Origin of the sequence: Bradyrhizobium sp. 215_C5_N1_1, from assembly GCF_052075935.1 — a bacterium.
GTDB classification, from domain to species: Bacteria; Pseudomonadota; Alphaproteobacteria; order Rhizobiales; family Xanthobacteraceae; genus Bradyrhizobium; species Bradyrhizobium barranii.
Genome location: NZ_CP197228.1, coordinates 6,055,445 through 6,170,787, shown reverse-complemented (window position 1 = coordinate 6,170,787; position 115,343 = coordinate 6,055,445). Strand labels below are relative to the sequence as shown.

The window sequence follows — 115,343 nt, the reverse complement described above, 5'->3', positions numbered from 1 at the left end:
AGACGCGCTGTCGATGCTCGACGGCATCCAGGCGCATGAGATTTTGAAGGGCGTTCGCGGCGGCGAGGCGGTGAATCGTACGGCGCTCGCCGACGTCATCGTCAAGGTCTCGCAGCTCGTCACCGATTTCCCCGAGATCGTCGAGCTCGATCTCAACCCGGTGTTCGCGACGGCCAAGGACGCGATCGCCGCCGACGTGCGCATCGTCGTCGACTTCGCCTATGTGCCCAAGCCGAAGCCGCGCCCGACCGAAGAGATCGTCGCGGCCATGAGCCGCATCATGCAGCCGAAGGCGGTCGCCGTGGTCGGCGCCTCCGCCGAGGACGGCAAGATCGGCAACTCCGTGATGAAGAACCTCATCAACGGCGGCTACAAGGGCGACATCTATCCGATCCACCCCAAGGCCGCCGAGATCCTCGGCTACAAGGCCTACAAGAGCGTGAAGGACGTGCCGGGCGTGATCGACACGGCCGTGTTCGCGATCCCCGCGAAGTTCGTCGCGGCGGCGCTCACCGAATGCGGCGAGAAGAAAATCCCGGGTGCGGTTCTGATTCCGTCGGGCTTCGCCGAAGCCGGCGCGCCGGAGCTTCAGGCCGAGATCGTCGAGGTCGGCAAGAAGTACGACATCCGCCTGATGGGGCCGAATATCTACGGCTTCTATTATACGCCGGCCAATCTCTGCGCGACCTTCTGTACGGCCTATGACGTCAAGGGCCACGCCGCGCTGTCGTCGCAGTCGGGCGGCATCGGCATGGCCATCATCGGCTTCTCGCGCTCGGCCAAGATGGGCGTCTCGGCGATCGTCGGCCTCGGCAACAAGTCCGATATCGACGAGGACGATCTGCTCGCCTTTTTCGAGCAGGATCCGAACACGAACCTGATCGCGCAGCACTGCGAAGACCTCAAGGACGGCCGCGCCTTCGCGGAAGCCGCCAAGCGCGTCTCCAAGAAGAAGCCGGTCATCGTGCTCAAGGCCGGCCGCACCTCGGCCGGCGCAAAGGCGGCCTCGTCGCATACCGGCGCGCTCGCCGGTAACGACAAGATCTACGAGGACGTCCTGGCGCAGTCCGGCGTGATCCGGGCCCGCTCGCTGCGGCAGCTGCTCGAATTCGCCCGTGGCGTGCCGGTGCTGCCGACGCCGAAGGGCGAGAACGTGCTGATCATCACCGGTGCGGGCGGCTCGGGCGTGCTGCTGTCGGACTCCTGCGTCGACAACGGCCTGTCGCTGATGTCGATGCCGCCGGATCTGGATGCGGCCTTCCGCAAGTTCATCCCTCCGTTCGGTGCGGCCGGAAATCCTGTGGATATCACCGGCGGCGAGCCGCCGATCACCTACGTCAACACGGTGAAGCTCGGCCTGTCGGACGAGCGGATCCATTCGCTGATCCTCGGCTACTGGCACACCATCGTCACGCCCCCGATGGTGTTCGCCCGCAACATGGTCGAGGTGAAGAAGGAGATGGAGGCCAAGGGCTTCGTGAAGCCGATCGTCGCCTCGCTCGCCGGCGACGTCGAGGTCGAGGAAGCCGCCGAATATCTCTACCAGAACGGCATCCCGGCCTACGCGTACTCCACCGAGCTGCCGGTCGAGGTGCTCGGCGCCAAGTACAAGTGGGCGCGCGGCGCGGGGCTGCTCTGAGACGACGAAGACGCTTCGGTATGATCCGGAGCGGGTGGTTATTCACCTCTCCCCGCGCGCGGGGAGAGGTCGAATTGCGAAGCAATTCGGGTGAGGGGGACTCTCCACGAGTCTAACTGTCACCGTCCTTGCGGAGACTCCCCCTCACCCTGACCCTCTCCCCGCAAGCGGGGAGAGGGAAATAAGAATAGGGCGAGGGAGAACGGTCAGGTCGCGATGAGCAAGAACGTGATCCGGCGCAAATCGCTCGAGCCTCGATCGCCATCGGAGGCCGACCACGACGCGCGCGATGGCGGCGTGCAGTCCGTCGACCGCGCGCTATCGATCCTCGAAACGCTGGCCGAAGACGACGAAGGCTATCGCCTCAGCGACCTCGCCGTGCGCACCGGCCTGTCGGCCTCGACCGTGCACCGCCTGCTGGCGACGCTGGAGAGCCGCCGCTTCGTGCAGTTCGACCGTGCCCAGTCCAAATGGCATGTCGGCGTGCGCAGCTTCACGGTCGGCGCGAGCTTTGCCCGGCGGCGTAATTTCTCCACGCAGGCGATTCCTTACTTGCGCAAGCTGCGCGATCTCACTCGCGAGACCGCCAATCTCGCTGTCGTCGACGACGAGTTCATCATCGTGCTGACCCGCATGGAGAGCCGCGAGATCATGCGCTCGCTGACCCAGGTCGGCGGCCGCGTCGCTATGGTGACGTCAGGCGTCGGCAAGGCAGTGCTCGCGACTTATTCGGACGAGGACGTCGGCGCGGTCATCCGCCATCACGGCATGCCCCGCCTGACCGAGAAGTCGATCGTGCGGCCGGGCGACCTGTTCAAGGAGCTCGAGAAGATACGCAAGCAGGGTTTTGCGCTCGACGATGAAGAAGCCTGTATGGGCCTGCGCTGTATTGCCGCAGTGGTCTATAACGACTGCGCCGAGCCGCTCGCGGCGATTTCCGTCTCGGGCATGACCAGCCGCCTGACCGACGACAGATTGCCGGAAATCGGCCAAATCGTGCGCGAAGTCGCCGGCGAGTTGACCGTCGCGCTCGGCGGGGTGATGCCGAAATCTGGCTAACAAGGAACCGGGCCTGTCGCTGGACAGCATCGGCCGTTTTGGCTGATATGCGACCAAACGACACAATGCGGCAACCGATCAACGACGTCCGCACGAGCCCTGGAGAATGCCCCCCATGTTCAAATTTCCCGCGCGCCTTGTCGGCGCAGCCGTCGCGCTGACCCTTGCGGCAGCTGCGCCCGCTTTCGCCCAGCAGCTCGAGCTCAAGCTGATGGCGCCGGCGGCCCCGGGCGGTGGCTGGGACCAGACCGCGCGCTCGATGCAGCAGGCGCTGGTCGCTTCGGGCGTCGCGCGCAGCGTGCAGGTCGTCAACGTTCCCGGCGCCGGCGGCAGCGTCGGCATCGCGCAGTTCGTCAACGGCGCCAAGGGCGACGGCAACCAGTTGATGGTCAACGGCTTCGTCATGGTGGGTGCGCTCGCCATGAACAAATCGCCTGTCACGCTCGAGCAGGTGACGCCGATCGCGCGCCTCACCGAGGAAATCCAGGTGATCGTGGTGCCGGCGAATTCGCCGATCAAGACCGCGCAGGATCTCGCCGCCGCGGTGAAAGCCGACATCGCCAAGGTGACCTTCGCCGGCGGCTCGGCCGGCGGCGTCGACCACGTCATGGCCGCGTTGTTCGCGGGCGCCGTCGGCGCCGACGCGAAGAAGATCAACTACATCCCGTTCTCCGGCGGCGGCGAATCGCTGGCGGCAATCCTCGGCGGCAAGGTCACCGCGGGCATTTCGGGGCTGAGCGAATATGAAGGGCAGATCAAATCCGGCAAACTGCGCGCGATCGGCGTGACCTCGGAGAAGCGCATCGCCGGCAGCGACATCCCGACCTTTAGGGAGCAAGGCATCGACCTCGTGATCGCCAACTGGCGTTCGGTGGTCGCGCCTCCCGGCATCACGCCGGAGCAGCGCAAGACGCTGAGCAATGCGGTCGAGAAGATGGTGAAGTCGGACGCCTGGAAGGAGATCCTCAAGCAGAAGGGCTGGGAGGATGCCTATCTCGGCGGCGACGCCTTCGTCGACTTCCTGAAGAAGGAAACCGTGCGCGTCACCGACGTGCTGAAATCGGTCGGCCTGGTCAAGTCATGACCTCAGGCGATCCCGCCCAGCCGCGGCGCGTCGATCGCGCCGGCATCGTCATCGCTGTATTGCTCGCAGGTCTCGCCGCGGTGCTGGTCTGGGACGCGCGCGGGCTACAATCCACTTCGATGTACGGGATGGGACCGGAGGCAATGCCGGTCGTGGTCGCCACCGGCCTTGCGCTGCTCGCGATCGGCAATTTCATCGACGCGCTGCGCGGCAATCTGCCGGCGCGCGAGAGCGCCGATCCCGTGCCTGTGGTTCTGATCCTCGTTGGCCTTGCGCTCCTCATTGCCATCATCGGCTTCGGCGGCGGCTTCATCCTGGCGACGTCGGCGCTGTTCGTGACGACGTCGGCAGCTTTCGGGCGCCGTGCCATCCTCGTCGACAGCATCATCGCCCTCGTGATGTCGACTCTCATCTATCTCGCGTTCGACCGGCTGCTGACGCTGAGCCTTCCGACCGGCCCGCTGGAGCGACTGCTGTGATGGACACTTTTGCGGCGCTGGCCCACGGCATGGCGGTCGCCGTCCAGCCGATGAACCTGCTTTACGCGCTGATCGGCGTGTTTCTTGGCACGGCAGTGGGCGTGCTGCCGGGCATCGGCCCGGCGCTGACGGTCGCGCTGCTGCTGCCGGTGACCTACAAGCTCGACCCCGGCGGCTCGCTGATCATGTTCGCGGGCATCTATTACGGCGGCATGTATGGCGGATCGACCACGGCGATCCTGATCAACACGCCCGGCGAGAGTGCCTCGATGGCGACTGCGCTCGAAGGCAACAAGATGGCCAAGGCCGGCCGCGGCGGGCCGGCGCTTGCGACCTCCGCGATCGGCTCCTTCGTCGCCGGCACCATCGCCACCATCGGCCTTGCGTTTCTCGCGCCGTGGCTGGTCGATTTCGCCGTGCGCTTTGGCCCCGAGGATTACTTCGCGCTGATGTGCGTCGCCTTCGTCACGGTGTCGGCAACCTTCGGCGATTCCCCGGTCCGCGGCCTGACCAGCCTCTTCATCGGCCTGACGCTGGGCCTCGTCGGCATCGACAAGCTGACGGGTCAGGCGCGGCTTGCGTTCGGCGTCCCCGAGCTGCTCGACGGCGTCGAGGTGACCACACTTGCTGTCGGCCTGTTTGCGGTGGGCGAGGCGCTCTACGTCGCATCGCGCCGCCACCACACTGAGGAAAAGCTCGAGCCGGTGCGGGGCTCGCTGTGGATGACGAAAGAAGACTGGAAGCGTTCGTGGAAGCCGTGGCTGCGCGGCACCATGTTCGGCTTCCCGATCGGTGCGCTGCCCGCTGGCGGCGCGGAGATCCCGACCTTCCTGTCCTATTCCACTGAGAAGCGGCTGACAAAACATCCGGAAGAATTCGGCAAGGGCGCGATCGAAGGCGTCGCGGGACCGGAGGCCGCCAACAACGCCTCCGCCGCCGGCACGCTGGTGCCGCTGCTGACGCTGGGATTGCCGACCTCGGCGACGGCCGCGATGATGCTGGCGGGGTTCCAGCAGTACGGCCTCAACCCGGGGCCGCTGCTGTTTGCCGAGCGGCCTGACCTTGTCTGGGGCCTGATCGCCAGTCTCTTCATCGCCAATTGCATGTTGCTGGTGCTCAATCTGCCGCTGGTCGGCCTGTGGGTGCGGCTGCTCGCGATCCCGCAGCCCTGGCTCTATGCCGGCATTCTCGTGTTCGCGACCATGGGCACCATCGCCGCAAAGCCGTCGGTGGTCGAATTGTCGATGCTCGCCGGCTTCGGCGTGCTCGGTTTCCTGATGCGCCGGTTCGACTTTCCGATCGCGCCGGTCGTCGTCGGCCTGATCCTCGGTCCGATCGCCGAGAGCCAGCTGCGCCGCGCGCTCGCGATCAGCCTCGGCGATCCCATGACGCTGCTCCAGAGCCCGATCTCGGCGACGCTGCTCGGCATTGCGCTGGTTGCGCTGCTGGCCCCGTTCGTGCTGAAGGGGATGGGGCGCTTCAAGGCGAACGAGGACTAGCCGTCCCGGCGCGCGCGTCCTCTAATGCTGCGTCCAGCTCGTTGAGGAAACGCCATGCCGTCGGAACTTCGCTCGCCCCGTCTCGCCGTCCTGATTGATGCCGACAACGCCTCTGCGAAGATCGCGGATGGGCTGTTCGAGGAGATTGCCAAGATCGGCGAGGCCAGCGTCCGCCGCATCTATGGCGACTTCTCCAATGCACGGTCCAGGGGCTGGGCCGACATTCTGTCGAAGCACGCCATCATCCCGCAGCAGCAATTCGCCTATACGACGGGAAAGAATGCCTCCGACATAACCCTGGTGATCGACGCCATGGACCTGCTTCACAGCGGCCGGTTCGACGGCTTCTGCCTGGTCTCCTCCGACAGCGACTTTACCCGTCTGGCCGCCCGCATCCGCGAGCAGGGCGTCGACGTGTTCGGGTTCGGCGAGCAGAAGACGCCGGAGAGCTTCAGGCAGGCCTGCCGAAGGTTCGTCTACACCGAGAACCTGGTCTCCGTCCCGGCGACCACCCAGGATGCCGCCTCAAGATCGACGTCGCTTCAGCCGCCCGATGCCGCCACGCCCATCATCAAGAAGGTCATCACCCAGATGGAGAGCGAGGACGGCTGGGTCGCGCTCGGCGAAGTCGGCCGGCAGCTCGCCAATCTGGCCTCCGATTTCGATCCGAGAACGTTCGGGTTCCGCAAGCTGAGTGACCTCGTACGCAAGACGAATTCGTTCGAGATCGATGAGCCAAAGGGCCGGTCGATGCGAATTCGGGTCAAGCCCGCTGCTGCAGCACCGCCGAGAAGGCGGAACCCGCGCAGGCCCGCAAGGGCGGGGGCGACGGGCAGTTCGGCGCCTAAGGCGTAAGCAGGGCCTGCCGTTATATTTGCGCTTGCCCGCTATAGCGCAGGGCGTAACCATCGCCGGGCCGTAACGCCACGCGAGGGTCCCGATGACCAGACTTAGCCGCTTCGCCGTCGCACCGCTGCATTCGATGACCCGGCGTCTGGCCGATGTCGCCTCCGCGCGCGTCGCACCGGATCTCGTGGTCACGGGTGCCCGGGTGCTTTCGACCTATTCGGAACGTATCCATCCCGGTCGGGAGGTCTGGATCACCGGTGGCCGCGTCGCAGCGGTGAAACCGGCCGGGGCGGCGAAGAAGGTCTGGGGCGGGGTGCCGCTTTACGACGCCGCCGGCGGCATCATCGCGCCGGGGCTGGTCGATCCGCACATCCACATCGAATCCTCCATGGTGACGGCCTGCGCCTATGCCGAGGCTGCGCTCCTCAACGGCACCACCACGATCTTCTGCGACAGCCACGAGATCGGCAACGTCATGGATGTCGCCGGTGTCGAGGCGATGCTGGAGGACGCGCGCGAGGCGCCGCTCTCGATCTTTTTGACGGTGCCGAGCACGGTGCCGGCCACGTCGGCGGAACTGGAGACCGCGGGCGGCGACCTCACGCCAGACAAGATCGCCGGCCTGTTCGACCGCTGGCCCGAAGCGGTCGCGCTCGGCGAGAAGATGGATTTCGTGCCTGTCACGATGGGCGACGAGCGCAGCCATGCCATTCTTGCCGCTGCCTTGAAGCGGGGGCGGCCGGTGTCCGGACACGTTTACGGCCGTGAATTCGTCGCGGCCTATGCGGCGTCCGGTGTCACCGACACCCATGAGGCGATCGATCGCGATATCGCCGACGATCTGCTCGACGCCGGCGTCTGGGTGTTCCTGCGCGGCGGTCCGCCGACCACGCCCTGGCATTCGCTGCCGCAGGCGATCCGCACCATCACCGAACTCGGGGCGTCGCACAAACGTACGGCCGTGTGCACCGACGACCGTGATGCCGACGATCTTCTGCTGTTCGGTCTCGACTGGGTGGTGCGCGAGGCCGTAAAGGCCGGCATGTCGCCCGAACAGGCCTGGTCGATGGGCTCGCTGCATGGCGCCATACGCTTCGGCATGGAGGGCGATATCGGCGGGCTCGGCGGCGGCCGCCGCGCCGATCTCGTGCTGATGGACGATCAGCTCAAGCCGCAATGCACCTGGTATGGCGGCGAGCTGGTGGTCGAGCATGGCAAGATTACGCCGCGGCTCGATCAGGCGCTGTCGCAGCGCTATCAATATCCGAAGGCGGCCTATGCGACGGTGAAGCTGCCGGAGAAGGTCAAGCTGACGCCGGAATTGCCGGCGAAGGCGTGTACCGTCAACGCTATCAAGACCGCGTTGCCGGGCATTACGCTGATTCATGAGAAGGTCGCGATCGAGCCGGCCAAGGATTGGCCGTCGCTGTTTGAGCGCTACGGCCTGTGCTTCGTCACGGTGGTCGAGCGCCACGGCAAGTCGGCCGGCAATGTGGCTTACGGCCTGCTGAAGGATTTCGGCCTGAAGCGCGGGGCGGTCGCCTCCAGCGTCGGGCACGACAGCCACAACATCATCGTCGCCGGCACCAACGAGGGCGACATGCAGGCGGCGATATCGGCCATCAAGGCGGAGCAGGGCGGCGTTTGCGTCGTCGCCGACGGCAAGGTGAGGGCGCTGGTTCCGCTGCCGATCGCAGGCCTGCTCTCCGACAAACGGGTCACCGAGGTCGCCGAAGCGGTCAAGGTACTGAAGAAGGAATGGGCCGAAGCCGGCTGCACCATCCCCTACATGGGCTTCAATTTGATTCCGCTGTCGGTCATTCCGGAAATTCGTATCACCGACAAGGGCCTCGTGCTGGTGCCGCAGATGGAGCTCGCGCCACTGTTCGAGTGAGCGGCTTTCACGCCGATGTCGATCTAACCGCTTGAGACCGCCGCGGTTTTTCCACGGCTGCCGCATCGTGGAAAATAAAATCGATCTCGTTGAGATCGCATCTTGCACGCCCGATGATCGCGCTCGCTGACGCAACTCAAGCGAGGTCCGATATGGCGAAGATGCGAGCCGTCGATGCTGCCGTGCGAATTCTGGAGAAGGAAGGCATCTCGACTGCCTTCGGCGTTCCCGGGGCCGCGATCAATCCGCTGTACTCGGCGCTGAAGAAGCGCGGGTCGATCCGCCACATTCTCGCGCGCCATGTCGAGGGCGCCTCGCATATGGCCGAGGGCTATACGCGGGCGAAGGCCGGCAATATCGGCGTCTGCATCGGCACGTCGGGGCCGGCCGGCACCGACATGATCACCGGGCTCTATTCGGCGATCGCCGATTCCATTCCGATCCTCTGCATCACCGGGCAGGCGCCGCGCGCACGGCTCTACAAGGAAGATTTTCAGGCCGTCGACATCGAGTCGATCGCAAAGCCCGTCACCAAATGGGCTGTGACCGTGCGCGAGCCGGCGCTGGTGCCGCGTGTGTTCAGCCAGGCCTTTCACATCATGCGCTCGGGCCGGCCGGGTCCGGTGCTGATCGACATGCCGCTCGACGTGCAGCTCGCCGAGATCGAGTTCGACGACGAGACCTATGAGCCGCTGTCAGTCTACAAGCCCACCGCGACGCGCAAGCAGGTCGAGAAGGCGCTGGAGATGCTCAACGCCGCCGAGCGGCCGCTGATCGTCGCCGGTGGCGGTATCATCAACGCCGACGCCTCGGACCTGCTGGTGGAATTCGCCGAGATCGCCAACGTGCCGGTCGTGCCGACGCTGATGGCGTGGGGTGCGATCCCCGACGACCACGTGCTGATGGCCGGCATGGTCGGCCTGCAGACCAGCCACCGCTATGGCAATGTGACCATGCTGGAATCCGACTTCGTGCTCGGCATCGGCAACCGCTGGGCCAACCGTCACACCGGCTCGGTCGAGACCTACACCAAGGGTCGCACCTTCGTGCATGTCGACATCGAGCCGACCCAGATCGGGCGCGTGTTCAATCCGGATCTCGGCATCGTCTCGGACGCCAAGGCCGCGCTCGAGCTCTTCGTCACCGTCGCCAGGGAGTGGCGCCGGTCAGGCAGGCTCCGCGAGCGCCAGGCGTGGGCCGCGGCCTGCCGCGATCGCAAGAAGACGATGCTGCGCAAGAGCCATTTCGACAACGTCCCGATCAAGCCGCAGCGCGTCTATGAGGAGATGAACAAGGCCTTCGGCCGCGACACCACCTATGTCACCGTGATCGGCTTGTCGCAGATCGCCGGCGCGCAGTTCCTGGGCGTCTACAAGCCGCGCAACTGGATCAATGCCGGGCAAGCCGGCCCGCTCGGCTGGACGCTGCCTGCCGCGCTCGGAGTGCGTGCGGCATGCCCGGATCGCGAGATCGTCGCGCTGTCCGGCGATTACGACTTCCAGTTCCTGATCGAGGAGCTCGCGGTCGGCGCGCAGTTCAATCTGCCCTACATCCACGTCGTCGTGAACAATTCCTATCTCGGCCTGATCCGCCAGGCCCAGCGCGGCTTCGACATGGATTACCACGTCCAGCTCTCCTTCGAGAACGTCAACGCACCGGAGCTCGGTGGCTACGGCGTCGACCATGTCGCGGTCGCCGAAGGCCTGGGCTGCAAGGCGATCCGCGTCACCGATCCCAAGGATACGCAGGCGGCGTTTGCGACCGCGCGTGAATTGATGGCGAAGCACCGCGTGCCCGTCGTGGTCGAGTTCATTCTCGAACGCGTCACCAACATCGCGATGGGCACGGAGATCGACAACATCGTCGAGTTCGAGGAGGTGCTGGATCTGCCGCTCGACGAGGTCTCGACCGCGCGGCCCGGCGTGCTTCAGCCGGCGGAATAGGGGGAACAGCATCATGCCGAAATTTGCCGCCAACCTCACCATGCTCTTCAACGAGATGCCGTTCATCGACCGTTTCGCCGCGGCGAAAGCGGCGGGCTTCTCCGGGGTCGAGTATCTCTTCCCGTATGATTTCGACAAGGCGTTGCTGCGCGAGCAGCTCGAAGCTCACGGGCTGACGCAGGTGCTGCACAATCTTCCAGCGGGCAACTGGGCGGCGGGCGAGCGCGGCATCGCGATCCTGCCCGATCGCGTCAGTGAATTTCGCGACGGCGTGTTCCGTGCCATCGACTATGCCAAGGCGCTCGATTGCGAGCAGCTCAATTGCCTCGTCGGCATCGCGCCTGCCGATGCCGACCCGCGCGAGCTCAACGAAACGCTGGTCGGCAATCTTCGCTTTGCCGCCTCGACGCTGGCGCGCGAGAACATCAAGCTCCTGGTCGAGCCGATCAACACGCTCGACATTCCCGGCTTCTACCTCAACGGCACCGAGCAGGCGGTTCAGCTGATCTCCGAGGTGCGGTCGAACAATCTGTTCATCCAGTACGACATCTACCACATGCAGATCATGGAGGGCGATCTCGCCCGGACCATGCAGGAATATCTCCCGCAGATCGCCCATATCCAGCTCGCCGACAATCCCGGTCGCCATGAGCCCGGCACCGGTGAGATCAACTACCCCTTCCTGTTCCGCCACCTCGACGCGATCGGCTATCGCGGCTGGATCGGCTGCGAATACAAGCCGCGCACCACGACGCTGGAAGGCCTGTCCTGGCACGCCGCGCAGACATTTGAGACCTGAGGAAACGTAGACATGATCGATATCGGCTTCATCGGACTTGGCACGATGGGACGGCCGATGGCCGGCCACCTTCTGGCCGCAGGCCATCGCGTGCTCCTACATGACGTCGCGCCGGTCGCGCCTGAGCTGATTTCCGCGGGTGGCATCGCCTGCAAGTCAGCCAAGGAGGTCGCGGAGGAGGCGGATGCCGTCATCATCATGGTGCCTGATACCCCGCATGTGGAGGCGGTGCTGTTCGGTAAGGACGGCGTTGCTAACGGGATCTCCAAGGGCAAGATCGTCGTCGACATGAGCTCGATCTCGCCGCTGGCGACCAAAGAATTCGCGAAGAAGATCGAGGCGCTAGGCGCGGACTATCTCGACGCGCCGGTGTCGGGCGGCGAGGTCGGGGCCAAGGCCGCGACCCTCACCATCATGGTCGGCGGGCCGGAGCGGGCCTTTGGCACCATGAAGCCGATCTTCGACAAGATGGGCAAGAACGTCACGCATGTCGGCGCCAATGGCGATGGTCAGACGACGAAGGTGGCCAACCAGATCATCGTCGCACTGACGATCGAGGCGGTGAGCGAAGCGCTGCTGTTCGCATCCAAGGCGGGGGCCAATCCCGCTCTCGTGCGCAAGGCGCTGATGGGCGGTTTTGCATCGTCGCGGATTCTCGAAGTGCATGGCGAGCGCATGGTGAAGCGCAATTTCGAGCCGGGCTTCCGCATCGAGCTGCACCAGAAGGACCTCAACCTCGCGCTCGAAGGTGCGCGCGCGCTCGGCCTGTCGTTGCCGAGCACGGCATTGGCGCAGCAATTGTTCTCGTCCTGCGCCGCGCATGGCGGCAAGGCCTGGGATCATTCCGCGATGGTGCGGGCACTGGAACTGATGGCGGGACACGAGATCGCCGCAGCGTAAGTGTTACGCGGTAACACTCTCCAGATCTGGTCTGTCTTTCGTCGTGCGGGAACCGGAACAATGGTCCGCCCCCGCGGTTGAAGGCGCAGAACAATCACTGGAGAGTGTGGACATGAAGACCCGTCTTGCGATTTCGCTGGCTGCCGTGTCGCTGCTGGCGTCGAGTGCAGCCTTTGCCCAGTCGACGACCGAACAGGGCGCCAGGGACGGCGCACGTGCGGGTGGCGACATCGGCGGACCGATCGGCGCGATGGTCGGCGGCACCGTCGGTGCGGCCGTCGGCGCGGGCCTCGAAATTCCGAATGCCGTGCTCGGCGGAATCCCGCGCGACGATTCCGTCGTGATCCACGAGCGCGTCGTCGTCGGCGAGCCGCTGCCCCCGACCGTGGTGCTGCGCCCCGTGCCGAACTATACCGAGTATCGCTACGCGGTCGTGAACGATCGCCGCGTCATCGTCGAACCGCGCACGCGCCGCGTCGTCAAGATCATCGACTGATCGGTCAGAGCGTGAAGGCTTTGAAGAGCCGGGCCCCGCGGAGCGTCACTCCGCGGGGCCCTAGTTCGTCAGGGCCGAATTGGCGCGGAGGCGTGCCATGATCCAATCGGCGACGGCGGCGAGCGCAAAGCCGATACAGGCGGTGCCGGCATCGACCAGAAAATCGTCCAGCCGTGCATGCCGTCCCGGTGCCCAGAACTGCATCAGCTCGAGCACGCCGATCAGGACCACCGCGATGGCGGCGATGGCCCAGCGGCGATTCCGGTAGGCGAGGCCGAAGGCCAGTCCCACCAGGATGAAGGCGAGGGCGTGCTCACCGTCCTGGCCGAGGTCGGAATGGGGCCGCAGGCCGGGCGGGCCGAGGGTTGCGAAAGTGACGGCGGCCGCGAGCAGCCAGGCAAAAAAGCGAATAAAAATGGGCATCCGGTGCCGATAGCACGGATTTGCAACGGCCTGTTGCGGGGCAGGGATCAGATCGCCGTGTAGTTAATGACGAAACGTTAAAGTGGCTCGCGTACGCCGAGGCCGTGCATGAAGCGTTCCCGGATCTGGACGGGATCCCTGCGGGTGGTACCCACGCCCGGCTTGTCGTCGATGCGGACCGCGATCAGGCTCGGCTCGGAGGCGGACATGGCCTCGTCGACCAGCCGCTCGAAATCCTCCTCGTCCGCGGCCCAGGCGCTGTTGGCAAGTCCCGAGCCTGTGGCTATGGCGACGATGTCGGCGACGCCAGCGGCCGGCGTCGGCTGCGCACCGGTGATCTGGTAGATGCCGTTGTCCATCACGATCATGATGAGGTTCTTCGGCTTCAACGCCGCAATCGTCGAGAGCGCGCCGAGCTGCATCAGCAGCGAGCCGTCGCCTTCGAGCGCGAAGACGCGGCGATCGGGCTGGGCCAGCGCGACGCCCAATGCGATCGGGAAAGCCAGCCCCATGCTGCCGAGCATGTAGAAGTTCTGCGGGCGATGGCCGGCGGCCCAGAGATCGAAATTGGTGTTGCCGATGCCGCCGACCACGGCTTCCTCGTGCTTGAGCTTTCCGATCAGGCGCGAGGTAACGTCGAAGCGGTTCATGACCTTGGTATTGCGCGTGTTCATCGCCGACCTCACTTGTCGAACGTCTTGCCGCCGGTGAGCAGCGGGTTGAGGATTAACGCCACCGGCGCTTGCGTGGTGACGGCCTGCTTGATCGAGCGGTCGGCGATGAATTCGAGTTCGTCGAGCCGGGTGATGGTGTGGTGCTCCAGCGCGAGCGAATCCAGCACCGGGCGCATGGTCCGGCAGACCAGCGATTGCCCGTAATTGAACTCGCCAAGCGTGCCGCGCTCGGAGACGAACATGATCAGCGGGATCTGGTAGGGCACCGCGAGCGAGGCCAGCACGTTGGCGAGCGTGGCGAAGCCGGAGGTCTGCATCAGCACCGCGCCGCGACGTCCGCCCATCCAGGCGCCGGAGACGATGCCGACGGCCTCCTCCTCGCGGGCGGTGGCAAAGGTGGTGAAGAAGGGGTCGGCGTGCAGGTTCTTGATCAGCGGCGTCAGCACGCGGTCGGGCACGTAAGGGATCAGGCTGATCTCGTTCCGCTTCAGGGTCTGCAGGACGATGCCGTGCCAGCTCCTGTCGCCGGCGCCTTGTGCCGCCTGGGGCGAGGTCTGCTGTTCCGCAAGCGCCATTGCGTTCTCCCTTGAGCCGCGCATGCTTCTTGGTTCTGGTCGTCGCGGCGGTCTGCCGAACTTGACGCAGGCAGCGGGATTGTCAACATGTCCGGGCCAGCACCGTGATCTGCGCCAGACGGCCTGTCGTGGCCGGCACCGCCATGTCATAAGCGGCGATAATGCAAAAACGGGAGGAACGCATGGACGGAGCGCGGGGTGCGCTGGCCTTGCGGGTCTCCTTGAGAGAGCCGGAAGGGTCCTGATGTCCGTCAACAGCAAGCGTGTCTTCTACGTCAAATACCTGGCCAATCCGATCTATATCGACATCCTGAAGGCGCGGTCCGACGTCCGGCTCGATCGCATCGAGAACGAGAGCCCGGAAGATTTCTATGCCCCGATCCTGAACGCGGCGCATGTTTACCAGATCGGAGCCGCCCGCGACGAACTTGCCCCGCATTTCCATGTCGATGCCGCCTTCCTGAAGCGCACGCCGAACCTGTTGCTGGTCTCCAGCAATGGCGCGGGCTTCGATCCCGTCGATGTCGAGGCCTGCACCGATGCGGGCGTGCTGGTCGTCAACCAGTCCGGTGGCAACGCGCATTCCGTCGCCGAGCATGCGCTGGCGATGATGCTGACGCTGTCCAAGCGCATCATCCAGTCCGACCGCAAGCTCCGCAGGGAGGCCAACGTCAACCGCAACGAGCTCGTCGGCAACGAGGTCGAGCACAAGACCGTGGGCATCATCGGCCTCGGCAATGTCGGCCGCCGCATTGCCGCGCTGTGCAAGGGCCTGCTCGGCATGACGGTGCTGGCCTATGACCCGTATTTGTCGGCCGAGGTGATGGCCGAGCGGGGCGGGGAGAAGGTCGAGCTCGACGAGCTGCTGCGCCGCGCCGATTTCGTCTCGATCTCCTGTCCGCTCGACAAGAAAAGCCGCAACATGATCAGCACGCGCGAATTCGTGCTGATGCAGCCGCACGCCTATTTCATCACCACGGCGCGCGGCTTCATCCACGACGAGGATGCGCTGCTCCAGGCGCTCCGCGACAAGCGCATTGCCGGTGCCGGCCTCGACGTCTGGTCGAAGGAGCCGCCGCCGCCCGAGCATCCGCTGCTCCAGTTCGACAACGTGCTGGCGAGCCCGCACACCGCAGGCGTGACGATCGAGGCGCGCCAGAACATGGGCCGCATCGCCGCCGAGCAGGTGCTGGACACGCTCGACGGCAAACGCCCGCCGCGCATCATCAATCCCGAGGTCTGGCCGCGCTACGCCGAGCGCTTCAAGCAGGCGTTCGGCGTGACGCCGGGGTAGGGGCGTGCGAAGCCTGATCGCGCTCCGATCGTTGGTTACGCGGATGAAAACAGAAAGCGGCGGATTTTACTGATGGCGTGAATGAACGCGTATCACTTGTCCTGTAGTTGAAGTCCATGAGCATATTTTCGATTGCGACATCCGGACTTTCCGCGGCGAGTTTGCGCGTGAACGTGGCCGCGAGCAACATCGCCAATGTCCGCACGACCGGCCCGCTACCCGCCTCAAGCGGATCGAGCACATCGGCCGGTGCGGGCAGCTCGAGCATTGGCCCGACATTTCCAGCGGCCTATGTGCCGTTGCGCATCGATCAGGTCTCCCAATCGAGCGGCTCGACGCCAGGCGGTACGGTCGCGACCGTGTCGACGGTTTCGCCGAGCTATACCGCACAATCCGACCCCGGCGCTGCCTTCGCAAACGAGGACGGCCTTGTCGCCGCGCCGAACGTCGATCTCGCCAGCGAGTTCGTTCAAATGGCGGCCGCCAAGTACAGCTTCATTGCCAATGCGAAGGTCATTCAAGCCTACGCCGAGACAGAACAGACCCTCCTCGATATCAAGACGTGATCGCTGACGGATTGTATCGACGCCTGCGTTGGCGGCGGGAACCGTCACCGATCTTGATCCGCGTCAAAATCTCCTTTCCCGGTTCAGGCTAAATGGGATTAAAGTGCCGCCGGGGCACGCTGGCGCAGGCAGGAGGTCCCATGTCAACTTATGTCGTCAGGTTCATGAAGGACGTGCTCGGCCAGTACGGCCGGCAGATCGAGGTTTGCCAGGGCACGCTCGAAATCGACGCCACCGACGAGGACGAAGCCAGGGAGCGGGCGAAGGCGAGGTTTTGCAAGGACCAGGCGTTGCATCACTGGTCGCTGCATGCCGACCGGATCCAGGTCAAGCCGGCTGACTTTCCCTCGTAAGGTTTAACGGCCCGGTGCCGTTAGCGTCGGCGGCGCGGTGATGCCCGCGCCGAGCGATCGCTGCACCATGACCGTGTCCGACCAGCGGCCGTGGCGATAGGCGACGCCGCAGAGCACGCCGGCGCGCGCGAAGCCGAACTTTTCGTGCAGCGCCAGCGAGGGCGCGTTGTCGGCATCGATATAGCCGATCATCTGGCGGAAGCCGGCCGCCGCGCACGCATCGATCATTCCCTGGAGCAGCAGCCGTCCGACGCCGCGACCGAGATGCTCGTGGTGGACGTAGATCGAGTGCTTGGCCGTGTAGCGGTAGGCCGGGCGCTTGCGGAACAGCACCGCATAGGCATAGCCGACCACCTCGCCGCGATAGGTCGCGACCAGATGCGGCAGGCGGGTCTGCTTCAGGTTCTTGCGGCGGTCGCGCAGATCGTCCGGTTCGGGCGCGCCGGTTCCCTCGACGTCGAGCGGCACGCCATTGCGGACGTGATGGCGGTAGATCGCCAGCATCGCCTCGACATCGCTCTCCCGTGAGGGGCGGACCAGAACCGGTTCGTCATCTGTACGCGCAATCGCTGTTTCGTTCATCGGCACCTACTCGGCAACGACGTAAGTATAGAGGCCGATGCGGCCCTGTGCATCGATCTCCTTGTAGACGCCCTGGATTTCCACATCGAACCCCGGGAACGTGTTGAAGCAGGTTTCGAACATTTTGAGATAATCCACCATGGGCTTGGCCCGCTCCGTCAGCCGCTCGCCGGGGACGATGGTGGCGATGCCGGGCGGGTAGACCACGAACGGCGTGGTGGCGATGCGGCCCGCGATCGCCTCGATCGGCAAATAGTCGACGTCGTTCTTGAACAGATAGCGCGCGGCATCGCGCGGCGACATCGCGATCTCGGGCATGTGCTCGGGCATGAACTGCCGGGCCTGGAGGGCGCTGACATCGGCGGCGCGGAAGAAGCGGTGCATGTCGCCGCAGAGATCGCGCAGCCGCACGCCGGCATAGCGCGCCTGCCGCCGCTGGTAGAATTCAGGGATGACGTCGGCCAGCAACGCGTTGTCGTCATGCAGCCTTTTGAATGCGACAAGCCCGGAGATCAGCGTGCCGGCCTTGCTCGCCTCGACGCCGGGAGTGAGCAGGAAGAGCAGGGAGTTGAGGTCGTTCTTCTCAGGGACGATGCGGTTTTCGCGCAGATACTGCGCGACCACGGGCGCGGGAATGCCGTGCTCGGCATAGGCGCCGGTGGTGCGATCGAAGCCGGGCGTCAGCAGCGTCAGCTTGTTCGGGTCGGTCATGGCAAAGCCCTCCGCGAGATCGGGAAAGCCGTGCCAGTTGGTATCTGGCGAGAGCTGCCACAGCGCCGGATTGGTGGCGAGCTCGTCGGTGGAGAGGGTCTCCCAGGCGACGTTGTGCGCGGCGCCGGGGCGGCTGACGTCGGGAATGGCGACGCGATCGGGCACGAAGGGCTCGAAGAACCAGCGGCGATCCGGATTTTGCTCCTTCTCCTCGAACTCCCGGCGCATGGCGCGGATCTTCTTGCGCAGCTCGATGCCGAGCCGGATCGTGTCGTCCCACAGCACCTCGCCCGAGCGGCCCTTCATCATCTGCGCGCCGACGTCGAGGGAGGCGAACAGCGGGTAGAACGGCGAGGTCGAGGCGTGCTGCATGAAGCTCTCGTTGAAGCGGCGGTGTTCGACGCGCCGCTTCTGGCCGCGGATATGGCGGTCCTTGATGTGGATCTGGGAGGCCTGTGAGAAGCTCGCGAGCTGCTTGTGGGTAGACTGCGTCGCGATGATGCCGGGTGCTTCGGGGGGAAGGTTCGCCAGCCCCATGGCGAAGCGGCCGGCATAGAGCGGGTGGAATTTCATGAAGCCGGCCCAGGCCTCGTCGAACAGGATGTATTCGCAGAGATGGCCGATGCGCTTCAGGATCATCTCGGCGCTGTGGATCGAGCCGTCATAGGTGCACTGCTCGACGACGGCGACGCGGAACGGCCGCGCCTTGCGCCAGGCGTCCTTGTCCGTCACCAGCGGATGGTTCCGGATCGCCTCGCGCAGGGCCTTTTCGTCGAGCATGTCCCAGCGCATCGGGCCGATCAGGCCCCAGGCATTGCGGATGGTCGGGACGTAGACCGGGACGCCGCCATTGATCATCAGCGCGCCGTGATGGGCGGCCTTGTGGTTGTTGCGGTCGAACAGCACGAGGTCGCCGTCGGTGACGAGGGCGCCGAGCGCGACCTTGTTCGAGGTCGAGGTGCCGTTGAGCACGAAATAGGTCTTCTCCGCGCCGAAAATCTGGGCAGCTTCCTTCTGCGCCCTCAGCGCGGGACCCTCGTGGGTGAGGAGGTCGCCGAGGTCGAGCACGGAATTGTCGAGGTCGTCGCGGAACACGGATTCGCCGAGATGCTCGACGAAGACCCGGCCGATCGGGCTGCGGTTGTAGAACACGCCGCCATTGTGACCCGGACAGGTCCAGAGCTGGTTGCCTTCCTCGGCATAATCGACCAGTGCGCCGAAGAACGGCGTCTTCAGCGTCTCGGCATATTGCTTGAGCCGGCTGATCAAATTCTTGGCGATGAAGGTCGGCGTCTCCTCGGACAGGAAGACATAGCCGTCGATGAAGTCGAGCACCTCGACCGGCAAATCCTCGAAGCGCTTGCGCCGGATCAGGAGGATGATCGGGAAGTCGAGGCCGCGGCGCCGCATCAGGTTGATCAGCGCCGAGGTCTTCCCCTCGAGGCCCTTCTTGCCCCAGTCCACCACCATGCAGCCGATCGCGGCGTCGGTCTGCACCGCGATCTCCGCGTCCTCCAACCTGCGGGCCCTCACGACCTCGAAGCCGGAGCGCTGGATCTCCTCGATAATCTGGTTGAAGCGGATGCCTTCCAGATCGTCGGCGTCGAACACAGGTGCGGCGAACAGGAAGTTGAAGCGCTTGAAATAATCCATGGTGTGTCCCGAATCTACAGAGACTGGCAGGTCTCTGCACTTTCGATGACAGTTCTATGACAATCGCCCGATCCAGCGGGGATCGTGTGACGGGCGATCAATCCAGCAACTTGTCCAGCGTGATCGGGAAGCGCCGGATGCGCTTGCCGGTGGCGTGATAGACTGCGTTCGCGATCGCCGCAGGTACGCCGACGATGCCGATTTCGCCAATGCCCTTGACGCCCAGCTTGTTGATCCGGTCGTCGGGTTCGTCGACGAAGATGACGTCGATGTCGTGAACGTCGGCATTCACGGGAATGTGGTACTCGGCGATGTTCGCGTTCATGATCCTGCCGAAGCGGTGATCCATCACCGTCTCCTCGTGCAGCGCCATTCCGATGCCCCAGACCACGCCGCCCATGATCTGGCTGCGGCCGGTCTTGGTATTGAGGATCCGTCCGGCTGCGACCGCGCTCACGACGCGCGTGACGCGGATGACGCCCAGGTCTTCGTCGACCTTGACCTCGGCGAAGACCGCCGAATGGGTGTTGCGCGCGTGCGACTTGTCCTCCGCGAAATGATTGAGCTTCTGCTTCTCGATCCGCTCGAGCTTGCCGTGACGCATCGCGTCCGCGATCGAGACGGCACGGGCCTTGTCGCCGGCCTTGGCGATCGTGCCGTCGACCAGGATCACATCGGGCGCATCGACGCCGCCGAGGGGCGAGGCGGGCATCGCCTTGGCGAGCCGTGCGAGCTCCTGGCGAATGTCTTCGGCCGCGCCCAGCACGGCGTGCGCGGCCGACGCCGCCATCCAGGAACCGCCTTCGACGGGGGCCTGCGGCAAGGTCGAATCGGCAAGCCTCACGTCGATATTCTCGATCGGCAGCCCGAGGGCGTCGGCGGCCACCTGGGCCACGATGGTGTAGGTGCCGGTGCCGATATCGGACGCGGCGCAGGATACCTCGGCATGGCCGTTCGACGTCAACACGATGCGGACGGCGACCGGCATCTGAAGCGCCTCCCATACCCCCGTCGCCATGCCCCAACCGACCAGGTCCTTGCCATCACGCATGGAGCGCGGAGCAGGATTGCGCCGGCTCCAGCCGAACGCTTCCGCGCCGCGGGCGTAGCATTCGCGCAGCTGCTTGCTGGTGTAGGGCAGGTCTTCACTCTGGTCGCGGTCCGAATAGCACTTCAATCGCAGCTCGATCGGGTCGAGCTTGAGCGCGACGGCCAGCTCGTCCATGGCGCATTCGAGCGCGCAGACGCCGGAGGCGGCGCCGGGCGCGCGCATGTCGCAGGGTGTGGAGACGTCGAGATCGACGAGCTTGTGGGAGAAGAGGCTGTTCGGGCTCTTGTACAGCTGTTCCGCCCAGCCGCTGTCATTGCGCGAAAAATCCTCGTAGCGCGAGGTCATAGCAGTGGCTTCGTGCGCGACGGCATCGAGCGTGCCGTCGGGCCTTGCGCCGAGCGCGACGCGCTCGATGGTCATCGGCCGATAGCCGAGCCCGTACATCTGCTGCCGTGTCAGGACGACACGAACGGATCGCTTGAGTTCGAGCGCGGCAAGCGTCGCCAGCACCACCTGGTATTGCGGCCGCAATCCGGAGCCGAAGGCACCGCCGACATAGGGCGAGACCACGCGGAGGTCATCGTGCTTCTTGTTGAACACACTGCATAGATATTTGTGGACGTTCTGGACACCTTGCGTCTTGTCATAGACGGTAAGCCTGCCGCTGCCGTCGCGGACCACCGTGGTCGCATAGAGCTCCATCGGGTTGTGGTGCTCGGTCGGCAGGACGTAATCCGCCTGGTGCCGCACAGCGGCCCCAGCCAGCGCTGCGGCGGCGTTGCCGCGCGGCTTGTGCGGCCGATCCACTTTGCCGGCTTTGCCATGTTCGGATTCGAGGTCGGTCGCAAATGCCTCCCGGTCGTATTCAACGCGCACGCGGGTCGCGGCGAATTTGGCGGTTTCCCAGTCATCCGCCACGACGAGCGCGATCGGCTGGCCGTTGAACCAGATCCTGTCGTCATAGAGCGGGCGGAAAGGCGAGCCCTTCTCCGGCGCCACCTCGTCCTTCCAGGCATCGTCATTGTCGGCGAGGGGCGGACGATGCGCATGCGTAAGCACGTCGACCACGCCCTTCACTTGCAGCGCGTCGCTGGCGTCGAGGCGAGCGATACGTCCGCGCGGAATCGTGGCCTCGACGACGAAGCCATGGAGGAGGCCGTCTGCCGGGAATTCGCCGGCATATTTGGCGGCTCCGGTGACCTTGGCGCGGCCATCGACGCGGGACGTTGGCGTTCCGACATAGGCGTTCATCGGTCCCTCACGCGATTTTCTTGTGAGCCTGTGATTGTGGCGTGGCGATCGCGGCCTGTATCAGCGTACGCACGATGGTGCGGCGTGCGAGCTCGATCTTGAAGCGGTTATGTGCGCGCGCCGTTGCCCCGTGCAGCAGCAGATCGGCCGCGCGCGAGAAGTGGTCCGGCGTCGCTGCCTGGCCGCGCAACGCCGCTTCGGCCTCAAGGCTGCGCCAGGGCTTGTGAGCCACGCCGCCGAGCGCCAGGCGGGCTTCGCTGATCGCGTTGCCATCCAGTTCGAGCGCGGCCGCGACCGAGACCAAAGCAAAAGCATAGGACAGCCGGTCGCGGATTTTCAGATAGCTGTAGTTACGGGCAAAGCCATGCTTGGGAAGTTCGACGGCCGCGATGATCTCGCCGATGCCGAGATTTGTATCGACATGAGGTTTGTCCTCCGGGAGTCGATGGAAATCGGCCAATGCGATCGTGCGCTGGCCGGAGGGACCTGCGACGTGCACGAGCGCACCGAGCGCGGCAAGTGCGACGCTCATGTCGGACGGGTTGGTCGCGATGCAGGACGCGCTCGTGCCGAGGATTGCGTGGTTGCGGTTGAGGCCGTCGATTGCCGAGCAGCCGCTGCCGGGCTCTCGCTTGTTGCAGGGCGTCGCCGTGTCATAAAAGTAGGCGCAGCGCGTGCGCTGCATCAGGTTGCCGCCAACGGAGGCCATATTGCGCAATTGCGCGGAAGCGCCGGCGAGGATGGCGCCGGCGAGCAGGGGGTAGCGCTGCTCGACAAGCGGATGGTAGGCGAGGTCCGAATTCGGTACCAAGGCGCCGATGCGCAGCCCTCCGTCGGACGTCTCCTCGATGTCGCGGAGCGGCAGGCGGGAGATGTCGATCAGCCGGGAGGGCCGCTCGACATTTTCCTTCATCAGGTCGATCAGATTGGTCCCGCCGGCAATCAGCTTGGCGTCGGGATCGGCGGCCAGCAGGCGGATCGCATCGGCGACGTCGGTGGCGCGGGAATATTGGAAGTTGTTCATGGCCGGCCCATTGCCTGCTGGATCGCGGCGACGATGTTCGGATAGGCGCCGCAGCGGCAGAGATTTCCGCTCATCAGCTCTCTGATCTCGTCGGCATCCCGGGCGCGGCCTTCGGCCAAAAGGCCCGCCGCCGAGCAAATCTGTCCCGGCGTGCAATAGCCGCACTGAAAGGCGTCGTGGTCGATGAACGCCTGTTGCACGGGATGAAGCGTTCCGTCCTTGGCAAGCCCTTCGATCGTCGTGATCTCGGCGCCGTCCTTCATGACGGCGAGCGTCAGGCAGGAATTGACGCGCCGTCCGTCGATCAGCACGGTGCAGGCGCCGCACTGGCCGTGATCGCAGCCTTTCTTGGTGCCGGTCAGCGCAAGATGGTCACGCAGGGCATCCAGAAGCGTGGTCCAGGGCACGAGATCGAGCGTGTGGCCGACGCCATTGACGACGATATGAACTGGAATGCGTTCGGGAATCTCGTGCGTGACATCGCTCATGTCCTGCTCCCTGCGACGGCGACTGAGCCGAGACGTCAGCCGAGCTGACGCGGAGGCACCGTTGCCTCCGCTTGCCAATGGCCTCCAACTTACAATCGGCCGCTTGGTTCCCTGCCGGGAATTATGGCGCCCGCGACACAGTGTCAGCGCTTGGCTTCGCCGAAGACCACCGTCGGCACCGCGCGGTTGACGATCTCGCGCAGCGCGAAGCTCGATTGGACCCGCGCCACGCGCGGCAGGCGCGACAACTCGGTACGGTGGATGCGCTCGAAATCCTGGATGTCGCGGGCGAGCACGATCAGGATGTAGTCGTCGGTGCCCGACATCAGGAAGCAGCGCACGACGGACGGACATTTCACCACCTCGGCCTCGAACGCCTTCAGCGCCTCGTCGCTCTGGCTCTCCAGCGCAATGCGCACCAGCACGGTCGTGGTGAGGCCGAACTGCGCCAAATCAAGCGCGGCTTGGTATGCCTGGATGTAGCCGTCGTCCTCCAGCGCCTTCTGCCGCCGCGCCAGCGCCGTGCTTGATAGCCCGACCTTGGTGGCGAGCTCGGTGTGGCTGGCCCGCGCATTGGTGGTGAGTTCCGCGAGGATGGCGAGATCTTTCCGGTCGAGGGCCAAGGTTTCGTTTCCAGCGTGAAAGGGCGTTTGCACGCCGGAAACCGGCGCGGGGAGGTCGAAGCTAGCGGATATTTGCACGAAACCAAACTGGCCCGATCGCTACGATGGCGGGGTGAATCAGGACGTTGGAAGGAGCCCAAAATGCGCGTCGGTGTGCCCAAGGAGATCAAGGTGCAGGAATATCGCGTCGGGCTCACCCCGGGCGCGGTCCGCGAATATGTCGCGGCCGGGCACCAGGTGACGGTCGAGACCGGCGCCGGCAGCGGCATCGGCGCGTCCGACGAGGTGTACCAGCGGGCAGGGGCCGCGATCGCGGAGAACGCCCGCGACATCTTCGCCAGCTCCGACATGATCGTGAAGGTGAAGGAGCCACAGAAAAGCGAATGGGCCCAGCTTCGCGAAAGCCAGATCCTCTTTACCTACCTCCATCTCGCGCCGGATCCCGAACAGGCCAAGGGTCTGCTCGCTTCCGGTTGCACTGCGGTCGCCTATGAGACCGTCACCGACGCGGCCGGTCACCTCCCCCTGCTTGCGCCGATGAGCGAAGTCGCCGGCCGCCTCGCCGTCGAAGCCGCCGGCGCCGCGCTCAAGCGATCGGCCGGCGGCCGCGGGGTGCTGCTCGGCGGTGTGCCCGGCGTGCAGCCGGCGCGCGTCGTCGTGCTCGGCGGCGGCGTGGTGGGAACGCAGGCCGCGCGCATGGCGGCGGGCCTCGGTGCGGAAGTCACTGTGATCGACCGCTCGATTCCCCGTCTACGCGAGCTGGACGATGTGTTTCTCGGGCGCGTGCGCACCCGCTTCTCGACCATCGAAGCGGTCGAGGACGAGGTGTTCGCCGCCGACGTCGTGATCGGGGCGGTGCTGGTGCCGGGCGCCAGCGCTCCAAAGCTCGTCACGCGCGCGATGCTCAAGTCGATGCGGCCGGGCGCCGTGCTGGTCGACGTCGCGATCGACCAGGGCGGCTGCTTCGAGACATCGCATCCGACCACGCACGCCGATCCGACCTATCAGGTCGACGGCATCGTGCATTATTGCGTCGCCAACATGCCGGGCGCGGTGCCGGTGACGTCGAGCCAGGGGCTGAACAACGCAACGCTGCCATTCGGCCTGATGCTCGCCAACAAGGGCTTTGCTGCAGTCCTGGAAAATCCGCATTTGCGCAACGGACTGAACGTGCATCGTGGCCGCATAACCAACAAGGCGGTTGCCGAGAGCCTCGGGCTGGAATTTGCTCCGGTCGAGAGCGGCCTCGCCGCTTGACGGCTACACTGATTTGCGGTGGCGGCTGTCGAGCGCGGCCTCGATCGTTTCCGGACGCTCGATCCGTTCGATCAGCATGTCGATGCGATCACCGCCCCAGAACAGCTCGCCGTTGAACACCATGGTCGGCACGCCGAACACGCCGAGTGCTTCGGCTTCGTCGATGATGCGGTCGTGCTCGGTGCGGGCAGGGCCGTTGACGTAGGCTTCGAACTCGCTCGCCGAGCCGCCGCACGCGGTGATGACGTCCGTGATTGCGGCGAGATCGTCGATCTCGAGCTCATGGCTCCAGAATTTGCGGAACACCGTGTCGTGATAAGGGCGGAAGAAGCCGTGCCGCTGTGCGAACAGCATTCCAACGCTGGAATAGAAGGCGTCGTAGATCCGACGCGGCCCCTTCATGACGAGCCCTTGCGCATTGGCATAGCGCCGCGCGTCCATATAGGCGTAACGCACCTTGCGCCAGAAATGCGGCGTGCGCTCCTCGACCGTCCCCATGAATTCGGCGACGCGCAGCGTATAGGGCAGCCATTCGAGCTCGACGCCGTGCGCCTCCTCGAGCGAAAATAGCCGCTTGTTGGCCACGAACGCGTAAGGGCTCTTGTAGTCGGTGTAGACGCGGACAAGCGGCTTGGGCATTGGCGGCTTCCCTCGGCGTACGGCGCTCCCGGTTGTGCGGGAGATTAACCCGCGAATTCCGTCATTGCGAGCGCAGCGAAGCAATCCAGAGTATCTCCGCGGAAAGATTCTGGGTTGCTTCGCTGCGCTCGCAATGACGACGAGGTGAGGTTTACGCCTTCGTCAACCTGTACTGCCCCAGATCCGGATCATGCGTCATGCGCCAGTAGTCCACGAACCGCCAGGGCATCGCCGAAAACACGCGGCCGCTCGAATTGCGATAATAGGTGCTCATGCCGGTATGGGTCCAGATCATCGCCTCGTGCTCGGCATCGACCTTCTGGACGTAGTCGTCCAGCACCTCCCTGCGGACGTCGATGGCGGCGACGTCGTGCTCAATCATGTCGGCGAGGCAGGCGGAGATATAGCGGCTCTGGCATTCCGACTGGAAGATGACGCTGCCGCCATGGGCGGGGCCGGAGTTCGGACCGAGCATGCAGAAGAAGTTCGGAAAGTCCGGGACGGTGAGGCCGAGGAACGCCGTCGGGTTGTCGTTGGCCCAGGCCTCGCGCAGATCCTTGCCGCCGCGGCCGCTGATGTTGAGGCGCGCCGCCATCTCCGTGACCTTGAAGCCGGTGGCGACCACGACGATGTCGGCGGGGCGGTGCTCGCCGTCTGCGGTGACGATGCCGTCGCGATCGAAATGATCGATCGTGTCGGTGACGAGCTCGACATTGTCCCGCGTGAGCGTCCTGAACCAGTTGTTGTCAAGCAGGATGCGCTTGCCATAGGGCGGATAGGTCGGCACGCATTTGGCGATCAGGTCGGGCCGATCCTTCAGCTCGGTGAGGATGAAATCGGTCAGCTCCTGGCGATGCCGGTCATTGCCCTTGTTGACGGCGCGCTCCGGATGCGGCCAGGCCGGGTCCTTGCGCAGGAACGGCAACAGGCCGTCGCCATAGCGCCAGAACATGTTGAAGCGGTACCACTGCACATAGAACGGCAGATGCGCGAGCAGCCAGCGCGCGCCGTCGCTGATCGGATCGGAATAGCCCTTAACGGGCCGCGCCCATTGCGCGCTGCGTTGATAGACCGTGACGGACGCGACGCGGCCGGCGATCGACGGCACCAGCTGCATCGATGTCGCGCCGGTCCCGATCACGGCGACATGCTTGCCGTCGAGATTGATGTCGTCCGACCACAGGGCCGAATGCAGGATCGTGCCCTTGAAGTCTTCCTCGCCCTTGAAGCGGGCGCGAGAGGGATCGTTGAGCTGGCCGATGGCCGAGACCAGCGCGGTGGATTCAAAGGTTTCTTCGCCGCTCTTCGTCTTCAGCGTTGAGATCCAGCGTCGCTTGCCTTCGTCCCAGCGCGACGCTGTCAGCTCGGTATTGACCCGCAGATGCTCGCGGATGCCGTATTCCTCGGCGACCTTCAGCAGATAGGCAAGCAGCTCCTCGCGCTGGCAGAAATAGCGCGTCCATGCATTGCCCGAGCCGAACGAGTAGGAATAGGAATGGTTCGGCGTATCGACGCCGCAGCCGGGATAGCGGTTGATCCACCAGGTGCCCCCGAGCTCGGCGTTCTTCTCGACGATGGTGTAGGGGATGCCGAGATGGCCGAGTGCGACGCCGAGCGCGATGGCGCAGACGCCGGCGCCGACGATCAGCACGTGCTGGCCGGCAAGCTTCTCGGCGGAGGGGCGCTTCGTCCATTGCGGCTCGCGCGCTACAAATCCCATCTCCTCGCGCATCAGCGGTGCATATTCCGGTGCGACGTTCTCGCCGAGGCAGGCGCGCATCATCTTGAGCAGCAGCTCTTCGCCGGGATCGGTGATGACGGGTTTTGGCGTGCCGCCGGCAAACAGCTTGACCACTGCGGCACGGATTTCGTCCTGGACCTCCCGGGGCACGCCGGCTTCTGGATCGGGAATGAGGCGGATGTCGCGCTTGGGCAAGTACGGCGGCTCGAGCCAGCGCTCATCGCCGGTCATGTGCACCAGCACCATCAGCAAACAGCGGATATCGCCTTCGGCGATCGCGGAGACGAGATCGAGCGGCTTTTGTGGAGATGCGATGTTCATGGCGTGTCCTGATCTCCGGATGCACTGAAGAGGCCGCGCGTCATCAGCTTGCGATAGGCGGAGATGACGTGGTCGGGGACGGCGGTGACGCCGCCGGCCGAATAGGAGTAGCGGCGGCTGAGATAGCCGCGCGCGCCCATCAGCATGTGGACGATGGCCTCGAATTCCTCGTCGCTGTAATCCTCGATCGCGCCTGCCGCTCGTGCGCGGCGCAAAATGCGGACATAGGCGACCGAAATGTTGTCGAGATGTTTCTGGTAGCCGATGGGCGCGAAGAATTCGGCCTCGTTGAGGATGCGCAGGAACTCCGGCACCTCACGGATAAAGTCGAAGAAGGCGGAGAAGCGGGCGATCTCCTGCCGCGCGGCATCGGCGGTGCCGGTGCGTGCGCGGATGAACTCGACCATGTCGAGGCCGATCTTCGGCAGCAACTGGTCGAGCAGTTCCTGGCGGTTCTCGAAATGATTATAGAAGGTGCCTTGCGCGACGCCGGCTTCTTCCGTGATGCGGGCGACGGAGGCTTCGGCATAGCCATGCTTGCCGACGACCTTGGTCGCGGCGTCAAAGATCTTCTGCTTGGTCCAGGCGTTGCGCTCGACGCGGTTAAGCTTTGTGACCTTGGCATTCGCTTGCGTCATTCAGAGGTCTCCAGCTCGGCGCGCAGCACGCGCTTGAGGATTTTTCCGCTCGGGTTGCGCGGCAGGCCGTCGCGGATAACGAGCTGTTTCGGTACCTTGAAGCTCGCCAGGCGCGTACGGCAGTGCTCGGTGAGGGCAGGGAGCGCAAGGCTCGCGCCTTCGGCCAGCACGACGATCGCGACCGGCCGCTCGCCCCAGCGCGCATCGCGCAGGCCGATCACCGCGACTTCGCGCACCTCGGGCAAGTCGTAGATGACGCGCTCGACTTCGGAGGAAGCGATGTTCTCGCCGCCCGAGATGATCATGTCCTTCTTGCGGTCGGTCAGGTACAGGAAGCCTTCCTCGTCGAGATAGCCGACATCGCCGCTGCGGAACCAGTCGCCGAAGAAGGCCGCCGCCGTCTTCTCCGGATCCTTCCAATAGCCGCGCGTGATTTTCGGTCCGCGCAGACAGATCTCGCCATTGACGTTCGGCGGCAGCGTCTTGCCGTCCTCGTCACGGATCTCGATCTCGACATGGGCGATGGCGCGGCCGGTCGAGCCGATCTTCTCGATCTCGCGGCCGGCTTCCATGAAAGTGTCGCCGCCGACGGTCTCGGTGAGGCCATAGGCATCGATGTAGCGCGCATTGCGGAAGAACTCCGAGAACGCGCGGATGCGCACCTCCGGCGTCTTCTCGCCGCCGCCGATCGCCCATCTCAGGCTGGAGACGTCGTAGCGATCGCGGGTGGGGCAGGTGAGCATCGCGGTGGTCATCACAGGCGCGAACCATGCCGCGTTCAGCTTGTCCTCCGCGATCGCCGCAAGCGCGGTCTCCGGCTCGAAATTGCGCTCGATGCGGATGAAGCCGCCGTGCCAGAGCACGGCGATGCCGGGCAGGTCGAGCGCGCCGACGTGATAGAGCGGGCCGACAACGAGCAGTCGCGTCTCGGCACCGATGCCGAGCGCGATCGTCTGGTCGGCGGACTTCCAGTAAAAATTATCGTAAGTGAGCATCACGCCTTTGGGGCGGTCGGTCGTACCCGAGGTGTACATCAACCGCATCAGGTCGGACGGTGCGCGGACGTGCATCGGCGCGGGCACGGCCTCGCCCGCGAGGTGCGTGATGCTTTGCTGCGCAACTTCGTTCAGCACGACAACCTTCGCGCCCGCTGCATTCGCGGCGAGTTCCTCATCGACGATCAACAACCGCGCGCCGGCATTGCCCGCGATGTAGCCGACCTCGTCGCGCGACAGTCGAAAATTGATCGGCAAGAACACCGCGCCGAGATGACTGGTGGCGAAGACGAGCTCCAGGAACGCCGCGCTGTTCTTCATCAGCACGGCCACGACGTCGCCCGCGCCGATGCCCTGCGCGGCGAGCCAGCCGGCCGCTTGCCGGATGCGCGCATCGAAATCGGCGTAGGAGATCTCCTCGCCGCGATATTTCAGCGCGGGCCGGTCCGGCGTGCGCCGGGCATGAAAGGTGATGAAGCTCGAAAGATTGATCATTTTGCGGGTTTTGGGCCGATTACCGGCCTCGTTTCCTCCTTTGATGAATTATGACTCGTAATTCATCTTTGGCTTGACGTCACCCCCCTGCCTCTGAAATTGTTGGGAACACGGAGACGAGACGATCTCCGGCAAGGGACCAGGAAACGCCGACCCGGAAGAGGGAGGGGAAAATGACGAGAACCCGCATGCCGGGCATCAGCCGCCGTTCAACGCTGGCGCTGATGGGCGCCGGTGCGATGAGTGTTGCCGCACCGTGGGTGGCGCGCGCGCAAGCCAAGACGATCAAGATCGGCATGCCGACGATTCTGTCGGGCCGCGTTGCGCAGCTCGGCACGTCGTCGCGCAATGCGGTGATGCTCGAGGTCGACAAGGTCAACGCCGCCGGCGGACTTGCCGGCCGCCAGATCGAGATGGTGATCCGTGACTCCAAGGGCCAGCCGCAGGAAGCCGCCCGCGTCGCGCGCGAGCTCGTCAACACCGATGGTTGCGAGTGGCTGATCGACGGCGAGGCGTCGTCCGGATCGTTTGCGGTTCACGAAGTGGCGCGCGATCTCGGTGTGCTCTGCGTCCACACCTGTTCGGAAGCGTCCTCGCTCACGGCCGATCCGAAGCAGCACATCCCGAACGCGTTCCGTTGCGTGCGCCAGGGCATCCACGATTCCATCGTCGGCGGCAGCTATGCCGCCTCGATCGCGAAAGCCAAGGGCCTGAAGAAATGGGCGACCTGCTCGCCGGACTATGCCTATGGCCGCGACACCACCGGCGAGTTCACGCTGTACCTGAAGCGCTTTGCGCCCGACGTCGAAATCATCAGCGAGTCCTGGCCAAAGCTGTTCCAGCCCGACTACACCGAAGTCGTGACCAAGATCCTCCAGGCCAAGCCGCAGGCGCTGTACTCCTGCCTGTGGGGCGGCGATCTCACCTCCTATATCGACCAGGCCAACATCTATGCGATGTTCGGCCAGATGGAGGTGTTCGCGGTCAACATGGCCGACTACACCGCGCTCACCGTGGTGAAGAACCTGCCCAAGGGTATCCACTCCGGCAACCGCTACATCAAGACCTTCCCGACCACGCCGGAGAACGCGGCCTGGGGCGATGCCTACAAGGCGAAGTACAACGAATATCCGACCAACTGGTCGTGGCAGAACGCGACGGCCGTGATGTTCCTCGCCGAGGCCGCGAAGAAGGCCAACACCACCGACGGCAAGAAGATCGCGGAGGTGCTGAAGGGCCTCACCATCAAGTGCCCGTTCGGCGCCGACGGCACCGTGACAATGCGCGGCGACGACCACACGCTGGTCGGCTACGCGATCGGCTGGGGCACCACGATCCCGCAGGAGCCCTACGTGCCCGAGGTCAAGGCCGGCGACTGGAAGACCATCTTCGAGCTCGAGGCCGAGTGGAAGAAGAGCAAGGGCTACACCTGATGTGACGCGCGGCGGAGACGGGCGACCGTCTCCGCCGTTTTTATTTGGTTCTCCGCGCCAAGTCCGGCGCGTCGCAATGAAAGTGCTCCCGTGGATCTCGACGCGCTCGCCGGCTGCCTCTCCAGTTCCGCCTGCCTGGTGACGCAAACCACCAGCGGCCTCATCATCGGCATGCTCCTGTTCCTGGTCGCAGTCGGGCTGACGCTGATCTTCGGCGTGCTCAAGGTCGTCAATTTCAGCCACGGCGCCTTCTACATGTTCGGCGCCTATTTCGCGATGACGGCCTATCAGCTCACCGGGAGCTTCGCGCTGGCGATGTTCGCGGGCGCGGCTGGGACCGCGATTCTCGGTATGATCTTCGAGCGCGTCTTCATGAGCCGCGTCTATGGCGCCGACGTGCTGATGCAGCTGCTCGTCTGCTACGCCTTCGTGCTGATCTTCGACGATGTCGTGCGCATCATCTGGGGGCCGGAATTCAGGTCGATGGGCATGCCCGCGGCATTCCAGGTGATGCCGCTGTTCATCGCCGGCGGCGTAGTGCCGCCTTATTACCTGCTGCTGATCGGCGTCGCGCTCGTCGCAGCGATCGTGCTCGGCATCGGATTGTCGCGCAGCCGTATCGGCAAGGTGATCCGGGCGGCGGCACATAATCCCGGCATGGTCTCGGCGCTCGGCATCAATACCGGTCTGATCTATGGGGGCGTGTTCGCGCTCGGCGGCATGCTGGCGGGCCTTGCCGGCGCGCTCGCGGCGCCCGTGCGTTCGCTCACACCCGGCATGGGATTTTCGGTACTGATCGAATCCTTCATCGTCACCGTGATCGGGGGGATGGGTTCGATCCTGGGCGCTCTGATCGGAGCGCTGCTAATCGGTCTGATCCGCTCCTTCGGCTCGCTCGGCTTTCCCCTGTTCACGGAAGGCCTGATGTACCTGTTCATGGTGATCGTGCTGGTCTCCAAGCCCACCGGCCTGTTCGGCAAGGAGGCGGCATGACCGAGCTCGAGGCCGGACGCGCCGAGACGCTGGCGCCGGTGCGTAGCGGTGTGGCGCTGCAACGCTATCGCGACGTCCTGATTGCGCTCGTCGCCTTTGCCGTGCTGGCGAGCCTGCCGCTGTTCACCGGCAGCAAGGCGCTGCTCGATTTCGTCATCCGCTGCTCGGCTTACGGCCTGTTCGCGACCTCGCTGAACCTGCTGGTCGGCTACACCGGCCTGACTTCGTTCGGCCACGGCATGTTCTTCGGCCTTGGCGCCTACAGTTTTGGCCTGATCATGCAGAAGCTGGGCGTGCCGATTCCCGTGGCCTTCGTCGCGACGCTGGCGATCACGGCGGTAATCGCCGCCGTCATCGGCGCGATCTGCGTGCGGCTGAAGGATATCTATTTCGCCTTCGTCACGCTCGCGTTTCAGATGCTGATCCACTCGACCATCCTGTCCTGGGCCTCCTTCACCGGCGGCGACCAGGGCCTGCGTGGCGGCATTCCGCGCCCCACATTCCTCGGCATCAATCTTGCGAACCACATCCATCTCTATGTCGCGAGCTGCGCGCTTCTCATCCTCGGCCTGCTCGCGATGCGCCAGATCGCGCAATCGCCGTTCGGTTACACGTTGCGCATGATCCGCGACAATGCCGCGCGCGCAAGCTTCCTCGGCATCGACGTCTGGCGGGCCAAGCTGACAGTCTTCGTGCTGGCGGCATTGTTTGCGTCGATGGGGGGCATGGTGATGGCGCTGTTCGTCTCCGGTGCCTATCCGGAATTCGCCTATTGGACGATCTCGGGCGAGGGCATCTTCATCAACATGCTCGGCGGCGTCTCGACCTTCCTGGGGCCGATGGTCGGCACCGTGCTGCTGCTTCTGCTCAACGACACCGTCACGCGCTTCACCGAATACCACGGCATCGTGCTCGGCGTGGTCATCCTGTTCTTCGCGCTGGGCCTGCGCAAAGGCCTGCTGGATTTCGTTGCCGACTGGTTCGCGCACCGGCGTGACGCAGGCGAGGGGCGCTAGCGATGCTCGAGATCCGCAACCTCGCAAAATCCTTCGGCGGCGTGAAGGCGACCAACGACGTCACGCTCGACTTCCCCGACGGTTCGCTCACGGCGGTGATCGGCCCGAACGGCGCCGGCAAGAGCACGTTCTTCAACCTGATCACCGGCGCCTTGAGGCCGGATTCCGGCCAGGTGCTGCTCGACGGCATCGATCTCGCCGGCCGCTCGCCGCCGGAGATCGTGCGGCACGGCATCGGCCGCGCCTTCCAGGTCGCGAGCATCTTCAAATCGCTGACGGTGCAGGAGACCATGCTTGCCGCCGTCAGCGCCGACCAGCGCTCGTCCGCGGTGCTGCACAAGCGCTTTCCCTTGCCCGAGACGCGCGACCGCGCCGAGCACGTGATGGAGCTGCTGGGCCTCGCGGGAAAGCGCAATCGCACGGCCGCAACGCTGTCGCATGGCGACCAGAAGCTGCTCGACATTGCGCTCGCTCTGGTGCTCGAACCAAAGGTTCTGCTGCTGGACGAGCCGACTGCCGGCATGGGCCCGGAAGAGCGCTGGCGCATGATCGACAAGGTGCGCGAGCTCTGGGAGACGCAGAAAATCACCGTCGTCTTCATCGAGCACGACATGGACATCGTGTTCAAGATCGCCCCAAAGATCGTCGTGCTCTGCTACGGCCGCATCCTCGCGACCGGCACGCCCGACGAAATCCGAAGCAACAGCGCCGTGATCGAGGCCTATCTCGGCACTGAACATGCGGGGGCCGCCGCATGAGCGCGACCATTATCGAAGTCGCCGATCTCGACGTCTACTACGGCACCAGCCAGATACTGTTCGGCGTCGGCCTCTCGGTGCGGCAGGGCGAGACCATGGCGCTTTTGGGCCGCAATGGCGCGGGCAAATCGACGACCATGAAGGCGATCATGGGGCTGGCGCCGCCGCGGCGGGGCAGGATCAGCCTGCGCGGCGCGGTGATCTCGGGCCAGAGGCCGCACCATATCGCGCGCGCCGGTCTCGGCTTCGTGCCGGAGGATCGCCAGATCTTTCCGGAGCACACGGTCGAGGACAATCTCGTCATCGGTCGCAAGAAGGGGCCGGAAGGCCAGGACGAGTGGCCGATCAAGCGGATCTACGACGTCTTCCCGCTGCTGGAGCCGCTGCGCCATCGCATCGCCGGACGTCTCTCGGGCGGGGAGCAACAGATGCTCGCCATCGCGCGCACGCTGATGGGCAACCCGGCGCTGTTGCTGCTCGATGAGCCGAGCGAGGGCCTCGCGCCGATCATCGTGCAGCGGATCGGCGAGCTGTTGCGGCAGCTCCGACAGCTCGGATCGACCGTGCTGATCGCCGAGCAGAACATGCATTTCTGCCTGGGGCTTGCGAGCCACGCCACTGTCATCGACAAGGGCCAGATCGTCTATGCCGCCGGAATCGACGAGCTGAAGGCCAACGACGCGATCCGTCGCCGCTATCTGGCGCTTTAACCGGGTTCCGGACCGCCAAACCGGCCCAAAGAAGAAAACTATTGCCTCGGGTTCGCCAGACGGAAGGAGTTTCCCCATCGAGGGCCAAAAACGCCAATCGCTTCCATTGCCGTTTGGGGCCGAAACGACGACATTCCATTCAGAATTTGATGGATCGGCGTAGCCATGGAACGCACTGGATTTGAGCCCTTCGGCGAGCAGCTGGTGTCCGCAACGGACACCCAGCCGCGATCGCGCGCGTCAAAGCTCCTGTTGCGGGCCGGCACCACGGTGTTCTGGTCGCTGGTCGCGGGGATCGTGCTCGCGCGTGCGGCCTTCTTTGAGCCGGGCGTCTATGACAGCTTCAGCCGCGTCGCCTCGCTCGCCAAAAGCCTGATCTTCTGAGCCGATTATTCCGGGCTGAGGATAGAACTTCCCTCGGCCCTGATATGCTGAAAACTTATTCCCCAATCGGCCAGCACTGCGTATAAATATTTCTCCTCTGGGAGAGATTTGTGTCGCAGAATCAAGCATCCAACCCGGCCGACGCCAAGCCTACCACTGTCGTGAGCCGTATTGCGGCGCTGATTCCGGGAATCCTCCTGTGCATCGCCGTGGCCGGTATCTCGGCCTTGCTCGAACGGGCCGAGCTGGGTGTCTTCGAGCACCCCTATGTCGAAGCGCTGGTGATGGCGATCCTGCTCGGGATGGCGCTGCGCAGCTTCTGGAAACCGGCGCCGCGCTGGCAGGCCGGCATCGCCTTCAGCGCCAAGCAGCTGCTCGAAGTTGCGGTCATGCTGCTGGGGGCCTCGATCAGCTTCGCCGCCATCGCGGCTTCCGGCGTGGCGCTGCTGGCATCGATCGCCGCGGTCGTCGTGATCGCGCTCTGCGTCTCCTTCGGCCTCAGTCGCATGCTGGGCCTGTCGACGCGGCTCTCGATCCTGATCGCCTGCGGCAATTCCATCTGCGGCAATTCCGCGATCGCCGCCGTGGCGCCGATCATCGGCGCCAACAACGACGAGATCGCGTCCTCGATTTCCTTTACGGCGATCCTCGGCGTGATGATGGTGCTGGGCCTGCCGCTGCTGATTCCGCTGCTGCAATTGTCGGCCACGCAATATGGCATCCTCGCAGGCCTCACCGTCTACGCCGTGCCGCAGGTGCTTGCGGCAACGGTCCCGGCCGGGCTCGTCTCGACGCAGATCGGCACGCTCGTGAAGCTGATGCGCGTGTTGATGCTCGGGCCCGTCGTCGTCGGTCTCTCCCTGGTCGCCTCGCGCTGGCAGACCGGCGCCAAGAAATCCAATGTCGGCTTCTTCCGCCTGGTCCCCTGGTTCATCCTCGGCTTTCTTGCGCTGGCGACCCTGCGCTCGCTGGAGATCGTGCCGGGCACGGTGGTCGGGCCGGTGACGAAGATCACGAGCTTCCTGACGGTGGTCTCGATGGCCGCGCTCGGCCTCGGCGTCGACGTGAAGGTGCTGGCGAATGTCGGGGGCCGGGTGACGGCTGCCGTGACACTGTCGCTGATGCTGCTCCTCGGCATCAGCATCGCGCTGGTGCACTGGTTCAAGTGAGGGGAGCACAGCGACTGCGAACTCCTCTTCCTTCTCCCCTTGTGGGAGAAGGTGGCGCGAAGCGCCGGATGAGGGGTTCTATCCGCGAGTCCGAAATGAGAGGGGAGTTTGCCGAAGCAGACCCCTCATCCGCCTTGCCTTCGGCAAGGCACCTTCTCCCACAAGGGGAGAAGGGAAGTAAGAGCGCAATCGTCGAGATGGGGCGCTAGATCACATCCGCCAGCGAATGCCCATGCAGCTCGATGTTAAGCCCTTGCATGCCCATGTCGCTGATCTCGCCGCCCATCGCCTTCAGGCTCTCCTCGCGGATCAGTGACATCAGGCCGCGGCGGAGCGCCAGGAACTCCGACGACATCATCATCGATTGCTGCCGCGGCCGCTCCAGCGGGATCGGGATCTCCGCCTTGATCGAGCCGGGGCGGGCGGTCATGCAGTAGACGCGGTCGGAGAGGAAGATGGCTTCGTCGATGTCGTGGGTGACGAACAGCACCGAGATCTTCAGCCGTTGCCACATGTTGGTGAGGATCTGCTGCATGATCACGCGCGTCTGCGCGTCGAGCGCGCCGAACGGCTCGTCGAGCAGCAGCACCTTCGGTCCCGTCGCGAGCGCGCGGACGATGCCGACGCGCTGCTTCATGCCGCCGGAGAGTTTTTCCGGATAATGCTTTTCGAACGCTTCGAGCCCCGCGAGCCCGAGCAGCGTGCGCGCGGCGCGCTCGCGCTGGGAGCGCGCCATGCCGCGCATCTTCAGGCCGAACTCGACGTTCTCCCGCACCGTCTTCCACGGAAACAGCGAATATTGCTGAAATACCATGCCGCGCTCGGCGCTGGGGCCGTTGACCCGCTCGCCGTCGACCGTGACTACACCGGTGGTCGGCTTGAGGAAGCCGGCGACAGCATTGAGCAGCGTCGACTTTCCACAGCCGGAGGGCCCGACGATCGAGACGAACTCGCCGGGCTTCACATGAATCTGCGTATCGGTGACGGCCTGCACAGGTCCCTCGATGCTCTCATAGCTGAGGGAGAAATTCCTGACCTCGATATGGCCTTGCGGTGCTTTGGTCAGGATTTCGTTCATTTTAGCCTCCACGGCATCACCAACTGCCCGGCGCCCCTGATAAGCAGGCTCGATCCAAGGCCAAGCACGCCGATCGCGATCATGCCGAGCGCGATGTCGGCATATTGGACAAGGGAATAGGCCTCCCAGGTGAAGTAGCCGATGCCGTACTGGCCCGAGATCATCTCGGCGGCGATCAGCGACACCCAGGCCACGCCCATACCGACGGTGAGGCCGGTGAAGATGTGCGGCATCGAAGCCGGAAAATACACCTCGCGGAAGATCGAGCGCTCGCGCGCGCCGAGACATTGCGCGGCGCGCACCAGCACGGGGTCGACGAGCGACATGCCATGCAGCGTGTTGACCAGGATCGGGAAGAATGCGCCGAGGAAGGTGATGAAGACGATGCTCTGCTCGTTGGTCGGCCAAAGCATGATTGCCATCGGCACCCAGGCGATTGCCGGGATCGGCCGTAGCACCTCGGCGACCGGGAAGATGATTTCGTGCACCAGCTTGAAGCGGCCCATGATCAGGCCGAGCGGCACGCCGACCACCGCCGCGAGCGAGAAGCCGAACAAGATGCGCCGGCAGCTCAAGAGGATGTGCAGCAGGAATTTCGGATCGTGGATCGCCTTGGTGAAGCTCGCATAGACCGCGAGCGGCGAGGGCACGTTGGTGAAGCGCACGAAGAACACGACGCGATAGGTCGTGAGCAGGTGCCAGACCAGCAGGAAGGCGAGCAGCGATATGATGCCGATCGCCGTCGCGCGTAGCCCCGCTCGATTGAGCCGGTACCAGCGCAGCGCAAGCGTGCCGAAGGAAGGCGGTGTCGCGGGCGGGAAGGGGGCGGGCACGGGGCCCGCCTCGGCGATTGCAGTTGCTGCCGGCATGCTGTCCTCGGGATGTCTGGCGAGGGCGGGACTGCTCACGTCTTGCCTCTGCCGACCGCCGCCTTCACCGCGTCGTCGAAGCCGAGCACCTTGCCATTGATCTTGGCGGCATGGGCTTCGGCGTCCTTCTTCAGCAGGAACGGCGCGACCTCGCCGTTGCCGACCGCGAAGAAGGCCTGGTCGGCGAACAGCTTGATTCCACGGGTGGTGTCGAAGACGTAGGCGACGTTGATCTTCTTGCCCTTGGCCTTGTAGTCGGCATAGGCCCCTAACGTGCACGCTGCGGACGCAAACGGCAGGATGCCGGCTTCGTCGACCCAGACCTCGCCGGCCTTGCGCGGGTCGGTGATCGGCTTCTTGCAGAAGGAATCTTCGCCCGCGATCTCGTAATTTCTGGTGCTCGCAAGCTGGGTGTCATAGTCGAGCTTCATCTCGGCATAGGCCTTGCGGATGTAGGAATCATCCACCCACTTCTTCGGATCGAACTCCTTCATGCGGCCGAGATTCTGCAAAACCTTGACGTCGGTCGCGGCTGCATCGATCAGCGCCGGCTTCACCGTGGGATCGGTGGTCATGTTGCCGCTGGGACCGAGGAAGATATAGACGACTTCCTTGTTGATGCCGGTCCACTCCTGGATCTTTTCGGCCGCGAGCTTCGGATCGTCGCGCAGCCACTGGTTGGCGGCGATCAGCGCCTTGAAGTAGGCAACGATGACCTCGGGGTATTTCTCGGCGAAATCGGTGCGGACCACGATGCCGTGGAAGGTCGGCAGGTTGGTCTCAACGCCGTCAAAGATTTTTCGCGCAAAGCCGCGGAACGGCAGCAGCTCGGCGAAGGGGACGAAGTCGGCGTGCGCGTCGATCTTCTTCTCCTGGAGATTGGTCGAGCCGACCTCCGGGCTCTGGCTGACGAGCTGGAAGAAGTCGGAGGCGTAACCGCGGTCCTGCATCGCCTTCAGCACCATGCCGTGCGCGGCCGAGCCGAACGGCACGCTGACGAGCTTGCCCTTGAGATCGGCGAGATCGTAATAGGGCGAGTCCTTGTGGACCACGAGCCCGTTGCCGGAGCCAGACAGGCTGTAGGCGGCCACGCCGATCAGGCGGCTCTTGCTCTCCGGATTGCTCTCGAAGGTGAAGCCGTTCACGATCAGCGGATAGTCGCCCATCATGCCGATCTGGAGCTTGTTCGCCATCATCGCATTGGTGACGGGCGGGCCTGAGGTGAAGTTCTGCCACTCCAGCTCGAACTTGATATTGGCGTATTTGCCGTCCTTCGGCAGATATTTCTCGAGGAGATGCAGCTGCCGGATGACGACGCCGGCGGTCACCGTGTTGGTCGTGGTGTCCTGCGTTCCGATGCCGAGGGTGACGGTTTCCGCCAGGGCCGGCTGCGCGATCAGAAGCGCCAGCGAGGTCACCGACATCGCGATCGAGAGCGTGGGAAGATGGCGGACCATTCTCATCCTCATTCGGTTGGATGTGCTGTGGTTGCCATGATTGGGTGAGGCCGCGGGCAGGGCAAATCCGGAGTGACCGCCGCAGTCGATTAGTTGCCGGGAAAAGCTGATTGCATACTCCTTGGGCAGTCCTGCACTATAAAGCCACTTGCCTGTGCATCGACCCTAGTCGCCGCTCTGGCCGCGCATCTCCTCGAGAGCGTCGGCCCGGCACACCACGATCTGCGAGCGCTTGGTGACGACGATTCCCTTCTCCTGCATCCGTTTCAGGCTGATCGTGACCCATTGCCTGGTCGCGCCGACCATGTGGGCGATGTCGGCATGGGTGAAGGCCGCCGCGATCACCCGGCCGTCGGCATCCTCGACGCCGTAGAGCTCGACCAGATGCAGCAGAAGATGCGCGAGGCGCTGGGTGATCGAACGTGTTCCCAGCATTTGCGCCAGCGCCGAATAGCATTTGCCCTTGAAGGTAAGGCCTTCAATGAGGCCGATGGCGAGGTTCGGGATCTCCACGGCAAGGGACCGCAGTTCCTTTCCGGGCAGGTGCACGACGCTGCAATTGCTGGATGCGACGCCGGACCATTGATGCACGGTGCCCTCGAACACTTCGGGCCCACCGACGAAATTGCCGACGTGCCAATAGGCCAGCGTGATCTCGCGTCCGAGCGGCGAAGTGTAGAACACGCGGATGCGGCCGCTCTCGATCAGCCAGATGCCGTCATGCTTGCCGCCCTGGCTGAACAGCGTCTGGCCGCGGTTGAGCACCTTTCGCCGGCCCTGCTTCAGCACCAGCTCCCGCTCGCGCGGTGACAGCTTGTCCATCAGCGGCGGCGGTCCGCCGATCCATTGTTGGTTCTCGGTCAGCAGCAGCGAGGAGCCGCCGGCAGGCCGGACCGTTGCGGGAACCGTCCCGCGAACCGCATTCGCCGCCTGCAACATCGTCTGCCTCCGGAACGTTCAAATCGTTCTAAAGAGGAGCAATGTCCGTGCCAGATGGGGGGAGCTCGTGGCAGGCCGCCGCCATTCACTCCGCTGTCATCGCCCGCGAAGGCGGGCGATCCAGTATTCCAGAGACTTCAGTGACATACGGAGGGGCCGCGGCGTACTGGATTCCCCGCTTTCGCGGGGAATGACAGCGGTGTGCGTGTAGCGGGATCGAGGCTTACCGCCCCGCCAAGCTCAGCAGATACGGCTTCGGATAAATCCCCCTGTTATGCCCATCCGAAAACGAGATGTTCAGCCCGTAGCCGAGATCGCCGATCTCGGTGATGGCGATGCCGGGAAAGCGTTCGGGGAAGCGATCGTCGAAGCGGGCACGGGTGCAATGGGCGCATTTGCAGGAGAGTCGGAGCTGCTCGGCAGCGATCCCGACCACGTCGTCCTGCGTGGTGCGCACGACGAGCGTCGCGAGATCGGCGCTGGCTTCATAGGCCGCCACAGTCGGCGCCACCAAGGTCATGGTCATGACGAACCTCCAGCTTCCTTCTATGTCGGCGCGGGCGCGCACGAATAGCAACTAATTGCCAGCGCGAACGCGTGGCCGTCGGCCTCCTCTTCAGTCACCGCCCACTAAATGTGAAACTAATCGACCGGGAATTTCACTTCCGAATTGCCGGGCTCTGCTCTCTCCGAAACCTTGTGCGCCAACGACGGCTGAGGAGAGAGCATGAGCGCATTTCAGAAGGAAACGGTTTTGTCGGTCCGGCACTGGACCGATAGCCTGTTCAGCTTCACGGCGACGCGCGATCCGGGCTTCCGTTTCCTGAACGGCCAGTTCGCGATGATCGGGCTCGAAGTCGAGGGCAAGCCGTTGATGCGGGCCTACAGCATGGCGAGCGCCAATCACGAGGAGGCGCTCGAATTTTTTTCGATCAAGGTGCAGGACGGCCAGCTGACCTCGCGCCTCCAGAAGATCCGGGAGGGCGACATCATCCTGGTCGGCCGCAAGGCGACGGGCACGCTGATCACCGGCAACCTCATCCCTGGAAAGCGCCTGCTGCTGCTCTCGACCGGCACGGGCCTCGCGCCCTTCGCCAGCCTGATCAAGGACCCCGACGTCTATGAGAATTACGAGACCATCGTGCTCGCCCATGGCTGCCGCCAGGTTTCGGAGCTCGCCTATGGTGAGCACCTCGTCGACGGCCTGCGCAATCACGAATTCTTCGGCCCCCTGATCCGCGACAAGCTCGTCTACTACCCGACCGTCACCCGCGAGCCGTTCAAAAACCGCGGCCGTATCACCGACCTGATCGCCTCCAATCAGCTGTTCGACGACATCGGGCTAACAGGTCTCGATATCGAGACCGACCGCATCATGCTGTGCGGCAGCCCGGCGATGCTCGAGGAACTCCCCGCGATGTTTGCCGCGCGCGGCTTTGTCGAGGGTAACCACAGCCAGCCCGGCCATTTCGTCGTTGAAAAGGCCTTCGTCGAGCGCTGAGGCGCAAATCGCGTCCCGGCGACAACTAATTGCTATCGCCGGACAACCACCTGAACAAATCTGATGCAAAGGCGCCGGACCGGCGAACCAGGAGCAAGTGATGGCACTAGATGAGATCGTCGACGGACTTTCGGAGGTTTCCTGCGACGTGCTCGTCATCGGCGGCGGTACGGCCGGCCCGATGGCGGCGCTGAAGGCAAAACTGAAGAACCCGAAGGCCAATGTCGTCCTGCTCGAGAAGGCCAACGTCAAGCGCTCCGGCGCGATCTCGATGGGCATGGACGGGCTCAACAACGCCGTCATCCCCGGCTACGCGACGCCGGAGCAGTACACCAAGGAAATCACCATCGCCAACGACGGCATCGTCGATCAGAAGGCGGTCTATAAATACGCGCAAAATTGCTACAAGATTATCGAGGAGCTCGACAGCTTCGGCATCCGCTTCCTGAAGAACGAGAACGGCGATTACGCCGTCAAGAAGGTGCACCACATCGGCACCTATGTGCTTCCGATGCCGAACGGCGAGACCGTGAAGAAGGCGCTGTACCGCCAGCTCCGCCGCGCCCGCATCCTGATCTCCAACCGCTACATGGCGACGCGGCTGCTGAAGTCGTCGGACGGGCGCATCGCCGGCGCGATCTCAGTCAACACTCGCACCGCCGAAATCCTGGTGATCAAAGCCAAGGCCGTGATCCTCTGCATGGGCGCCGCCGGCCGCCTGGGCCTGCCGACCTCCGGCTACATGTTCGGCACCTACGAGAACGCCGCCAATTCCGGTGACGGCTATGCGATGGCCTATCACGCCGGCGCCGCGCTCGCGAACCTCGAATGCTACCAGATCAATCCGCTGATCAAGGACTATAACGGCCCGGCCTGCGCCTATGTCGCCGGTCCCTTCGGCGCCTTTACCGCGAACAACGAGGGATCGCGCTTCATCGAATGCGACTACTGGTCCGGCCAGATGATGCTGGAGTTCTACAACGAGCTGCTGTCAGGCAAGGGCCCGGTGTTCCTCCAGCTCAAGCATCTCCATCCTGATACGATCTCGGAGATCGAATCCACGCTGCACAAGGTCGAGCGTCCCACGCGCGGCCTGTTCCAGCAGGGGCGCGGGGTCGACTATCGTAGCGAGTCGATCGAGATGCATATCTCCGAGATCGGGTTCTGCTCCGGCCACAGCGCCTCCGGCGTGTTCGTCGACGACAATGCCCGCACCACCGTGCCCGGCCTTTACGCCGCCGGCGACATGGCGAGCGTGCCGCATAATTACATGCTGGGCGCCTTCACCAACGGATCGGTCGCCGGCATCGACGCGATGGAGTTCGCCGACAGCCACGACTTCGCGGAATTCGACGCCGCCGATGTCGCCAGGGAGCGCGATCGCGTGCTGGCGCCAACGAAGCGCGAGGACGGCATTCCGCCGAACCAGGTCGAGTACAAGACCCGCCGCCTCGTCAACGACTATCTCCAGCCGCCGAAGGTCACGCGCAAATACGAGCTCGGCATGCGCCGCCTCGCCGAGACGCGGCAGGACATGCAGGAACACATGATCGCGCGCAATGCGCACGAGCTGCTTCGTGCGCTCGAAGTGCAGTCGATCATGGACTGCGCCGACATGGCGGTGCACGCCTCGTTGTACCGCGAGGAGAGCCGCTGGGGCCTCTATCACTGGCGCACGGATTTCCCGGAGAAGGACAACGAGAACTGGTTCTGCCACACGCTGCTCTCCAAGCAGAACGGCAAGATGACCAGCGAGAAGCGCGCCGTGGAGCCCTATGTCGTGCCGATCGCCGACGACGAGAAGGACCTCTACGACAAGCAGCGCATCCGCGCCTCCGCCTGATCCACCGCAACATCGCAACAGGAGACATAAAATGCCTCTCGCGTCCTATCAGACATCGGTTCCGGTGGTCGTCGACGACGCCAAATGCATCGCCGACAAGGGCTGCACCGTATGCGTCGACGTCTGTCCGCTCGATGTGCTCCGCATCAGCGACATGACCGGCAAGGCCTACATGGCCTATGACGAGTGCTGGTACTGCATGCCTTGCGAGGCCGATTGCCCGACCGGCGCCGTCACCGTCAATATTCCCTATCTGTTGAGGTGATCATGTCGAGCCCGTTCGAGTCCTATGACGACCTCGAAGACGCCGATGAGCGGTTGCAAGCCGCCGATCCCGCCGAGCGCCGCGTCGCCATCATCGCGCTCGGTCACTCCGGCGATCCCGCAGCCGTCGCGCATCTCGCCAACATGGTCGCCGATCCCGACGCCGGTGTGCGCCAGCAGGTCGCGATGGCGCTCGGCGAGTTCGACGGGCCGGAGGCCGCGCATGGGCTGGTCAAACTGCTGGTCGATCCCGAAAGAATCGTGGCGGCGGCCGCGGCCGACAGCATGGCCGAGTTCAAGGATCCGGCCTGCGCCGAGATCATCCTGCCGCTGGTCAAGCACGCCCATGCCTTCGTCCGCATGGGCGCGCTGCGCGCGCTGAAGGAGCTGCGCTGCAAGGACACGCTGAAGCCGGCGCTGGAAGCGCTCCTGGATCAAGATGCGGCCGTTCGCGTGCAGGCGATCGGCGTGATCGGTTTCCTCAAGCTGGAGGAATCCATCCCCGCGCTGACCGCGCTGATCAATGATCCCGACGCCCATGTGCGCCGCGCCGCGGTGAGCGCGCTGGCCTTCTCGCAGCTGAAGCCCGCGGCCGAGACGATCACACGCGGGCTGAAGGACTCGGACTGGATGGTGCGCGAGATGGCCGCGGAAACGCTGGGCCTCAACGTCAACGGTTCGCTCGCGGCCGATCAGCTTGTCGGCTCGCTCGCCGATGAATTCTGGCAGGTGCGGCTGAAGGCGATCCGCAGCCTCGGCAAGATGAAGATCGAGCGCGCGGTACGCCCGATCGGCAATTGCATCAACCACGACCAGGCCAATTTGCGGAAGGAGGCGGCGGCCGCGCTCGGCGAGATCGCCCATCCCGACGGCGAGGCGTTCCTGGCGGTCATCGCCGACGATGCCGACCCCGACGTTCGCAAGAACGCGCGCTGGGCGCTCCAGCAGATCGCGGCGCGCAAAGCGCGAGCAGGCGCATAAAGGCCCGGGCAGGGGCATAGCGGCTCTTCGCTGCCGGTCTGGACTTCCCCTGCCAGACGTTTATTGGTCTTCGCCAATGGGATCGGCTGCTGTGAACGCGGCCGATCCGAGAAAGAGCGAGGACGCGGCCATGACGACACTGTCTGTTAGAGATCTTCTCCCCGAGGATGGAACGAAGGGGACGCTGGTCGGCCGCGTCTGGCTGCCGCAGGCGAACGGCCCGGCCGTTGTCGCCGTCCGTGGAGACGGCGTCTTCGACGTCACCGCCAAGTTTCCGACCGTCAGCGCGCTCTGCGAGGAAGACAATCCGGCCAAGGCGCTCGCCTCGGTCAAGGGCGAGCGCATCGGCGATCTCGAAGCGATCGTGGCCAACACGGCGCCGGATGGGCGCGATCCGAAAAAGCCGTGGCTGCTTGCGCCCCTCGATCTCCAGACCCTGAAGGCCGCCGGCGTCACCTTTGCCATCTCGATGCTGGAGCGCGTCATCGAAGAGCGGGCCAAGGGCAATCCGGCATCGGCCGAAGCGATCCGGAAAGAAGTGACGCGGCTGATCGGCGACGATCTGTCGAAGCTCAAGCCGGGCTCCGACCAGGCGATGCATTTGAAGCAGGTGCTGATCGATCAGAACGCCTGGAGCCAATATCTCGAAGTCGGCATCGGTCCGGATGCCGAGGTCTTCACGAAGGCTCCGACCTTGTCCTCGGTCGGCACCGGCATGGATGCCGGGCTGCATCCGAAATCGACCTGGAACAATCCCGAGCCCGAGCTGGTGCTGTTCGTCTCGAGCCGCGGCAAGATCGTCGGCGGCGCACTCGGCAACGACGTCAATCTGCGCGACTTCGAGGGGCGTTCGGCGCTGCTGTTGTCGAAGGCCAAGGACAACAACGCCTCCTGCGCGATCGGCCCGTTGCTGCGTCTGTTCGACGACAGCTTCACACTCGACGACGCCCGCAAGCTCGACATCAGCCTGAACGTGAAGGGCGCGGACGGTTTCGTTCTCGACGGCCATTCCTCGATCAGCATGATCAGTCGCGATCCCACGGACCTCGTCGAGCAGACGATCGGCAAGGTGCATCAATATCCCGATGGCTTCGTGCTGTTCCTCGGCACGATGTTCGCACCCGTCAAGGATCGCGATGCGCCGGGGCAGGGGTTCACCCACAAGCGCGACGACATCGTCACGATCGCAGCACCCCAGCTCGGCAAGCTCATCAACCGCATGCGCACCAGCGACGAGTGCGAGCCCTGGACGTTTGGAATCGGCGCGCTGATGAAGAACCTCGCGCAACGGAAGCTGATTTAGCTCCGCTACCCTTCGCCTCTCCCCGCACGCGGGGAGAGCCGGATTGCATCGAAGATGCAATCCGGGTGACGCGGACTCTCCGCGAGTCGATTTGGTCGACCTACGCCGAACTCTATCCACACCGTCATTGCGAGCGCAGCGAAGCAATCCAGAGTCCCTGCGTGGACAGTTTCTGGATTGCTTCGCTGCGCTCGCAATGACGCGGAGGAGAGATTGCGGGCCGCACATATTCCTTCATCTCCCCGTTGCATCCACGGAACAAAATCGCGCTGGGCGTGTCATTGAACCGTCCTTCCCGCCAAATCGAAGTTTCGCGCGAATAGTCAAATAATATGACTAGTCGGAACTCATCTTCCGTGAAATAGTCCCTCCCGCCGCCTCAAAGGCCGGCCTGCGGGTGCCATGCTACCGATCGGCACTCGAGATAACACAAGATGACTTCTTGGGAGATACGCCTGATGACCCTCAAAGCCCTCTTTGCGGCCAGCGCCACGGCCGCGTTGCTGCTCGCGCTGCCGGCCAGCGCCGCCGAGCTCACCATCGGCTTCTCGCAGATCGGATCGGAATCCGGCTGGCGCGCGGCCGAGACGTCGGTCTCCAAGCAGGAGGCTGCCAAGCGAAAGGTCAATCTCAAGATCGCCGACGCGCAGCAGAAGCAGGAGAACCAGATCAAGGCGATCCGCTCCTTCATCGCGCAGAACGTCGATGCGATCTTCCTTGCACCCGTAGTCTCGACCGGTTGGGACTCGGTGCTGAAGGAGGCCAAGGAGGCCAAGATCCCGGTCGTGCTGCTCGACCGCGACATCGATCCCTCCGGCAAGGAGCTCTATCTCACCGCCGTGACCTCCGACAGCGTGCACGAAGGCGAGGTTGCCGGCGACTGGCTGGCCAAGACCGTCGGCGGCAAGGCCTGCAACGTCGTCGAATTGCAGGGCACGGTCGGCGCCAGCGTCGCCGCCAACCGCAAGAAGGGCTTTGACACCGCCATCGCCAAGCATGCGAACCTCAAGGTGGTGCGCAGCCAGACCGGCGACTTCACCCGTGCCAAGGGCAAGGAGGTGATGGAGAGCTTCATCAAGGCCGAAGGCGGCGGCAAGTCGATTTGCGCGGTCTACGCGCACAATGACGACATGATGGTCGGCGCGATCCAGGCGATGAAGGAAGCCGGCCTCAAGCCGGGCAAGGAGATCCTCACCGTCTCGATCGACGCAGTCCCCGACATCTTCAAGGCCATGGCCGCCGGCGAGGCCAATGCCACCGTCGAGCTGACGCCGAACATGGCCGGCCCCGCGCTCGATGCCGTCGCGGCCTTCAAGGACAAGGGCACCGTTCCGCCCAAGTGGATCCAGACCGACTCCAAGCTCTATACAGCGGCTGACGATCCGCAGAAGATCTACGACAGCAAGAAGGGCCTCGGTTACTGAGGCGGCGCAGCGCCGGACCGCTCCCCCGTGGTCCGGCGCATCCCCCTTCGAAACCGTTGCGCGAACGAATAGGCTGGGTGTCCGCAGCATAAGCGGACGCCGGTGGGAGTGACGTCGTTATGGAGAACAGCCCCGATCCTGCTCCTTCCCTGCTGGAGGTGCGCGGGATCAGCAAAAGCTTCGGTGCTGTGCGTGCGTTGCAGGAGGTCGACTTCACGCTTCGTGCCGGCGAGATTCATGCGTTGCTTGGCGAGAACGGCGCAGGCAAATCCACGATGATCAAGGTGATCACCGGCGTATTCCCGCGCGATGCCGGCATCGTCCGGCTTGGCGGTGAAGAGGTCGCGCCGCGCTCGGCCAAGGCCGCACTCCAGGCCGGCATCGCCACGGTCTACCAGGAGGTCAATCTGCTACCGAATCTCTCGGTCGCGCAGAACCTGTTCCTCGACCGACAGCCGATGCGCTTCGGCATCGTACGTGAAGGCGAGATGCGGCGTCGCGCCAAGGCGCTTCTCACGGACTTCGGCCTCGATATCGACGTCGCCGCGCCGCTCGGCAGCTATTCCGTCGCCATCCAGCACGTCACCGCGATTGCGCGGGCCGTCGATCTCTCCGCGCGCGTGCTGATCCTGGACGAGCCCACGGCGAGCCTCGACCGCCACGAGGTCGAGATCCTCTTCGGCATCATGCGCCAGCTCGCCAAGCGCGGCATCGGCATCGTATTCGTCAGTCACTTCCTCGATCAGGTCTACGAGATCTCCGACCGCATCACGGTGTTGCGCAACGGCCGCTTGGTCGGCGAGCGCGAGACCGCCTCGCTGCCGCGGCTCGAGCTGATCCGGATGATGCTCGGCCGCGAGCTGGCCGAGACCACCAGCGCCCGCGCGTCGGCGGGAGAGCATCGGGCGCGCGAGGTCTGCGCGAGTTTCGAGAACTACGGCAAGGCCGGCTATGTCGCGCCGTTCAATCTCGAGCTGCGCCATGGCGAGGTCGTGGGTCTCGCCGGCCTGCTCGGCTCGGGCCGGACCGAAACAGCGCGGCTGGTGTTCGGTGCCGAGCGCGCCGATGGCGGGCAGGCGAGGGTGGAGGGGGCGCCCGTGCGGCTGCAGTCGCCGCGCGACGGCGTGCGCCACGGCTTTGGCTATTGCCCGGAGGAACGCAAGACCGACGGCATCGTCGCCGAGCTCACCGTGCGCGAGAACATCGTGCTCGCGCTCCAGGCCAAGCGCGGCCTGCACCGGCCGCTGTCGCGCCGCGAGCAGGACGAGATCGCAGGCCGCTACGTCAAGATGCTCGACATCCGCCCGCCCGATCCGGAGCGCGCCGTGGGGCTGCTGTCCGGCGGCAATCAGCAGAAGGTGCTGCTGGCGCGCTGGCTCGCGACCTCGCCGCGCCTCCTGGTGCTGGACGAGCCGACCCGCGGGATCGACGTCGGCGCGCATGCCGAGATCATCCGCCTGATCCGCGAGCTCTGCGACGACGGGCTGGCGCTGCTCGTGATCTCCTCCGAGTTGGATGAGATCGTGACCTATTCCGACCGCGTGGTCGTGTTGCGCGACCGTGCCCATGTCGAGGAGCTCGCGGGAGAGACGATCGACGTCGGCAACATTCTCGCGGCCATCGCCGCCGATGGCGCCGCTGTCGCGCATGAGGGTCGGGCATGACAGCGCTGTTGCCGCGCCGCGGCCTTGCCCAGATCCTCGCGTTGATCGTCATCCTGGCGGCCGATCGCATCGTGTCGCCGCAATTCTTCGATCTGCGTCTCCAGGACGGCCGGCTGTTCGGCAGCCTGATCGACGTGCTCAACCGCGGCACGCCGGTGGCGCTGCTCTCGCTCGGCATGGTGCTGGTGATCGCGACGCGCGGCATCGATCTGTCGGTCGGTGCGGTCATGGCCATCTCGGGCGCGATCGCGGCGAGCCTTGCCGACACGCACAGTCTGCCTGTGGTCCTTGCGGCCGCGCTCGGCGCTGGCCTGGTCTGCGGATTGTGGAACGGATTTCTCGTCGCGGTGCTCGGCATGCAGCCGATCGTGGCGACGCTGATCCTGATGGTGGCGGGACGCGGCATCGCGCAGCTCATTACCGAGGGGCGTATCGTGACCTTCTCCTCGCCGGATCTGGTCTGGCTTGGCAATGGCGCGGTGCTCGGCGTGCCGATGCCGGTCGTGATCGCCCTGGGCATGCTGATTCTCACCGGAGCGGTGGTGCGCGGTTCGGCGCTCGGATTGCTGATCGAGGCAACCGGCGGCAACGCGCGGGCGAGCGAGCTTGCCGGCGTCGGCACGCGTGCGATGATCCTGGCTGTCTACGTCTGGTGCGGCATCTGCGCCGCGCTCGCCGGCGTGATCGCGGCGGCCGACATCATGGGCGCGGATGCCAACAATGCCGGCCTCTGGCTCGAGCTCGACGCCATCCTCGCGGTGGTGATCGGCGGCACCTCCCTGTTCGGCGGCCGTTTCAGCCTCGTGCTGGCCGTGCTCGGTGCGTTGATCATCCAGACCATGAACACCGGCATTCTGCTGTCGGGCTATCCACCGGAGTTCAATTTGCTGGTCAAGGCGGTGGTGGTGATGACGGTGCTGCTGCTGCAATCGCCGAAATTTTCGGGGATTGCCGGGATCGCCGCGCGGCTGCGGAGGTCCAAAGCATGAAAGGCCTGCCGCCCGTCCTCATCACCGCTATCGTGCTGGTTGCCGGCTTTGCGCTCTGCGCCGTGCAATTCCCCAACATCGCCTCCACCCGCGTGGTCGGCAATCTCCTCACCGACAACGCCTTTCTCGGCATCGTCGCGACCGGCATGACCTTCGTCATCATCTCCGGCGGCATCGACCTCTCGGTCGGCTCGGTGATTGGTTTCACCACGGTGTTCGTCGCGCTTGCGATCGAGCGCTGGGGCGTGCCGCCGCTGCTTGCCTTCGTCGCGATCCTCGCGCTCTCGGCGGCCTTCGGAGCTGCGATGGGCGCGGTGATCCATGTCTTCGACCTGCCGCCGTTCATCGTGACGCTGGCGGGGATGTTCCTGGCCCGTGGCGCGAGCTTCCTGCTCTCGACGGAATCGGTGCCGATCACCGCGCCGGTCTATTCCACCGTGTCGGACTTCGCGCTGCGGATGCCCGGTGGAGGGCGATTGACGGCGATCGCGATCATCATGCTCGTGATCGTGATCGGCGGCGCCTTGCTGCTGCATCTCACCCGGTTCGGCGCCAATGTCTACGCGCTCGGCGGCAGCCGGGCGACCGCGAGCCTGATGGGCGTTGCCGTCGGCAAGATGACGGTGAGGATCTACATGCTGTCGAGCCTGCTCGCGGGCATCGCCGGCATCGTGTTCTCCTTCTACACGAGCGCCGGCTACTCGCTCTCCGCGGTCGGCGTCGAGCTCGACACCATCGCGGCTGTCGTGATCGGCGGTACGCTGCTCACGGGCGGGCAGGGCTCGGTGATCGGCACCTTCCTCGGCGTGCTGATCCAGGGCTTGATCCAGACCTACATCAATTTCGACGGAACGCTGTCGAGCTGGTGGACCAAGATCGCGACCGGCGTGCTACTGTTCGCCTTCATCGCCTTGCAGCAGGGGCTGGTCGCGCTCGCGCGGCGGCCGGCGGCGAAGCGCGCAGGAGCAGCCACATGACGTCGCGCATCGTCGTCATCCCGACGCGCCGGGCTCACTCCAACCATGCGGAAGTGGCCCGCTCGATCGGCGTCGACATCATCGCCGGCCGCTACGCCGAGGGAACGCGCCTGCCTGGCGATGCCGAGATGATTGCAATGTTCGGCGTGTCGCGACCGGTGCTGCGCGAGAGCGTGAAGACCCTGGTCGCCAAGGGTCTGCTCACCACCAAGGCCCGCGTCGGCACCGTCGTACGCGAGCGCGCCGCCTGGAACATGTTCGACGCTGACGTGCTGGCCTGGCATCTCGACGCCGGCATCGACAAGCGCTTCCTCAACGACCTCGCCGAGATTCGCCTCGCGGTCGAGCCGCGCGCGGCCATGCTGGCGGCGGCGCAGCGGTCCGAGGACGACCTCGCCGAGCTCCGTCGTTGCATGGACCGCATGCGGTTTGAGGCTTCCGATTCCGTCGGCTTTGCCGACGCCGACCTCGCGCTCCATGTTGCGGTGGCGCGCGCTTCGGGCAATCTGTTCATGCGCTCGATCGGCCACGTCATCGAGGCCGCCCTGCGCGCCTCCTTCCTGCTCAGCGCACCGGTCGAGCCGGAGGACCGTGACACCGTGCTGCTCTGGCACCAGAAGATCGTCGATGGCATCGCCGCCGGCGACGCCCAGACCGCCTCGGAAGCGATGGTTTATGTCATTCACAACGGTATGCGCCGCCACGAGGCCGAGGCGCTGCCGTCCGCGGATATTGGAGAAAAAGCGTGACCGAACTTCGCATTGCCATCGTCGGCTTCGGCAAGATCGCGCGCGACCAGCATGTCGGTGCGATTGCCGCGACGGCGGGCGCGACGCTCGCGGCCGTCGCGAGCCGCAACGCATCGCTGCCGGGCGTGCCGAATTTTGCGACCATCGAGGAATTGCTGGAAAAGGGACCGCCGATCGATGCCGTCTCGCTCTGCACGCCGCCGCAGGTACGGCGTGCCCAGGCCGCCACGGCGCTCGCTGCCGGCAAGCACGTGATGCTGGAGAAGCCGCCCGGCACCGGCGTCGCCGAGCTCGACCCGCTGATCGCGATGGCGGAGGAAGCCAAGCGAACGCTGTTTGCGACCTGGCATTCGCGCTATGCGCCCGCGGTCGAGCCGGCGCGCGAGTGGCTTCTCACGCGGCAGATCAAGTCTGTGCACATCAACTGGAAGGAAGACGTTCGCGTCTGGCATCCCGGGCAGGGCTGGATCTGGGAGCCGGGCGGGCTCGGCGTGTTCGATCCCGGCATCAACGCGCTCTCGATCCTGACCCGTATTCTGCCGCGGCCGGTGTTCGTCACCGCGGCCGAGTTGGCCTTTCCAGCCAATTGCCAGGCCCCGATCGCCGCGAACCTGACGCTGACCGACATCGGCGGCCTGCCTGTGACCGCCGAGTTCGATTTCCGCCAGACCGGACCGCAGAGTTGGGATATCCTCGTCGAAACGGACGAGGGCCGAATGACGTTGTCGGGCGGCGGCCGGCGCATGGCGATCGACGGCGAGACCATTGCCGAGGCGCCCGATCAGGAATATCGCGAGCTGTACGGGCGCTTCGTCAAGCTCACCGCGACCGGCGCGCGCGACGTCGACCTGGCGCCGCTGCGTCTCGTTGCCGATGCCTTCCTGCTCGGCAAGCGTAACATCGTCGAACCGTTTGTGGACTGAACATGGCTGGCTCAAGAATAACAAAAGACATCTTCGGAACGCTGCCGGACGGCCGCAACGTCGAGCGCATCGTGCTGCGCGGGGAGGGCGGGTTCGAAGCCCGCATCATCACCCATGGCGCGGTGATCCAGGCGCTCATCGCACCGGACGCCAAAGGCGGTTACGACGACGTCGTGCTCGGCCATGACGCGTTCGCCGGTTATCGCGCCGAACGAAAGTTCTTCGGTGCCACCGTCGGCCGCTACGCCAACCGCATTGCCAACGGACGATTTTCGCTGGACGGCGAAACGGTGCAGCTTCCGGTCAACAACGGTCCGAATGCGCTGCATGGTGGCCTCGACGGGTTCGATCGCAAGCTCTGGGAGATCGCCGCCATCGACGACGGCGCGGAGCCGGGCGTCACGCTCACCTATTCGAGCCCGCATGGCGAAGAAAACTATCCCGGCCGGCTCGACGTGCGCCTGACCTATCGCGTCACCGGCCCGGCCGAGCTGTCGTTGACGATGGAGGCGCGAACCGACCGGCCGACCATCGTCAACCTGACCAATCACAGCTTCTTCAATCTGGAAGGCGCGACCTCAGGCACGCCCATTATCGACCACAAGCTGACGGTCGCCGCCGAGCATTTCCTTGCCATCGATCCCACCGCCATTCCGTTGGCTGAGCCGCCGCGCGCGGTGGCCGGAACGCCGTTCGACTTCCGCGACGGCGAAGCCGTCGGCGCGCGCATCCGCGAGAGCGATCAGCAATTGCGGAACGGCAAGGGCTACGACCATACCTACTGTCTCGGGCGCGATGGCAAGCTTGCTTTCGCGGCCCGGCTGGAGGCGCCGCGTTCAGGGCGCATCATGGAGCTCCTGACCAATCAGCCCGGCCTTCAGGTCTATTCCGGCAACTATCTCGACGGCACGATTTCGGGCAAGGGCGGCAAGCTCATCCGGCAGTCGGATGCCATGTGTCTCGAGCCGCACATCTGGCCGGATGCGCCGAACCGGCCGGATTTCCCGAGCCCGCGCCTCAATCCCGGCGAGGTCTACCGTCATCACACGGTCTATCGCTTTGGAGTGAGGACGCCATGATGGAAGAGGTGCCGACCTCGGTTCTCTCGGACGATCCGTGCCACCTCGGCGAGGGGCCGACCTATGATTTGAGCACCGACACGGCCTGGTGGTTCGATATCCGCGAGGAGCGGCTGTTCGAGGCGAATCTCGGCAGCGGCAGCATTCGCGTCCACGCGCTCGGCCGGATGGCGAGCGGTCTCGGGCGCATCGACGCCGAGCGCCAGTTGATCGTCGCCGAAGACGGCCTCTACATCCGCAAGCTCGCCGACGGCGCGTTGACGCTGGTCTGTCCGCTTGAAGCCGACAATCCCGCGACGCGCTCCAACGATGCCCGTGTGCATCAGTCCGGCACGTTCTGGATCGGCACCATGGGCCGCAATGCGGAGGCAGGAGCGGGCGCGATCTACGCGTTCCATCGCGGCAAGATATCGATGCTGTTCCCCCGCATCACCATTCCCAATTCGATCTGCTTTTCACCGGACGGTGCGACCGGCTACTTCGCCGACACCGCGCGCGCCGTGCTCTACGCCGTTCCGCTTGATCCGGCGACCGGCTTGCCGCGAGGCGAGCCGGACGTTCTGTTGCGCCACACCGGCATCGGGGGGCTCGACGGCTCGGTGTGCGACGCCGACGGGCGGATCTGGAACGCCTGCTGGGGTGCGGGCCGGATCGATGTCTACTCTCCGCAAGGCGAGCGCCTGCGCTCGCTGCGCGTGCCGGCAAGGCAATCGAGCTGCCCGGCCTTCGTCGGCCCTGATCTGTCACGCCTCCTCGTCACCTCGGCCTGGCAGGATATGGACGCGGCGGCGCGCGCTGCCGATCCGCAAGCCGGCTGTACTTTCCTGTTGCAGGCATCTGCGCGTGGCCGCGCGGAGCCTGACGTCAAGCTCGCATAGGAGGCTCGAAGCCGCACACGACCAACGTTCTCGACGAAACGAAGAAACAGTCTGACACCCAAGGGAGTAAAACATGCTGAAACTGAAGACGACATTCCTCGCGCTGGCGCTGGCCGGCGCAGCGACGATGGCCTCAGGCGTCACTGCCTCCGCCCAGGACAAGGCGACGGTTGGCATTGCCATGCCGACCAAATCGTCGGCGCGCTGGATCGACGACGGCAACAACATGGTCAAGGTGCTGAAGGAGCGCGGCTACAACACCGACTTGCAATATGCCGAGGACGACATCCCGAACCAGCTCTCGCAGGTCGAGAACATGGTGACCAAGGGTGCGAAAGCGCTGGTGATCGCGGCGATCGACGGCACCACGCTGTCCGACGTGCTCAAGCAAGCGAAAGCAAAAGGCATCACCGTGATCGCCTATGATCGCCTGATCCGCGGCACGCCGAACGTCGACTATTACGCGACCTTCGACAATTTCCAGGTCGGCGTGCTGCAGGCGGAGTCGCTTGTGCAGGGGCTCGGCCTCAAGGACGGCAAGGGCCCGTTCAACATCGAGCTGTTCGGCGGCTCGCCCGACGACAACAACGCCTACTTCTTCTACAACGGCGCGATGAGCGTGCTGAAGCCGTACATCGACAGCGGCAAGCTCGTCGTCGTCTCCGGCCAGATGGGCATGGACAAGGTCGCGACGCTCCGCTGGGACGGCGCCACCGCACAGGCGCGCATGGACAATCTGCTCAGCGCCTACTACGGCAACAAGAAGGTCAACGCGGTGCTGTCGCCCTATGACGGCCTCTCGATCGGCATCATCTCATCGCTGAAGGGCGTGGGCTATGGCAGCGCCGGCCAGCCGATGCCTGTTATCTCGGGTCAGGATGCCGAGGTGCCCTCGATCAAGGCGATGCTGCGCGGCGATCAGTACTCGACCATCTTCAAGGACACCCGCGACCTCGCCAAGGTGACCGCCGACATGGTCGACGCCGCACTCGCCGGCAAGCAGGTCACCGTCAACGACACCAAGACCTACGAGAACGGCGCCAAGACGGTGCCGTCCTATCTCTTGAAGCCGGTCGTGGTCTACAAGGACAATTGGGAGAAGACTCTGGTCGACAGCGGCTACTACAAGAAGTCGCAGTTCCAGTAAGCTTCTTTCTTTCCCCTCTCCCCGCTTGCGGGGAGAGCCTCTTCTCCCTCTCCCCGCAAGCGGGGAGAGGTGAACTAGCAGCGATCGAGGGATGTGAAATCATGACCGCCATGCTGGAGATGCGCAACGTCAGCAAGAGCTTTTCAGGCGTGCAGGCTCTGCGTGACGTGAACTTCTCGGTCGAGGCCGGGCAGATCCACGCGCTTGTCGGCGAGAACGGTGCCGGCAAATCCACACTGATGAAAGTGCTCAGCGGCGTCTACCCGGCCGGCAGCTACGAGGGTACCATCGTTTTCGAGGGTGAGGAGCGCCGCTTCCGCGACATCAACGATTCTGAGGCGCTCGGCATCATCATCATCCACCAGGAGTTGGCGCTGATCCCGCTGATGTCGATCGCGGAGAACATCTTCCTGTCGCATCCGCCGTCAAAATTCGGCGTCATCGATCGCGACGAGGTCTACCGGCGCACGCGCGAGCTGCTGGCGCAGGTCGGCCTGAAGGAATCGCCGGATACGCTGATCACCGACCTCGGCGTCGGCAAGCAGCAGCTGGTAGAGATCGCGAAGGCGCTGTCCAAGCGGGTGCGGATGCTGATCCTGGACGAGCCGACCGCGAGCCTCAACGAGGCCGACAGCGCCGCGCTGCTCGAACGCCTGATGGCTTTCCGCGAGCAGGGCATCGGCTCGATCCTGATCTCGCACAAGCTTAACGAGGTGGCCAAGGTCGCCGACCACATCACCGTGCTGCGCGACGGCCGCACCGTCGACAGCATCGACTGCCGCAGCGAGCCGATCCAGGAAGACCGCATCATCCGCAGCATGGTCAACCGCGATCTCGCCCATCGCTTTCCCGAGCGCAGCGCGAAAATCGGCGGGCCTGTCCTGACCGTCGAGAACTGGTCGGTCTATCACCCCATTCATCCCGAGCGGCAGGTGATCAAGAACGTCAATTTCGGCGTGAAGCGCGGCGAGGTCGTCGGCATTGCCGGGCTGATGGGCGCCGGTCGCACCGAGTTTGCCATGAGCCTGTTCGGCCGCTCCTGGGGCACCACTATCAGCGGCCGCATCAAGCTCGAGGGCCATGAGATCGTGCTGCCGAGCGTTGCGGCCGCGATCGACGCCGGCCTTGCCTATGTCACCGAGGACCGGAAGCAGCTCGGCTTGATCCTGGCAGATGACGTCCGCAAGAACATCACGCTCGCCAGCCTCGACCAGGTCGCACCCGGCCGGGTGATCGACGACATCGCCGAGCTGAAGGTTGCCAGCGACTACCGGAGCCGCATGCGCATCCGCTGCTCCGACGTGTACCAGGAGACCGGCCAGCTCTCCGGCGGCAACCAGCAGAAAGTGGTGCTGTCGAAATGGCTGATGACCGATCCCAAGGTCCTGATCCTGGACGAGCCGACACGGGGCATCGACGTCGGTGCCAAATACGAGATTTACTGTATCATCAACGAGCTTGCGGAGGCCGGGCGCGGCGTCGTGGTGATCTCCTCGGAGATGCCCGAGCTGCTCGGCATCTGCGACCGCATCTGCGTCATGAACGACGGCGCCTTCGTCGGGGAATTCAAGGGCGCAGAGGCGACGCAGGAGAAGATCATGCGCGCCATCATGCGCAACGAACGAAGCAACGGAAACAGCGTGCCTGAGGCCGCGGAGATGGGAGGATCGCAGCCATGACCGACAAGACGGTGTCGCTGCCCGAGGAGCGCCGGCACGGCAGCTTCATCAAGAACAATTTGCGCAATTACGGCATGCTGATGTCGCTGATCGCGATCATGCTGTTCTTCCAGGTCATGACCGGCGGCACGCTGCTCCAGCCGCTCAACCTGACCAATCTGGTGCTCCAGAACAGCTACATCGTCATCATGGCGCTCGGCATGCTGCTCGTGATCGTCACCGGCCATATCGACCTCTCGGTGGGGTCGGTCGCGGGCTTCGTCGGCGCGGTCGCCGCTCTGCTGATGGTGACGTACAAGGTCGACTATACACTCGCCTTCATCGCCTGCCTCGTGGTCGGCGCTGCGATCGGCGCGGCGCAGGGCTATTGGGTCGCCTATTTCAAGATACCGTCTTTCATCGTGACCCTGGCCGGCATGCTCGTATTCAAGGGACTTGCGCTCGCGGTGTTGCAGGGGCAGTCGCTCGGGCCGTTTCCGCCGACCTTCCAGAAATTGTCGTCGGGCTTCATTCCGGAGTTCCTGCCCGAAGCGGGCACGCTGCATCCGACCTCGATGCTGATCGGCGCGGTGCTGGCGCTGGGGCTGGTCTATGCCAGCGCCAAGAGCCGCGCGCGGGAGCAGTCGCACGGCATCGAGGTCGAGCCTTACGCGTTCTTCCTTGGCAAGAGCGTGGTGCTGGCCTGCGCCGTGCTCTACTTCACCTACCTGATCGCGACCTATCGCGGCTTGCCGAACGTGCTGGTGATCATGAGCGCCTTGATCGCGCTCTACGGCTTCGTCACACGCCGCACCGTGATCGGCCGGCAGATCTATGCCGTCGGCGGCAACGCCAAGGCGGCAAGCCTGTCGGGCATCAAGACCGAGCGGCTGACCTTCCTCACCTTCGTCAACATGGGCGTGCTCGCAGCCCTTGCCGGCCTCGTCTTTGCCGCGCGTCTCAACACCGCGACGCCGAAAGCGGGCCTCGGCTTCGAGCTCGACGTCATCGCCGCCTGCTTCATCGGCGGCGCCTCGGCCTATGGTGGCGTCGGGCGCGTCGGCGGCGCCGTGGTCGGTGCCATGATCATGGGCGTGATGAACAACGGCATGTCCATCCTCGGCATCGGCATCGACTATCAGCAGGTCATCAAGGGCCTGGTGCTGCTCGGGGCCGTGTGCATCGACGTGTATAACCAGCGGCGGTAGGCGCAAAATCACGTCGCGGGGGAGGCTCTGGCGCCGCCCCGCCAGGCGACTACCATTTTCGTCAATTTCGATCACGGCATCGCGACCGGAACCGATGCCTCGCGATGACCATGATTTGGGGACTAGATCCGGGGGGTGCCGAGCAGGGCACGGGCAGGGCAGCACCAGTGGCGGCTCATATCCACGAGATGACAGACGATGAATTTGAGGGCCGGCTTCGCATCCTCTTGCGCATCGTTTCCGTCTGCACCCTCGGGCTAGGCTCCTTTGCTGCAGGTTTATTGATCGGGGCCTTTGTTCTGTTTTGAACGAGGCGATTCACGCCAGAGCCTCGGAACGAGAGGCGCCGGCGCGTCTTCTTGATCTAGATCAACCGATCGTCAATTCCGTGCTAATCTCATGTGGTCGACGCAAGGGACCACGGGGAACCTGAGTGACGAGTACAGTGAGGTCATCGCCGGCTTCGGAGTTGATGCTGGTCTCGACTTTGCCGGCGTTGCAGCTGATCTACGACACCGCCCCGATCGGGTTGGCCTGTCTGTCGCCGGACTGCCGCTATTTGCTGATCAACCAGCGTCTGACCGAGATCTGCGGCATATCCGTCGAAGGCCATCTTGGACATACGGTCAGGGACTGCGTGCCGGCCCTGGCGGATTCCGTCGAGCAGATTGTGCGCTCGATCGTCGCGACGGGTGAGCCCGTGATCGGTATCGAGGTGGCGGGACAGCGGGCCGATCAGGTCGAGGAGCGTTCCTGGGTTACTTATTGGCACCCGCTGCGAATGCCGGATGGCGAGATTGTCGCGGTCAATGTGGCGGCGGAGGAGATCACCGAACGCAAGCGCGCCGAGCGGGAGATTCGCAGCGCCAGGGACGCCGCTGAGACCGCGCTTCGCCATCTGCGCGATATCCAGGACACCCTGATCGAGGCGGAAAAGCTGGCGGCGCTCGGGCGCATGGTTGCCGGTGTCGCGCACGAGATCAACACGCCACTCGGCAGCAGTCTGACGGTGGCATCGACGCTCCAGCGCAAGGCGGAGCAGTTCGCAGCGGAGGTCGCGCGGGGTAATCTCAAGCGCTCGACACTGACAGGGTTTCTGGGACTGGTCAGCGATGCGTCGGCGCAGCTGGTCACGAATCTCGGTCGCGCCGCCGAGCGGGTGCAATCCTTCAAGCAGGTGGCGGCTGACCAGACCGAGTCGCTTCGGCGCAGCTTCGACGCAGGCGAGCTGGCCGGCCAGGTTCTGTCGCAGTTCGAGCGGCAGTTGCGGGTGCGCGACATCGCGTTCAGCCTCCACTGCGAAACGAATCTCGCCATGGACAGCTATCCCGGGCCTTTCGGCCAAGTGCTCACCAACCTCGCAGTCAATGCGATGACGCACGCGTTCTCCGATGGTGAGACCGGGACGATCAACGTCTCGCTCCGTGCGGTCAATGATGACCACGTTGAGCTGCTGTTTGCTGATGACGGCTGCGGCATGGCTCCCGATGTGGAACGGCGGGCCTTCGACCCGTTCTTCACCACGCGCCGGCACGACGGCGCAAGCGGCCTCGGTCTGCATATCGTGCACAGCATCGTCGTCGACCGGCTGGGTGGGCAGCTCCGGCTCGAGAGCCTGCCCGGCGCGGGGACGCGGTTTCAGCTCATCCTGCCGAGAACGGCGCCCGACCGGCGATAGCTGATCGTTTCCTCATCGGTAGTGCCCGGCTACTGCGTCGTGAACAGCACCGTCGCGATCGCGACGGAGAGGCTCACCGCCGATACCGTCGCCACCGTCGACAGCACGCCCATGCGCCGGAGCGCGATGGCGAAGGCGATGATGATGGGTGTCGCGGTCATTAGCCCGATCTGTGCATCGCTCATGTCATTGCTCACCGCTCCTTGCGAACCCTGAGTCTGTTCGTACGGCGCTCCGGCGAGCGGGACGTTGCGTCGGCGCAAACATCTCCGCCGGTGGCCCCGAGTTTGTCCTGCGACAAATTCCGAACTGGACGGTTGAGCTAAGTCTGGCCGGTGTCCTGATCCGGAAAGACGATGTCTGCGGCAGATTGCGAACAACAGGGAACCGGCTGGGAAATCTTGGAAGATCTCCCCGGCGATCCCATGATCTGGGTGCTGATCTTCAGCGAGCTCGTCGCCTTCGGCCTGTTCCTCGGCGCCTTCGTCGTTGCCCGGGCGATCCATCCCGTTGTGTTCGCGGCGGGGCAGGCGGCGCTCAACGCGAATCTCGCCGGCCTCAACACAATCGTGCTGGTGACCAGCGGCTGGGCCGCGGCGAGGGCGACCAGATCTGCGCGCGCCAGTGAAAAGCGGGCATCGCGCCGCTGGCTACTGATTGCCATGGCGCTCGGCGGCCTCTTCATCGCGATCAAGCTCGCCGAATATGCCGAAGAGATCGGTCGCGGGATCGGCCTGGAGACCAGCCCGTTCTTCACGCTCTACTTCCTCCTGACCGGCTTCCATCTCCTGCACGTCTGCCTCGGCATCGTGATTCTCGCGGTGGTCTGCCGCCGCGCCGAGATCTCGGGCGTCGAGACGGGGGCCGCCTTCTGGCACATGGTCGATCTGGTCTGGATCGTGATGTTCCCGATCCTCTATCTGGTGCGCTGATCATGCCCGGCCGTCTCGACATCACCTGGCTCGTGCTGATCGGCCTCGCGCTGGCGACCATCCTGGTGCCACAGCTGGTGCCGCGACCGCTGCTCGGCGACGCTTTGTTGCTGATCTTCGCCGTCACCAAGGGTCGCCGCATTGCGCTTGATTTCATGGATCTCCGCGCGGCGCCGGCGCTCTGGCGCGGTCTGGTGAGTGCATGGATCCTCATCGTGGTGCTGGTTGCCTGGCTCGCCTCCGCCGTCGTCGCATTGATCTGACGCCGCCAACGCAGCGCTCATTGCGCCCGGACAAAGACCCGACGGCACCAATCGGCAAGATACAGCATCACTGCTTCCTCACGACTGGACTCACAACGGAAAGGACTGGCAATGGCTGAACGCCTGACCAAGTCGGCGGCTCGAAACGTCTTCTACGGCGGCTCGGCCTTCTTCTTCGCCATCTTCATCGGGCTGACGGCGCACAGCCACTACTATATGGCCACGACGTCGACGGACGCGACGACGCTGACATCGTCGGTCGCCCGCGGCAAGCATGTCTGGGAGAGGAACTCGTGCATCAACTGTCACACCTTGCTCGGCGAGGGCGCTTATTTCGCCCCCGAAGTCGGCAATGTCTGGGATCGCTGGGGCGGCAATGAGGATCCGGCCGGTGCGCGCGAGACGTTGAAGGCCTGGATGCAATCGCAGCCCTCGGGCGCGGAGGGCCGGCGCCAGATGCCGCAGTTCAACCTCACCGACCAGGAGCTGAACGATCTCGCCGACTTCCTGCAATGGACCAGCAAGATCAAGCGCCAGGAGTGGCCGCCGAACAAGGCCGGCTGACGCCTTCCTCTTTCAAGACCTTGCCTCCTTCAAGGCCTTGCCTCTTTCAAGACAGAGAGAACCCGAAATGAAATATCAGACCCAGAAAGTCGCGATGCTGTATTTCTACGGCGCGCTGACCCTGTTCCTGGCGCAGGTCCTGTTCGGCCTCCTCGCCGGGACCATCTACGTTCTGCCCAACACGCTGTCGGTGCTGCTGCCGTTCAACATCGTCAGGATGATTCATACCAACGCGCTGATCGTGTGGTCGCTGATCGGCTTCATGGGCGCGACCTACTTCCTGCTGCCCGAGGAAACCGAGACCGAGCTTTACAGCCCGCTGCTCGCAAAGATCCAGTTCTGGATGTTTTTTGGCGCGGCAGGTGTGGCTGTGGTCGGCTATCTCTTCCATTACCATGAGGGCCGCGAATTCCTCGAGCAGCCCTTCATCATCAAGGTCGGCATCGTGGTCGTCTGCCTGATGTTCCTGTTCAACGTGACGATGACGGCGCTTAGGGGACGCAAGACGACGGTCACCAACATCCTGTTGTTCGGCCTGTGGGGTGTTGCGATCTTCTTCCTGTTCGCCTTCTACAATCCGGCCAATCTCGCGGTCGACAAGATGTACTGGTGGTATGTCGTTCATCTCTGGGTCGAGGGCGTCTGGGAGCTGATCATGGCGTCCGTGCTCGCCTATCTGATGATCAAGCTCAACGGCATCGACCGCGAGGTGGTCGAGAAGTGGCTCTACGTCATCATCGGCCTTGCGCTGTTCTCGGGCATTCTCGGCACCGGCCACCATTTCTACTGGATCGGCGCGCCAGGCTACTGGCAGTGGATCGGCTCGCTGTTCTCCACGCTCGAGGTCGCGCCCTTCTTCACCATGGTGATCTTCACGGTGCAGATGACCTGGAAGGCCGGCCGCAAGCATCCGAACCGCGCCGCGCTGCTGTGGTCGGTCGGCTGCTCGGTGATGGCGTTCCTCGGCGCCGGCGTCTGGGGCTTCCTGCACACGCTGTCGTCGGTGAACTACTACACCCACGGCACGCAGGTCACCGCCGCACATGGCCATCTCGCCTTCTTCGGCGCCTATGTGATGCTGAACCTGTCGGTGATGGCTTATGCGATCCCGCAGATCAAGGGACGTGCGCCCTATAACCAGTGGCTCAGCATGACCAGCTTCTGGATCATGTGCACGGCGATGATGACCATGACTTTCGCGCTGACCTTTGCCGGCGTGATTCAGGTCCATCTCCAGCGCGTGCTTGGCCAGAGTTACATGGACGTGCAGGACCAGCTTGCCTTCTTCTACTGGGTGCGGCTCGGCTCCGGCGTGTTCGTCGCGATCTCGGCATTAATGTTCGTCTGGGCGGTGCTGGTGCCCGGCCGCGAGAAGCAGGTGACTATCCCAGGCGCCCTGCAACCGGCCGAATAAACACAAGGCGGCCGCGCAAGTCGCGGCCGCCGTTCCCGAATGATTTCCGGAGAAGAACCATGACAGCAGCACTTCACGCCTTGTCGGCACCCGCGCTCGTGCTCCCGGCTTACGTTCCGAGCGGCAACGAATGCGCGCTGTTCGAGCACGCCTGGCGGCACCAGCTCCCGGTCCTGCTGAAGGGGCCGACCGGCTGCGGCAAGACGCGCTTCGTCGCCCACATGGCGGCGCGGCTAGGACTGCCGCTTCACACCGTCGCGTGCCACGACGATCTCACCGCCGCCGATCTTACCGGCCGCTACCTGCTAAGGGGCGGCGACACCGTATGGACCGACGGTCCGCTGACACGGGCGGTGAGGGAAGGCGGCATCTGCTATCTCGACGAAGTCGTGGAGGCGCGCAAGGACGTCACGGTGGTGCTGCATCCGCTCACCGACGACCGCCGTATCCTGCCGCTGGAGCGGACCGGTGAGGAGCTGGTCGCGCCGAAGAGCTTCATGCTCGTGGTCTCCTACAATCCCGGTTACCAGACGCTGCTGAAGGCGTTGAAGCCGTCGACGCGTCAGCGCTTCGTCGCCGTCGAGTTCGGCTTCCTGCTACCGGAGCAGGAGATCGCGGTGGTCGCGGCCGAGAGCGGGCTCGCACCCGACTATGTGCGGCCGCTGGTCCTGCTGGCCAGCCGGCTGCGCGCGCTGAAGGGGCACGACCTGGAGGAGGGCGTTTCGACCCGTCTCGTCGTCTATTGCGCCACCCTGATTGCGGCCGGAGCTTCAATTGCGGATGCGGTGCTGGCCGGCATGATCGAACCGCTCACCGATGACGCAGACGTCAAGGCGGCGCTGCTCGACGTCGCACGCGCCGTGATCTCCTGAGGGTGATGCGATGCTCGATTTCCTCGAGCTTGAAGAAACCGTCGGCCGTGCCTGGCATCGCCTGGTCGGCGGCACCGCGAGCTATCCGGCCTATGCCGAATACGCGGTGTCGCTCGCGGAGGTGCGCAGCCGGATCGCAATCATGTTCCGCGCGCTTGGCGGGGAGACGGGCGTGCAGATCGCGAGCGCGAGTGCCCGCCGGACTGGGCATCGGCTCGGATGGCGGCAGCGCATCGGGCTCGGCGACGAGCGGCTCGCGCAACCCGGGCGCGATGCCGCGACGATCTTCCTGCCCGACAACATCGCGATCTTCGCCGATCGCGAGCTGAATGCTGCGCTGTACCGGTGGCTGGCCGCGTGGTTTGCCCTTGCGCCGGTCGACGCGATCGCCGAGGCCGATCCGCTGCGGCGCGATCTGCTGACGCTGCGGCGGGCCAGCGAGATCGCGGTGCTTGTGCTGACGGAATGTCCCGGCCTTGCCGAGGACTACGCCCGGCTGGCCGCGGCCACGGCCATGGCGCGGCCGCACCGGCCATTGTCGCGCATCGAGCAGGACATGGAGCAGATCGTGCTTGCTCTGCTCGGCGCCGATACGCCGCCGGTGGGAAAGCTGTGGCCGGCGATGATGGGGACGGGGCCACTGCCGGACAAGGCGCCGCCGGGTTACCGTTCGATCCTGCCATGCCCGCTCTGGGGCGATTGCTGGACGCGCGAGCTGTCGCCCGCACATGCGGGCGATGACGCGTGCGTGCCGACCGCCGCGCCAGCGCCATCGGACGATCGCAAGCGTTTTGCCGTTCGTGAGCGCGAAGACGGTACCAATCGCCGCGATCCTTTCGTGCTCAACCGCTTCGAAAAGATCCTCGCCATGGCCGAGATGGTCAATGTCGACCGCCCGTCTGACGACAGTGAGGACGAGGATGCGCAGAAGGCAGCCGACGACCTCGAGGAGATCACGCTCAGCCGCCGCAGCGGCAAGCCGGCGAGCCGGCTCAGATTCGATCTCGACCTGCCGCCGGAAGCCCTCGATGCCTCGCCATTGAACGCGGACCTAAGCTATCCCGAATGGAATTATCGCAGCGGCTCCTATCTGCCCGATCATTGCCGCGTGCTCGCGGGTGCGGCCTCAGAGCTGGGTGAGGGCTGGACGCCTGATGACGCCATGCGTCGGCACATCCGCCAGGTGCGCCGCCGCTTCGAGGTGTTGCGGCCGCGTCATGAATTGATGCGCGCCCAAGCCGATGGCCACGACCTCGACCTCGACGCACTCGTGCGCGCGCGGTGCGATCTCCGCGCCGGAAGTGGCGGGGGCGGTCTCGATCGGGTCCATGTGGCGATGCGACCGCGAGGGGACGATCTTGCCGTCACGCTGCTTGTGGATGTCTCGCTCTCGACGGATGCCTGGGTCGATGGTTATCGGGTGCTCGACGTCGAGAAGGAGGCGCTGCTGGTGCTTGCGCACGGGCTGTCGGCCTGCGGCGATCACCACAGTATCCTCACCTTCACCTCGCGCCGGCGTTCCTGGGTGCGGCTCGAAACGGTCAAGGCCTTCGGCGAGCCGATGAGTGGTGCGATCGAGCGCCGGATTGGCGCGCTGAAGCCGGGCTATTACACACGGATCGGTGCGGCGGTACGTCACGCCTCGGCCGAGCTGGCGCGCCAGCCGCAGCGCAAGAAGTTGCTGCTCGTTCTCACCGACGGCAAGCCGAACGACGTCGATCATTATGAGGGGCGCTTTGCGGTCGAGGACACCCGCAAATCCGTGCAGGAGGCGCGGCGGCTCGGCATCGCGGTCTTCGGTGTGACGGTCGATGCGACGGCGCAATCCTACGTCCCGACGCTGTTCGGCCGCAGCGACTACGCCATCGTCGGTAACATCCGTCGACTGCCTGCGGCGCTGCCGGCGATCTATCGACAGGTCGCCCATTGACCCCGGAGAACCCGCATATGTCCTCCATCGGGCGAACTATTGCTCAAAGCATGGGTATATGATCGAATGGCCGGATGGACCGAAGCCGGCAAAGGCCCGATCTCGTCATCTTCGACTGCGACGGCGTGCTCGTCGACAGCGAGCTCTTGAGCTGCCAGTGCCTGGCGGACGAGCTGTCCGGATTTGGGATATCGCTGACACTCGCGCAGGCGCTCGAGCTGTTTCTCGGACGAAGCACGAGCGCGGTCACGCAGCACTATCGCGAACTCGGCCAGGCGGTGCCGGCCGATTTTCCCGTCCGGCTGAAGTCGCGCGTACTGACCGCCTTCGAGAAGGCGCTCCATCCGATTCCCGATGCGGATACCGTCCTGTCCGGACTGCGCGTGCCGAGTTGCGTGGCCTCGTCGAGTGATCTCGACCGCGTCGCGCTGTCGCTGAGGGTGACCGGTCTCGCGCCCCATTTCGGCGACCGGATCTACACGGCGCAGATGGTCACGCACGGCAAGCCCGCGCCGGATCTCTTTCTCCACGCGGCGGAGAAAATGGGCGCGCTCCCTGCGCGCACACTGGTGATCGAGGACAGCGTCAGTGGCGTGCTGGCCGCGAAGGCTGCCGGCATGACCGTCTGGGGATTTGTCGGCGGCGGCCATTATCGCGGGCGCGACGGCCAGGCTATATTGTCCGGCGCCGGGGCCGATCGGGTCTTCGCGCACATGAGCGATTTCTGGGAGGCATAGGCCGCCATGGCCGTCGAGAACGAAAAGTCCAGGCTCGACGATGCCGCGCGTGCCGGCTGGCTCTATTTCATTGCCGGTCACACCCAGGACGAGATCGCCAAGATGCTCCAGGTCTCGCGGGCCTCCGCGCAGCGACTGGTCTCGCTGTGCCTCGCCGAGCGTCTCATCACCTTCCGTCTTGAACATCCCATCGCCGCCTGCATGGAACTGGCGGCACGCCTGAAGGAGCGCTTCGACCTCAGCCATTGCGAGGTGGTGCCGGCCGATCCTGCCGCGCCGCAGGCCACGGCGGGCATCGCCGAGCGCTGCGCCAATCTGCTGGATTCGACGTTGCGTTCGGAAACGCCCGTCATCGTCGCGCTCGGCACGGGGAGGGCGGTGCGCGCCGCCGTCGAGCGCGTCACGCCGATCGACCGGCCCAATCACCAGATCGTCTCGCTGGTCGGCAACATCTCCGCCGACGGCTCGGCGAGCTTCTACGACACCGTCGGCCGGCTCGCCGACCGCACCGGCGCGCGGCACTATCCGATGCCGCTGCCGTTCCTGATGTCGTCGGAAGACGAGCGCAACAAGATGGTGCGGATCGAGCCGATCGCGAAGGTTAAGGCGGTCGCGGCCAAGGCTGACTTGCGCCTCGTCGGCATCGGTCAGATGGACCAGAAGGCGCAAATCCACATCGACGGCTTCGTCACCCGCGACGAATTGTTCGAAATGATGCGGCAGGGGGCGATCGGCGAAATCACTGGCTGGGCCTATGATTCCAAGGGCCGCCTGCTCAAGGCCGGCACCAACAAGCGCCTCACCAGCATTCCGCCGGAGGTGCCGGCCAAGACCACCACGATCGGTGCCGCGGTCGGTGCGGCCAAGGTGCCGGCGATCGCGGCCGCGCTGAACGGGCACCTGATCAACGGCCTGATCACGGACGAGGCGACGGCAAGGGCGATCTTGGAGCGGTAGGGCGGGCGCTACAGCCACTTGCGCCAATGTCATCATCCGCGAAAGCGGATGATCCAGTACGCCGCGGCCTATCCGGTGCGAAACCAACCCACGACACGGCGTACTGGATGCCCCGCTTTCGCGGGGCATGACAGCCGTGGGCGAGGCAACATCTTCATCCCCTCCCGCACCGCAGCACTCATAAGTTGCGGGAACGTCCGCGCGCCTGCTTGACAAGCGCTGCACCTCGTCCGAACATACGCCCAACGCGTGGGCATATGCTCAGAAGCGCGATCCTAGGGAGGTCACCGTGAAACACGTCCTCGGCGCCGTCTGCGGCGCGTCTTGCCTGTTGCTGGCCGTCCCTGTGATGGCCGAAACGACCCTGACCATCGCCACCGTCAACAACGGCGACATGATCCGCATGCAGGGGCTGACCAGCGAATTCACCAAGAAAAATCCAGACATCACCGTCAAATGGGTGACGCTGGAGGAGAACGTGCTGCGCCAGCGCGTCACCACCGACATCGCCACCAAGGGCGGCCAGTTCGACGTCCTCACCATCGGCACTTACGAGGTGCCGATCTGGGCCAAGAAGGGCTGGCTGGTGCCGCTTGCCAATCTCGGCGCCGATTACGACGTCGCCGACCTGCTGCCGAAGATCAGGGACGCGGTCTCAGTCGACGGCAAGCTCTACGCCGCGCCGTTTTATGGCGAGAGCTCGATGGTGATGTATCGCACCGACCTGTTCGAGAAGGCCGGCCTGAAGATGCCGGAAAAGCCGACCTGGGATTTCGTCATCGACGCCGCCAAGAAGCTCACGGACAAGAGCGCCGGCACCTACGGCATCTGTCTCCGCGGCAAGGCCGGGTGGGGCGAGAACATGGCGTTCCTGTCGGCCATGGCCAATTCCTACGGCGCGCGCTGGTTCGACGAGAAGTGGGAGCCGCAGTTCAACACGCCGGAATGGAAGACGACGCTCACGACCTACGTCAATCTGATGAAGGAAGCCGGCCCGCCCGGCGCGAGCTCGAACGGCTTCAACGAGAATCTGGCGCTGTTCAACGCCGGCAAGTGCGCGATGTGGATCGATGCCACGGTCGCGGCGTCCTTCGTCACCAATCCGAAGGAGTCCAAGGTCGCCGACAAGGTCGGCTTTGCGCTGGCGCCGAACACTGGGCTCGGCAAGAACGCCAACTGGCTGTGGGCCTGGAGCCTCGCGATCCCCGCCGGCTCCAAGAAGACGGAAGCCGCCGAAAAGTTCATCGCCTGGGCCACCAGCAAGGATTACACCAAGCTCGTGGCGTCGAAAGACGGTTGGGCCAACGTGCCGCCGGGCACGCGCACCTCGCTCTACCAGAACGAGGACTATCTGAAAGTCGCGCCGTTCGCGAAGCTGACGCTGGCCTCGATTGATGCTGCCGACCCGAACAAGCCCACCGTGAAGCCGGTGCCTTACGTCGGCGTGCAATACGCGGCGATCCCCGAATTCCAGGGCATCGGCACGCAGGTGGGCCAGCAATTCTCCGCCGCGCTCGCGGGATCGATGACGGTCGATGCCGCGCTTGCCGCGGCGCAGTCCGCCACCGAGCGCGAGATGAAGCGCGCCGGCTACATCAAGTGAACCCGAGCTCTCCCTCCTGAGCTCAAACTGGCGGCCATCCACCAGCCAGCCCCGAATGGATGGCCGCCTTCTTCCTCCCAGCGGAGACGCCAAGGATGGCAACCCGGCAGACGCAGTTTCTTGCGCGCTCGCTCCTGACGCCTGCGGTCGGGCTGCTGTTCATCTGGATGATCGTTCCGCTGGCGCTGACGATCTATTTCTCGACCCTGCATTACAGCCTGCTCGATCCCGGCTCCGAGGCGTTCGTCGGGCTGGAGAATTTCCGCTACTTCCTCACCGATCCCGCCTTCCTCGCCTCGCTCCAGAACACGCTGGTGCTGGTCGGCTCGGTGCTGGCGCTGACGATCCTGCTCGGCATCCCCCTGGCGCTGCTGATGGATCAGCCCGTGATCGGCCGCAACATCGTGCGGCTGATGGTGATCGCGCCGTTCTTCGTGATGCCGACCGTGAGCGCGCTGGTCTGGAAGAACCTGTTGATGCACCCGGTCTCCGGCCTGTTCGCCTGGCTCGCCAAGCTGGTCGGATTGACACCGATCGACTGGTTCACCGACGCGCCGCTGTTCGCGGTGATCCTGATCGTCGCCTGGCAATGGCTGCCCTTCGCGACGCTCATTTTGCTGACCGCGCTGCAATCGCTCGACGAGGAGCAGAAGGAGGCCGCCGAGATGGACGGCGCCAGCGCGGTCTCCGCCTTCATCTACATCACGCTGCCGCACCTGGCGCGTCCCATCACCGTGGTGATCCTGATCGAGACTATCTTCCTGCTCACGGTGTTCGCGGAGATCTTCGTCACCACCGGTGGCGGACCGGGCCTGCAAACCACCAACATCGCCTTCCTGATCTATTCGCAGGCGCTGATCCAGTTCGACGTCGGCAGCGCCTCCGCAGGCGGCCTCGTTGCGGTCGTGATCGCCAACGTTGTCGCTTTCTTCCTCGTCCGCATCGTCGGCCGCAACCTGGAGGCATGAGAGCATGGCGCGGATGGCGACGACGCAGCGGGTGGTGGTCTCGACGATCGGAGCGTGGTTCTTCGGCTTCCTGATCTTCTTCCCGATCCTGTGGATGGTGCTGGCGAGCTTCAAGACCGAGTTAGAGGCCTTCGCCATTCCACCGTCCTTCCTGTTCTTCCACTGGACCACGGAAAACTACGCGACCGTGCAGGAGCGCAGCGATTATTTCCACCACGCGATGAACTCGATCATCATCGCCGGCGGCTCGACCTTGATCGCGCTGCTGATCGCAATCCCCGCGGCCTGGTCGATGGCGTTCGCGCCGACCAAGCGCACCAAGGACATCCTGCTCTGGATGCTCTCGACCAAGATGATGCCGCCGGTCGGCGTGCTGGTGCCGATCTATCTCATCTTCAAGACCTTCGGCCTGCTCGATTCCCGCATCGGCCTCGTCTTCATCCTGTGCCTCGGAAATTTGCCGATCGTGATCTGGATGCTCTTCACCTATTTCAAGGAGATCCCGCGCGACATCCTCGAAGCCGCGCGCATGGACGGCGCCACCATCGGCCGCGAGCTCGTCTATGTGCTGACGCCGATGGCGATCCCGGGCCTCGCCTCGACCATGCTGCTCAATCTGATCCTGGCCTGGAACGAGGCGTTCTGGACGCTCAACCTGACGACCTCGAACGCCGCGCCGCTCACCACGTTCATCGCCTCCTATTCGAGCCCGGAAGGGCTGTTCTGGGCAAAACTGTCGGCGGCCTCGACGCTGGCGATCGCGCCCATTCTCGTCCTCGGTTGGTTCAGCCAGAAGCAGCTCGTACGCGGGCTCACCTTCGGCGCGGTGAAGTAAAGGGGCCGGCGGATCATGGGTCAGATCACACTTCAGGACGTGCAGAAATCGTTCGGCCCCGTGCACATCATCAAGGGCGCCGACCTCGACATCGCCGACGGCTCCTTCGTGGTGTTCGTCGGTCCCTCAGGCTGCGGCAAGACCACGCTGCTGCGGCTGATCGCCGGGCTCGAGGACGTCTCAGGCGGCAAGATCCTGATCGACGGCAAGAACGTCGTCGACACGCCGCCGGCCAAGCGCGGGCTGTCGATGGTGTTTCAGTCCTATGCGCTCTATCCGCACATGAGCGTGCGCGGCAACATCGGCTTCGGCCTCAAGATGGCCGGTCTTTCCAAGGACGAGACCAACCGCAAGGTCGAGGCGGCGGCGGCGACGCTGAACCTGACGCCCTATCTCGACCGCAAGCCGCGCGAGCTCTCCGGCGGCCAGCGCCAGCGCGTCGCGATCGGCCGCGCCATCGTCCGCGAGCCCAAGGCGTTCCTGTTCGACGAGCCGCTGTCCAACCTGGATGCGGCCTTGCGCGTGCAGATGCGGATAGAAGTCACGCGGCTCCAGAAGCAGCTCGGTACCACCGCGATCTACGTCACCCACGATCAGGTCGAGGCCATGACCATGGCGGACAAGATCGTCGTGCTCAATGGCGGCAAGATCGAGCAATATGGCTCGCCGCTGGAGCTCTATGAGCGGCCCGCCAATCTCTTCGTCGCTGGCTTCATCGGCTCGCCGAAGATGAACTTCGTCACTGGCGAGCACGCCTTGCAGAAGGGCGCGGCGACGATCGGCGTGCGGCCGGAGCATCTCAAGATCGAGCGCGACGGCGCCGGCGGCTGGCAGGGAACGATCGCGGTCGCCGAGCATCTGGGCAGCGACACCTTCCTTTATGTCGATGCCGGACCGCTCGGCATGCTGACGGCGCGTTACATCGGCGAATTGAGCCTGCATGCCGGCGACCGCGTGTCGCTGGTGCCGGATCCCGCGCGCATCCATCGCTTCGACGAGAGCGGCAACGCGCTTCGGGGCTGACAAGAAACGGCAAGAGACGGCAAGAGACGGCAAGAAACGGAAAAACCACCATGTACCTCGAAAAATTCAAGCTGAACGGCAAGACCGCGTTCATCACCGGCGGCGGGCAAGGCATTGGCCTCGCCTGTGCGGAAGCGCTGGCCGAAGCCGGCGCGAAGGTCATCATCGGCGATCGCGACAGCAAGGTTGCTGACAGCGCGAAGGCCACCCTGAAGGCGAAGGGTTTTGACGTCGAGACGGCGATCATGGATGTCACCGACACGAAGCGCGTGGCGGAGGTCGCGGCCGACCTCGTCGCCCGCCACGGCAAGGTCGACATCCTCGTCAACAATGCCGGCATCGCCCGCAGCGAGACGCCGGCCGAGACCGTCACCGACGAGCACTGGCTCAACGTCATCGACGTCAATCTCAACGGCACCTTCTGGTGCTGCCGCGAATTCGGCAAGCACATGCTGAAGGCCAAGAGCGGCGCCATCGTCAATGTCGGCTCGATGTCGGGCTTCATCGTCAACAAGCCGCAGGAGCAGTGCTTCTACAACGCCTCCAAGGCCGGCGTGCACCATTTGACCAAGTCGCTGGCCGCCGAATGGGGCGCGCGCGGCGTCCGCGTCAACGCGGTGGCGCCGACCTATATCGACACGCCGCTCAATGCTTTCGTGAAAAGCACCCCGAAAATGTATGACGCCTGGATCGGCGGAACCCCGATGGCGCGGATGGGGCAGGTCGAGGAGATCGCCTCCGTCGTGCTGTTCCTGGCCTCGGAGGCCGCGAGCCTGATGACCGGCAGCATCGTGCTGGTGGATGGCGGCTACACTTGCTGGTAGGCTTGCGTCAAAACTGACGAGAGCGACCGGGAGCGACAATGCCGCGAGCATATATCGGCGTCGACGTGGGGACCACGAGCACGCGGGCAGGGGTGTTTGACGAGGCCGGCACCCTCCTTGCCACCGCCAGGCATCCGATCCGGATCTGGCAGGAGGCCGGCGACATCGTCGAGCAATCGTCGTCCGACATCTGGGACGCCTGCGTAAAGTCGGTGCGGGCCGCGATGGCGGAGGCTGCCATCGCGCCCGACAGCGTCGGCGGCATCGGTTTCGACGCCACCTGTTCGCTGGTCGTCCTCGATCGGCAAGGCGAGCCGGTCACCGTCAGCGCCTCCGGCGACCGCCAGCGCAATGTCATCGTCTGGATGGACCATCGTGCCACGGCCGAGGCACGGCTGATCAACGAGACCGGGGACGCGGTGCTGCGCTATGTCGGCGGCTCGATCTCGCCCGAGATGGAGATGCCGAAGCTGCTGTGGCTGAAGCGGCACATGCGCGCGAGCTTCGATGCCGCCGGTCATTTCTTCGATCTGGCAGATTATCTGACCTGGCGCGCGACCGGCTCGCTGCAGCGCTCGACCTGCACGGTCACCTGCAAATGGAACTACCTCGCACACGACGGCGGCGGCTGGAGCGCGCCGTTCTTCAAGCGCATTGGCCTCTCCGATTTCGTCAGCGAGACGTACGCCCGCATCGGCACCGATATCGTCGCGCCCGGCACGCGGCTCGGCGAAGGCCTCACCCGAACTGCGGCTGCGGAGCTCGGCCTGTCGCCGGGCACGCCGGTCGGCGCCTCGCTGATCGATGCCCATGCCGGCGGCATCGGCGCGATCGGCGGACGCGACGGATCGGCCGGAACGAGCGATGTCAGCGACCGTCTCGCCTACATCATGGGAACGTCGGCCTGCATCATGGCGACGACGAAGGAGCCGTGCTTCGTGCCCGGCGTATGGGGCCCTTATTATTCCGGCATGGTACCTGACTTCTGGCTCAACGAAGGCGGCCAGTCGGCTGCGGGCGCGGCGATCGACCATCTCCTCAAGTCGCATCCCGGCCATGCCGAGGCGAGCGCGGCGGCGCGGAGCGAGGGCGTCGACCTCATCGAGTACCTCGAGCGGCGCATCATCGCGCGCGCCGGTGACGCCAGCCGTGCCGCGCTGCTCGCCCGCGACGTCCATGTGCTTCCCGAATTCATCGGCAACCGCTCGCCCTACGCCGACCCCGACACCCGCGCGGTGATCGCGGGCCTCGATCTCGACAGCGACGTTGGTGCGATGGAGCGGCTGTTCGTCGCCGGCCTCTGCGGTCTGGCTTATGGCCTCGCCGAGGTGATCGAGGCCTTTGCCGCGCATGGCGTCCATTCCAGCATCATGATCATGGGCGGCGGCGCGAGCCGCAGCCCGCTGGTGCGGCAGATCATGGCGGATACCACCGGTCTCACCGTCGCGCTGCCGCAAACGAAAGAACCCGTGCTGCTGGGCGCCGCGATGCTCGGCGCGGTGGCCGGCGGTGCCTATGCCTCGATCGGCGAGACCATGGCCAAGATGTCGGCGCTGGGACGGAAGAGCGAGCCGACCGCGGCCGGCATGGCCGCGTTTCATGCCCGCAAGCGCGAGGTCTACAAGCTGCTGCGCGAGGTCGATCGCCGCAGCCGTGAAGCGATGCGCGAGGGTGCCGGAGGTTGAAGCGGATGTTGATTGCCTGCGGCGATGCGCTGATCGATTTCGTTCCGACGCGAAACACCGAGGGGCGCGAGGCGGTGATGCCTGCGGTCGGCGGCTCCTGCCTCAATGTCGCGATCGGCATGGCGCGGCTGGGCGCGCCCACCGGTTTTATCGGCGGCGTCTCGAACGACATGTTCGGGCGCATGATCGCCGACCACGCCACAGCCTCTCACGTCGAGTTGGGTCTCGCCACCCGCAGCGATCACCAAACCACGCTCGCCTTCGTGCGCATCGTCGCGGGCGAGTCTCACTATGCGTTCTATGACGCGGAGACCGCGACACGAAACTGGACCTACCGGCGCGGCACAATTCCGTTCGCGAATATCGAGGCCGTTCATGTCGGCTCGACCACGCTGGTGAACGACCAGGGCGCCGCCGAGACGAAAGCCCTGATCGCGGACGCGCGCGCGTCGTCGACGATCTCCTTCGATCCGAACTGCCGCCCCAATCTGGTCAAGAACAAGCCGGCCTATCTCGCGCGCATGGCCGAGTTCGCAGGCCAAGCCGATCTCATCAAGATGTCGGATGTCGATTTCGCGTATCTCTTCGGCGAGGAGCCCCACGAGCAGCGCGCGAAGATGCTGTTGAGGCAGGGCACGAGCCTCGTCGTCATCACCCGCGGCAACAACGGGGCCATTGCTTGGCACGCGAGCGCAGGGCAGGTCGAAGTTCAGGCGCCGAAGGTCGAGATCGCCGACACCATCGGCGCCGGCGACAGTTTTCAGGCTGCGCTCCTGTTCGCCCTGCACAAGCAGGGCCGCATCAGCCGGCAGCAGCTGAAAGGCATCGGCGCGGACGAGCTTCGCCGCGCGCTGTCCTTTGCCGCCAAATGCGCCGGCCTCACTTGCACGCGCCCGGGCGCCGATCCGCCGTGGAGCCATGAGGTTACGTGGAGCGTCTAGCGCGGCTGCGCATCACAGCCGTGCCACGACCTTCTCGGCGCATTTGAGGAAGGTGCGGATCAGCGGGCTCTGCGAATCCCGCCGCCAGCACACGGCGATATCGATGGAGTCGGCGGCATCCCGCAGCGGCCTGAACACGATGCCCTGCGGCGCGCCGAGCTTCGCGCAGGCCGGCAGGATCGCAAGCCCCTCGCCGGCGAGAACGAGGCTCATCGCCGAATGCACCGTCTCCACCCGGCTCGCGATCGGCATCACGATCTGATGCCGCCGCAGCAAGGCTGCGACCGCGGAGGAGGCGGGGTCTTGCTCCGGCGGCGGCAGCGCGATCAGCGGGCGGCCCTGGAGTCGCGCCATCGGCACTGCGCTCAGGCGCGCAAGCGGCGAACGCTTCGGCATCGCCAGCATGAACGGCTGCGCGCCAATCCGCGCCACCTGGATCTCGGGATGGTGGATCGCCGGCATGCACAGCGCGACGGTGACGCTGCGGTCGAGCAGCCGCGCCTCGCGCGTCGAGGCGCTGAGCTCGGCGAAGTCGAGGTCGACGCCGGGAATGGATCGCCGCAGCTCGGGGATCAGGCGCGGCAGCATGGCGTTCGCGAGCACGAACATGTATCCGACCGAAATCCGCCCGCGGCTGCCGGCGGCGACCGCGCGCGCGGCTTCGACGCCGTCGGCCGCGAGCGCCGGCGCCTCGCCGGCGCGTACCAGCAGGGCCTGGCCCGCTTCGGTCAGGTCCATGCCGCGCGTGCCGCGGCGGAACAGCGGCGCGCCAACCTCGGCCTCCAACTTCCGGATCTGGACCGACAGCGGCGGCTGCGCCATCCGCAGCCGTTCGGCGGCCTTGCCGACGCTGCGCGCCTCGGCCACGGCGACGAAATAGCGAAGCCGGTGAAGATCCATTGGCATACCGAAAACGTATGGGTTGACCATCAAAATGGTATTGGACGCTGAGTTAACAGAAGTGTCATTCTCGCTGTCAATGCCTTGTCAATGCTTGGGCCAACGAGGGCCGGCTTCGGAGCGATGATTTGACGATGAACGGCGATCCCTGCCTGTTGTCCGCAACCGAGCTGCGCGGCCTCGTTGCCACGAAGAAGATTTCGCCCGTCGAGATCACCCGCGCCGTGCTCGCGCGCGCCGAGGCGCTTCAGCCCGAGCTGAACTGTTTCATCACGCTCTGCGGCGACGAGGCGATGGCGCAGGCGCGTGCGGCCGAGCGCAAGGTGATGGCGGGCGAGCCGCTCGGCCTGCTGCATGGCCTTCCCGTCACCGTCAAGGACATCGTCAACACTGGCGGCGTCAAGACCACGTTCGGCGCCGTTCCCTACAAAGACAACGTGCCGAGCGAGGATGCCGTTGCGGTCGCAAAGCTCCGCGCGGAAGGTGCGATCCTGATCGGCAAGACCACGACGCCCGAGTTCGGCAGCAAATGCCTGACCGACTCGCCCTTGTTCGGTCGCACCCGCAACGCCTGGAGTGCAGAGCGGTCCTCCGGCGGCTCCAGCGGCGGCGCGGCCGTGGCGGTGGCGAGCGGCATCGCGCCCCTCGCGATTGCGACCGACGGCGGTGGCTCGACGCGAATTCCCGCCGCCTGCAACGGCGTGGTCGGGCTGAAGCAGAGCAACGGCGTGATCGCGCACAGCCAGGCGCTCGACGCCTTCGGCAACCAGACCTATGTCACGCCGACCACGCGCACGGTCGCCGACACCGCGCTGATGATGCAGGCGATGGCCGGTGAGGACTCCTGCGATCCCTGGTCGATCGGCGTGCCCGTGCCCGATTTCATCGGCACCGCCGCGCCGCGCGGCGATCTGCGCGGGCAAAGGATCTTGTTCTGTGCGTCGCCGCCCGGCCGCCCGGTGTCGTCAGATGTCGCGGCCAGCTTCAAGGCGAGCCTCGACCGGCTGGCCGGTCTCGGTGCCGAGCTCGAGGAGTTCTCCGGCGAGGGGTTTGACATCGAGCCGATCTGGCGCGCCATCAACCACACCGTCTGGCGCACGCGTTTCGCCAAGCTGGTGGCCGAGCACGGCAATGTCCTCAGCGAAGCCTTCGTCAAGCAGGTCGCGCTTGCGACCAATGTCAGCGGCGTCGCCTATCAGGAGGCGATGTTCGCGCGTACCGCGCTGTTCCGCCGCGTGCAATCCCTGCTTGCGCGCGGGCATCTTTTGGCGATGCCGACCCTTACCCGCACCGCACTGCCGATCGACCAGGACCTGTTCGGCACCATCGAGATCGACGGCAAGCACTTCGACAGCGTCCGGCCGCACTGGTTCCCGTGGACCATGCCGTTCAACATGACCGGGCACCCCGCGATCAGTCTTCCCAGCGGCTTCGGCCGCGACGGGCTGCCGATCGGGCTTCAGCTCGTCGGGCGCTTCCGTGCCGATGCCGAATTGCTGCGGGTGAGTGCGCTGTTCGAGGCCTCGCACGATCTTCTGTCCCGCCGGCCCGGCTGAGGTGAGGCACATGCCGCAAAGGACTTGCCTCCGGCGCCCGGACATGTTGATCGTGCGGCGGATGAGCCCTGAAGCCGAGCGCGCATGAGCGTATTCTTTCTTCGACGTCTGTTGACCTTGCTGGCGACGCTGGTCGGCGCATCCGTGATCATTTTCCTGGTGCTGGATGCTCTTCCGGGCAACGCCGCGCAGATGCTGATGGGCGCCGATGCCTCGGCCGACGCGGTGCGCGCGCTCACCGTCAAGCTCGGGCTCGACCAGCCGCTGGCGGTTCGCTATCTGCAATGGATCAAGGGCCTCCTCGTCGGCGATCTCGGCAACAGCTATGTTTATGGCACGCCGGTCGCAAGCCTGATCGCGGAGCGGCTGGTGCTGACCGTTCCGCTCGCGATCATGTCGATGCTGATCACGGTGACGCTGGCGCTCTCGGCTGGCATCTACACCGCGGCCAACCACAACAAGCTCGGCGACGTCGGCGTGATGTCGTTGACGCAAGTGGGCATCGCGCTGCCGAATTTCTGGTTCGCGATCCTCCTGGTCCTGCTGTTCTCGGTGCGGCTGCAATGGCTCTCCGCAGGCGGCTTTCCCGGCTGGGAGGACGGCATCTGGCTCGGCATCAAGTCGCTGCTGCTGCCGGCGATCTCGCTCGCCGTGGTGCAGGCCGCGATCCTCGCGCGCGTCACGCGCTCGGCCGTGCTCGAAGTGCTGCGCGAAGATTTCGTCCGCACGGCGCGCGCGAAGGGTCTCGGCAAGCGCGAGGTGCTGTGGAGCCACGTGCTGCGCAACGCCATGATCCCTGTGATGACGGTGATGGGGCTGCAATTCGCCAATCTGCTCGCCGGCACCATCGTGATCGAGAACGTGTTCTACCTGCCGGGCCTCGGCCGCCTGATCTTCCAGTCGATCGCCAACCGCGACCTGATCGTGGTGCGCAATTGCGTGATGCTGCTTGCGGCCATGGTCGTCATCGTGAATTTCGTGGTCGATGTGCTCTACGCCTTCATCGATCCCCGCATCAAGGTCCACGATTTGTGAGCGCGCCCCTGGCCACTTCGGTCGACGCCCCGATCGCAACGCGTCCGCTGCCGGCCCGCACCTTCTGGGCCCGCGCGCTGCGTCACCGCAGCTTTGTGCTGGGCGGCGCGCTGAGCCTGCTGGTGCTCGCCTCGGCGCTGCTGTCGCTGGTGTGGACGCCGTGGTCGCCCTATGAGATCGACATCGCCTCGAAGCTCCGGCCGCCGTCGGCTGCGCACTGGCTCGGCACCGATTCCTTCGGCCGCGACATCGTCTCGCTGCTGCTCGCGGGCGCGCGCTCGACCATTCTGGTCGGCATCATCGCCGTGAGCATCGGTCTCACCTTCGGCGTTTGCCTCGGCCTGATCGCTTCGGCCAAGCGCGGCTGGACCGAAGAGATCATCATGCGCTTCTCCGATTTCACCTTCGCCTTTCCGGCGGTGCTCTCCGCGATCATGCTCGCCGCCGTCGTCGGGCCGGGCATGGTGACCTCGATCATCGCGATCGGAATCTTCCAGATCCCGACGCTGACCCGGCTGACGCGCGGCTCGGCCAACGCGATCTGGGCGCGCGAATTCGTGTTGGCCGCGCGCGCCTCGGGGAAGGGCAAATTCCGCATCACCATCGAGCATGTGCTGCCCAACATCCTGTCGATCTTGATCGTGCAGGTCACCATCCAGTTCGCGCTCGCGATCCTTGCCGAAGCCGCGCTGTCCTATCTCGGTCTCGGCACGCAGCCGCCGCAGCCGTCCTGGGGACGGATGCTGAACGACGCACAGACGCTGCTGTTCCAGTCGCCGATGCTTGCGGTCTATCCGGGCGCGGCGATCGCCATCGCTGTGCTCGGGCTCAATCTGCTCGGCGACGGACTGCGCGATCTGCTCGATCCGCGACTGGCGCGGGAGCGATGACGATGGGGGAGCGCTCAACCCTGCCGCTGATCGAGGTCGCCAATCTCGGCGTTCGCCTCAATACCAGCCGCGGACCGGCACAGGCCGTGCGCGGTGTCAGCTTCACCCTCAAGCGCGGCGAGACACTGGGTCTCGTCGGCGAATCCGGCTGCGGAAAGTCGGTGACGGCGCTGTCGCTGATGGGCCTCTTGCCGGACAGTGCTCTCGTGACCGGCAGTATCAAGCTCGATGGCAGCGAGCTCGCCGGTCTTGCTGATGCGGACTATTGCCGGTTGCGCGGTAACCGCATCAGCATGATCTTCCAGGAGCCGATGACAGCGCTCAACCCGATGCACACGATCGGCCATCAGGTTGCCGAGCCGCTGCGGCGTCACAAGAAATATTCGGCGGCGCAGGCGCGCAAGGAAGCGATCGCCTTGCTCGACCGCGTCGGATTGCCCGATCCCGCAAGGCGGATCGACGCCTATCCGCATCAGTTCTCCGGCGGTCAGCGCCAGCGCGTCACCATCGCGATGGCGCTCGCCTGCGAGCCCGACCTCCTGATCGCGGACGAGCCGACCACGGCGCTCGACGTCACCATCCAGGGCCAGATCCTCGACCTGATCGCCGATCTCGTCGAGGAGCGCGGCATGTCGATGATCCTGATTTCGCACGATCTCGGCGTCATCGCCGAGAACGTGCAGCGCATGATGGTGATGTATGGCGGCACGGTCGTCGAGAGCGGGCCGACTGACGAGGTGTTCCGCCGCATGGGCCATCCCTATACGCAGGGCCTTTTCCGCGCCCGGCCGAAGCTCGGCGCGCGCAAGGGAACACGGCTGACGACGATCTCGGGGACGGTGCCCGAACTTGCGGATTTGCCGGCCGGCTGCACGTTCGGCGACCGCTGTCCGCTGGTCGAGGACAAGTGCCGCTTGGCGCCGCCGCCGATGGTCGAAGTCGGTCCCGGTCACGGCGTGCGCTGTGTGCGCACCGATGTCTCCATGGCCGCGAATGTCGGAGCGCTGCCCGCATGACCGCAGCGCCGCTTCTCGACGTCAAGAATCTCGAGCAGCGCTATACGCTGCCGCGCGAAAGCCTGTTCCGTTCGCCGGGCCAGGTGCGCGCGCTCAACGGCGTCAGCGTGCGGGTCGATGCCGGCAAGAGCCTCGGCGTCGTCGGCGAGTCCGGTTCGGGCAAGTCGACCTTCGCGCGGGTGGTGATGGCGCTGGAGCGACCGACGTCGGGGCAGGTCGCGCTGCTCGGGCGCGATCTCAACCGCATCTCGGCCGACGAGCTGCGCCGCGCGCGCCGCGATTTCCAGATGGTGTTCCAGGATCCTTACGGGTCGCTCGATCCGCGCCAGACCATCGCGCGCATCGTCGCCGAGCCGCTCACCGTGCTGGAAGATGCCGACCGCACCACGTTCCGCGCCCGCGTCTCCGCGGTGCTGCGGCAGGTCGGCCTGCGCGATGCCGACATGGACAAATATCCGCACGAATTTTCCGGCGGCCAGCGCCAGCGCATCGCGATCGCGCGCGCGCTGATCACCCAGCCCAAGCTCATCGTCGCCGACGAGCCGGTTTCCGCGCTCGACGTCTCCGTGCAGGCGCAGGTGCTCAATTTGATGCAGGACCTCCAGGAGCAGTTCGGCCTGAGCTACATCCTGATCAGCCACGACCTCGCCGTGGTCGACTATCTCTGCGACGAGGTCGCGGTGATGTATCTCGGCCGGATCGTCGAGCAGGGCAGGCCGGAGGACCTGTTCGAGCGCTGTGCCCATCCCTATACGCGGGCGCTGCTGGACGCCGTGCCGCGGGCGCGTGCCGGCGGCGGCCGGCGGCGGCGCGGGGCCCAGGCGATCGCCTCGCAATCGGCGACTACTGCCGGATGCCCCTATGTCGCGCGTTGTCCGCTGGCCGACCAGCATTGCCGCGAGGTTCCGCCCTTGCTACGCAAGGTCGGCGATGCCCATCTCGCCGCCTGCCACAAGGCGGAGGCGGTGATGGCATTGCCGCACGCGGTCATGGAAGGTTAGTGTCCCCCATGGAATTGGCGTAGGCTAAGACAAGAGAAGGCCGGGGAGTTACGCATGCTCAAGAAATTATCGATCGTCGCATTTGCCGCCGCGCTTGTCGCAGCACCGCTGCCGGTGCTGGCGCAGAGCAAGAAGGACAGCGTCGTCATGGCGATGGCGCTGGAGCCGCCGGGGCTCGATCCCACCATCGCCGCCGCGGCCGCGATCGCCGAAGTCACGCTCTACAACATCTATGAGACGCTGACCAAGATCAACGAGGACGGCTCGGTCTCGCCGCTGCTGGCGGAGAGCTGGACGGCCTCGCCCGACCTGAAGAACTACACGTTCAAGCTGCGCAAGGGCGTCAAATTCCAGAACGGCGAGGCCTTCGATTCCGCGGCGGTGAAGTTCTCGTTCGAGCGCAACGCGATCGCGACCAGCACCAACAAGGACAAGAGCCTGTTCCAGGCTTTCGAGAAGGTCGACGCGCCCGACGCCGACACCGTCGTGATCACGGTGAAATATTCCGAGCCGAACCTGCCGTTCCTGCTCGGACAGGCGAGCGGTTCGATCGTCGAGCCGAAGAGTGCAGCCACCAACGGCACGCAGCCGGTCGGGACCGGGCCCTATCAGCTCGGGGCCTGGGCCAAGGGCTCCTCGATCACCCTGACCAAATGGGCCGACTATCGCAACGCCGCCGCGATCAAGCTGTCGAAGGTGACGATCCGCTTCATCTCCGATCCGGCGGCGCAGACCGCGGCGCTGCTCTCGGGCGACGTCGATGCGTTCCCGCGCGTTGCGGCTGCGCGCGCCATCGGACAGTTCAAGGCTGATCCGCGCTTCAACGTCATGGTCGGCGGCTCCCGTGCCAAGACCATCGTCGGCATCAACGAGCGCAAGAAGCCGCTCGACGACGTCCGCGTGCGCCGTGCCATCCTCGCCGCGATCGACCGCAAGGCGATGGTCGACGGCGCGGCTGATGGTTTCGGCACGCCGATCGGCAGCTTCTACGTGCCCGGCGCGCTCGGCTTCGTCGACACCACCGGCATCAACCCCTACGATCCCGAGAAGGCCAAGAAGCTGCTGGCTGAAGCCGGCGTCACCACGCCGCTCGAACTGTCGCTGAAGCTGCCGCCGCCGTCCTATGCGCGGCAGGGCGGCGAGATCCTGGCGGCGCAGCTCGCCAAGGTCGGCATCATCGCCAAGATCGAGAATGTCGAATGGGCGCAATGGCTGTCGCAGGTGTTCGCCGGCAACGGCCCGCACAATTTCGACCTCACCATCGTCAGCCATGTCGAGCCGTTCGACCTCGTCAAGATCACCGAGCCGGACTACTATCTCGGCTACAACAACGAGGCCTTCAACGCGCTCTACAAGCAGATCGTGTCGACGCCTGACGAGGCCGGCCGCGCAAAGCTGCTCGGCGATGCCCAGCGCATGCTGGCCACCGACGCGGTCGCAGGCTTCCTGTACCAGCCGCAGCTCATCACCATCACCAACAAGAAGCTGAAGGGCGTCTGGAAGGACGTCCCGCAATACGAGAACGATTTCTCGACCTGGTCCTGGGAGTAGGGGCCGTTCGATCAAGTCGAACCTGCTGCAACGTTGACCTCTCCCCATCGGGGAGAGGTCAATCTTTTTGGCGGCCCAAAACAAAAACCTGAAAAACAACCCCATGCACAGTAGCCGGGGTTAGATATTTCAATGGCTTGCACGGTCCGCGCGATGGCTTGCTGAGCCACGCGATGCGGTTGACCCGTCGGGCAAAACACCGGCAATATACGACCATCGCGGCGTCATGGTTCGGGACGCGCCGTCAGGCGAGGCACGCCATGAAGAAGCCATCCCGCCGCGATGCCGGCATCGCCGCGGCTGCCGTCAGCGCTGAAGCACCGATCACTCTGAAGCTCGACAATGCGCCGATGAGCGATATCGCTCATGCGCTGGCCTGCGGGCAGGTCACTGCCACGGCGCTGACCAAAGCTTACCTCGCGCGGATCGAGGCCTATGATAGCAACGGGCCCGCGCTCAACTCCGTGCGCGCGCTCAATCCCGACGCGCTTGGGATCGCGGGCAAGCTCGACGGCACCAAACCGTCGGCCAAGCGGCCGCTGGCGGGCATCCCGATCCTGGTGAAGGACAACATCGCGACCGGCGACAAGCAGCCGACGACGGCGGGCTCGCTGGCGCTGGAGGGCGCGCGCGCCAGGAGAGACGCCACAATCATCAAGCTGCTGCGAAAGGCCGGTGCGGTGATCCTGGGCAAGGCGAACCTGACGGAGTTCGCCAACATTCTCGCGGCCGACATGCCCGCGGGCTATTCGTCGCTCGGCGGCCAGGTGAAGAACCCTTACGCGCCGGGCCTGATGGGCGATCACGGCATTCCGGTCGTGCAGCCGGGCGGATCGAGCGCGGGTTCGGCGGTCGCGGTGGCCGCCGGTCTGTGCGCGGCCTCGATCGGTACCGAGACCTCCGGCTCGCTGCTGTATCCCGCCAGCCAAAACGGCCTCGTCACCGTGAAGCCAACCGTTGGGCTGGTCAGCTGCGCCGGCATCCTGCCGATCTCGCACAGCCAGGACACTGCAGGACCGATGACGCGCACGGTGCGCGACGCGGCGATGCTATTGAACGTGCTGGCAGCCGAAGACCCACTCGACCCCGCGACCGAGCGGCAGCGGCGGCCGGTCGACTACACCGCCGACCTCGCGACCGACGCGATGAAGGGCGCGCGCATCGGCGTGCCGAGCGACCCGGCCGATCCGCTGAACGATCGCTACTACGGCAAGCTGCCGCCCAGGTCGGCCAAGGTGATGGCCGACGCGATCAAGGTGCTGGAAGATCTGGGCGCCGTCATCGTGCGTGCCAACATGCCAACGCCTGGCTGGATCGGCGGTCCCGGTACGAGCATGAATGTGCTCAACCGCAATCCCCTGAGTCGCAATAGGGGTAATCCGGCGACGCCGCCGATCGTCTTCCTCTACGAGCTGAAGCGCGACCTCAATCTCTACCTCAGGGATTGGGCGACGAACACAGAGATGAAGACCATGGCCGACATCGTGGCCTTCAACGAGGCTCATGCGGAGACCGCGCTGCGGTTCGGCCAGGACCTGTTCCTCGCCGCCAACCTGACCAGAGGCGATCTCAGCGAGCGCGAGTACAAATCGGCGCGGGCCATGGACCTGCTCTCCGCCAAGACGCGCGGCATGGACGCCTACATGAACCAGCACAAGCTCGACGCGGTGCTGTTTCCCGGCGCCGCAGGCTGCGTGATATCAGCGAAGGCGGGCTATCCCAGCGTCATGGTGCCGGGCGGTTTCATTTCGGGAGCAGACGACAAGGACACGCCTGACTATCCGCTCGGCGTTACCTTCGCAGGCCGTGCCTGGAGCGAGCACAAGCTGCTGCGCCTGGCCTACGCCTATGAGCAGGCGACCGACATGCGCAAGCCGCCGCCCGGCTTGCCCGCGCTTTAGATTTCGCCGGGCGATGTATCAGGGCTTCTGGTCGGCTGTGTTGGCCAATTCAAACGCCGCTTCGGCCGTGATCGCTGGTATGGGCTGCTTCTTGGCCCGATTTTCGCCGGCGAGGCGATGGCGAAGGCGATCCAGTGGCCTCTCAAGACCAACGACGATGAGACAAGACACCAACAGGCTTGTCGCGACTACGACAACATAATTGTTGCTCAGAAACTGAATGATCGGAAAATGCACGAGATAGATCGGAAATGAGAGATCGCCGACAAATCGGTCGATGCTGACGTCCTTGAAGGCTGCGAAGGCAACCGGAACGACCGCCGCGGCCATTGCAGCCGCAACGAAGCCGTACTGTTCCGGCACGTTCAGAACAAAATACTGTCCGAGCACGATCAAGCCGGCGATTGCGACGAGCGCCACGGCCCTGGGTTTCGAGAGCGGAAGCGTTTCGATCTGGTTAAACAATCGGAAGCTGAGCATGCCGAGCACAAACAGGGGAAGCTCGAACGGGAAGAAGCGATAGTACCAGGGATCGTGATCCAATCCGGCGCTATACGCTGCAAGTCTCGCTCCGGTGAGTATGAGAGCGATCGCACCCAGGCGGAAGCTGCTCAGCCGGGCCAGGAACGGAGCCATCAGGTAGAAATACAGCTCCAATGCCAGCGTCCACGATGGACGCACAACCAGGTATGAGGACAGTAGAGGGGTAGTGGAGTGGAAATTCGCGGTAACGAACAGCTCGCCGCGATCCACTCCGAGGAACAGTAATGTGTCCTGAAGAAAGATCAGGATGCTGGATGCGAACACGAGAATGGCGGGCTGCCACCCCAGGCCGGCAATCTGGTGGAAATCGTTCACGGGCCAGAGCGCGAAGGCAAGCGCAGCCACGAGCCAGTATGTCGGGAAAATTCGAACGGCTCGACTGAGATAGAATGTTCCTGCGGACGCGTAGCGCTGCGACAGGACCATCTGCATGTAGAATCCGGAGACGACGAAGAAGACTTCGACCGCCATGACCCCTGTGGTGAGACGCAGCCAGGGGAATGGCGGCAGCACGTGGTCGCCGACAACGGCCAGCGCCAGGAGTAATCGCAAGAGGCCCATCGATGCACGCGATCAGGCGCTAGCCTCGCTCCTCTTGGGCGATTGTGACGGCATCCAACAGAAACCCGGCGCCATTTGCAGCCACTCCCTGCGTTACGGGAATGTACGTGCCACAACAACTATTAATAGAGTCACAACATTGGCGTGTGTTTTGGCGTCACTCTCGCAGTCCGTGCCTGGAGCGAGCGCAAGCTGCTGCGTCTGGCCTACGCCTGTGAGCAGGCCTCCAAACACGCGCAAGCCGCCGCCCGGCTTGCCCGCGCTTTAGATTTCACTGGCCGAGAGGATCAGGATTGCCGGTCTGCAGCGTTGGCCAATTCAAGCGACGTCGGTTGAGGACTGCTTTTGCCCGTAGCGGACACTCCCAAGGCGTCGACAAGAAAATCGATGAACAGGCGGGCTCGCAGGGGGAGTTGTCGTCCGAATGCGTGCAGGACGTAGACCGGTGTGGTGAACATCGGTATGCCCGGCAGCACGACATTCAATCGCCCGGCGGCGAGCTCGTCCTCGATTGCGATGCGCATGAACTGCGTGATGCCAACGCCTTTTACGACCGCCTCAATCAAAGACTGGGCATCGTCGCTGTCGAAGGGGCCATTGGGGATGACCCGTGTGCCGTCCGCAAAAGTAAATGCTTGCGGCCGGCCGCCAAGCAGATGGCGAAGGCAGGCATGCTGCGTGAGATCGTCGATCGACTGCGGGATTCCTCGTCGCTGAAGGTATTCCGGCGATGCGCCCAGAACATATTGCAGGACACCTAACGAGCGACCGATCAGGTTTGTGTCTTCCAGTTCGCCAATTCTGACAGCGAGGTCGAAACCCTCGCGGATGAGATCGACACGGCGGTCGGTGACGCTGAGATCAAGCTTGATGTCCGGATAGCGCTCCAGGAACGAGCCCGCCCATGCGGAAATCAACGGGCGCCCAAATGTACTCGGCACAGTAACCCGAAGCAGGCCACGGACGTTTCCTGGAACCTGCACGATGTCATCGGCTTCCTCTATCGCGCGCAGATGGGGAGCGATGTGCTCGTAGTAAGCGGCGCCTTCGGACGTTGGGCTGAGTGTGCGCGTTGAGCGCTGCAGCAAGCGCACGCCGAGGCGTTGTTCGAGGCGCGAAACGCTTTTCGATACCGCTGAGGGGCTGGCGCCGATCGATCGCGCGGCGCCGGCGAAAGAACCCGCGTCAACCGTCCGCACGAAGGCCAGCAGACCGGCCGTTCTTTCTAGAATCGTTGTCATTCAGGACTTTTGATCGCGAAAGAACCGAACGAAAGACGGCTAATCGGCCATTTATGAACGAATAGTCTGACCTTCGCAATGGGGGCCCCGGCAACCGAGTTAGTCTTCCAGTGCCCTCCATCGCTGAAGTTCGTGCAAAAAGGAAAAGCAGTATGTCTGCGCAAACCAAGCCAACGATCGTTTTCTGTCACGGCATTTGGGCCGATGGCTCCTGTTTCAGCAAAGTCATTCCAGCATTGCAGGCCGACGGGTACGAAGTGATCGCCGTTCAATATGGCCTGGACTCCTACGAGGAGGACCTGGCGACGGTGAAGCGCACACTCAATCGTGTTGGCAGCCCGGTCCTTCTCGTCGGCCATTCGTATGGCGGCGCCACCATCACAGGCGCGGGCACCGATGAACGCGTGGTTGGTCTCGTCTACATTGCAGCGGTCGCTCCGGATGCCGGCGAGACCGTGCAGGACCAGCTCGACAAGTATCCGTCGGATATTTTCTCTCGCGTCGAGGTCGCCGATGGGCGTGCCTGGATGCTTCCGAGCGGCACCGAGTTCTTCGCAGGAGACCTCTCCGAGGAAGACCAGAAGCTGGTTTGGGCCACCCATTATGCGCCCGTCTACAATCTGTTCCAGCAACAGAAACTCAGCGCCGACAAGATCGCGTGGAGGTCGAAGCCGAGCTGGTACATTCTGGCCACGCAAGACCATACCGTGCATCCGGATCTGCAACGCTGGGTGTCGAAGCGCATGGGAGCGACGGTCACCGAAGTGGCGAGCAGCCACGTGCCGATGCTCTCCCAGCCAAATGTGGTGATCGATGTGATACGCAAAGCCGCGGCCGCCGTTCAAAAAAGCTGATCGCAAATAAGCATACATTGCCGGACACGAAGGAGAGGTCGTTCGCGAAGCGACCTCTCTTATTCATGGGCTGGCGTGCGACGGCCGCTCTTGGCCCTTCGCTGACGTGGCGTTGCTCGATGCTGATTTCGGCTTGTGACGCCGAGCTGGCGTGTTGGGGCATTGGCGCTGTGTCGGCTTTTGACCCGAAGCGGACATTTTCCGAACGAATGAGCATCAACGTATTGGAAAATGCTCATGAAATCGGATTTCGATTGTAGTTCAGCGCGATTTGGCCTGACAAATGCAAGCTGTTCGTTTTTCCGTAGTCCGCTGAGACTATTTCGTGAAATGATGACCCAGCTTCCCGGGTGTCTATTTGGCGCCCTTTCGCGCGTGGGTGGTTCACATGAACATTCGATCAAGTGTATTGGCCGCCGCTCTGACGGGCTCGATATTCGCACTGACGCCAAGTGTGTCGCAGGCGGAATGGCCTGACATCCGCGAGGCCAAGGCCATCGCCGAGGAAGGCTTCATCTACGGGCTGCCGATCGTGATGAACTACGCCGTCATGTACGAATATGCCGTCGACAGGAACTCTGGGCAATTCAAGGCGCCGTTCAACCAGATCAAAAACGAGGCGCGTGTCTATACATACAAAGACACGGCCGTAATAACTCCCAATAGCGACACGCCCTATTCGCTGTTATGGCTCGATCTGCGCGCCGAGCCGATCGTTCTTTCCGTGCCGGCTGTTGACAAGAGTCGCTACTATTCAGTGATGCTTTGCGACGGCAACACGTTCAATTACGGATATATCGGTAGCCGCGCGACCGGAAGCGAGGCCGGAGATTATATGGTGGTTGGGCCGAACTGGCAGGGTGCCACTCCGCCTGGCATCAAGAAGATGTTTCACTCCTCGACACAATTTTCCGCCGCCGCCTACCGCACCCAGCTCTTCCATCCGGCAGATATGCCGAACGTTGAGAAGGTCCAGGCCGGCTATAAGGTGCAGCCCCTGTCGGCCTATCTCAAGCAGCCCGCGCCCCCCGCCGCAGCGGCCGTCGACTTTCCCAAGGCTAATGCGGAGTTGGTGAAGAAGAACTTCTTCGAGTATCTCGACTTCGCTCTCCAATTTGCGCCGGCCGGGCCGGAGGAAAAGGAAATCCGCGCCAAGCTCACGCGCATCGGCGTCGGCCCCGGAAAGACCTTCGACTTCAAGGATCTTCCGCTGACCCACAAGATTGAAATCGGGCTGGGGATGAAGGACGGCGAAGAGAAAGTTGAAAAGTATCTTGCTAGTGGACAGAAAGACGTAAATGGCTGGAAAATCGGATCGCTGTTCGGAGACCGGCAATTCTACAGCGGCGACTGGCTGAAGCGCGCTGCCGCAGCCAAGGGCGGCATTTATGGCAACGACGCAATCGAGGCCGTCTATCCAATGACGAAGGCGCTTGCTGATGGCGAGGTGCTCGATGGTTCCAAGCACAAGTACACAATCACTTTTTCCGCCGGACAATTCCCGCCGGTAGAGGCTTTCTGGTCGGTGACGATGTATGATGGCAAGAGCCAATTGCTGATCGAGAATCCGATCAACCGCTACCTGATCAACTCGCCGATGCTGCCGGACATGAAGAAGAATGGCGACGGCTCTCTCACGTTGTATATCCAAAAAGATTCGCCCGGCGTCGACAAGGAATCCAATTGGTTGCCGGCGCCGAATGACGAAATCTACCTCGTGATGCGTTTATATTGGCCGAAGACAACGGCGCCTTCGATCCTGCCGGCCGGTGGGGGCTCATGGCAGCCACCGGCCATTGTGCGCGCAGCCAACTAAGCAATCTGAGGTGATCGAGTGATGCTGGCCAAGGTCCGCTTGTGGCCCTTCGCAGACGTGGCGTTGCTCGATGCTGATATCGGCTTGTGACCCCAAGCTGGCGTGTTGGGGCGGTGTCGGCCTTTGACCCTGAGCGCAAGCCGGTATCCCTGCCGCTAAGCGGCTCGCGTCGACCAATTTCCGACGTTCCGTCCACCGTTGCCGGAGGCCGACATCATCCGACCGATCGGATGCCTCGCGGGTCAGTATTTTGGTTCGAGGCCACGTAGTCGATCTCGCCATACGTAATCCCGATATCCTTCAGCTCCTGATCACTTAGGCTGTAAAGATCGCGCCTCAGCCGCTCCCATTTCCGCCACTCTTGAAAAGCGTTCCAGCAATTCCTGAAAACGCTGACATTGCGTCGCTGGGAGTCCGTCGTCTGGACCAAGCCCGTTGTCTGATAAATCATGCTCATCGCAGCATCCTCGGGCACCTTGTTTCTACCCTGGCATGCTGCCAAAATCCGGCCCGGCGCGCTTGATCTGCTGCTTACAGTTTCCTTACGGACAGCTTATTCTTTATTTTCCAAGTGGTTGCCGGGCCTGACCGGAAACCGTCCAAGGGATTTCGCGTCTTGCGCTATCTCTTCGAAGACTACGAACTGGATTCCGGCCGCCGCGAGCTGTACCGCGACACAAGCGTCGTTGCCCTGGCGCCACAGACCTTTGACTTTCTGGACTACCTCATCCGCAACCGCGAGCGCGTGGTTTGCAAAGATGAGCTCATCACAGCCATTTGGAAGGGGCGGTGCGTGTCGGATGCCGCGCTGACGACCCGCCTGAATGCCGCTCGGTCCGCAATTGGCGATTCCGGGGAGAAACAGCGGTTGATCAAGACGCTGCCAAGGAAGGGCTATCGCTTTATCGGTAAGGTGCAGGAGGCTGACGGCGCCCCCACTGTGGCGGTCACAGAAATCCAGAGGGAGACGGCTAAACCCGCCCTCCCACTTCCCGATAAACCGTCGCTGGCCGTTCTGCCATTCACCAACCTGAGCTCCGATCCAGAGCAGGAGTATTTCGCCGACGGCATGGTCGAGGACATCATCACCGGCCTTTCACGGTCCAAATCGCTGTTCGTCATCGCGCGACAGTCCACTTTTACCTACAAAGGCAAGGCTATCGACATCAGGCAGGTCGGGCGCGAGCTGGGCGTTCGGTATGTGCTCGAAGGCAGTGTGCGCAAATCCGGCGATCGAGTTCGCATTGCCGGGCAGTTGATCGAGGCCACGACGGGTGCTCATCTTTGGGCGGACCGGTTCGACAGCCAGCTCAGAGATATCTTCGATCTGCAGGACCAAGTGACGAGTAGCGTGATTAGCGCGCTCTTTCCTCAATTGGAGCGCGCCGAGATAGAGCGCGCAAAACGCAAGCCAACCGAAAATCTTCAGGCCTACGACTACTATCTGCGTGCACTCTCGAGCTTCTATGAATTCACCCGCGAACAAAACATTGAAGCCCTCAGACTGATCCGGCTTGCGGTCGAGATCGATCCCGGATTGGCCTCAGCATACGCGCTTGGTGCTTATTGCTATCTGCAACGAAAGATCTTCGGCTGGACGATCGACGCGGATCAGGAACTGAACGACACCCGACGGTTGGCAAGGCGTGCGATCGAGCTCGATAAGGATGATCCAACCGTACTCGTGAGAGCTGGGCAGGCAATTGGCGCCGTATTATACGAGATGGACGATGGCGTGGCCCTCGTCTCCCGAGCGCATGAGCTTAACCCGAACCTGGCTGTCGCACGGTATACGATCGGCTGGGAACACATACGGCGCGGTGACATAGAGGCGGCGCTTAAGCAGTTCCACGCCGGGGGGCGTTTAAGCCCCATGGATCCGTTTCTTTTTCTGCTGCAGACCGGCATAGCGTTTGCGCATTTCTTGACGGATCGATACGAGGACGGGTCATCATGGGCCAAGTCGGCTGTGCTGCACCGGCCCAACTATCTCAACGCACAATTTATTCTGGCGGCATGCCACGCGATGTCTGGAAGGGTCGAGGAAGCCCGGATGATCGGTGCACGCCTGGTGGAAGCGAGGCCGGCTCTGCGCGTCTCCACACTCGTTCCAAAGCTCGCTCGATTTTACAGGCCGGAACACCTCGAAAGGATAGCGCGAGCTTGCCCCATCATGGGTCTCCCCCCATGAGTGCTGCGGTTGCCGGGAAATACTGGTCTCATTCCAATTCCCATCAACGGCGCAGTATGCAATGTCGGCTTGTGGCCCTTCGCAGACGTGGCGTTGCTCGATGCTGATTTCGGCTTGTGACCCTAAGCTGACGTGTTTGGGCGTTGGCGCGGTGTCGGCTTTTGACCCATAGCGGACCTTGCCATTTCGAGCGGCGGTCAGTTAGCTGCGCTATCAGATCAGAGCGTTCCCGCAGAATGGATGAATTAAATTGCACCCGGCGCGCGCGCCCGAGCACGGATGATCTTGTTGAGAGCCATCAGGACCGAGGGGCGCAGGATTTGGATTGCGTCACGGATCGTTGCGCCGAGTGGCTGCCGGCCGATCCGTCCGCGTAGTCGAGCAACCCGCAACGCACGCACGACCGTTTCAGGATCGGGAAGTTCTCCTTTATCTTCCAAAAGGCTCCAAGTGAGGCGTTTGAGATCGACTGTCTCTTGGTCAATGTGAGTGAACGACCCGTCTGCCGTGATGCAGGGGTGGTTGGTCATGTCGTAAAAGATAAGACCATCGTCTATCGCTACCATGTCACCATGGCAGGCCAGATCAATGAAGAACAGTTGGTCGACCCCCCAACTTATCGACTTGTAGTTTCGCATCAGGCAGCCGGCTTTGACGACGTTGCTATTGACCAACAGCGTCGATGGGACAATTCCGAGCGACCGCGTTTTGCCCACCAAATAGAGATCAGTCAGGCACTGTTGGCCCGAATACACGTAAATCTCACCCCCTTGCCGGTACTTTATGCCTTTGTCTTGCACCAGATGGCTTGTGGAGGTGATGACTGCCGCGGCGGGGTAGGCCAACGCAAGTCTCGCGAAAGACGTAAGCGCCCCTGGCGCGAGCCAGTCGTCGTCATGCAACAATTTGATCCAGGGACCGCGACACGCAAGCATCGCATTGTTCGTGTTCTCGACCTGACCACGGCCTCTGCGGTTCTCGACGACTCGGATGCGCGGTTCTGTGCTGACATATTCGGACAAGAGGCGACAACTCTCGCCCACTAACCCTTCGTCGTCGCTGATCACCATTTCCCAATCGGAGAAGTCCTGCTGCAGCACGCTTTCGATCGCGCGTTGCAGCCCAAAAGGACGTCGAAAGGTTGGGATCGCGACCGAAATGAACGACCGGAGTTCCGCCTCGCTGCTCGACAGTTCTGCTGGAGACACAATCATCATCCCCTAGACGCAAGACCGCTCAACAATAACAGTTCTCGGGGAGCGGCAACATCCTAGATGTCCGGATGTGGCCCTTAGCGGACAAATCCGCGTCCTGAACTGTTGGACCGCTTTTGCCGCTTAGCGAACCTGGCCATCAGCTCAAATGTCCGCTTGGCCCATAAGCGGCCTTCCTCTCCTTACAGCTGTAACCATCTCCCTCCGGGGAGACATCGTTCGGTAGCGCGCGCCGCTCCATTCTAGGCGTGGCTCGCGCGGATACAAGCGCGGCCAAGCATCCGTCCGGAAGCCTGCATTGGGTTGCGCAGGATGGATTGCGACAGCGCATTCGCAACCGTGACGAAGGGGTTCTACGATGTCTTATAATTTTCTGCTGGCGTCGTGGGGGACCCTCGGGAATTTGAGTCCGCTGCTGACTGCGGCGCGGCGGTTGCACCGGAATGGACATCATATCCGGGTGATGGCGGATCCGGCGATGCGCTCTGAAGTCGAGGCCTCCGGTTTTGCATTTGTAGCATGGCGCCGCGCCCCGACCGGAAAGGCTGCGGATCCGGTGGACGTCTCGGATGTAAAGGACTTTCTACGCCAGGCCGTCTTTGATCCTGCCGCGCTCTATGCGGCCGATGTCCGGGATGAGATCGGCCGTATGCCGACGGATGCCGTTCTCGTGCTTGACGTGCTGTTTGGTGCTGCGCTCGGGGCGGAGGCGTCAGGCGTGCCTTTCGCTCTGCTGTCCCCTCATGTCAGCATTCGGCCCCTGCCGGGAATGCCGCCGGCCACCAGCGGGTTGAGGCAACCGAAAACGCCGGAAGAGCGCGCCGAAGTCGACGCCGCCAATGCCAGGCTGGCCGAAACACTCAATGTGTTTCTGCCAAGTCTCAACCGCGCGCGTGCCGATCTGGGTCTTCCGCTTCTGGCAGATGTCTACGATCTGTTCGATCGGGCCAACCGGCTTTTGCTCGCGACCAGTCGAGCGTTCGACTTTCAAGCTGACTCGCTGCCCGACAATTTCCGCTACGTCGGACCGTTGCTCGATGTGCCGAACTGGTCCAAATCTCGGCAGACGGAGGCGTGGCGAGCGCCATGGTCGGCTCAGTCGGGTCGTCCTCGCGGGCTGATCGCATGCAGCACGGGCGCGCAAGGTCAGCGCGAACTGTTTCAGCGCATTATCACAGCGATGGAAGCGGTGGAGATCGATGCCCTTGCAACAGCCGGTCCCAATGTCGACGTCGCCGATCTCAGGGCTCCGAACAATGTGCATTTGGTCCGCGGCGCTCCCCATGACCTCGTCATGAAGGATGTTTCCGTGGTGATCTCGCAAGGCGGCCACGGAACGACCACGCGTTCACTCATCAACGGACTGCCGCAGCTCATCCTGCCAATGGGGCGGGACCAGGCTGCCAACGCCGCGCGCGTCGAAGCGAAGGGAGCAGGGCTTCAATTGCCTCCAACCGCCTCCGAAGCGGAAATTGCCGCGGCGGTGAACCGCTTGATTGCAGAGCCGCAATTCAGGAAGGCGGCCCGTCTGCTCGGCGAGGCCATGAAAGTCGATATCGATCGGTCCGGCCTCGTCGACGAGATGGAGGCGATCGCCGCCATTGGCCGCGCGGCGAGACCGCAACCGAAGAAACAACCGCTTCGAAAATCTGCCTGACGGATCGCGAGGCGAATGGGCGGCGCATCGTTCGTGAACGATGCGCCGCTCGTTGGTTCATGCCGCTTTGGCGTCGACGCTGCCGATCCAGTTGCGGGCCAGCGTGACGTCGGCCTGCGACAATTGATGGCCCGCCGGCAGGACCTTGTGGTCGACACGCGCTCCGGCTTCCGACAACAGCGCCGCAAGCTTTGCCGAATTGCTCGCCGGCACGATCGGATCGGACTGCCCGGACAGCAGCAGAATCGGCTTGCCACCAAGCTCCGCCTTCGGCGGATCCGACAGCGGCACCATGGCACGCAGCAGGATCGCGCCTGCCAGGACGTCCGGCTTCAGCAGCAACAGCGCGGCTGCGATGTTGGCGCCGTTGGAGAAGCCGACCGCAACAGGCGCGGCGATGCCGTGTTGCTGCCGCGCATCCGCGACGAAGTCGCCGAGCTCCAGCGCGCGCCGGCGCACGTCGTCCTCGTCGAACACGCCCTCGGCGAGACGGCGGAAGAAACGCGGCATGCCGTGCTCGAGCACGCGGCCACGCGGCGAGAGCAGCGCGGAGCCGGGCGAGATCATCTTGCCGAGTCCGAGCAGGTCGTTCTCGTCACCGCCGGTGCCGTGCAGCAGCAGCAGCGGTGGGGAGCCCGCGCTGGTCGCGGGCTCGAAACGATGGATGAATGTGCTCTCGGTCATGACGCGCGTTCTTCCAGGCTTGGCAGAACATTTTCGATCTGCTTGCGCTGCGCTTCGAGGAAACTCGGCAGCTTCAGGTCGCGTCCCAGGGTTGCTACGGGTTCATCGACGGCGAAGCCGGGGATGTCGGTCGCGATCTCGAACAGCACGCCGCCGGGCTCGCGGAAGTAGATCGAGCGGAAGTAGTTGCGGTCTCTCTGCTCGGTCGGATGCAGGCCGTGATTGCTCACGAGCTTTTGCGCCATCCGGCCCTGCTCGGCGTCATCGGCCGCGCGGAAGGCGATGTGGTGGACGGAGCCGCCGCCCTGATGTCCGCGCAAGAAGCCCTTGGCCTCGTAGATGTCGACGACGCTGCCTTCGGCATCGCCCGGCGCCTTGAAGCGGATCACCGAGCCCTCGCGGCCGGTCTCCTTGAAGCCGAACACGTCGGTGAGGACGGCAGCCGTCTTCGCCGCGCTGTCGAGCAGCAAGGTCACGCCATGGAAGCCGCGGATCGCGTGCTCGGCCGGGACGTCGCCATTGCTCCAGCCGGGCTCGTTCTCGGCACCGGGGACACCCACAAGCGCGAGCGCCATGCCGTCAGGGTCGGTGAACGGCAGCACGGACTCGCCAAAACGCTTCTCCAGCGCCTCGTAGGCGATGCCCTTCTCGGTGAAGCGCTGCGTCCAGTAGCCGAGCGAGCGCTGCGGCACACGGAAGGCGGTCTGATGGGTCTCGCCGACGCCGCGGCGGCCGGCCGGCACGCCGGCCCAGGGGAAGAAGGTCAGGATGGTGCCGGGGCGGCCGGTCTCGTCACCGTAATAGAAGTGGTAAGTGCCGGGATCGTCGAAATTGACCGTCTTCTTGACGAAGCGCAGGCCGAGATCCCGGGTGTAGAAGCCGTAATTGCGGATGGGATCGCCGGCGATCGCGGTGACGTGGTGCAGTCCAGACATTGTCGTCCTCCAGAATTCGGGGAGCGGTCTTGCTCTGGGGGGAAATGTCGTTCCGCTTTGGATTGGAGACAATCCATGCAAATATGACGTCTATGTCTACGATATGGAAACAATCGCCGGGGCCGGCCCTTGGATAAGGTGGCCAGCCTCCGGGCCTTCGTCAAAGTGGTCGAAAGCGGCAGTTTTGCCGAGGCGGGCCGGCAACTGCGGCTGTCGCGCTCGGCGATCAGCAAATACATCGCCGACCTCGAGGAGAGCCTCGGCGTCCAGCTCCTGAACCGGACCACGCGCCACGCCAGCCCGACCGAGAACGGCCAGCGCTATTTCGAGCGCGCGGTCGTGATCCTCTCGGAGATCGAGGCCGCCGATCAGGCGGTGGCGCAGGCCCAGTCGGCGCCGCGCGGCCTGTTGCGCGTCAACGCGCCGATGTCGTTCGGCACGATGCGGCTCGGACCGGTGCTGGCCGATTTCATGGCGCGCTATGGCGAGCTTCAGCTTCAGATCGTGCTCAGCGACGATCTGCTCGATCCCGTCCAGGACGGCTTTGACGTGACGCTGCGGATTGCGGAATTGGAATCCTCGAGTTTGATCGCGCGAAAAATCATGCCGGTGGCGCGCATGATCTGCGCTTCGCCCGATTATCTCGCGCGTCACGGCACGCCAAAGCATCCGCAGGATTTGCGCGAGCATGCCTCGCTCACCTACGGCTTCCTGCTGACAGGCAATCAGTGGAAGCTCACAGGCAGCGACGGCGATCACTGGATCCAGCCGGCCTGGTCGCTCTGCGTCAACAATGCCGAAGTGCTGCGCGACGTCGCGATCAAGGGCAGGGGGCTGGCGCTGCTGCCCGAGTTCATTGCTGCTGACGCCCTGCGGAAAGGCGAGTTGCGCACGGTGCTGGACAATTATTCCGCACCGCCGCTCGCGCTCTACGCGGTCTATCCGCCGACGCGGCATTTGTCGGTGAAGGTGCGGCTGTTTATTGATTTTCTGGTGGAGCGGTTTGGGCGCGAGGACGAGGCGGCGTCAGGCCGGCCGAAATGATCCGCGCGGAAGAGCCGGGCCGAGATATGTCGGCTCCGCTCGCCATCAGCGTCTGCTTATTTGGGCGTAGCCGACTGGATTTGCTCGCGCTGAGCTCTTCGCATTTTGACCCGAAACGGACGTTAAGCTCCAAGCCTGCTTTCTTATGGTACAGGGTAGCCTTAGCTGAAAATTCGTGCGGGGCCATCCAGCAGATGTCCATCATAGAGGAAATGATTGCTTCGCTTAACGCAAGCCACAAGGCTGAGAATGTGCTTGAAGGGCCTGAGCCGCAGCCCTTGTTGAACCATACCGTTCTGGATCAATGGAGCGGGCAGAGCGGGTTAGCTAGGGATGTGTTGTACGATGCGTTGGCGCTCGAACTGGCGTCAGGATTTAACAAAGGTACCCTTGATTTCGATTTCTGTGATCGGGTCGTAAACGAACTGATGGGGCTTATGGGGCGGGAGCCGGATTTGCCTCCTCTATTTTGGGACGTTTACTTGGCCTTCGACGCGGGCGAGTTCTATCGTGATGACGACCGCAGCATCAACCCGGTAGACAGATTTACGCGGCCTCGGATTGCGGAGATTGTTCGAAGGTTTACTTCAACTTTCGACTGAGCGGGCCTTCCCTGCCGTCCGCTTGTGGCTCTTCTGCGACCTCTGGCGAGATCCACCATTCCACCACTATTGGCAGATTAGCGGTCATCAGCCGTGCCTGACCCAAGCACCCCGATTTATGGGAACACGGCTTAGCTGGCCGAACGCTGCTCGGCCAGCCGGAGCAGATCGTCCAGCGCGCTCATTGACGCCTCTCGAAGCGCGGCGAGTTCGCGGGCGGCGCTCTCGCTCTCGGCGGGAGACATCGAGGGCGCCGCCAGCTCGATCTCGCGGCTGCGCTCGAACAGGCGGACGAGGCCGAGCGCGCCGGCGGCGCTGCCGAGCTGGTGCGTGAGCCGCGCCAGCTGCACGTGATCGCCGGCCGCGGCGGCTTTGGCGATGTCTGCGATCAGCTTGCCGCTGGTCTCCCCCAGCAAATGATGGAGCTTTTCGATTTGCGCGGGGCCGAGCAGCTCGCGCTGGTCGTCGAGGAAATGCAGGTCGATCAATGCGCCGGCTGCAAGCTTTGTCGTGGGCGTCTTCTGCGCCGGATCGTCTTCGATCGCCTCGCGCAGCGCGTTGATCAGGATCGGCTTGCTGACGACCTTGGCGATGCCGGCGCCGGCGAGCCGCTCGCGGGCGCTGGTGGACACGTCGGCGGTCACCGCGATGATGCGCGGCATTTTTGGCAGACCGAGCTTGCCGATCCGCGAGGCCGCCTCGACGCCGTCCATGTCGGGCATGTGCAGATCCATCAGGATGATGTCGAACGCCTGATTGCGGGCGAGCGCGATGGCCGACGCGCCGTCTCTCGCAATCGTCGCGCGATGGCCGAGCCGGTTCAGGATCGCTTCGCCAACCTCGCAATTGACGGGATCGTCGTCGACCAGCAGCACGCGGAGCTGCCGCGACGGCGGCGGGACCGCGCCTTGCGCCACGCCGCTTGCGGCGCGGCCGAGCGGCACCTGAAGCGTGAACGTGCTGCCCGCGCCCGGCGTGCTCTCCACCGTCAGCTCGCCGCGCATCAGGCGCGTGAGCCGGCGCGCGATCGCGAGTCCGAGGCCGGTGCCGCCGAACCGCCGCGCGATGCTGTCGTCGGCCTGGACGAAATCGTCGAAGATGCGCTCGTGCATGTCGGGCGCGATGCCGATGCCGGTATCGCGAACGGTGATGCGCAGCAGGACATGATCGTCGCGTTGCTCGGCGGCCGCCGCGAGCGCAATTCCGCCGTGCGGGGTGAACTTGATGGCATTGCCGATCAGATTGAGCAGGATGCGGTTGAGCCTGACCGGATCGCCGTGCACGGATGTGTCGACCGTCGCATCGCAGGCGAGGTCGAAGGTCAGGCCCTTGCCGAAGGCTTGCGGACACATCAGCTCCGCGGCGGTCTCGATCAGCTGGCGGAGGCGGAAGTCGCGCGTCTCCAGCGTTTCGGTGCTGGCCTCCAGGCGGGCATATTCCAGGATGGCATCGACCAGCGCGATCAGCGTTTCGCCCGATGCCTCCGCGGTCGCGAGGTGGCGGCGCTGGGCCTCGCCGATGCTGCCGTCGTCGAGCAGCTGCAGCACGCCCATGACGCCGTTCAGCGGCGTGCGCAGCTCGTGGCTGACGACGGCGAGGAAGCGCGACTTGGTCTCATTGGCCAGCACGGCGGCCCTGCGCGCGCGCTCGGCCGCGTCATGCTCGGCCAGGGCCTGATCGCGGGTCTTTTCGAGTTCGGCGGTCCGCTCGGCGACCTTGCGCTCGAGGGTCGCATAGGAGTCGCGAAGATCTGCGGCCATCCGGTTGAACTGGTCGCCGAGCGCTTCGAGCTCGTCGCCGGTCCTGATCGCGAGCCGCAGGCCGAGATCGCCGCTGCCGATCCGCCGCGCGCCCTGCGTCAGGATCTGGATCGGCACGGTCATGCGCCGGCTCAGCCAGAGGGACACCAGGATCGCGCAGGCGAGCAGGACGACCAGGAGAAACGTCGCGCGTCCGATCGATGCATAGATCGGAGCGTAGGCCTCGCTGAGCGGAAGCTCGACGAACACCAGCCAGCCGAGCGAGGGGACCGTCGCATAGGTCGAGAGCACGCGCTGGCCTGACAGATCCCCCTTGACCAGGCCGCCCGAAGGCGGCCCCACGCCGTCGAGTGCGGCGCGCACGTCGGCATGCCCGGAGAGATCGGTCCGTTGCAGCGCCGGCCACAGATCGGGATGCGCGATCAGGACTCCCATGCGGTCGACCACATAGGCCTTGCCGGTGTTGCCGACCCTGATCCCGGCAACGAGGTCCCAGATGAAGCGCAGATTGACGTCGGCCACGATCACATTGGGATTCCGCCCGGTCCCGCGCGTGGCGAGCGTCATGAACGGCTCGGTGTCGCCGAGGAAGTAGACCGGCCCGTAATAGGCCCGGCTTTCATTGGCACCGCGGAAGGCCGGCGAGGCCGAGAGATCGGCCTTGCTGCCGACCCTGTCCGCGACGCGGCGCGACACGCGCACCTGCTCGCGGCCCTGCGAATCGAGCTCGGCAATTTCCGCGATCGCGGGCGAGAGGCGCAGGAGCCGGATGGCGTTCAGGCGGTCGTCTTCGTTGCTCGACAGCTCCGGAGGCAGCCGCGAGAGCCATCTGATCTGGCTTTCGATCTGCCCGATGAACTGGCCGATCTGGATAGCCGCGCTTGCTGCCTGCTCGCGCTGGGTCGCCGCGAGAAGCTGCTTCTGCTCGCGATAGGAGAACCAGACGTCGAAGCCGGTGTTGATGGCGAGTGCGGCAAAGGCGAGGGCGACGATCGAGTAGAGATATTTTCGGAACAACCGGCCCGGGGGCGTCCGCAAATGTCCCTGGTCGATCGCCTCGTTCACTCGCGGATCTCGTCGGCGCGCGCCAGCAGCGTGAAGGGAATGTTCAATCCGAGCGAGCGGGCGACTGTGCGGTTGATCAGGAGTTCGTATTTCCGCGGCGATTGCACCGGAAGATCCCCGGCCTTGGTGCCGCGCAGGATGAGATCGACGTAATCGGCCGAGCGCACCTCCAGCGTCGGCCCGTAGCTCATCAGTCCGCCCGCATCCATGAAATAATGGAACGGATAGATCGTCGGGACGCGATGCTTGGCCGCCGCCGCCACGACCGCCTGACGGTGGACTACGAGGAAGCTGTCGACCAGCGCAACCAGCGCCGCCTTGGGCGGTTCGGAAAAGCGCCTGATGGTTTCGTCGATGTCCGTTGGCGCGTTGACGGGCGCGGGGGCCACGGACACCCCTGACGTCGCAGCCTCCTGCTCGATCGATTCGAGGAAGAAGCGCCCGGCGCGGGGCGTGGTCGCCGGGTTGAAAAGGACGCCGACGCGCGCGAGACCCGGCACCGCCTCCCTGATGAGCTGAAGCCATTTGCCGCCCATTTCGGCGGTGCTGTTGGTGAAGCCGGTGACGTTGCCGCCGGGATGCGCGAGGCTTTCGACGAAGCCGTTGCCGACGGGATCGTTGGCGGTCGCGAAAACGATCGGGATGGTTTTGGTGGCGGCAAAGACTGCGGCGGTTTCGATGGTCGAGCCGGTCAGGATCACGTCCGGCTTGAGCTCGAGCAACTCCTGGACCGCGGTCTTGAGCTTGTCCGGTCCGCCGAAGGTCGAACGAAGTTCGAGGCGGAAGTTGACGCCTTCGACCCAGCCTCGCTGCCTCAAGCCGACGATGAGACCACCCAGGCGGGAGGTCGGGCTGTCGGTCATGCTCCGTCTGGTCAGTTCGTCGTCGAGCGGCAATCCCGTCAGCGAGGCAACGATCCGCATGCGATCTGACGTTGCGCCGAGCGCAATCCAGCCTGCGGCGGTTGTGCCTGCGAGACGAATGAAGCCGCGGCGATCGAGCGCGAACGCGGAAGGCCGTTCGGTCATGGAATTCTTTGCACGATGGTCTGTCCCAGCCGGATGCTTAACGCGAAAGGGCGGTGTCCACAATTGATGAAAAAATGCGCTTATGAATGTTCATTCGCAGCATTCGGCAGTCCGATACCGTATTCCTACCCCGCCAAAGAGTCGCTGTTTCGAGCTTTGTCTGCTCCGTGACGATCCGCAACGCATTGTGGCGTTGCAACATTTTCCGTCCCGTTGAGACGACGGTTCGGAGAAGTCGATTTCTGAGCGGCTGATTTTTTGAAGCGTTGTTTCAGGTTTGTTTCGAAGGTTGTCGATGCGCAAAATCTATCTTCTTCCGGCCCTCGTGGGCCTGCTGACCTCAGTTGCAGCTGGGCCGCTCGCGGCTCAGGGAGTAGTGCCGAAGCAGAAGGCTGCGCCGGCACCCAGAGCCGCCGCTGCCGGTGCGGCGCCGGCTGCCGCCGCCGGTGCGCCGGTCGCTGCTGCGACCGAGACGCCGACCGCCGGTGCGGACGACAAGACGGCCAAGGCGATCGACGGCTTCCGCTCCGCCAAATTCGGCATGAACGAATCCGACGTGCGCGCGGCGATGACCAAGGACTTCAGCGCCAAGCCCGACGCGATCAGGGCGCAGGACAACGCGTCCGAGCTGACGCACAGTCTGCTGCTCTCCGTTCCCGAGCTGCTGCCGAACGGCGGGACTGCCGAGCTCTCTTATGTGTTCGGCTACAAGTCCAAGTCGCTGATCCAGATCGGCGCGGTCTGGTCGAAGGGGACCGACACGGCGATGACGCCGGAGAAGCTGTTCTCCAACGCCAACATCCTGCGCGCCCATTTCATGGGCGAAGGCTTCAAGCCCGATTCGATCGCGATGAACATGCCCGTCGCCGGCGGCATCGTGATGTTCCGTGGCAGCGACGCCAAGGATCGCTCGGTGATCCTGCTTCTGCAGGGCACGTTCGAGAACAAGGAGAACAACCAGCGTGTGCTGACCCCGACCAGCCTGCTGCTGTTCTACGTGGCCGACGCCAAGAGCCCCGACATCTTCAAGCTGCCGCCCGGCCAGTTCTGATGCCGGACGACCTCACGACATTCTCCCACCCGGTTGTGGATCGGCGCGAATGCCGATGAAGAGGATATGAAATGCGCGGACCATCTGCGACGCGACACAATGACGAGCTGACGACGCTGCGGAGGCTGGCACGCTTCCGCTCGATGTCGCTGCTCTGCGCGATGCAGATGGTCTTCCTGCCGGTGTTCAGCGTCCGCCTGCAGGCGCAGACGGCGAACGTGATCACCCCGGACGGCCGCACCGGGACGAGCCTTCAGACATCAGGCAGCGTGACCAACGTCACGACGTCGACGATTTCGGGCAACAACGCCTTCAACTCGTTCTCGCAGTTCAGCGTCGGGCAGGGCAACACCGTCAATCTGCAGCTGCCGACCGGCACGCAGAACCTCGTCAACATCGTTCGCGACGCCCCGGTCTACGTCAACGGCACGCTGAACTCCTACATGAACGGCGCGATCGGCGGTAACGTCTATTTCGCCGACCCCAAGGGGTTCGTGGTCGGCCGCAGCGGCACGGTGAATGTCGGCAGCCTCAACGTCTCGACGCCGACACGCGAGTTCACCGACAGCCTGATCGGCGCAGGCGGGCAGATCAACCAGTCGGCGGTCGGCAATCTGATGGCGGGCTCGTTCCCTGTCTCGCCCGACGGCAACATCCGTATCTATGGCCGCATCAACGCGATCGACGGTGTGCGCCTGACCGGGCAGAACGTCTTTGTCGGCGGCGCCAGCCAGCGCGACATCGCCAATCTCGACCACGCCGCGAAGTTCGCAGCCTCCGTCAACTCCAAGGGCCTGCGCAGCGCCAGCGCGATCACCGTGAGCAACGGCTCGATCCATATCGGCGCCGTCAACAACGCCAGGATCAACGGACGCCTCACTGCGCAGAGCAAGAGCGCGACGCCGAGCAACATCACGGTTCAGGCCGGCAACAACATCGATGTCGGCAAGAAGGCCAATCTCAACATCGCAAGCGCAAACGGCAATGCCGGAGAGATCCGCCTGAAGGCGGCGCAGAACCTGACCGTCGCGGGCGGCGCCAGGTTCGATGCCAGTGCGAAGACGGGCAATGCCGGTCTCGTCGACTTCAGCGCGAACGGGATCATCGACATTGGGAAAGGCATCAAGGTCGATCTCAGTGCGGACAACGGCAAGGCCGGCACGCTGCTGATCGACCCGACCGACGTGGTCGTGGGTGATGCCGCTCAGGGCGACACCGGCGTGACGCTGTCGAACAGCTCCATCGTGAATGCGCTCGCCGGGCTCAGCGCCGGTGCCGACTACCTCATCCAGGCCGATCATTCCATCACGCTCGCCGCGCATGCGATGATCGATGCCCGCCGTCTCGATGGCTCCGGCCATTCGACCGGCAACGCCAACAACGTCATCATCGACGCGCCGAACATCGAGATCATGAATGGCGCGCAGATCCTGGCCCAGTCGGTCAACTTCGGCGGGACCACCTACGCCGACGGCAACGTGACGCTGAGGGCAACGGCGAGCGACATCAAGCTGTCCGGCCAGGCCACCGCCGCGACGGCGATCACGGTCGACGGCAAGATTACCGGCGGCATCGTCTCGATCACCGCAACCTCGACGGCCGTGTCGAGCTTCCTGAACGGTTCTGTGGCCGGTGATTTTGCGCTCGTCGGCTCGACGCTTGCCGCCTCGCTGCTCGGGCTCAATGGCGGCTATCTCGCCGCAAGCGCCACGGCGACCATCAACATCAACAGCCATGCCGACATCAACGGGCGCGGCGATGTCACAATTTCCGCACACGCAACGGAGACTGTGTCGGATCCGGCGGTCGCCACCACCTTGCTCGGCAGCCTCACGCCTGTCGCGGCCGGCGTGGTCGTCGGCAAGATCGACGGCACTGCCACGACCAACGTGGCCTCGGGTGCGACGGTCAACGCCGGTGGCAACCTCGAGATCAAGGCGCTCAATGATGCGACCATCGCCGTCTCCGCCGTCGCAGCGTCGACTAGCGCGCAGATCGTCCCGACGGTGGCCTATTCCACGGGATCGGTGACGACGACCGCCAATGTCGCGACCGGTGCGCATATTGCCGCGGGCACGGTGAACACGAGCGGCAGCACCCTGAAGGTCCGCGCGATCAACAATAATTCGTTCTCGACCAGCGCAACGTCGGTTGCGGCGAGCGGGCCGAATGCGAGCGGCGCTGTCGGCGCCGCGGTCGCCATCAGCGACGTCACGACGTCTGCGACCGCGACGCTCGGCGCATCGCTCGGAACCAGTGCCGGCGACCGGATGAACGGTTCCGTTCTGGTCGAGGCGACGTCCGACACCACGAGCAATTCCACGATGGCCTCGGCCATCGCCGGCCTGCCGGCGCTGGTCGCGGCGATCCAGGAATTCGCGGTCTCGAACGTCGCTTCGCCGACGCACTTCGTCATGGACCACATGACCTCGCTGGTGCCGCTGAGCTTCGATTTCAAGGTCGCAGGCGCGCTCTCGCTGGCCAACAGCACGCAGAGCGCGACCGCTGCGATCGCGCAGAATCCGAGCGGCGGCGCGCCGAGCATCTATGCGAGCGGCAACGTCGCTGTCGCCAGCAACGTCATCGATCGCGGCGTTCGCAGCAATGCGACGTCCAGCGCGATCACGAAGGACGTGTCGACAGGCGAGGGGACGGCGATCAGTGCAGCCGTTGCCTGGGGCAATTTCACCCACAATTCGAACGCCTACGTCGGCAACGGGACCCTGATCAACGCGGCCAATATCGCCGTCGATGCCACCACCGAATTGCCGATTACCAACACCTGGCTGAAGTGGGACGGGCTGGGTGCGGTCCTGAGCCATCTCAACGGCAATCTCGGCGTCGGCGGCAACATCCTGACCAGCTACGCCAACGCCACGGCTGATGCGGGAGACACGATCGGCATCGCAGGTTCGCTGAACCATTTCGTGGTGAACAACAACACGACGGCGTGGGTGGCCGGTTCCGCCAGCCTGACTGCGACCTGCACGACCGCGACCTGCGGCAGCAGCTGGTCGGCCGGCATGGACAATGGCGACGTCCACACCTACAACGCCAGCATTCAGATCGCGGCGACCACGACCACGGCGTCGATCGATGCCGCCGGCAACGTCGGCACGCTCGGCTTCCTGTTCGGCAACACCTCGGGCGGCTCCTCCGTCGGCGGCGCGCTCAATCTCGTCCAGTTCAACACCAATACCATCGCCGGCGTTTCGGACCGTGCGACGCTGCGTGCGGCGGACGACATCGCCGTCAACGCGATCACTTCCGACCGGTTCGTCGCTGTCGCACCGTCGTCCGGCAAGGCTGCCGGCACGCTGGCGCTGAACGGCATCACTTCGCTCGGTTTCCTGAACAACACGACGCACGCGTCGATCTCGAGCCAGGCCACCGTCTATGCCCCGACCGTCGGCATCCTGGCGCAGCAGGATCTGTCGGTCGTGACGCTGTCCGGCGCGATGAGCTATAACGGGAGCGGCGGTTCGGCGGTCGGCTTGTCGGTCGCCTATCTCGGCGCAAATACCGACACCTCCGCCTATATCGGCGACAACCATTCCGACATCCGGCCCGGCGTGTTCAGCGCCAACGATCCGTTCGCCGGCACCAGCGGCGGAAGCGGGGCGGTCAATGTCGACAATCTGACACTCAGCGCGACCACTTCGGGACGCATCACCGCGGCCGCCGTCGCAGCAGCCGTCTCCGATCCGGCATCGTCCAGCTTCTCCGACAAGGCAGGCGCTGCCGGCGCCGCCTCGACCGGAGGCGCAGCCGGCGTGACGACGGCGGCGGGCAAGATCGGTTCGACCTCGGGATCGAGCACCAGCGGCTTCAGCCTCGATCTCGCCGGCAGCTCGTCGGTGAGCGACGTCTCGCTCGGCACAAGCGCCTATATCAGGAACACGACGGTCAACAAGTACACCACGACCGGCGCCGTGCTGACCAACACGATCGTTCAGGCGCTGAACGACACCATGCTCAACAATGGTTCGGGCTCGGCGGCGCTCAATCTGGCCGGAGGGTCCGCCACGGGGGCTGCGATCGGCGGCGCGATCGCGGCGGCGATGTCGAACAATGCGACGCTCGCCTATATCTACGGCACCACCATGAACAACCAGAGTTCGGTGACGGTGCAGGCGCTCAATGGCGGCTCGGAGACCGTCGTTGCCATCGGCGTGGCGGGATCGAAATCCAATTCGGCGTCGCTGTCGGCCTCGGTCGGCATCATCACCGACAGCGCCAACGCCTATATCGAGAGCTCGACGATCACGGGGCAGGCGAGCGGCGTCAATCGCGCGCTCGAGGTCGACGCCTACCAGACCACGAACATCGCGATCGGCGGCGGCTCGCTCTACATTACGGGTGGTCAGGCCGGCGTCGGCATCGGGCTGACCTATGCGTCGATCGCCGATCCCACGGGTGGAAACGCGACCGACGCGCATATCCGCAGCACGGCGATCTCGAACTACGACAGCCTCCTGGTGATGGCCGACAGCGCCAGCGTGATTGCGGCCGGTGCGGCTTCGGGCGGGGGCGGGGCCAGCGCCAACGGACTTGCCGGCGCGATCGTCGTCAGTGAGATCACACCGACCACGACGGCCTATATCAACAGCGGCGCGACGGTGAGCATCAATGTCGGCCGCGTGACGGTGCTGGCGGACAGCGGCGCGGTGTCGGCGCTGGATACGGCGCTCGGCAACCTCGTCAAGAAGTCGAACAACAATCATCTCGCCACGGATACCTGCACGGTCGCCGGCGGCACGGGCGGGCAGAACTGCATCGACTTCAGCGCGGCTGCGCTCAACGACGGCACGGGGAACGGTCCGGGCGCCAGCATCGTCTCCGTTGCGGGCCTGATCCAGGCCGGCAAGAACAATGTCGGCGCCTCGATCATCTACAACACGATCGCAACGACGCATTCGGCCTATATCGCCAACGTCCTGATGACGGCCGGCAGCAACGGCAATGTCAGTGTGAGCGCGGTCGACTCCTCCAAGATCCAGGCGGTCACGATCGGCTTTGGTCTGGCGACCGGACAGTTTGCGGGCGTCGGCGGTACCACGATCAGCAGCATCTCCAATACCGTTACGGCGGCCATCGGCAACGGCCAGTCCAGCGCGACGCAATCGTCCGTCACGGCCAAGAACATTTCCGTTTCCGCGACCGACAATTCCAGCATCACCGGAACCGCTGCCGTCGCGGGCGCCTCGACGCAAGGCAGCGCCGCGGGCTTGGCGCTCGTCTACAGCAGCATCGCCAACAATGTCAGCGCCGGCGTCACCGGGTCCAAGCTGACCGCTTCGGGCAATGTCGCGGTCGGTGCGAACTCGAACGCCAGCATCTCGACCGTCGCCGTCGGTATCGCGATGTCCTCGCAGGTCGGGCTGGCCGGTTCGGTCGCCACCAATCTGATGGGGACCAACGTCACCGCCAGCATCACCGCCGCCGGCACCAACGGGATCAACGGCGCCGACGTCACCGCGACCAACAACGTCGCCGTGATCGCCGGCAACAACGACAAGGCGGCCGTGTTTGCGGGTGCCGTGTCGATCAGCAAGGGCGCTGCCGGCGGTGCCGGCTCGCTGGTCACCAACCAGATCACGGGAACCACCGCGGCCTATATCAGCGGCGCGAACACCAAGGTCGATGCGCTCGGGACCAGCACCACCGACACGCTGTCGGTCAACAGCGGCTCGCTCGTCCATGCCTTCGATCTCGGCACCGCGCATGCCCCGACCGACACCACGCCCGACCTCACCGAGAACCAGGACACCGTGCGCGGCCTTGCCGTGGTCGCGAGCTCGCACCAGGCGGTCGTGACCAACGTCGCGTCGGTTGCCGCGAGCAGCGGCATCTCCATCATGATCAACCCGATCACCAATGTGATGAGCGGGCAGACCCGGGCCTATATCGACAGCGCTTCCATCGACACGCGCCTGACCTCGTCGACGCTGGCGCCGCAGATCGAGGTCGCCGCGTCGAGCTTCTCCTATTCCGGCGCGTTCGGTGCCGGCATCGTGGCTCCGACCGGCAACGGCGGCGGCGCTACCATCATCAGCACCACGATGCAGCGCGGTACGTTTGCCTACATCACCAATTCGACTGTCGGCGGCGCGCAGTCGTCGAGCCCGACGGTCGGCGCCGTCACCGTGAAGGCCAATGCCGAGCAGGATGCATCCTCGATCGCGATCGGCTTCAACACCGGCTCGGTCGGGTTGAACGTCTTCCAGGCGACGACTGAAGCCTATGTCGACGGTGGCGCGCTGACGGCCGCATCGCTGACGGTGAACGCCACCAACAACACCGGCATCTTCTCCGCGAACGGCTCCGGCGCCTATGGCAGCCAGGCCGCGATCGGCGCGGCGTTCCTGGTCCAGGTCTCCTCGAACCGGACCGAGGCCTATGTCGGCGACGAATTCCACTATCAGGGTAATGGCGCTGCACACACGACCGCGCTCAATCTGAGCGGCGCGCTCGACGTCGAGGCCACCACCAAGAACCGCTTCGAGGCCTATGCGATCGGCGGTGCGCTCTCGACCGGCACGGCGGCGATCGCCGGCATGGCGAACATCGAGATCGCCAACAACACCACCATCGCCGGCGTCTACGACACCACATTGCAATCGGTGACGGGTGGTGCGGCCGGCGCGGTCACCATCAACGCGACCGAGGACGTGGCGATCAAGGAGATCGCGGGGGCGCTCGCGGTTGGCGCCAGCGGGGCAGGGGTCGGCATCGGCGCCGCCGCCAACGTCATCAGCTTCAAGAGCCAGACCATTGCGGAAAGCCGCAACAGCAATCTGAACTCGGCCGGCGCGATCAACGTCAATGCGCTCAGCACCAAGGAGGTGCTGTCCTACGCGGTCACCGCGGGCATCGGCGGCAGCGTCGGTATCGGCGCGACGGTCGGCGTCATCATCATCGGCACCAACACCGCCGATGCCGATACCCAGGGCCAGCAGACCGGCCAGCTCAATCAGGGCAACAACGGCACCATCGCGTCCGTGAACAACGGCACCAACCACACGCAAGGCAGCAACGCGGTCGCCAGCGGCACGGCCGGCAATCCGAACAGCGCCAACGTCAGCTCGACCTACGACGTCAGCAGCGTGCTGAGCGGCGGCAACGACGCCGTCGTCGCGCAGATCGCTGGCGGCAACGTCACGGGCACGCAGGTCAATGTCACTGCCACCAGCGCCAATGCGGCCAAGATGTATCTGCTCGGCGCAGGCTTTGCGAAAAATGTCGGCATCGGGGCCGGCATTGGCTACACCAGCGTCAACAGCACCGTGCTCGCCAATCTGAGTGACTACGGACGCAACGGCTCCGGCGTGCTGGTGGCCGCAGATACGCCTTTGGCCGTCACGGCACCTGTCGTCACCGTTGCGGCGGTCGTCAAGGACGCGACCACCGGACCCTATGCCGGCAAGACCATCGACACCGAGGCGATCGCCGGTGGTGCAGCGCTTTACTTCGGCGCGCAGGCGGCGGTGGCGGTCGGCAATGTCAGCAACTCCGTGGTGGCGATGCTCGGCGGCCAGATCACCGGCGCGAGCGGCACCGGCAATGGCGCCGCCGTCATGGCGCAGGATTCCACGACCCAGGTGGTCTTCACCGGCGGTGTCACCGGCGGTGCAGTGGCTGTCGGCGCGTCGGTCGCAACGGCAAGCCGAACGAGTTCGGTCGCAGCACGGGTTCTGAACGGCTCCACCGTCAACGTCGCGACTCTGGCAGTTGGCGCAAGCGGCGCCGGCACGTTGACGACGACGTCCACCGCCCTCGGCGGCGGCATCGTCGCCGGCGTCGGTGCGGATGCGGAGGCTCACGAGAACTCGTCCGTGTTGGCGGAGATCGGCAGCAGTGCCTCGATCACGACGTCGGCGGCCGGCGTCGGCACGCTGGTGTCGGCGTCGATCGCGCCCAACCTGTCGAGCGAGGCAATCGGCGTCTCGGTCGGTGGCGGTGCCGTCGGCGTCGCCATCGCCAAGTCCACGGTCGGCGCCACGGTTACGGCCGATGTCGGCGACAACGTCAGCTTCTCGGGCGGTGCGCTCGCGGTAACCGCCATGGCGCTGGTTCCGACCGTCGGCACCACGACCTGGGCCAAGGCGCTCGCCGGCGGCGGCGGCTCGCTGATCGGCGCACAGGGCAGCCTTGCCGTGGCGTCCGAGAACGCGACGGTGAGCGCCTATGGCGGGACGGGGATCCGGCTTCCCAACGCCGACGTCACCATCGCGGCCGAGAACGACAGCGCCCAATACGCCGAGGGGACGGGCCTTTCGAGCGGCTTCCTGGCGCTCGGTGCTACCGTCGCGCAGACGTCGTCGAACGCGCACACCTACGCCTATTTGGGTGCGCCGGCGGACATGGATAATCTCAATCACGGAAGTTACACGGGCATCCTCCGGATCACGGCCACCGGTACGGATACCAACGTCTCCAACGCGACGGTCGGCGCGGGTGGCACCTATGCCGGCGCGGCGGCGGTCGCGACGACCAGCTCGACCGCCGTGACCAACGCACGGTTCGACGGCGGCACGGCGGATGACACGCTCTATTTCGGCGGCCTCCGCATCAATGCCAAGCACACCACGAATTATGCCGCCAGCGGCGACGCCTATCAGGCGTCGACGGCCGGTGTCTCCGCCGGCAAGGCGCAGAACGACGTCGACTCGACCACCACTGCCGAGATCGGAACGCACCTGATCATCAATTCGGCGGGCGGCAACATGGTCGTCATCGCCAACGACATCGTCAACCAGGGCGGCGGCGGCGCGCGGTCGGGCTCCGGCGGCTCGTTCTCGGGTGCAGCCGCACTCAGCACCTCGACCGTCACCCAGCACGTCAACACAAATATCGGCGCCGGCACGGTGCTGAGCCTCAACGGCGATCCGCGGACGTCGGCGGCGTTCATCAATATCGAGGCCTACAACACGCTGAACACCAACGATACGGCGAGCCTCGCCACGGCCAGCTTCTTCGCCGGCGGCGGCGCCGAATCCAACATGACGGCGAACGCCACGCTCGCGGTCAACATCAATGCGCGCGAGCTGTTCAGCGTGGGCAAGATCTATATCGGCACGGCCGCGAAGATGGCGGCGGCGAACAACGCCAATGCCAGCCTCTACGGCGCGATCGCGGGTGTCGGCGCCAGCACCAACAGCTGGGTCCACGCCAACCAGTCCGTCAATGTCGGCGACAACGCGAAGATCGCGGCCTGGCGCGACATCACCATCTACGCGGGCCTCGCCGGCGACGGCACCGTTTTCAGCAGCGTGCAGGCGACGGCGACGACGGTGGTCTACAACAACACCGCCGTTCCGATCTCCACGCTTTATCGCGGCACGGCCAATGCCGACGACACCACGACCCTGACGCTGGCCCCCACGTCGAGCATCCTCGGCGCGCGCGACATCTATCTCGGCGCAACGCAAGGGCAGGTCACGGCGGCCGGCAACGGCAGCAACTACAATCCGTATCTGGACATCTTCAGCGCCAAGAACAGCGACAACCACAGCCACACCAGCGGAACCGGCGATGTCGCGCTCAATGGCCTGGTGGTGGCCGGCGTCAACAACGATTTGACGATCACGATCGAGCTCGGTGCGGCCGCGCCGACGCTGAGCACGACCAGTCCCTATTCCCTGCTGACAAACGGCTCTTCATCGGTCCTTGAGCTCGTCTCCGACGTCAATCACTTGAGCCCGGTGATGAGCTGGAACCACCAGACGGTCCAGTACGCCGTCGTCGGCAACTTCAATCCCTACCAGCTGGTGGTCAACCAGCTGGCGTCGCTGACCGGCCTGACCGAGGCGCAGGTCCGCTCCCAGCTCGCGGCGGCGACGCCCACGGCGCCTGCCAGCATGTCGCCGTCCGGCACCGACCCGACCGGCGACAAGCAGCGCCAGATCGACACGTTGATCAAGCAGGCGCCGTTTACCTCCGACGCGCCCGGCAACGCCTTCGCGTTCGGCGACATCATGGTGTCCGCCGGCAACGTCTCGATCCTGGCCCAGAAGCTGACCGGCAACAGCGGATCGAATCCCGCGGCACCGGCGGTCATCGCGCGCAGCTCGCCCTTGATCAAGATCGAGAACAAGGGCCTCGACTTCATGAGCTTGGCCAACCTCACGGTCACCGATGTGACCGGAGGCAACATCACCTACCGCCAGATCGACCATGTCGACCCGGATTCGCACTCCAACGTGACCTTCACCGCGATGCCGAGCGCGACGCCGGTCATCGACGTCTCCGCCACCTACAACCGCCTGGATCCTGACTCCGGTCAAGGCATCGACCAGAGCGGCAACGTGCTGACCCGCACGCCCGACATCTATTTCAACGGCGCCGTCAACAACGCGAACGGCCTGCTCAAGATCATCAACAATCTCGGCAGCGTCGTCGCATCGCAGTCGCTCAGTGCCGCGACCGTCCAGATCGTGGTGCCCAAAGGCACCTTCACCTTCCTCGGCGGTATCGGGAGCTTCTACGACAGCGGCAGCGCGGTCACCTCGCAATGGGCCACCACTGAAAACAGGCCGGAAGACACGCTGACCGCGGTGATGACGGCGGCGACCTATCTCGGCGCCTACGGCGACTACTATACCGCTCCGCATATCGCTTCGGGAACCGATC

The 115,343-nt window shown here is 64.5% G+C and carries 97 protein-coding genes (2 of these 97 running past the window's edge); 69 read left to right on the top strand and 28 right to left on the bottom strand.

The genetic code is table 11. The features are described from left to right. The 11 genes from AB7G19_RS29675 to AB7G19_RS29625 all read left to right on the top strand — a co-directional run. Positions 1–1,639, top strand: the 3' portion of a protein-coding gene (locus tag AB7G19_RS29675; protein WP_028150267.1) for an acetate--CoA ligase family protein. The gene continues 491 nt to the left of window position 1, outside the view; 1,639 of the gene's 2,130 nt are visible here — the last part of the coding sequence; its start codon lies off the left edge, out of view; the stop codon is at positions 1,637–1,639. A 216-nt stretch (positions 1,640–1,855) separates the two neighbouring features. Further along, entirely contained in the window at positions 1,856–2,698 is an 843-nt protein-coding gene (locus AB7G19_RS29670) for an IclR family transcriptional regulator (protein WP_063984517.1), read from the top strand. Between the two features lie 115 nt (positions 2,699–2,813). Beyond that, entirely contained in the window at positions 2,814–3,782 is a 969-nt protein-coding gene (locus AB7G19_RS29665; RefSeq protein ID WP_085400631.1) for a Bug family tripartite tricarboxylate transporter substrate binding protein, read from the top strand. Then, positions 3,779–4,261, top strand: a complete 483-nt coding sequence (locus AB7G19_RS29660) for a tripartite tricarboxylate transporter TctB family protein (protein WP_085400632.1) — start codon at positions 3,779–3,781, stop codon at positions 4,259–4,261. The genes AB7G19_RS29665 and AB7G19_RS29660 overlap by 4 nt, the downstream gene beginning before the upstream one ends. After that, complete coding sequence (locus AB7G19_RS29655) at positions 4,261–5,760, top strand: tripartite tricarboxylate transporter permease (RefSeq protein ID WP_085400634.1); 1,500 nt, start codon at positions 4,261–4,263, stop codon at positions 5,758–5,760. Before AB7G19_RS29660 ends, AB7G19_RS29655 begins: the two co-directional genes overlap by 1 nt. Before the next feature lie 54 nt (positions 5,761–5,814). Continuing rightward, positions 5,815–6,615, top strand: coding sequence for an NYN domain-containing protein (locus AB7G19_RS29650; RefSeq protein WP_038931674.1), 801 nt, complete (start codon positions 5,815–5,817; stop codon positions 6,613–6,615). 85 nt (positions 6,616–6,700) lie between these two features. Next, entirely contained in the window at positions 6,701–8,503 is a 1,803-nt protein-coding gene (locus tag AB7G19_RS29645; protein WP_085400636.1) for an adenine deaminase C-terminal domain-containing protein, read from the top strand. 152 nt (positions 8,504–8,655) lie between these two features. Beyond that, a complete protein-coding gene (gcl, locus tag AB7G19_RS29640; protein WP_085400638.1) occupies positions 8,656–10,446 on the top strand; it encodes a glyoxylate carboligase in 1,791 nt (596 codons plus the stop codon). Between the two features lie 13 nt (positions 10,447–10,459). Next, a complete protein-coding gene (hyi, locus tag AB7G19_RS29635) occupies positions 10,460–11,245 on the top strand; it encodes a hydroxypyruvate isomerase (RefSeq protein ID WP_085400639.1) in 786 nt (261 codons plus the stop codon). 12 nt (positions 11,246–11,257) lie between these two features. Next, positions 11,258–12,145, top strand: coding sequence for a 2-hydroxy-3-oxopropionate reductase (locus AB7G19_RS29630; RefSeq protein ID WP_085400641.1), 888 nt, complete (start codon positions 11,258–11,260; stop codon positions 12,143–12,145). A gap of 112 nt (positions 12,146–12,257) precedes the next feature. Continuing rightward, the gene (locus AB7G19_RS29625; protein WP_014496647.1) at positions 12,258–12,641 is read left to right on the top strand and encodes a DUF1236 domain-containing protein; all 384 of its coding nucleotides are present in this window, start codon (positions 12,258–12,260) and stop codon (positions 12,639–12,641) included. 60 nt (positions 12,642–12,701) lie between these two features. On the opposite strand, the gene AB7G19_RS29620 is transcribed toward AB7G19_RS29625, so the two are convergent. The 3 genes from AB7G19_RS29620 to AB7G19_RS29610 all read right to left on the bottom strand — a co-directional run bounded on the left by AB7G19_RS29620 (position 12,702) and on the right by AB7G19_RS29610 (position 14,313). Further along, positions 12,702–13,064, bottom strand: coding sequence for a VanZ family protein (locus tag AB7G19_RS29620; protein WP_085400642.1), 363 nt, complete (start codon positions 13,062–13,064; stop codon positions 12,702–12,704). A 77-nt stretch (positions 13,065–13,141) separates the two neighbouring features. Continuing rightward, positions 13,142–13,738: a thiamine pyrophosphate-dependent enzyme gene (locus AB7G19_RS29615; protein WP_085400644.1), complete on the bottom strand. Its 597-nt coding sequence runs from the start codon at positions 13,736–13,738 to the stop codon at positions 13,142–13,144. Positions 13,739–13,746: 8 nt separating this feature from the next. Further along, a complete protein-coding gene (locus tag AB7G19_RS29610; protein ID WP_085400646.1) occupies positions 13,747–14,313 on the bottom strand; it encodes a thiamine pyrophosphate-binding protein in 567 nt (188 codons plus the stop codon). Between the two features lie 244 nt (positions 14,314–14,557). Here AB7G19_RS29610 and AB7G19_RS29605 point away from each other — a divergent pair, with 244 nt between their 5' ends. The 3 genes from AB7G19_RS29605 (at position 14,558) to AB7G19_RS29595 (ending at position 16,526) form a co-directional block, all read left to right on the top strand. Then, positions 14,558–15,607, top strand: a complete 1,050-nt coding sequence (locus tag AB7G19_RS29605; protein ID WP_441268659.1) for a hydroxyacid dehydrogenase — start codon at positions 14,558–14,560, stop codon at positions 15,605–15,607. A 116-nt stretch (positions 15,608–15,723) separates the two neighbouring features. Further along, positions 15,724–16,173, top strand: a complete 450-nt coding sequence (locus AB7G19_RS29600) for a flagellar basal body rod protein FlgC (RefSeq protein WP_135215001.1) — start codon at positions 15,724–15,726, stop codon at positions 16,171–16,173. 140 nt (positions 16,174–16,313) lie between these two features. Continuing rightward, positions 16,314–16,526 carry a hypothetical protein gene (locus tag AB7G19_RS29595; RefSeq protein ID WP_028150282.1) on the top strand — a complete coding sequence of 71 codons (213 nt, stop codon included), beginning with the start codon at positions 16,314–16,316 and terminating at the stop codon, positions 16,524–16,526. Positions 16,527–16,529: 3 nt separating this feature from the next. Here the strand turns inward: AB7G19_RS29595 and AB7G19_RS29590 are convergent, their stop codons facing one another. The 6 genes from AB7G19_RS29590 to AB7G19_RS29565 form a co-directional block, all read right to left on the bottom strand. Next, on the bottom strand, positions 16,530–17,108 hold the full coding sequence (locus tag AB7G19_RS29590) for an N-acetyltransferase family protein (RefSeq protein WP_441268658.1): 579 nt from the start codon (positions 17,106–17,108) through the stop codon (positions 16,530–16,532). A gap of 6 nt (positions 17,109–17,114) precedes the next feature. Beyond that, a complete protein-coding gene (locus AB7G19_RS29585) occupies positions 17,115–19,472 on the bottom strand; it encodes an Orn/Lys/Arg decarboxylase N-terminal domain-containing protein (protein ID WP_085400649.1) in 2,358 nt (785 codons plus the stop codon). 97 nt (positions 19,473–19,569) lie between these two features. Further along, positions 19,570–21,774, bottom strand: coding sequence for a xanthine dehydrogenase family protein molybdopterin-binding subunit (locus AB7G19_RS29580; protein WP_085400651.1), 2,205 nt, complete (start codon positions 21,772–21,774; stop codon positions 19,570–19,572). Between the two features lie 7 nt (positions 21,775–21,781). Beyond that, positions 21,782–22,798 (bottom strand): FAD binding domain-containing protein, encoded by a 1,017-nt coding sequence (locus AB7G19_RS29575; RefSeq protein ID WP_085400652.1) that lies wholly within the window; start codon positions 22,796–22,798, stop codon positions 21,782–21,784. Next, the gene (locus AB7G19_RS29570; protein WP_085400654.1) at positions 22,795–23,286 is read right to left on the bottom strand and encodes a (2Fe-2S)-binding protein; all 492 of its coding nucleotides are present in this window, start codon (positions 23,284–23,286) and stop codon (positions 22,795–22,797) included. Before AB7G19_RS29570 ends, AB7G19_RS29575 begins: the two co-directional genes overlap by 4 nt. A 143-nt stretch (positions 23,287–23,429) precedes the next feature. Next, positions 23,430–23,909: an Lrp/AsnC family transcriptional regulator gene (locus AB7G19_RS29565; protein ID WP_028150288.1), complete on the bottom strand. Its 480-nt coding sequence runs from the start codon at positions 23,907–23,909 to the stop codon at positions 23,430–23,432. A 141-nt stretch (positions 23,910–24,050) separates the two neighbouring features. On the opposite strand from AB7G19_RS29565, the gene ald reads away from it, so the two are divergent. Next, positions 24,051–25,166, top strand: coding sequence for an alanine dehydrogenase (gene ald / locus AB7G19_RS29560; protein ID WP_085400655.1), 1,116 nt, complete (start codon positions 24,051–24,053; stop codon positions 25,164–25,166). Positions 25,167–25,169: 3 nt separating this feature from the next. Here ald and AB7G19_RS29555 read toward each other — a convergent pair whose 3' ends face one another. From AB7G19_RS29555 to AB7G19_RS29540, 4 genes are all read right to left on the bottom strand, one after another. Next, the gene (locus tag AB7G19_RS29555; RefSeq protein WP_085400657.1) at positions 25,170–25,805 is read right to left on the bottom strand and encodes a 2-hydroxychromene-2-carboxylate isomerase; all 636 of its coding nucleotides are present in this window, start codon (positions 25,803–25,805) and stop codon (positions 25,170–25,172) included. A gap of 151 nt (positions 25,806–25,956) precedes the next feature. Continuing rightward, the gene (locus AB7G19_RS29550) at positions 25,957–27,867 is read right to left on the bottom strand and encodes a flavin-containing monooxygenase (protein ID WP_085400659.1); all 1,911 of its coding nucleotides are present in this window, start codon (positions 27,865–27,867) and stop codon (positions 25,957–25,959) included. After that, positions 27,864–28,505 (bottom strand): TetR/AcrR family transcriptional regulator, encoded by a 642-nt coding sequence (locus AB7G19_RS29545; protein WP_071915527.1) that lies wholly within the window; start codon positions 28,503–28,505, stop codon positions 27,864–27,866. The genes AB7G19_RS29550 and AB7G19_RS29545 overlap by 4 nt, the downstream gene beginning before the upstream one ends. Then, positions 28,502–29,995, bottom strand: coding sequence for an AMP-binding protein (locus tag AB7G19_RS29540; RefSeq protein WP_085400661.1), 1,494 nt, complete (start codon positions 29,993–29,995; stop codon positions 28,502–28,504). Before AB7G19_RS29540 ends, AB7G19_RS29545 begins: the two co-directional genes overlap by 4 nt. Positions 29,996–30,168: 173 nt before the next feature. Between AB7G19_RS29540 and AB7G19_RS29535 the strand changes: the two genes are divergently transcribed. From AB7G19_RS29535 to AB7G19_RS29505, 7 genes are all read left to right on the top strand, one after another. Beyond that, a complete protein-coding gene (locus AB7G19_RS29535) occupies positions 30,169–31,428 on the top strand; it encodes an ABC transporter substrate-binding protein (RefSeq protein ID WP_085400663.1) in 1,260 nt (419 codons plus the stop codon). 90 nt (positions 31,429–31,518) lie between these two features. Further along, positions 31,519–32,421: a branched-chain amino acid ABC transporter permease gene (locus tag AB7G19_RS29530; protein WP_085400665.1), complete on the top strand. Its 903-nt coding sequence runs from the start codon at positions 31,519–31,521 to the stop codon at positions 32,419–32,421. Continuing rightward, the gene (locus tag AB7G19_RS29525; RefSeq protein ID WP_085400667.1) at positions 32,418–33,437 is read left to right on the top strand and encodes a branched-chain amino acid ABC transporter permease; all 1,020 of its coding nucleotides are present in this window, start codon (positions 32,418–32,420) and stop codon (positions 33,435–33,437) included. Before AB7G19_RS29530 ends, AB7G19_RS29525 begins: the two co-directional genes overlap by 4 nt. 2 nt (positions 33,438–33,439) lie before the next feature. After that, on the top strand, positions 33,440–34,195 hold the full coding sequence (locus AB7G19_RS29520) for an ABC transporter ATP-binding protein (protein WP_085400669.1): 756 nt from the start codon (positions 33,440–33,442) through the stop codon (positions 34,193–34,195). After that, the gene (locus AB7G19_RS29515) at positions 34,192–34,905 is read left to right on the top strand and encodes an ABC transporter ATP-binding protein (RefSeq protein ID WP_085400670.1); all 714 of its coding nucleotides are present in this window, start codon (positions 34,192–34,194) and stop codon (positions 34,903–34,905) included. The genes AB7G19_RS29520 and AB7G19_RS29515 overlap by 4 nt, the downstream gene beginning before the upstream one ends. Before the next feature lie 165 nt (positions 34,906–35,070). After that, positions 35,071–35,289, top strand: coding sequence for a hypothetical protein (locus AB7G19_RS29510; RefSeq protein ID WP_063984492.1), 219 nt, complete (start codon positions 35,071–35,073; stop codon positions 35,287–35,289). A gap of 110 nt (positions 35,290–35,399) precedes the next feature. Then, complete coding sequence (locus AB7G19_RS29505; RefSeq protein ID WP_038941923.1) at positions 35,400–36,458, top strand: YeiH family protein; 1,059 nt, start codon at positions 35,400–35,402, stop codon at positions 36,456–36,458. A gap of 205 nt (positions 36,459–36,663) precedes the next feature. Here AB7G19_RS29505 and AB7G19_RS29500 read toward each other — a convergent pair whose 3' ends face one another. The 5 genes from AB7G19_RS29500 to AB7G19_RS29480 all read right to left on the bottom strand — a co-directional run bounded on the left by AB7G19_RS29500 (position 36,664) and on the right by AB7G19_RS29480 (position 41,321). Beyond that, entirely contained in the window at positions 36,664–37,536 is an 873-nt protein-coding gene (locus AB7G19_RS29500; RefSeq protein ID WP_085400672.1) for an ABC transporter ATP-binding protein, read from the bottom strand. Next, a complete protein-coding gene (locus AB7G19_RS29495; protein WP_187387763.1) occupies positions 37,533–38,444 on the bottom strand; it encodes an ABC transporter permease in 912 nt (303 codons plus the stop codon). Before AB7G19_RS29495 ends, AB7G19_RS29500 begins: the two co-directional genes overlap by 4 nt. Then, complete coding sequence (locus AB7G19_RS29490; protein WP_441268657.1) at positions 38,441–39,862, bottom strand: ABC transporter substrate-binding protein; 1,422 nt, start codon at positions 39,860–39,862, stop codon at positions 38,441–38,443. The genes AB7G19_RS29495 and AB7G19_RS29490 overlap by 4 nt, the downstream gene beginning before the upstream one ends. 165 nt (positions 39,863–40,027) lie before the next feature. Then, on the bottom strand, positions 40,028–40,801 hold the full coding sequence (locus AB7G19_RS29485; RefSeq protein ID WP_085399404.1) for a Crp/Fnr family transcriptional regulator: 774 nt from the start codon (positions 40,799–40,801) through the stop codon (positions 40,028–40,030). A gap of 223 nt (positions 40,802–41,024) precedes the next feature. After that, entirely contained in the window at positions 41,025–41,321 is a 297-nt protein-coding gene (locus tag AB7G19_RS29480) for a gamma-butyrobetaine hydroxylase-like domain-containing protein (RefSeq protein ID WP_085399439.1), read from the bottom strand. 207 nt (positions 41,322–41,528) lie between these two features. Here AB7G19_RS29480 and AB7G19_RS29475 point away from each other — a divergent pair, with 207 nt between their 5' ends. The 17 genes from AB7G19_RS29475 (at position 41,529) to AB7G19_RS29395 (ending at position 61,067) form a co-directional block, all read left to right on the top strand. Next, the gene (locus AB7G19_RS29475; RefSeq protein ID WP_085399405.1) at positions 41,529–42,302 is read left to right on the top strand and encodes a ferredoxin--NADP reductase; all 774 of its coding nucleotides are present in this window, start codon (positions 41,529–41,531) and stop codon (positions 42,300–42,302) included. Positions 42,303–42,402: 100 nt separating this feature from the next. Next, positions 42,403–44,145, top strand: a complete 1,743-nt coding sequence (locus tag AB7G19_RS29470; RefSeq protein ID WP_085399406.1) for a fumarate reductase/succinate dehydrogenase flavoprotein subunit — start codon at positions 42,403–42,405, stop codon at positions 44,143–44,145. 31 nt (positions 44,146–44,176) lie between these two features. Beyond that, entirely contained in the window at positions 44,177–44,410 is a 234-nt protein-coding gene (locus AB7G19_RS29465) for a 4Fe-4S dicluster domain-containing protein (RefSeq protein ID WP_008141081.1), read from the top strand. 2 nt (positions 44,411–44,412) lie between these two features. Beyond that, positions 44,413–45,390 (top strand): HEAT repeat domain-containing protein, encoded by a 978-nt coding sequence (locus AB7G19_RS29460; RefSeq protein ID WP_071915514.1) that lies wholly within the window; start codon positions 44,413–44,415, stop codon positions 45,388–45,390. 130 nt (positions 45,391–45,520) lie between these two features. Next, complete coding sequence (locus AB7G19_RS29455; protein WP_085399440.1) at positions 45,521–46,693, top strand: fumarylacetoacetate hydrolase family protein; 1,173 nt, start codon at positions 45,521–45,523, stop codon at positions 46,691–46,693. A 458-nt stretch (positions 46,694–47,151) separates the two neighbouring features. Beyond that, positions 47,152–48,117 (top strand): galactofuranose ABC transporter, galactofuranose-binding protein YtfQ, encoded by a 966-nt coding sequence (gene ytfQ, locus AB7G19_RS29450; protein WP_063984486.1) that lies wholly within the window; start codon positions 47,152–47,154, stop codon positions 48,115–48,117. A 119-nt stretch (positions 48,118–48,236) separates the two neighbouring features. Continuing rightward, positions 48,237–49,781, top strand: a complete 1,545-nt coding sequence (locus AB7G19_RS29445; RefSeq protein WP_085399408.1) for a sugar ABC transporter ATP-binding protein — start codon at positions 48,237–48,239, stop codon at positions 49,779–49,781. Further along, positions 49,778–50,770, top strand: a complete 993-nt coding sequence (locus tag AB7G19_RS29440; RefSeq protein WP_085399409.1) for an ABC transporter permease — start codon at positions 49,778–49,780, stop codon at positions 50,768–50,770. The genes AB7G19_RS29445 and AB7G19_RS29440 overlap by 4 nt, the downstream gene beginning before the upstream one ends. After that, complete coding sequence (gene yjfF, locus AB7G19_RS29435) at positions 50,767–51,747, top strand: galactofuranose ABC transporter, permease protein YjfF (protein WP_071915510.1); 981 nt, start codon at positions 50,767–50,769, stop codon at positions 51,745–51,747. Before AB7G19_RS29440 ends, yjfF begins: the two co-directional genes overlap by 4 nt. Then, the gene (locus tag AB7G19_RS29430) at positions 51,744–52,496 is read left to right on the top strand and encodes a FadR/GntR family transcriptional regulator (protein WP_028150313.1); all 753 of its coding nucleotides are present in this window, start codon (positions 51,744–51,746) and stop codon (positions 52,494–52,496) included. The genes yjfF and AB7G19_RS29430 overlap by 4 nt, the downstream gene beginning before the upstream one ends. After that, positions 52,493–53,419, top strand: coding sequence for a Gfo/Idh/MocA family protein (locus AB7G19_RS29425; protein WP_085399410.1), 927 nt, complete (start codon positions 52,493–52,495; stop codon positions 53,417–53,419). Before AB7G19_RS29430 ends, AB7G19_RS29425 begins: the two co-directional genes overlap by 4 nt. Positions 53,420–53,421: 2 nt before the next feature. Further along, complete coding sequence (locus AB7G19_RS29420) at positions 53,422–54,498, top strand: aldose epimerase family protein (protein ID WP_085399411.1); 1,077 nt, start codon at positions 53,422–53,424, stop codon at positions 54,496–54,498. Then, positions 54,498–55,376, top strand: a complete 879-nt coding sequence (locus AB7G19_RS29415) for an SMP-30/gluconolactonase/LRE family protein (RefSeq protein WP_085399412.1) — start codon at positions 54,498–54,500, stop codon at positions 55,374–55,376. Before AB7G19_RS29420 ends, AB7G19_RS29415 begins: the two co-directional genes overlap by 1 nt. 73 nt (positions 55,377–55,449) lie before the next feature. Next, positions 55,450–56,523 carry a multiple monosaccharide ABC transporter substrate-binding protein gene (gene chvE, locus AB7G19_RS29410; RefSeq protein ID WP_063984479.1) on the top strand — a complete coding sequence of 358 codons (1,074 nt, stop codon included), beginning with the start codon at positions 55,450–55,452 and terminating at the stop codon, positions 56,521–56,523. A gap of 101 nt (positions 56,524–56,624) precedes the next feature. Next, positions 56,625–58,202 (top strand): multiple monosaccharide ABC transporter ATP-binding protein, encoded by a 1,578-nt coding sequence (mmsA, locus tag AB7G19_RS29405; RefSeq protein ID WP_085399413.1) that lies wholly within the window; start codon positions 56,625–56,627, stop codon positions 58,200–58,202. Next, positions 58,199–59,389: a multiple monosaccharide ABC transporter permease gene (mmsB, locus tag AB7G19_RS29400; RefSeq protein WP_085399414.1), complete on the top strand. Its 1,191-nt coding sequence runs from the start codon at positions 58,199–58,201 to the stop codon at positions 59,387–59,389. Before mmsA ends, mmsB begins: the two co-directional genes overlap by 4 nt. A gap of 472 nt (positions 59,390–59,861) precedes the next feature. After that, positions 59,862–61,067, top strand: a complete 1,206-nt coding sequence (locus AB7G19_RS29395; protein WP_081369307.1) for a sensor histidine kinase — start codon at positions 59,862–59,864, stop codon at positions 61,065–61,067. Between the two features lie 29 nt (positions 61,068–61,096). Here the strand turns inward: AB7G19_RS29395 and AB7G19_RS29390 are convergent, their stop codons facing one another. Next, on the bottom strand, positions 61,097–61,252 hold the full coding sequence (locus AB7G19_RS29390; RefSeq protein ID WP_085965373.1) for a hypothetical protein: 156 nt from the start codon (positions 61,250–61,252) through the stop codon (positions 61,097–61,099). 171 nt (positions 61,253–61,423) lie between these two features. On the opposite strand from AB7G19_RS29390, the gene AB7G19_RS29385 reads away from it, so the two are divergent. From AB7G19_RS29385 to AB7G19_RS29315, 15 genes are all read left to right on the top strand, one after another. Next, on the top strand, positions 61,424–61,999 hold the full coding sequence (locus tag AB7G19_RS29385) for a cytochrome c oxidase subunit 3 family protein (protein ID WP_441268656.1): 576 nt from the start codon (positions 61,424–61,426) through the stop codon (positions 61,997–61,999). 2 nt (positions 62,000–62,001) lie between these two features. Further along, positions 62,002–62,262: a cytochrome C oxidase subunit IV family protein gene (locus tag AB7G19_RS29380; protein WP_441268655.1), complete on the top strand. Its 261-nt coding sequence runs from the start codon at positions 62,002–62,004 to the stop codon at positions 62,260–62,262. Positions 62,263–62,373: 111 nt separating this feature from the next. Next, positions 62,374–62,826: a c-type cytochrome gene (locus AB7G19_RS29375; RefSeq protein WP_074120152.1), complete on the top strand. Its 453-nt coding sequence runs from the start codon at positions 62,374–62,376 to the stop codon at positions 62,824–62,826. A 67-nt stretch (positions 62,827–62,893) separates the two neighbouring features. Beyond that, positions 62,894–64,240 (top strand): cbb3-type cytochrome c oxidase subunit I, encoded by a 1,347-nt coding sequence (locus AB7G19_RS29370; RefSeq protein WP_441268654.1) that lies wholly within the window; start codon positions 62,894–62,896, stop codon positions 64,238–64,240. A 59-nt stretch (positions 64,241–64,299) separates the two neighbouring features. Continuing rightward, positions 64,300–65,112 (top strand): CbbQ/NirQ/NorQ/GpvN family protein, encoded by an 813-nt coding sequence (locus AB7G19_RS29365; protein WP_441268653.1) that lies wholly within the window; start codon positions 64,300–64,302, stop codon positions 65,110–65,112. 10 nt (positions 65,113–65,122) lie between these two features. Continuing rightward, positions 65,123–67,042: a nitric oxide reductase activation protein NorD gene (locus tag AB7G19_RS29360; RefSeq protein ID WP_441268652.1), complete on the top strand. Its 1,920-nt coding sequence runs from the start codon at positions 65,123–65,125 to the stop codon at positions 67,040–67,042. Positions 67,043–67,116: 74 nt separating this feature from the next. Next, a complete protein-coding gene (locus AB7G19_RS29355; protein WP_441268651.1) occupies positions 67,117–67,779 on the top strand; it encodes an HAD family hydrolase in 663 nt (220 codons plus the stop codon). Positions 67,780–67,785: 6 nt separating this feature from the next. Next, positions 67,786–68,736 carry a sugar-binding transcriptional regulator gene (locus tag AB7G19_RS29350; RefSeq protein WP_441268650.1) on the top strand — a complete coding sequence of 317 codons (951 nt, stop codon included), beginning with the start codon at positions 67,786–67,788 and terminating at the stop codon, positions 68,734–68,736. A gap of 349 nt (positions 68,737–69,085) precedes the next feature. Then, positions 69,086–70,339: an ABC transporter substrate-binding protein gene (locus tag AB7G19_RS29345; protein WP_441268859.1), complete on the top strand. Its 1,254-nt coding sequence runs from the start codon at positions 69,086–69,088 to the stop codon at positions 70,337–70,339. Between the two features lie 95 nt (positions 70,340–70,434). Further along, entirely contained in the window at positions 70,435–71,307 is an 873-nt protein-coding gene (locus AB7G19_RS29340; protein WP_085399441.1) for a carbohydrate ABC transporter permease, read from the top strand. Between the two features lie 4 nt (positions 71,308–71,311). Then, positions 71,312–72,142, top strand: a complete 831-nt coding sequence (locus AB7G19_RS29335) for a carbohydrate ABC transporter permease (RefSeq protein ID WP_441268649.1) — start codon at positions 71,312–71,314, stop codon at positions 72,140–72,142. A gap of 15 nt (positions 72,143–72,157) precedes the next feature. Then, complete coding sequence (locus tag AB7G19_RS29330; RefSeq protein ID WP_014496587.1) at positions 72,158–73,165, top strand: ABC transporter ATP-binding protein; 1,008 nt, start codon at positions 72,158–72,160, stop codon at positions 73,163–73,165. Positions 73,166–73,215: 50 nt separating this feature from the next. After that, positions 73,216–73,989, top strand: a complete 774-nt coding sequence (locus AB7G19_RS29325) for an SDR family NAD(P)-dependent oxidoreductase (protein ID WP_441268648.1) — start codon at positions 73,216–73,218, stop codon at positions 73,987–73,989. A 38-nt stretch (positions 73,990–74,027) separates the two neighbouring features. After that, positions 74,028–75,674: an FGGY-family carbohydrate kinase gene (locus AB7G19_RS29320; RefSeq protein WP_441268647.1), complete on the top strand. Its 1,647-nt coding sequence runs from the start codon at positions 74,028–74,030 to the stop codon at positions 75,672–75,674. A gap of 5 nt (positions 75,675–75,679) precedes the next feature. After that, the gene (locus tag AB7G19_RS29315; RefSeq protein ID WP_441268646.1) at positions 75,680–76,615 is read left to right on the top strand and encodes a carbohydrate kinase family protein; all 936 of its coding nucleotides are present in this window, start codon (positions 75,680–75,682) and stop codon (positions 76,613–76,615) included. A 12-nt stretch (positions 76,616–76,627) separates the two neighbouring features. Here AB7G19_RS29315 and AB7G19_RS29310 read toward each other — a convergent pair whose 3' ends face one another. Next, the gene (locus AB7G19_RS29310; protein ID WP_441268645.1) at positions 76,628–77,515 is read right to left on the bottom strand and encodes a LysR family transcriptional regulator; all 888 of its coding nucleotides are present in this window, start codon (positions 77,513–77,515) and stop codon (positions 76,628–76,630) included. A gap of 134 nt (positions 77,516–77,649) precedes the next feature. Between AB7G19_RS29310 and AB7G19_RS29305 the strand changes: the two genes are divergently transcribed. From AB7G19_RS29305 to AB7G19_RS29275, 7 genes are all read left to right on the top strand, one after another. Next, on the top strand, positions 77,650–79,071 hold the full coding sequence (locus tag AB7G19_RS29305; RefSeq protein WP_441268644.1) for an amidase: 1,422 nt from the start codon (positions 77,650–77,652) through the stop codon (positions 79,069–79,071). A gap of 84 nt (positions 79,072–79,155) precedes the next feature. After that, on the top strand, positions 79,156–80,106 hold the full coding sequence (locus AB7G19_RS29300) for an ABC transporter permease (protein ID WP_071915489.1): 951 nt from the start codon (positions 79,156–79,158) through the stop codon (positions 80,104–80,106). Beyond that, positions 80,103–80,996: an ABC transporter permease gene (locus AB7G19_RS29295; RefSeq protein ID WP_441268643.1), complete on the top strand. Its 894-nt coding sequence runs from the start codon at positions 80,103–80,105 to the stop codon at positions 80,994–80,996. Before AB7G19_RS29300 ends, AB7G19_RS29295 begins: the two co-directional genes overlap by 4 nt. 2 nt (positions 80,997–80,998) lie before the next feature. Further along, on the top strand, positions 80,999–82,012 hold the full coding sequence (locus tag AB7G19_RS29290) for an ABC transporter ATP-binding protein (RefSeq protein ID WP_441268642.1): 1,014 nt from the start codon (positions 80,999–81,001) through the stop codon (positions 82,010–82,012). Further along, the gene (locus AB7G19_RS29285) at positions 82,009–83,013 is read left to right on the top strand and encodes an ABC transporter ATP-binding protein (RefSeq protein WP_441268641.1); all 1,005 of its coding nucleotides are present in this window, start codon (positions 82,009–82,011) and stop codon (positions 83,011–83,013) included. Before AB7G19_RS29290 ends, AB7G19_RS29285 begins: the two co-directional genes overlap by 4 nt. 54 nt (positions 83,014–83,067) lie before the next feature. Continuing rightward, a complete protein-coding gene (locus tag AB7G19_RS29280; protein WP_441268640.1) occupies positions 83,068–84,564 on the top strand; it encodes an ABC transporter substrate-binding protein in 1,497 nt (498 codons plus the stop codon). A 260-nt stretch (positions 84,565–84,824) separates the two neighbouring features. Then, positions 84,825–86,465, top strand: coding sequence for an amidase family protein (locus AB7G19_RS29275; RefSeq protein WP_441268639.1), 1,641 nt, complete (start codon positions 84,825–84,827; stop codon positions 86,463–86,465). Positions 86,466–86,483: 18 nt separating this feature from the next. Here the strand turns inward: AB7G19_RS29275 and AB7G19_RS29270 are convergent, their stop codons facing one another. Then, positions 86,484–87,560, bottom strand: a complete 1,077-nt coding sequence (locus tag AB7G19_RS29270) for an acyltransferase family protein (protein ID WP_441268638.1) — start codon at positions 87,558–87,560, stop codon at positions 86,484–86,486. A 296-nt stretch (positions 87,561–87,856) separates the two neighbouring features. Further along, entirely contained in the window at positions 87,857–88,810 is a 954-nt protein-coding gene (locus tag AB7G19_RS29265; protein ID WP_441268637.1) for a LysR family transcriptional regulator, read from the bottom strand. A gap of 152 nt (positions 88,811–88,962) precedes the next feature. Here AB7G19_RS29265 and AB7G19_RS29260 point away from each other — a divergent pair, with 152 nt between their 5' ends. Both AB7G19_RS29260 and AB7G19_RS29255 read left to right on the top strand, forming a co-directional pair. Beyond that, complete coding sequence (locus tag AB7G19_RS29260) at positions 88,963–89,664, top strand: alpha/beta fold hydrolase (RefSeq protein ID WP_247308703.1); 702 nt, start codon at positions 88,963–88,965, stop codon at positions 89,662–89,664. 388 nt (positions 89,665–90,052) lie between these two features. After that, entirely contained in the window at positions 90,053–91,480 is a 1,428-nt protein-coding gene (locus AB7G19_RS29255; protein WP_441268636.1) for a DUF1254 domain-containing protein, read from the top strand. Positions 91,481–91,694: 214 nt separating this feature from the next. On the opposite strand, the gene AB7G19_RS29250 is transcribed toward AB7G19_RS29255, so the two are convergent. Then, positions 91,695–91,937 carry a DUF1127 domain-containing protein gene (locus AB7G19_RS29250; protein ID WP_441268635.1) on the bottom strand — a complete coding sequence of 81 codons (243 nt, stop codon included), beginning with the start codon at positions 91,935–91,937 and terminating at the stop codon, positions 91,695–91,697. Between the two features lie 159 nt (positions 91,938–92,096). Between AB7G19_RS29250 and AB7G19_RS29245 the strand changes: the two genes are divergently transcribed. After that, positions 92,097–93,671: a winged helix-turn-helix domain-containing tetratricopeptide repeat protein gene (locus AB7G19_RS29245; RefSeq protein ID WP_441268634.1), complete on the top strand. Its 1,575-nt coding sequence runs from the start codon at positions 92,097–92,099 to the stop codon at positions 93,669–93,671. Between the two features lie 245 nt (positions 93,672–93,916). Here the strand turns inward: AB7G19_RS29245 and AB7G19_RS29240 are convergent, their stop codons facing one another. Further along, complete coding sequence (locus AB7G19_RS29240; protein WP_081369463.1) at positions 93,917–94,885, bottom strand: glycosyltransferase family 2 protein; 969 nt, start codon at positions 94,883–94,885, stop codon at positions 93,917–93,919. Between the two features lie 358 nt (positions 94,886–95,243). On the opposite strand from AB7G19_RS29240, the gene AB7G19_RS29235 reads away from it, so the two are divergent. Beyond that, entirely contained in the window at positions 95,244–96,542 is a 1,299-nt protein-coding gene (locus AB7G19_RS29235) for a glycosyltransferase (RefSeq protein ID WP_441268633.1), read from the top strand. A gap of 57 nt (positions 96,543–96,599) precedes the next feature. Here AB7G19_RS29235 and AB7G19_RS29230 read toward each other — a convergent pair whose 3' ends face one another. Then, positions 96,600–97,226, bottom strand: coding sequence for an alpha/beta hydrolase (locus AB7G19_RS29230; protein ID WP_441268632.1), 627 nt, complete (start codon positions 97,224–97,226; stop codon positions 96,600–96,602). Further along, positions 97,223–98,161: a ring-cleaving dioxygenase gene (locus tag AB7G19_RS29225; protein ID WP_441268631.1), complete on the bottom strand. Its 939-nt coding sequence runs from the start codon at positions 98,159–98,161 to the stop codon at positions 97,223–97,225. Before AB7G19_RS29225 ends, AB7G19_RS29230 begins: the two co-directional genes overlap by 4 nt. A 129-nt stretch (positions 98,162–98,290) precedes the next feature. On the opposite strand from AB7G19_RS29225, the gene AB7G19_RS29220 reads away from it, so the two are divergent. Beyond that, the gene (locus AB7G19_RS29220; protein WP_441268630.1) at positions 98,291–99,205 is read left to right on the top strand and encodes a LysR substrate-binding domain-containing protein; all 915 of its coding nucleotides are present in this window, start codon (positions 98,291–98,293) and stop codon (positions 99,203–99,205) included. Next, positions 99,202–99,807 (top strand): hypothetical protein, encoded by a 606-nt coding sequence (locus AB7G19_RS29215; RefSeq protein ID WP_354117060.1) that lies wholly within the window; start codon positions 99,202–99,204, stop codon positions 99,805–99,807. The genes AB7G19_RS29220 and AB7G19_RS29215 overlap by 4 nt, the downstream gene beginning before the upstream one ends. Before the next feature lie 131 nt (positions 99,808–99,938). On the opposite strand, the gene AB7G19_RS29210 is transcribed toward AB7G19_RS29215, so the two are convergent. Together AB7G19_RS29210 and AB7G19_RS29205 are read right to left on the bottom strand one after the other, a co-directional pair. Then, on the bottom strand, positions 99,939–102,632 hold the full coding sequence (locus AB7G19_RS29210) for an ATP-binding protein (protein ID WP_441268629.1): 2,694 nt from the start codon (positions 102,630–102,632) through the stop codon (positions 99,939–99,941). After that, on the bottom strand, positions 102,629–103,660 hold the full coding sequence (locus AB7G19_RS29205; protein WP_247308722.1) for an ABC transporter substrate-binding protein: 1,032 nt from the start codon (positions 103,658–103,660) through the stop codon (positions 102,629–102,631). Before AB7G19_RS29205 ends, AB7G19_RS29210 begins: the two co-directional genes overlap by 4 nt. Positions 103,661–103,955: 295 nt before the next feature. Between AB7G19_RS29205 and AB7G19_RS29200 the strand changes: the two genes are divergently transcribed. Then, positions 103,956–104,711, top strand: coding sequence for a hypothetical protein (locus AB7G19_RS29200; RefSeq protein ID WP_071915470.1), 756 nt, complete (start codon positions 103,956–103,958; stop codon positions 104,709–104,711). Positions 104,712–104,782: 71 nt separating this feature from the next. Beyond that, positions 104,783–115,343 carry the 5' portion of a leukotoxin LktA family filamentous adhesin gene (locus AB7G19_RS29195; protein ID WP_441268628.1) on the top strand. The gene runs 6,464 nt beyond the window's last position, so only the first 10,561 of its 17,025 coding nucleotides appear in the window; it begins with the start codon at positions 104,783–104,785; its stop codon lies off the right edge, out of view.

Bases quoted from the DNA above. Each gene is read 5' to 3' on its own strand.
- AB7G19_RS29300 (WP_071915489.1), top strand. From the start codon at position 79,156: ATGAGCGTATTCTTTCTTCGACGTCTGTTGACCTTGCTGGCGACGCTG.
- AB7G19_RS29280 (WP_441268640.1), top strand. From the start codon at position 83,068: ATGCTCAAGAAATTATCGATCGTCGCATTTGCCGCCGCGCTTGTCGCA.
- AB7G19_RS29380 (WP_441268655.1), top strand. From the start codon at position 62,002: ATGCCCGGCCGTCTCGACATCACCTGGCTCGTGCTGATCGGCCTCGCG.
- AB7G19_RS29290 (WP_441268642.1), top strand. From the start codon at position 80,999: ATGGGGGAGCGCTCAACCCTGCCGCTGATCGAGGTCGCCAATCTCGGC.
- AB7G19_RS29375 (WP_074120152.1), top strand. From the start codon at position 62,374: ATGGCTGAACGCCTGACCAAGTCGGCGGCTCGAAACGTCTTCTACGGC.
- mmsA (WP_085399413.1), top strand. From the start codon at position 56,625: ATGACCGCCATGCTGGAGATGCGCAACGTCAGCAAGAGCTTTTCAGGC.
- gcl (WP_085400638.1), top strand. From the start codon at position 8,656: ATGGCGAAGATGCGAGCCGTCGATGCTGCCGTGCGAATTCTGGAGAAG.
- AB7G19_RS29310 (WP_441268645.1), bottom strand. From the start codon at position 77,515: ATGGATCTTCACCGGCTTCGCTATTTCGTCGCCGTGGCCGAGGCGCGC.
- AB7G19_RS29525 (WP_085400667.1), top strand. From the start codon at position 32,418: ATGACCGAGCTCGAGGCCGGACGCGCCGAGACGCTGGCGCCGGTGCGT.
- AB7G19_RS29485 (WP_085399404.1), bottom strand. From the start codon at position 40,801: ATGTTGCAGGCGGCGAATGCGGTTCGCGGGACGGTTCCCGCAACGGTC.
- AB7G19_RS29605 (WP_441268659.1), top strand. From the start codon at position 14,558: ATGTCCGTCAACAGCAAGCGTGTCTTCTACGTCAAATACCTGGCCAAT.
- AB7G19_RS29550 (WP_085400659.1), bottom strand. From the start codon at position 27,867: ATGAACATCGCATCTCCACAAAAGCCGCTCGATCTCGTCTCCGCGATC.
- AB7G19_RS29225 (WP_441268631.1), bottom strand. From the start codon at position 98,161: ATGTCTGGACTGCACCACGTCACCGCGATCGCCGGCGATCCCATCCGC.
- AB7G19_RS29655 (WP_085400634.1), top strand. From the start codon at position 4,261: ATGGACACTTTTGCGGCGCTGGCCCACGGCATGGCGGTCGCCGTCCAG.
- AB7G19_RS29620 (WP_085400642.1), bottom strand. From the start codon at position 13,064: ATGCCCATTTTTATTCGCTTTTTTGCCTGGCTGCTCGCGGCCGCCGTC.
- AB7G19_RS29445 (WP_085399408.1), top strand. From the start codon at position 48,237: ATGGAGAACAGCCCCGATCCTGCTCCTTCCCTGCTGGAGGTGCGCGGG.
- AB7G19_RS29500 (WP_085400672.1), bottom strand. From the start codon at position 37,536: ATGAACGAAATCCTGACCAAAGCACCGCAAGGCCATATCGAGGTCAGG.
- AB7G19_RS29390 (WP_085965373.1), bottom strand. From the start codon at position 61,252: ATGAGCGATGCACAGATCGGGCTAATGACCGCGACACCCATCATCATC.
- chvE (WP_063984479.1), top strand. From the start codon at position 55,450: ATGCTGAAACTGAAGACGACATTCCTCGCGCTGGCGCTGGCCGGCGCA.
- AB7G19_RS29265 (WP_441268637.1), bottom strand. From the start codon at position 88,810: ATGACAACGATTCTAGAAAGAACGGCCGGTCTGCTGGCCTTCGTGCGG.
- AB7G19_RS29305 (WP_441268644.1), top strand. From the start codon at position 77,650: ATGAACGGCGATCCCTGCCTGTTGTCCGCAACCGAGCTGCGCGGCCTC.
- AB7G19_RS29555 (WP_085400657.1), bottom strand. From the start codon at position 25,805: ATGCCCAAGCCGCTTGTCCGCGTCTACACCGACTACAAGAGCCCTTAC.
- AB7G19_RS29575 (WP_085400652.1), bottom strand. From the start codon at position 22,798: ATGAACAACTTCCAATATTCCCGCGCCACCGACGTCGCCGATGCGATC.
- AB7G19_RS29240 (WP_081369463.1), bottom strand. From the start codon at position 94,885: ATGATTGTGTCTCCAGCAGAACTGTCGAGCAGCGAGGCGGAACTCCGG.
- AB7G19_RS29510 (WP_063984492.1), top strand. From the start codon at position 35,071: ATGGAACGCACTGGATTTGAGCCCTTCGGCGAGCAGCTGGTGTCCGCA.
- AB7G19_RS29585 (WP_085400649.1), bottom strand. From the start codon at position 19,472: ATGGATTATTTCAAGCGCTTCAACTTCCTGTTCGCCGCACCTGTGTTC.
- AB7G19_RS29650 (WP_038931674.1), top strand. From the start codon at position 5,815: ATGCCGTCGGAACTTCGCTCGCCCCGTCTCGCCGTCCTGATTGATGCC.
- AB7G19_RS29420 (WP_085399411.1), top strand. From the start codon at position 53,422: ATGGCTGGCTCAAGAATAACAAAAGACATCTTCGGAACGCTGCCGGAC.
- AB7G19_RS29360 (WP_441268652.1), top strand. From the start codon at position 65,123: ATGCTCGATTTCCTCGAGCTTGAAGAAACCGTCGGCCGTGCCTGGCAT.
- AB7G19_RS29535 (WP_085400663.1), top strand. From the start codon at position 30,169: ATGACGAGAACCCGCATGCCGGGCATCAGCCGCCGTTCAACGCTGGCG.
- AB7G19_RS29460 (WP_071915514.1), top strand. From the start codon at position 44,413: ATGTCGAGCCCGTTCGAGTCCTATGACGACCTCGAAGACGCCGATGAG.
- AB7G19_RS29205 (WP_247308722.1), bottom strand. From the start codon at position 103,660: ATGACCGAACGGCCTTCCGCGTTCGCGCTCGATCGCCGCGGCTTCATT.
- AB7G19_RS29320 (WP_441268647.1), top strand. From the start codon at position 74,028: ATGCCGCGAGCATATATCGGCGTCGACGTGGGGACCACGAGCACGCGG.
- AB7G19_RS29215 (WP_354117060.1), top strand. From the start codon at position 99,202: ATGATCCGCGCGGAAGAGCCGGGCCGAGATATGTCGGCTCCGCTCGCC.
- AB7G19_RS29475 (WP_085399405.1), top strand. From the start codon at position 41,529: ATGAGCGCATTTCAGAAGGAAACGGTTTTGTCGGTCCGGCACTGGACC.
- AB7G19_RS29260 (WP_247308703.1), top strand. From the start codon at position 88,963: ATGTCTGCGCAAACCAAGCCAACGATCGTTTTCTGTCACGGCATTTGG.
- AB7G19_RS29315 (WP_441268646.1), top strand. From the start codon at position 75,680: ATGTTGATTGCCTGCGGCGATGCGCTGATCGATTTCGTTCCGACGCGA.
- ald (WP_085400655.1), top strand. From the start codon at position 24,051: ATGCGCGTCGGTGTGCCCAAGGAGATCAAGGTGCAGGAATATCGCGTC.
- AB7G19_RS29515 (WP_085400670.1), top strand. From the start codon at position 34,192: ATGAGCGCGACCATTATCGAAGTCGCCGATCTCGACGTCTACTACGGC.
- AB7G19_RS29430 (WP_028150313.1), top strand. From the start codon at position 51,744: ATGACGTCGCGCATCGTCGTCATCCCGACGCGCCGGGCTCACTCCAAC.
- AB7G19_RS29590 (WP_441268658.1), bottom strand. From the start codon at position 17,108: ATGAACGAAACAGCGATTGCGCGTACAGATGACGAACCGGTTCTGGTC.
- AB7G19_RS29545 (WP_071915527.1), bottom strand. From the start codon at position 28,505: ATGACGCAAGCGAATGCCAAGGTCACAAAGCTTAACCGCGTCGAGCGC.
- AB7G19_RS29630 (WP_085400641.1), top strand. From the start codon at position 11,258: ATGATCGATATCGGCTTCATCGGACTTGGCACGATGGGACGGCCGATG.
- AB7G19_RS29255 (WP_441268636.1), top strand. From the start codon at position 90,053: ATGAACATTCGATCAAGTGTATTGGCCGCCGCTCTGACGGGCTCGATA.
- AB7G19_RS29415 (WP_085399412.1), top strand. From the start codon at position 54,498: ATGGAAGAGGTGCCGACCTCGGTTCTCTCGGACGATCCGTGCCACCTC.
- AB7G19_RS29335 (WP_441268649.1), top strand. From the start codon at position 71,312: ATGGCGCGGATGGCGACGACGCAGCGGGTGGTGGTCTCGACGATCGGA.
- AB7G19_RS29365 (WP_441268653.1), top strand. From the start codon at position 64,300: ATGACAGCAGCACTTCACGCCTTGTCGGCACCCGCGCTCGTGCTCCCG.
- AB7G19_RS29330 (WP_014496587.1), top strand. From the start codon at position 72,158: ATGGGTCAGATCACACTTCAGGACGTGCAGAAATCGTTCGGCCCCGTG.
- AB7G19_RS29570 (WP_085400654.1), bottom strand. From the start codon at position 23,286: ATGAGCGATGTCACGCACGAGATTCCCGAACGCATTCCAGTTCATATC.
- AB7G19_RS29660 (WP_085400632.1), top strand. From the start codon at position 3,779: ATGACCTCAGGCGATCCCGCCCAGCCGCGGCGCGTCGATCGCGCCGGC.
- AB7G19_RS29355 (WP_441268651.1), top strand. From the start codon at position 67,117: ATGGACCGAAGCCGGCAAAGGCCCGATCTCGTCATCTTCGACTGCGAC.
- mmsB (WP_085399414.1), top strand. From the start codon at position 58,199: ATGACCGACAAGACGGTGTCGCTGCCCGAGGAGCGCCGGCACGGCAGC.
- AB7G19_RS29395 (WP_081369307.1), top strand. From the start codon at position 59,862: ATGCTGGTCTCGACTTTGCCGGCGTTGCAGCTGATCTACGACACCGCC.
- AB7G19_RS29615 (WP_085400644.1), bottom strand. From the start codon at position 13,738: ATGAACACGCGCAATACCAAGGTCATGAACCGCTTCGACGTTACCTCG.
- hyi (WP_085400639.1), top strand. From the start codon at position 10,460: ATGCCGAAATTTGCCGCCAACCTCACCATGCTCTTCAACGAGATGCCG.
- AB7G19_RS29370 (WP_441268654.1), top strand. From the start codon at position 62,894: ATGAAATATCAGACCCAGAAAGTCGCGATGCTGTATTTCTACGGCGCG.
- AB7G19_RS29250 (WP_441268635.1), bottom strand. From the start codon at position 91,937: ATGAGCATGATTTATCAGACAACGGGCTTGGTCCAGACGACGGACTCC.
- AB7G19_RS29490 (WP_441268657.1), bottom strand. From the start codon at position 39,862: ATGGTCCGCCATCTTCCCACGCTCTCGATCGCGATGTCGGTGACCTCG.
- AB7G19_RS29230 (WP_441268632.1), bottom strand. From the start codon at position 97,226: ATGACCGAGAGCACATTCATCCATCGTTTCGAGCCCGCGACCAGCGCG.
- ytfQ (WP_063984486.1), top strand. From the start codon at position 47,152: ATGACCCTCAAAGCCCTCTTTGCGGCCAGCGCCACGGCCGCGTTGCTG.
- yjfF (WP_071915510.1), top strand. From the start codon at position 50,767: ATGAAAGGCCTGCCGCCCGTCCTCATCACCGCTATCGTGCTGGTTGCC.
- AB7G19_RS29200 (WP_071915470.1), top strand. From the start codon at position 103,956: ATGCGCAAAATCTATCTTCTTCCGGCCCTCGTGGGCCTGCTGACCTCA.
- AB7G19_RS29285 (WP_441268641.1), top strand. From the start codon at position 82,009: ATGACCGCAGCGCCGCTTCTCGACGTCAAGAATCTCGAGCAGCGCTAT.
- AB7G19_RS29345 (WP_441268859.1), top strand. From the start codon at position 69,086: ATGGCCGAAACGACCCTGACCATCGCCACCGTCAACAACGGCGACATG.
- AB7G19_RS29600 (WP_135215001.1), top strand. From the start codon at position 15,724: ATGAGCATATTTTCGATTGCGACATCCGGACTTTCCGCGGCGAGTTTG.
- AB7G19_RS29480 (WP_085399439.1), bottom strand. From the start codon at position 41,321: ATGACCTTGGTGGCGCCGACTGTGGCGGCCTATGAAGCCAGCGCCGAT.
- AB7G19_RS29610 (WP_085400646.1), bottom strand. From the start codon at position 14,313: ATGGCGCTTGCGGAACAGCAGACCTCGCCCCAGGCGGCACAAGGCGCC.
- AB7G19_RS29580 (WP_085400651.1), bottom strand. From the start codon at position 21,774: ATGAACGCCTATGTCGGAACGCCAACGTCCCGCGTCGATGGCCGCGCC.
- AB7G19_RS29340 (WP_085399441.1), top strand. From the start codon at position 70,435: ATGGCAACCCGGCAGACGCAGTTTCTTGCGCGCTCGCTCCTGACGCCT.
- AB7G19_RS29385 (WP_441268656.1), top strand. From the start codon at position 61,424: ATGTCTGCGGCAGATTGCGAACAACAGGGAACCGGCTGGGAAATCTTG.
- AB7G19_RS29520 (WP_085400669.1), top strand. From the start codon at position 33,440: ATGCTCGAGATCCGCAACCTCGCAAAATCCTTCGGCGGCGTGAAGGCG.
- AB7G19_RS29625 (WP_014496647.1), top strand. From the start codon at position 12,258: ATGAAGACCCGTCTTGCGATTTCGCTGGCTGCCGTGTCGCTGCTGGCG.
- AB7G19_RS29645 (WP_085400636.1), top strand. From the start codon at position 6,701: ATGACCAGACTTAGCCGCTTCGCCGTCGCACCGCTGCATTCGATGACC.
- AB7G19_RS29470 (WP_085399406.1), top strand. From the start codon at position 42,403: ATGGCACTAGATGAGATCGTCGACGGACTTTCGGAGGTTTCCTGCGAC.
- AB7G19_RS29440 (WP_085399409.1), top strand. From the start codon at position 49,778: ATGACAGCGCTGTTGCCGCGCCGCGGCCTTGCCCAGATCCTCGCGTTG.
- AB7G19_RS29670 (WP_063984517.1), top strand. From the start codon at position 1,856: ATGAGCAAGAACGTGATCCGGCGCAAATCGCTCGAGCCTCGATCGCCA.
- AB7G19_RS29465 (WP_008141081.1), top strand. From the start codon at position 44,177: ATGCCTCTCGCGTCCTATCAGACATCGGTTCCGGTGGTCGTCGACGAC.
- AB7G19_RS29235 (WP_441268633.1), top strand. From the start codon at position 95,244: ATGTCTTATAATTTTCTGCTGGCGTCGTGGGGGACCCTCGGGAATTTG.
- AB7G19_RS29455 (WP_085399440.1), top strand. From the start codon at position 45,521: ATGACGACACTGTCTGTTAGAGATCTTCTCCCCGAGGATGGAACGAAG.
- AB7G19_RS29540 (WP_085400661.1), bottom strand. From the start codon at position 29,995: ATGATCAATCTTTCGAGCTTCATCACCTTTCATGCCCGGCGCACGCCG.
- AB7G19_RS29275 (WP_441268639.1), top strand. From the start codon at position 84,825: ATGAAGAAGCCATCCCGCCGCGATGCCGGCATCGCCGCGGCTGCCGTC.
- AB7G19_RS29595 (WP_028150282.1), top strand. From the start codon at position 16,314: ATGTCAACTTATGTCGTCAGGTTCATGAAGGACGTGCTCGGCCAGTAC.
- AB7G19_RS29325 (WP_441268648.1), top strand. From the start codon at position 73,216: ATGTACCTCGAAAAATTCAAGCTGAACGGCAAGACCGCGTTCATCACC.
- AB7G19_RS29350 (WP_441268650.1), top strand. From the start codon at position 67,786: ATGGCCGTCGAGAACGAAAAGTCCAGGCTCGACGATGCCGCGCGTGCC.
- AB7G19_RS29665 (WP_085400631.1), top strand. From the start codon at position 2,814: ATGTTCAAATTTCCCGCGCGCCTTGTCGGCGCAGCCGTCGCGCTGACC.